Origin of the sequence: Comamonas squillarum, from assembly GCF_025309455.1 — a bacterium.
Classification (GTDB): Bacteria; Pseudomonadota; Gammaproteobacteria; order Burkholderiales; family Burkholderiaceae_C; genus Comamonas; species Comamonas squillarum.
The window spans coordinates 1,533,554-1,648,656 of the sequence record NZ_CP104377.1 but is presented as its reverse complement, the minus strand read 5'-3'; the positions used below and the strand labels follow the sequence as shown (position 1 = coordinate 1,648,656).

At 63.2% G+C, this 115,103-nt stretch carries 93 protein-coding genes and 2 pseudogenes (2 of these 95 running past the window's edge); 38 read left to right on the top strand and 57 right to left on the bottom strand.

Annotation, left to right across the window (positions count from 1 at the left end; translation table 11 throughout):
* A protein-coding gene (locus tag N4T19_RS07595; protein ID WP_260719792.1) for a sensor histidine kinase crosses the window boundary here: on the bottom strand, positions 1-1,016 show its 5' portion. Its footprint begins 472 nt before the window's first position; the window shows 1,016 of its 1,488 coding nt (coding positions 1-1,016); the start codon lies at positions 1,014-1,016; its stop codon lies beyond the left edge, outside the window.
* Entirely contained in the window at positions 1,017-1,697 is a 681-nt protein-coding gene (locus tag N4T19_RS07590) for a response regulator transcription factor (protein ID WP_021026369.1), read from the bottom strand.
* Positions 1,698-1,952: 255 nt separating this feature from the next.
* Here N4T19_RS07590 and N4T19_RS07585 point away from each other — a divergent pair, with 255 nt between their 5' ends.
* The 3 genes from N4T19_RS07585 (at position 1,953) to N4T19_RS07575 (ending at position 4,771) form a co-directional block, all read left to right on the top strand.
* Positions 1,953-2,909 carry an ABC transporter substrate-binding protein gene (locus tag N4T19_RS07585; RefSeq protein WP_182345754.1) on the top strand — a complete coding sequence of 319 codons (957 nt, stop codon included), beginning with the start codon at positions 1,953-1,955 and terminating at the stop codon, positions 2,907-2,909.
* Between the two features lie 72 nt (positions 2,910-2,981).
* Entirely contained in the window at positions 2,982-3,842 is an 861-nt protein-coding gene (locus N4T19_RS07580) for an ABC transporter ATP-binding protein (RefSeq protein ID WP_260719790.1), read from the top strand.
* Between the two features lie 20 nt (positions 3,843-3,862).
* Positions 3,863-4,771, top strand: coding sequence for an ABC transporter permease (locus N4T19_RS07575; RefSeq protein ID WP_116924306.1), 909 nt, complete (start codon positions 3,863-3,865; stop codon positions 4,769-4,771).
* 154 nt (positions 4,772-4,925) lie between these two features.
* On the opposite strand, the gene N4T19_RS07570 is transcribed toward N4T19_RS07575, so the two are convergent.
* Entirely contained in the window at positions 4,926-5,681 is a 756-nt protein-coding gene (locus N4T19_RS07570) for an SDR family oxidoreductase (protein ID WP_021026374.1), read from the bottom strand.
* A gap of 134 nt (positions 5,682-5,815) precedes the next feature.
* Between N4T19_RS07570 and N4T19_RS07565 the strand changes: the two genes are divergently transcribed.
* Positions 5,816-6,730, top strand: a complete 915-nt coding sequence (locus N4T19_RS07565) for a LysR family transcriptional regulator (protein ID WP_260719789.1) — start codon at positions 5,816-5,818, stop codon at positions 6,728-6,730.
* A 23-nt stretch (positions 6,731-6,753) separates the two neighbouring features.
* Here the strand turns inward: N4T19_RS07565 and N4T19_RS07560 are convergent, their stop codons facing one another.
* Entirely contained in the window at positions 6,754-7,674 is a 921-nt protein-coding gene (locus N4T19_RS07560; protein ID WP_182342386.1) for a LysR family transcriptional regulator, read from the bottom strand.
* A gap of 137 nt (positions 7,675-7,811) precedes the next feature.
* Between N4T19_RS07560 and N4T19_RS07555 the strand changes: the two genes are divergently transcribed.
* Genes N4T19_RS07555 through N4T19_RS07545 form a run of 3 tightly spaced genes read left to right on the top strand, consistent with a single transcriptional unit; the run spans position 7,812 to position 10,106 of the window.
* On the top strand, positions 7,812-8,183 hold the full coding sequence (locus N4T19_RS07555) for a DsrE family protein (RefSeq protein WP_021026377.1): 372 nt from the start codon (positions 7,812-7,814) through the stop codon (positions 8,181-8,183).
* Between the two features lie 49 nt (positions 8,184-8,232).
* Positions 8,233-9,177: a pyridoxamine 5'-phosphate oxidase family protein gene (locus N4T19_RS07550; RefSeq protein WP_260719788.1), complete on the top strand. Its 945-nt coding sequence runs from the start codon at positions 8,233-8,235 to the stop codon at positions 9,175-9,177.
* 8 nt (positions 9,178-9,185) lie between these two features.
* Positions 9,186-10,106 carry a PDR/VanB family oxidoreductase gene (locus tag N4T19_RS07545; RefSeq protein WP_182342380.1) on the top strand — a complete coding sequence of 307 codons (921 nt, stop codon included), beginning with the start codon at positions 9,186-9,188 and terminating at the stop codon, positions 10,104-10,106.
* A gap of 49 nt (positions 10,107-10,155) precedes the next feature.
* Here N4T19_RS07545 and N4T19_RS07540 read toward each other — a convergent pair whose 3' ends face one another.
* Together N4T19_RS07540 and N4T19_RS07535 are read right to left on the bottom strand one after the other, a co-directional pair.
* The gene (locus N4T19_RS07540; RefSeq protein WP_182342377.1) at positions 10,156-10,644 is read right to left on the bottom strand and encodes a DUF4124 domain-containing protein; all 489 of its coding nucleotides are present in this window, start codon (positions 10,642-10,644) and stop codon (positions 10,156-10,158) included.
* A 21-nt stretch (positions 10,645-10,665) separates the two neighbouring features.
* Positions 10,666-11,592, bottom strand: a complete 927-nt coding sequence (locus N4T19_RS07535) for a restriction endonuclease (protein WP_260719787.1) — start codon at positions 11,590-11,592, stop codon at positions 10,666-10,668.
* A gap of 417 nt (positions 11,593-12,009) precedes the next feature.
* Between N4T19_RS07535 and N4T19_RS07530 the strand changes: the two genes are divergently transcribed.
* Both N4T19_RS07530 and N4T19_RS07525 read left to right on the top strand, forming a co-directional pair.
* Entirely contained in the window at positions 12,010-14,505 is a 2,496-nt protein-coding gene (locus N4T19_RS07530) for a TonB-dependent siderophore receptor (protein WP_260719786.1), read from the top strand.
* A 7-nt stretch (positions 14,506-14,512) separates the two neighbouring features.
* Positions 14,513-15,454: an alpha/beta hydrolase gene (locus tag N4T19_RS07525; RefSeq protein ID WP_165841099.1), complete on the top strand. Its 942-nt coding sequence runs from the start codon at positions 14,513-14,515 to the stop codon at positions 15,452-15,454.
* A gap of 126 nt (positions 15,455-15,580) precedes the next feature.
* On the opposite strand, the gene N4T19_RS07520 is transcribed toward N4T19_RS07525, so the two are convergent.
* The 10 genes from N4T19_RS07520 to N4T19_RS07475 all read right to left on the bottom strand — a co-directional run bounded on the left by N4T19_RS07520 (position 15,581) and on the right by N4T19_RS07475 (position 25,379).
* Positions 15,581-16,498 carry an SMP-30/gluconolactonase/LRE family protein gene (locus tag N4T19_RS07520; protein ID WP_116924295.1) on the bottom strand — a complete coding sequence of 306 codons (918 nt, stop codon included), beginning with the start codon at positions 16,496-16,498 and terminating at the stop codon, positions 15,581-15,583.
* Between the two features lie 55 nt (positions 16,499-16,553).
* Positions 16,554-17,453, bottom strand: coding sequence for an amidohydrolase family protein (locus tag N4T19_RS07515; protein ID WP_182342366.1), 900 nt, complete (start codon positions 17,451-17,453; stop codon positions 16,554-16,556).
* A gap of 64 nt (positions 17,454-17,517) precedes the next feature.
* Positions 17,518-18,474, bottom strand: coding sequence for a tripartite tricarboxylate transporter substrate binding protein (locus tag N4T19_RS07510; RefSeq protein ID WP_260719785.1), 957 nt, complete (start codon positions 18,472-18,474; stop codon positions 17,518-17,520).
* A 50-nt stretch (positions 18,475-18,524) separates the two neighbouring features.
* The gene (locus tag N4T19_RS07505; protein ID WP_116924292.1) at positions 18,525-19,517 is read right to left on the bottom strand and encodes a tripartite tricarboxylate transporter substrate binding protein; all 993 of its coding nucleotides are present in this window, start codon (positions 19,515-19,517) and stop codon (positions 18,525-18,527) included.
* Between the two features lie 15 nt (positions 19,518-19,532).
* On the bottom strand, positions 19,533-20,510 hold the full coding sequence (locus tag N4T19_RS07500) for a tripartite tricarboxylate transporter substrate binding protein (protein ID WP_207788040.1): 978 nt from the start codon (positions 20,508-20,510) through the stop codon (positions 19,533-19,535).
* A gap of 170 nt (positions 20,511-20,680) precedes the next feature.
* The gene (locus N4T19_RS07495) at positions 20,681-21,610 is read right to left on the bottom strand and encodes an NAD(P)-dependent oxidoreductase (protein WP_116924290.1); all 930 of its coding nucleotides are present in this window, start codon (positions 21,608-21,610) and stop codon (positions 20,681-20,683) included.
* Positions 21,607-22,293, bottom strand: a complete 687-nt coding sequence (locus N4T19_RS07490; protein ID WP_260719784.1) for an RraA family protein — start codon at positions 22,291-22,293, stop codon at positions 21,607-21,609. The genes N4T19_RS07495 and N4T19_RS07490 overlap by 4 nt, the downstream gene beginning before the upstream one ends.
* Before the next feature lie 69 nt (positions 22,294-22,362).
* A complete protein-coding gene (locus tag N4T19_RS07485) occupies positions 22,363-23,382 on the bottom strand; it encodes a Bug family tripartite tricarboxylate transporter substrate binding protein (protein ID WP_182342351.1) in 1,020 nt (339 codons plus the stop codon).
* A gap of 18 nt (positions 23,383-23,400) precedes the next feature.
* Entirely contained in the window at positions 23,401-24,303 is a 903-nt protein-coding gene (locus N4T19_RS07480) for an amidohydrolase family protein (RefSeq protein ID WP_260719783.1), read from the bottom strand.
* A 71-nt stretch (positions 24,304-24,374) separates the two neighbouring features.
* Complete coding sequence (locus tag N4T19_RS07475; protein WP_260719782.1) at positions 24,375-25,379, bottom strand: tripartite tricarboxylate transporter substrate binding protein; 1,005 nt, start codon at positions 25,377-25,379, stop codon at positions 24,375-24,377.
* Positions 25,380-25,499: 120 nt separating this feature from the next.
* On the opposite strand from N4T19_RS07475, the gene N4T19_RS07470 reads away from it, so the two are divergent.
* Entirely contained in the window at positions 25,500-26,360 is an 861-nt protein-coding gene (locus N4T19_RS07470; protein WP_260719781.1) for an IclR family transcriptional regulator, read from the top strand.
* Between the two features lie 66 nt (positions 26,361-26,426).
* On the opposite strand, the gene gudD is transcribed toward N4T19_RS07470, so the two are convergent.
* From gudD to N4T19_RS07455, 3 genes are all read right to left on the bottom strand, one after another.
* Complete coding sequence (gudD, locus tag N4T19_RS07465; RefSeq protein ID WP_182342342.1) at positions 26,427-27,779, bottom strand: glucarate dehydratase; 1,353 nt, start codon at positions 27,777-27,779, stop codon at positions 26,427-26,429.
* Between the two features lie 201 nt (positions 27,780-27,980).
* Entirely contained in the window at positions 27,981-28,976 is a 996-nt protein-coding gene (locus N4T19_RS07460) for a Bug family tripartite tricarboxylate transporter substrate binding protein (RefSeq protein WP_260719780.1), read from the bottom strand.
* A gap of 178 nt (positions 28,977-29,154) precedes the next feature.
* Positions 29,155-30,156, bottom strand: coding sequence for a LacI family DNA-binding transcriptional regulator (locus N4T19_RS07455; RefSeq protein WP_260719779.1), 1,002 nt, complete (start codon positions 30,154-30,156; stop codon positions 29,155-29,157).
* 184 nt (positions 30,157-30,340) lie between these two features.
* Here N4T19_RS07455 and N4T19_RS07450 point away from each other — a divergent pair, with 184 nt between their 5' ends.
* Positions 30,341-30,604, top strand: coding sequence for a YlcI/YnfO family protein (locus N4T19_RS07450; protein WP_182342337.1), 264 nt, complete (start codon positions 30,341-30,343; stop codon positions 30,602-30,604).
* 26 nt (positions 30,605-30,630) lie between these two features.
* On the opposite strand, the gene N4T19_RS07445 is transcribed toward N4T19_RS07450, so the two are convergent.
* On the bottom strand, positions 30,631-31,887 hold the full coding sequence (locus N4T19_RS07445) for an MFS transporter (RefSeq protein ID WP_207788036.1): 1,257 nt from the start codon (positions 31,885-31,887) through the stop codon (positions 30,631-30,633).
* A 251-nt stretch (positions 31,888-32,138) separates the two neighbouring features.
* Between N4T19_RS07445 and N4T19_RS07440 the strand changes: the two genes are divergently transcribed.
* Positions 32,139-32,435 (top strand): hemin uptake protein HemP, encoded by a 297-nt coding sequence (locus N4T19_RS07440; RefSeq protein ID WP_232539382.1) that lies wholly within the window; start codon positions 32,139-32,141, stop codon positions 32,433-32,435.
* A gap of 100 nt (positions 32,436-32,535) precedes the next feature.
* Here the strand turns inward: N4T19_RS07440 and N4T19_RS07435 are convergent, their stop codons facing one another.
* Positions 32,536-34,728 carry a TonB-dependent receptor gene (locus N4T19_RS07435; RefSeq protein ID WP_260719778.1) on the bottom strand — a complete coding sequence of 731 codons (2,193 nt, stop codon included), beginning with the start codon at positions 34,726-34,728 and terminating at the stop codon, positions 32,536-32,538.
* A gap of 203 nt (positions 34,729-34,931) precedes the next feature.
* Between N4T19_RS07435 and N4T19_RS07430 the strand changes: the two genes are divergently transcribed.
* Complete coding sequence (locus N4T19_RS07430; protein WP_182342327.1) at positions 34,932-36,497, top strand: hypothetical protein; 1,566 nt, start codon at positions 34,932-34,934, stop codon at positions 36,495-36,497.
* 63 nt (positions 36,498-36,560) lie between these two features.
* Here the strand turns inward: N4T19_RS07430 and N4T19_RS07425 are convergent, their stop codons facing one another.
* On the bottom strand, positions 36,561-37,799 hold the full coding sequence (locus N4T19_RS07425) for an MFS transporter (protein ID WP_182342324.1): 1,239 nt from the start codon (positions 37,797-37,799) through the stop codon (positions 36,561-36,563).
* Positions 37,800-38,004: 205 nt separating this feature from the next.
* On the opposite strand from N4T19_RS07425, the gene N4T19_RS07420 reads away from it, so the two are divergent.
* Positions 38,005-38,526 (top strand): hypothetical protein, encoded by a 522-nt coding sequence (locus tag N4T19_RS07420; protein WP_260719777.1) that lies wholly within the window; start codon positions 38,005-38,007, stop codon positions 38,524-38,526.
* A 65-nt stretch (positions 38,527-38,591) separates the two neighbouring features.
* Here the strand turns inward: N4T19_RS07420 and N4T19_RS07415 are convergent, their stop codons facing one another.
* Positions 38,592-39,260 carry a DMP19 family protein gene (locus N4T19_RS07415; RefSeq protein WP_116924277.1) on the bottom strand — a complete coding sequence of 223 codons (669 nt, stop codon included), beginning with the start codon at positions 39,258-39,260 and terminating at the stop codon, positions 38,592-38,594.
* Between the two features lie 347 nt (positions 39,261-39,607).
* Here N4T19_RS07415 and N4T19_RS07410 point away from each other — a divergent pair, with 347 nt between their 5' ends.
* A complete protein-coding gene (locus tag N4T19_RS07410) occupies positions 39,608-40,600 on the top strand; it encodes a helix-turn-helix domain-containing protein (protein ID WP_182342315.1) in 993 nt (330 codons plus the stop codon).
* Positions 40,601-40,807: 207 nt separating this feature from the next.
* Here N4T19_RS07410 and N4T19_RS07405 read toward each other — a convergent pair whose 3' ends face one another.
* Positions 40,808-42,664 (bottom strand): Npun_F0296 family exosortase-dependent surface protein, encoded by a 1,857-nt coding sequence (locus N4T19_RS07405; RefSeq protein WP_182342312.1) that lies wholly within the window; start codon positions 42,662-42,664, stop codon positions 40,808-40,810.
* A gap of 2,327 nt (positions 42,665-44,991) precedes the next feature.
* On the opposite strand from N4T19_RS07405, the gene N4T19_RS07400 reads away from it, so the two are divergent.
* Together N4T19_RS07400 and N4T19_RS07395 are read left to right on the top strand one after the other, a co-directional pair.
* The gene (locus tag N4T19_RS07400; RefSeq protein ID WP_260719776.1) at positions 44,992-47,682 is read left to right on the top strand and encodes a DUF7933 domain-containing protein; all 2,691 of its coding nucleotides are present in this window, start codon (positions 44,992-44,994) and stop codon (positions 47,680-47,682) included.
* 104 nt (positions 47,683-47,786) lie between these two features.
* Positions 47,787-47,975: pseudogene (locus N4T19_RS07395) on the top strand (hypothetical protein); the annotation flags it as partial.
* A gap of 176 nt (positions 47,976-48,151) precedes the next feature.
* Here the strand turns inward: N4T19_RS07395 and N4T19_RS07390 are convergent.
* Together N4T19_RS07390 and N4T19_RS07385 are read right to left on the bottom strand one after the other, a co-directional pair.
* Positions 48,152-49,075 (bottom strand): pyridoxal-phosphate dependent enzyme, encoded by a 924-nt coding sequence (locus N4T19_RS07390; RefSeq protein WP_260719775.1) that lies wholly within the window; start codon positions 49,073-49,075, stop codon positions 48,152-48,154.
* Positions 49,076-49,587: 512 nt separating this feature from the next.
* Positions 49,588-50,220: a response regulator gene (locus N4T19_RS07385; RefSeq protein WP_116924272.1), complete on the bottom strand. Its 633-nt coding sequence runs from the start codon at positions 50,218-50,220 to the stop codon at positions 49,588-49,590.
* A gap of 497 nt (positions 50,221-50,717) precedes the next feature.
* Between N4T19_RS07385 and N4T19_RS07380 the strand changes: the two genes are divergently transcribed.
* Positions 50,718-51,089, top strand: coding sequence for a response regulator (locus N4T19_RS07380; protein ID WP_182342301.1), 372 nt, complete (start codon positions 50,718-50,720; stop codon positions 51,087-51,089).
* A gap of 127 nt (positions 51,090-51,216) precedes the next feature.
* Here N4T19_RS07380 and N4T19_RS07375 read toward each other — a convergent pair whose 3' ends face one another.
* From N4T19_RS07375 to N4T19_RS07335, 9 genes are all read right to left on the bottom strand, one after another.
* Positions 51,217-52,347: a hybrid sensor histidine kinase/response regulator gene (locus tag N4T19_RS07375; RefSeq protein WP_260719774.1), complete on the bottom strand. Its 1,131-nt coding sequence runs from the start codon at positions 52,345-52,347 to the stop codon at positions 51,217-51,219.
* A 72-nt stretch (positions 52,348-52,419) separates the two neighbouring features.
* Positions 52,420-53,262 (bottom strand): CheR family methyltransferase, encoded by an 843-nt coding sequence (locus N4T19_RS07370; protein WP_116924269.1) that lies wholly within the window; start codon positions 53,260-53,262, stop codon positions 52,420-52,422.
* A gap of 6 nt (positions 53,263-53,268) precedes the next feature.
* Positions 53,269-56,796: a response regulator gene (locus N4T19_RS07365; protein WP_182342294.1), complete on the bottom strand. Its 3,528-nt coding sequence runs from the start codon at positions 56,794-56,796 to the stop codon at positions 53,269-53,271.
* Between the two features lie 678 nt (positions 56,797-57,474).
* Positions 57,475-58,377, bottom strand: coding sequence for a hypothetical protein (locus tag N4T19_RS07360; RefSeq protein WP_260719773.1), 903 nt, complete (start codon positions 58,375-58,377; stop codon positions 57,475-57,477).
* 628 nt (positions 58,378-59,005) lie between these two features.
* Positions 59,006-60,583, bottom strand: coding sequence for an IPTL-CTERM sorting domain-containing protein (locus tag N4T19_RS07355; protein ID WP_260719772.1), 1,578 nt, complete (start codon positions 60,581-60,583; stop codon positions 59,006-59,008).
* Positions 60,584-60,930: 347 nt separating this feature from the next.
* Positions 60,931-62,973 (bottom strand): IPTL-CTERM sorting domain-containing protein, encoded by a 2,043-nt coding sequence (locus N4T19_RS07350; protein WP_260719771.1) that lies wholly within the window; start codon positions 62,971-62,973, stop codon positions 60,931-60,933.
* Positions 62,974-63,075: 102 nt separating this feature from the next.
* The gene (locus N4T19_RS07345) at positions 63,076-63,849 is read right to left on the bottom strand and encodes a choice-of-anchor R domain-containing protein (RefSeq protein ID WP_260719770.1); all 774 of its coding nucleotides are present in this window, start codon (positions 63,847-63,849) and stop codon (positions 63,076-63,078) included.
* Positions 63,850-64,742: 893 nt separating this feature from the next.
* Positions 64,743-65,501, bottom strand: a complete 759-nt coding sequence (locus tag N4T19_RS07340; protein WP_260719769.1) for a hypothetical protein — start codon at positions 65,499-65,501, stop codon at positions 64,743-64,745.
* Positions 65,502-66,119: 618 nt separating this feature from the next.
* On the bottom strand, positions 66,120-66,551 hold the full coding sequence (locus N4T19_RS07335; protein ID WP_260719768.1) for a hypothetical protein: 432 nt from the start codon (positions 66,549-66,551) through the stop codon (positions 66,120-66,122).
* Between the two features lie 139 nt (positions 66,552-66,690).
* Between N4T19_RS07335 and N4T19_RS07330 the strand changes: the two genes are divergently transcribed.
* Positions 66,691-66,828: a hypothetical protein gene (locus N4T19_RS07330; protein WP_165841096.1), complete on the top strand. Its 138-nt coding sequence runs from the start codon at positions 66,691-66,693 to the stop codon at positions 66,826-66,828.
* Positions 66,829-67,172: 344 nt separating this feature from the next.
* Here the strand turns inward: N4T19_RS07330 and N4T19_RS07325 are convergent, their stop codons facing one another.
* Complete coding sequence (locus N4T19_RS07325; protein ID WP_182342276.1) at positions 67,173-68,867, bottom strand: WD40 repeat domain-containing protein; 1,695 nt, start codon at positions 68,865-68,867, stop codon at positions 67,173-67,175.
* Positions 68,864-69,541 (bottom strand): GTP cyclohydrolase II, encoded by a 678-nt coding sequence (locus N4T19_RS07320; RefSeq protein ID WP_409935163.1) that lies wholly within the window; start codon positions 69,539-69,541, stop codon positions 68,864-68,866. Before N4T19_RS07320 ends, N4T19_RS07325 begins: the two co-directional genes overlap by 4 nt.
* A 745-nt stretch (positions 69,542-70,286) precedes the next feature.
* Here N4T19_RS07320 and N4T19_RS07315 point away from each other — a divergent pair.
* Complete coding sequence (locus tag N4T19_RS07315) at positions 70,287-70,643, top strand: PRC-barrel domain-containing protein (RefSeq protein WP_021028025.1); 357 nt, start codon at positions 70,287-70,289, stop codon at positions 70,641-70,643.
* 335 nt (positions 70,644-70,978) lie between these two features.
* Here the strand turns inward: N4T19_RS07315 and N4T19_RS07310 are convergent, their stop codons facing one another.
* From N4T19_RS07310 to N4T19_RS07295, 4 genes are all read right to left on the bottom strand, one after another.
* Complete coding sequence (locus N4T19_RS07310) at positions 70,979-72,082, bottom strand: sensor histidine kinase (RefSeq protein WP_133247981.1); 1,104 nt, start codon at positions 72,080-72,082, stop codon at positions 70,979-70,981.
* Between the two features lie 402 nt (positions 72,083-72,484).
* The gene (locus N4T19_RS07305; RefSeq protein WP_260719766.1) at positions 72,485-74,968 is read right to left on the bottom strand and encodes a TonB-dependent siderophore receptor; all 2,484 of its coding nucleotides are present in this window, start codon (positions 74,966-74,968) and stop codon (positions 72,485-72,487) included.
* A gap of 137 nt (positions 74,969-75,105) precedes the next feature.
* Positions 75,106-76,155, bottom strand: a complete 1,050-nt coding sequence (locus N4T19_RS07300; RefSeq protein WP_260719765.1) for a FecR domain-containing protein — start codon at positions 76,153-76,155, stop codon at positions 75,106-75,108.
* A 1-nt stretch (position 76,156) separates the two neighbouring features.
* Positions 76,157-76,684, bottom strand: coding sequence for a sigma-70 family RNA polymerase sigma factor (locus tag N4T19_RS07295; protein ID WP_260719764.1), 528 nt, complete (start codon positions 76,682-76,684; stop codon positions 76,157-76,159).
* A gap of 58 nt (positions 76,685-76,742) precedes the next feature.
* Between N4T19_RS07295 and N4T19_RS07290 the strand changes: the two genes are divergently transcribed.
* Together N4T19_RS07290 and N4T19_RS07285 are read left to right on the top strand one after the other, a co-directional pair.
* Entirely contained in the window at positions 76,743-77,201 is a 459-nt protein-coding gene (locus tag N4T19_RS07290; protein WP_232539381.1) for a FecR family protein, read from the top strand.
* A gap of 40 nt (positions 77,202-77,241) precedes the next feature.
* Positions 77,242-77,565: a FecR family protein gene (locus N4T19_RS07285; protein ID WP_260719763.1), complete on the top strand. Its 324-nt coding sequence runs from the start codon at positions 77,242-77,244 to the stop codon at positions 77,563-77,565.
* 401 nt (positions 77,566-77,966) lie between these two features.
* Here the strand turns inward: N4T19_RS07285 and N4T19_RS07280 are convergent, their stop codons facing one another.
* On the bottom strand, positions 77,967-78,098 hold the full coding sequence (locus N4T19_RS07280; protein ID WP_260719762.1) for a hypothetical protein: 132 nt from the start codon (positions 78,096-78,098) through the stop codon (positions 77,967-77,969).
* A 758-nt stretch (positions 78,099-78,856) separates the two neighbouring features.
* Here N4T19_RS07280 and N4T19_RS07275 point away from each other — a divergent pair.
* From N4T19_RS07275 to N4T19_RS07265, 3 genes are all read left to right on the top strand, one after another.
* Positions 78,857-79,072: a hypothetical protein gene (locus N4T19_RS07275; protein ID WP_260719761.1), complete on the top strand. Its 216-nt coding sequence runs from the start codon at positions 78,857-78,859 to the stop codon at positions 79,070-79,072.
* Between the two features lie 639 nt (positions 79,073-79,711).
* The gene (locus N4T19_RS07270) at positions 79,712-80,206 is read left to right on the top strand and encodes an STN domain-containing protein (RefSeq protein ID WP_260719760.1); all 495 of its coding nucleotides are present in this window, start codon (positions 79,712-79,714) and stop codon (positions 80,204-80,206) included.
* Positions 80,207-80,243: 37 nt separating this feature from the next.
* Entirely contained in the window at positions 80,244-80,891 is a 648-nt protein-coding gene (locus N4T19_RS07265) for a TonB-dependent receptor plug domain-containing protein (RefSeq protein WP_232539378.1), read from the top strand.
* A gap of 141 nt (positions 80,892-81,032) precedes the next feature.
* On the opposite strand, the gene N4T19_RS07260 is transcribed toward N4T19_RS07265, so the two are convergent.
* The 7 genes from N4T19_RS07260 to cobW form a co-directional block, all read right to left on the bottom strand.
* On the bottom strand, positions 81,033-83,705 hold the full coding sequence (locus N4T19_RS07260) for a sulfite reductase flavoprotein subunit alpha (RefSeq protein WP_260719759.1): 2,673 nt from the start codon (positions 83,703-83,705) through the stop codon (positions 81,033-81,035).
* A gap of 42 nt (positions 83,706-83,747) precedes the next feature.
* Positions 83,748-85,916 (bottom strand): TonB-dependent siderophore receptor, encoded by a 2,169-nt coding sequence (locus N4T19_RS07255; protein WP_260719758.1) that lies wholly within the window; start codon positions 85,914-85,916, stop codon positions 83,748-83,750.
* A 91-nt stretch (positions 85,917-86,007) separates the two neighbouring features.
* Positions 86,008-88,146 carry a TonB-dependent receptor family protein gene (locus N4T19_RS07250; protein ID WP_260719757.1) on the bottom strand — a complete coding sequence of 713 codons (2,139 nt, stop codon included), beginning with the start codon at positions 88,144-88,146 and terminating at the stop codon, positions 86,008-86,010.
* A gap of 330 nt (positions 88,147-88,476) precedes the next feature.
* Entirely contained in the window at positions 88,477-88,983 is a 507-nt protein-coding gene (locus N4T19_RS07245; protein WP_260719756.1) for a vWA domain-containing protein, read from the bottom strand.
* 131 nt (positions 88,984-89,114) lie between these two features.
* Positions 89,115-90,215, bottom strand: a complete 1,101-nt coding sequence (locus N4T19_RS07240; protein WP_260719755.1) for an ATP-binding protein — start codon at positions 90,213-90,215, stop codon at positions 89,115-89,117.
* Positions 90,212-94,021, bottom strand: coding sequence for a cobaltochelatase subunit CobN (gene cobN, locus N4T19_RS07235; RefSeq protein ID WP_260719754.1), 3,810 nt, complete (start codon positions 94,019-94,021; stop codon positions 90,212-90,214). The genes N4T19_RS07240 and cobN overlap by 4 nt, the downstream gene beginning before the upstream one ends.
* Positions 94,021-95,097 carry a cobalamin biosynthesis protein CobW gene (gene cobW, locus N4T19_RS07230; protein ID WP_260719753.1) on the bottom strand — a complete coding sequence of 359 codons (1,077 nt, stop codon included), beginning with the start codon at positions 95,095-95,097 and terminating at the stop codon, positions 94,021-94,023. The genes cobN and cobW overlap by 1 nt, the downstream gene beginning before the upstream one ends.
* 662 nt (positions 95,098-95,759) lie before the next feature.
* Between cobW and N4T19_RS07225 the strand changes: the two are divergent.
* From N4T19_RS07225 to N4T19_RS07200, 6 genes and pseudogenes are all read left to right on the top strand, one after another.
* Positions 95,760-96,263, top strand: a pseudogene (locus N4T19_RS07225) (O-acetyl-ADP-ribose deacetylase); the annotation flags it as partial.
* A 163-nt stretch (positions 96,264-96,426) separates the two neighbouring features.
* Positions 96,427-96,765 carry an ArsR/SmtB family transcription factor gene (locus N4T19_RS07220; protein ID WP_021028683.1) on the top strand — a complete coding sequence of 113 codons (339 nt, stop codon included), beginning with the start codon at positions 96,427-96,429 and terminating at the stop codon, positions 96,763-96,765.
* A gap of 2 nt (positions 96,766-96,767) precedes the next feature.
* The gene (locus tag N4T19_RS07215) at positions 96,768-97,256 is read left to right on the top strand and encodes an arsenate reductase ArsC (RefSeq protein ID WP_260719752.1); all 489 of its coding nucleotides are present in this window, start codon (positions 96,768-96,770) and stop codon (positions 97,254-97,256) included.
* Positions 97,257-97,258: 2 nt separating this feature from the next.
* Positions 97,259-98,332, top strand: a complete 1,074-nt coding sequence (arsB, locus tag N4T19_RS07210; RefSeq protein WP_260719751.1) for an ACR3 family arsenite efflux transporter — start codon at positions 97,259-97,261, stop codon at positions 98,330-98,332.
* Entirely contained in the window at positions 98,332-99,048 is a 717-nt protein-coding gene (arsH, locus tag N4T19_RS07205; protein ID WP_260719750.1) for an arsenical resistance protein ArsH, read from the top strand. Before arsB ends, arsH begins: the two co-directional genes overlap by 1 nt.
* Positions 99,049-99,161: 113 nt before the next feature.
* Positions 99,162-99,560, top strand: coding sequence for a hypothetical protein (locus tag N4T19_RS07200; protein ID WP_116924241.1), 399 nt, complete (start codon positions 99,162-99,164; stop codon positions 99,558-99,560).
* A 32-nt stretch (positions 99,561-99,592) separates the two neighbouring features.
* Here the strand turns inward: N4T19_RS07200 and N4T19_RS07195 are convergent, their stop codons facing one another.
* From N4T19_RS07195 to N4T19_RS07185, 3 genes are all read right to left on the bottom strand, one after another.
* The gene (locus tag N4T19_RS07195; RefSeq protein ID WP_260719749.1) at positions 99,593-100,195 is read right to left on the bottom strand and encodes an FAD-dependent oxidoreductase; all 603 of its coding nucleotides are present in this window, start codon (positions 100,193-100,195) and stop codon (positions 99,593-99,595) included.
* A gap of 218 nt (positions 100,196-100,413) precedes the next feature.
* Entirely contained in the window at positions 100,414-101,073 is a 660-nt protein-coding gene (locus N4T19_RS07190; protein WP_260719748.1) for a hypothetical protein, read from the bottom strand.
* 26 nt (positions 101,074-101,099) lie between these two features.
* Positions 101,100-102,491: an aminotransferase-like domain-containing protein gene (locus N4T19_RS07185; RefSeq protein ID WP_116924238.1), complete on the bottom strand. Its 1,392-nt coding sequence runs from the start codon at positions 102,489-102,491 to the stop codon at positions 101,100-101,102.
* Positions 102,492-102,766: 275 nt separating this feature from the next.
* On the opposite strand from N4T19_RS07185, the gene N4T19_RS07180 reads away from it, so the two are divergent.
* A complete protein-coding gene (locus tag N4T19_RS07180; protein WP_116924237.1) occupies positions 102,767-103,000 on the top strand; it encodes a hypothetical protein in 234 nt (77 codons plus the stop codon).
* 70 nt (positions 103,001-103,070) lie between these two features.
* On the opposite strand, the gene N4T19_RS07175 is transcribed toward N4T19_RS07180, so the two are convergent.
* Complete coding sequence (locus N4T19_RS07175; protein WP_116924236.1) at positions 103,071-104,048, bottom strand: LysR family transcriptional regulator; 978 nt, start codon at positions 104,046-104,048, stop codon at positions 103,071-103,073.
* 122 nt (positions 104,049-104,170) lie between these two features.
* Here N4T19_RS07175 and N4T19_RS07170 point away from each other — a divergent pair, with 122 nt between their 5' ends.
* From N4T19_RS07170 to N4T19_RS07160, 3 genes are read left to right on the top strand one after another with little or no spacing between them, the layout of a single operon-like run.
* Positions 104,171-105,154 carry a Bug family tripartite tricarboxylate transporter substrate binding protein gene (locus tag N4T19_RS07170; protein WP_260719747.1) on the top strand — a complete coding sequence of 328 codons (984 nt, stop codon included), beginning with the start codon at positions 104,171-104,173 and terminating at the stop codon, positions 105,152-105,154.
* A 46-nt stretch (positions 105,155-105,200) separates the two neighbouring features.
* Positions 105,201-106,637, top strand: coding sequence for an N-acyl-D-amino-acid deacylase family protein (locus tag N4T19_RS07165; protein ID WP_116924234.1), 1,437 nt, complete (start codon positions 105,201-105,203; stop codon positions 106,635-106,637).
* Complete coding sequence (locus tag N4T19_RS07160; protein WP_116924233.1) at positions 106,634-107,566, top strand: N-carbamoyl-D-amino-acid hydrolase; 933 nt, start codon at positions 106,634-106,636, stop codon at positions 107,564-107,566. Before N4T19_RS07165 ends, N4T19_RS07160 begins: the two co-directional genes overlap by 4 nt.
* Positions 107,567-107,573: 7 nt before the next feature.
* Here N4T19_RS07160 and N4T19_RS07155 read toward each other — a convergent pair whose 3' ends face one another.
* The 3 genes from N4T19_RS07155 to N4T19_RS07145 are packed head-to-tail and all read right to left on the bottom strand — an operon-like array spanning position 107,574 to position 110,333.
* On the bottom strand, positions 107,574-108,434 hold the full coding sequence (locus N4T19_RS07155; protein ID WP_182342226.1) for an SDR family NAD(P)-dependent oxidoreductase: 861 nt from the start codon (positions 108,432-108,434) through the stop codon (positions 107,574-107,576).
* 26 nt (positions 108,435-108,460) lie between these two features.
* Positions 108,461-109,255 carry a flavin reductase family protein gene (locus tag N4T19_RS07150; RefSeq protein ID WP_182342223.1) on the bottom strand — a complete coding sequence of 265 codons (795 nt, stop codon included), beginning with the start codon at positions 109,253-109,255 and terminating at the stop codon, positions 108,461-108,463.
* A gap of 13 nt (positions 109,256-109,268) precedes the next feature.
* Entirely contained in the window at positions 109,269-110,333 is a 1,065-nt protein-coding gene (locus N4T19_RS07145) for an LLM class flavin-dependent oxidoreductase (RefSeq protein WP_116924230.1), read from the bottom strand.
* A gap of 104 nt (positions 110,334-110,437) precedes the next feature.
* On the opposite strand from N4T19_RS07145, the gene N4T19_RS07140 reads away from it, so the two are divergent.
* Positions 110,438-111,361 (top strand): LysR family transcriptional regulator, encoded by a 924-nt coding sequence (locus N4T19_RS07140; RefSeq protein WP_116924229.1) that lies wholly within the window; start codon positions 110,438-110,440, stop codon positions 111,359-111,361.
* On the opposite strand, the gene N4T19_RS07135 is transcribed toward N4T19_RS07140, so the two are convergent.
* Complete coding sequence (locus N4T19_RS07135) at positions 111,362-112,243, bottom strand: SMP-30/gluconolactonase/LRE family protein (protein WP_182342221.1); 882 nt, start codon at positions 112,241-112,243, stop codon at positions 111,362-111,364.
* Between the two features lie 304 nt (positions 112,244-112,547).
* Here N4T19_RS07135 and N4T19_RS07130 point away from each other — a divergent pair, with 304 nt between their 5' ends.
* Together N4T19_RS07130 and N4T19_RS07125 are read left to right on the top strand one after the other, a co-directional pair.
* Positions 112,548-113,318, top strand: coding sequence for an enoyl-CoA hydratase/isomerase family protein (locus N4T19_RS07130; RefSeq protein WP_116924227.1), 771 nt, complete (start codon positions 112,548-112,550; stop codon positions 113,316-113,318).
* Positions 113,319-113,320: 2 nt separating this feature from the next.
* Positions 113,321-115,103, top strand: partial view of an acetate--CoA ligase family protein gene (locus N4T19_RS07125; protein WP_260719746.1) — the 5' portion only. It continues 353 nt past the right edge of the window; 1,783 of the gene's 2,136 nt are visible here — the first part of the coding sequence; its start codon is at positions 113,321-113,323; the stop codon falls past the right edge of the window.

Below are 115,103 nucleotides of genomic sequence, written 5' to 3'. Positions count from 1 at the left end.
GGCGCCAAGGCTTCCAGGCACTGCAGGCACAGTGCGCGCAGGTCCAGCCACTGCGGCGCTTGGGCGGCATGCGCGGCGCTGCCGGCCTCGGCCTGCGCCAGGGTCAGCAGCTGGTTGGCCACATTGAGCAACTGCTGGTTGCTGCGCTGCAGCCGCTGCAGCACAGCCAGGCGCTGCGCGACCGAGAGGGCGGCCAACTCGGCAGGGGTCTGGCCCAGCGCCTGCTCCAAGGTATGGGCCTGGATGGCCAGCGGCGTGCGCAGCTGGTGCGCCGCATCCGAGATGAACTGGCGCTGGCGCGCCACCTGGGCGCGGATGGTGCGGGCAAACTGGTTGACGGTATCGGTCAGCGGCCGCAGCTCCTGGTGGATCTGGCGCGAGTCGAGGTGAAAATCCAGATCCCGGGCCGGGCGCTCGGCCAGCTGGCGCGCCATGCGCAGCAGCGCGCGCAGCTCCAGGGTCAAGGCGGTGGCGCTCACCAGCACGGCCACGGCCAGTGCCAAGAGCAGGTATTCCATCGTCGGCCACCACAAGGTCTGCACCATGTTGTCGCGGCTGTGCGTGGTTTTGCCAACCAGGATGGTGATCTCGCGCGCGCCCGCCACGTCGTACATAGCCCGGCGCGTGATGACGGCGCGGATCGGCTGGCCTTGCCAGACGGCGTCATACCACTGGGCGTTGTCGCTGCCGCTCAGCTGCAGCTTTGGCGGCTGCGGAAAATTCTGCTGGCCCGCCAGCAACTGGCCTTGCGCATCCATCACGCTCAGGTAGACATGGTCGCGCGCCGGTGACATGAACAGGCTGAGCGCCGACGGCGGCACGCTGGCGCGCACATCGCCGTCTTCCCAGATCAGGCGGTCAGCCAGGATCTTGGCCGAGGACAGCAGGTCATGGTCCTGCACATAGTCGGCCGCGTCCTCGGCGTGCTCATGGGCAAACCAGCCGCACAGGCCCACCAGCACCGCCAGCGGCAGCAGCAGCCACAGGGCCAGGCGTGCGCGCAGGCTGTGCAGCATTCAGTCCCCGCCGGCCAGTTTTTGCTTGAGCAGGTAGCCCACGCCGCGCAAGGTCATGATGGTGGTGTCGCTGGCCTGCAGCTTCTTGCGCAGGCGGTGCACATACAGGTCCACCGCATCGGCGCTGGCCTCTTCGTCCATGCCGTAGATCACATCCATCAGCCGCTGCTTGGGCAGGGCGCTGCCGTTTTGCAGCATCAGCGCTTCGAGCACACTGCGCTCGCGCGGGGGCAGGGCCAGCTCTTCGCCCGCCACGCTGAACAGGCGCGTGCGCAAGTCCAGCTGCAGGTTGCCGCAGCGCACCTGGTTTTCGCGCCCGGGCATCTGGCGCCGCGCAATGGCCTGCATGCGGGCCAGCAACTCGCGCACCTCCACCGGTTTGACCAGGTAGTCATCGGCGCCAATTTCCAGGCACAGCACCTTCTGGTCGAGCGAATCGCTGGCCGTCAGCACAATCACCGGCAGGCTGTCCCCCCGCTCACGCAGGCGGCGCAGCAAGGCCTTGCCGCTCAGTTGGGGCAGGTTCAGGTCCAGCAGCAGCAAGTCGTAGTGCGATTGGCTCAGCAGCTGGTCAGCCGCATCGCCACGGTCCACATGGTCCACCACAAAAGCATGCTGGCGCAGCAGCTCGGCCAGGGACTGGGCCAGTTCCAGGTTGTCTTCGACCAGAAGGATCTTCATCGGAGGAGGTGGGACGCCGGGCGCCCGCAAATAGATCAGGGATAACCACTAAAAATGCTGCAGTGCAGCGAAAGCGCACTGAAAGGGTGCAGTTTCTAGACTCTGTTCCTATCCGGTGCATTATGCGGTCGCCCAGCTCGGGGAGCCACCACTGCAGATGCCAGGACCACAACTTCAAGGAGACACTGCATGACCAAGTTCCACACTACCCGCCGCCATGCCCTGGCAGCCATCGCCGCTGCTGCTGTCTGCTGCATGGCCAGCACGGCTGCCCAGGCGGCAGACGACACCGTCACCATCATGGTGGGCGGCATCAACAAGATCATCTACCTGCCCGCCAAGCTGGCCGAGTCGCTGGGCTACTTCAAGGAAGAGGGCCTGAAGGTCGAGCTGCAATCGCAGCCTGCCGGCGTGGATGCAGAAAACCAGCTGATCGCCGGTGCCGTGCAAGGCGTGGTGGGTTTCTACGACCACACCATCGACCTGCAGGCCAAGGGCAAGGAGATCCAGGCCATTGCGGTGTTCTGCAAGGTGCCCGGTGAGGTCGAGCTGGTGTCCACCAAGGCAGCGGCAGGCGGCTTCAAATCAATGGCCGATGCCAAGGGCAAGACCCTGGGCGTCACCGGCCTGGGCTCTTCCACCGAGTTCCTCACCCGCTACCTGGTCGACAAGGAAGGCGTGGCCAGCAAGGACTACTCGCTGCTGCCCGTGGGCGCTGGCAACTCCTTTATCGCCGGCATGAAGCAGGACCGCATCCAGGCGGGCATGACCACCGAGCCGACCGTGTCGCAAATGCTCAAGACCGGCGACGCCAAGGTGCTGGTGGATATGCGCAGCGAAGAGGGCACCCAGGCCGCACTGGGCGGCCTCTACCCTGCCGCCAGCCTGTATGTGCGCAACGAATGGGCCGCCAGCCACAAGGACCAGGCGGCCAAGCTGGCGCGCGCCTTTGGCAAGACCATGCAGTACATCAGCAGCCATAGCGCCGAAGAGATTGCCGACAAGATGCCCAAGGACTACTACGGCAATGACAAGGAGCTGTATGTGGCGGCGCTGAAGGCCTCGCTGCCGATGTACACCAAGGACGGCAAGATGCCCGAAGGCGGCCCAGAGACCGTGCTCAAGGTTTTGTCGGCCTACAAGCCCAATGTGAAGAGCGCGCACATTGACCTGGCCAAGACCTATTCCAACGCCTACTTGAGCGCCAAGTAAAAGCAGCGCAACCCGGCCAGCAGCGCGGCCAGGCCGTGCTGCCCGCAATTCACACCCACAGGGAAGACCACCATGTCCTATGCCACCCAGGCGGTTGCCGGCCAGGCGCCGTCCAGTTCTCTGCAGCCCAAAAATGCTGCAACCTCTGCACCCCCAGCCGATGCGGCCATTGAATTCGACAAGGTGTCGCTGCGCTTTATTGCGCCAGATGGCACAGCGACCCTCGCGCTGCGCAATTTTTCGATGTCGGTGGCCAGGGGCGAATTCATCGCCATCGTCGGCCCCACCGGCAGCGGCAAATCCACCACCTTGAACCTGATCACCAGCCTGCTGCAGCCGACAGTGGGTGAGGTGCGCGTGATGGGCAAGAAGGTAGAGCAGATCGATCCGCGCATCGGCTTTGTGTTCCAGGCCGATGCCGTCTTCCCCTGGAAATCGGTGCGCGACAACGTGGCCGCCGGCCCCATCTTTCGCGGCACGCCGCGTGCGCAGGCGCTCAAGCTCGCCGATGAGTGGATCCACCGCGTGGGCCTGGCCAACTTTGGCAACCACTACCCGCACCAGCTCTCGGGCGGCATGCGCAAGCGCGTGGCGCTGGCGCAGACCTTTATCAACCAGCCAGAAATCCTGCTGATGGACGAGCCCTTCTCGGCGTTGGACATGCAGACCCGCACCCTGATGCAGGACGAGCTGCTGCGCCTGTGGTCGGCGTCCGGCGGCTCGGTGGTGTTTGTGACCCATGATTTGGAGGAAGCCATTGCGCTGGCCGACCGCGTGTTTGTGCTGACAGCCCGCCCTGCCACCTTGAAGCGCGTCTACGAGATCGACCTGCCGCGCCCCCGCGTGATGAGCGAGGTGCGCTACGACCCGCAGTTCATCGACCTGTCCATGCGCATCTGGGATGACCTGCGCGAAGAAGTCCATATCCAGTAAACCAAGGCAAGGAACACACCATGTCTGAACTCACCCTGAACCCCAACGCCGCGCGCAGTTCGGTACCCGCATCGGCCGCAGCAGACCACACCCCCGCTGCCGTAAGCGATGCTGCGCTCGCGCAGGAATCAGTCGCCGCGCAGGCGGCCATCAAGCGCCGCAAGGCCGTCATCATCGGCCTGCGCCTCTTGGTGCTGGTGCTGGTCCTCGGCGGCTGGGAAGTCTCGGCCCGTATGCAGTGGATCGACCCCTTCTTCTACTCGATGCCTTCGATGATCTGGAACCAGATTGTCGAATGGATGCGCGATGGCACATCGCAAGGCCCGCTGTGGCAGCAGGTGCTGGTCACCTTGGAAGAAACGGTCATCGGCTTTCTGATCGGCTCGATTGCCGGTGTGATCTGCGGCATTGTGCTGGGCCGCAACAAGCTGCTGTCCGATGTGTTCTCCCTCTACATCCAGATCGCCAACTCCATCCCCCGCGTGGTGCTGGGCTCGGTGTTCGTGATTGCGCTGGGCCTGGGCATGGCGTCCAAGGTGGCGCTGGCCGTCGTGATGGTCTTCTTTGTGGTGTTTGCCAATGCCTTCCAGGGCGTGCGTGAAGCCGACAAGTACATGATCGCCAATGCGCAGATTCTGGGTGCATCGCCGCGCCAGGTCACCCTGTCGGTGGTGATTCCATCGGCTATGTCCTGGATTCTGGCCAGCCTGCATGTGAGCTTTGGCTTTGCGCTGGTCGGCGCCGTGGTGGGCGAGTTCCTTGGCGCCAAGGAAGGCATCGGCCTGCTGATCTCCACCGCGCAGGGCGCGTTCAACGCCAGTGGCGTGTTCGCCGCAATGATCGTGCTGGCGGTGGTGGCCCTGGGCGCCGACTTCTTGCTGACCCGCCTGGAAAAACGCCTGCTCAAATGGCGCCCTGCTGCCTTCTGATGCCCTGACCTTTGATCCATACGCAAGCGAGCCCCGTGCCCGCTTGCCTGTCTCCTCGCCGGTGGACCAAGCGCTCTCTCGCTTACCGGCCTTCAGCCAGCTCCGCCAACCGAGCTGGCATTTTTTTGTCTGGGCGTGGATTCGTCAGCTTGCCTCAAACCTGCGCCATCCCCCCATCGACAAACAGCTCGGTGCCGGCGATGAACTTGGCCTGTGGCGAAGACAGGAACAGCACCGCATCCGCGATTTCATCGACTTCGCCGACGCGGCCGATCGGCACCTGGCTGGCCATATAGTCCAGCAGGCCTTGTTGCTGCGCGGCATCGTTGCCAGCCAGCTCGACCAGGCCAGGGGTGCGGATGGGGCCGGGGCTGACGACATTGACGCGGATGCCGCGCTCCTTCAGATCCAAGGTCCAGCTGCGGGCGAGATTGCGCACGGCGGCCTTGGAGGCGCTGTAGATGCTGAAGGCGGCGGTGCCGGTGGAGCCGACGACCGAGCCGGTCAGCACGACGGAGGCGCCATCGCGCAGCAGCGGCAAAGCCTTTTGCACGGTAAACACGAGGCCCTTCACATTCGTGCCAAAGGTGGCATCAAAGTGCTCCTCGGTGATGGCGCCCAGGGGCAGCATCGAGCCACCGCCGGCATTGGCGTAGAGCACATCGATTTGCGCATGGCTTTGCTGCACGGCGTCGTAGAGGCGGTCAATGTCGGCCAGTTGGGACATGTCGGCCCGCACACCGGTGGCGCGGGGGCCAATCGCCTGGACGGCCTTGTCCAGCTCTTGCTGGCGGCGGCCGGTGACAAACACATAGGCGCCTTCGCTGGCAAATTTCTTGGCGGTGGCCAGGCCAATACCGCTGGTGCCACCGGTGACTACGACGACCTTGTTGTCAAACTTGCGTTCCATTTTTCCTACTCCTTGAGGTGTGCGCCGAACCGTTCGTCGCAGTGATGTAATGATGCAGGTGGAACAAAGTTTTCGGTAGACGGGTAAAGTGGATATCATTGTTCCAATATTGAGACAAAGCGGGGATAAGGCCCATGCGAGATATCAACGACTACGCGCTGTTTGCCGAGGTGGTGCTGCACAGCGGCTTTGCCGCAGCAGGCCGCGCGCTGGGCATGCCCAAGTCCACCTTGAGCCGGCGCATTGCGGCGTTGGAGTCGCGCTTGGGTGTGCGGCTGATCGAGCGCTCCACCCGGCGCTTTCGGGTGACCGAGGTGGGCCAGGCGTTTTACGAGCGCTGCCGCACCATCGTGCTCGATGTGCAGCAGGCCGATGCCGTCGTGTCCGATGCGCTGGGCGAACCCCATGGTGTCGTGCGCTGCAGCTGCCCCTTGGGGCTGATGGAAATCCTCTCGCCCACCCTGACCGATTTTTTGCAGACCTACCCCAAGGCACAGCTGCAGATGGTGGCCGCCGATCGGCCCGTCAACCTGATCGACGAGCGCATCGATGTGGCCATCCGCGTGCGCACCAGCTTGACGACCGACGCCGCCCTGGTGATGCGCACGCTGGGCCATTCAAACCGCATTCTGGTGGCTGCGCCCAGCCTCGCCAAGCAGTGCCAAAAAGGCGATCTGCAGCTGCTGGGCGAGCTACCCACCTTGGCCAGCACCGAGCAGACCGGCACCATCAGCTGGGAGTTCTGGGATGGCGATGGCCAGCCCAGCGTCATCAGCCACACGCCCCGCATGACCTGCGCCGATTTTGGCGCGTTGCGCTCAGCGGCCTTGGCTGGCCTGGGCATTGCGCTGTTGCCCGAGCACTTTTGCAGCAAGGAGCTCGAGCGCGGCAGCCTCGTCCATGTGTTTCCGCAATGGCGCACGGAGACAGGCATTGTGCATATCGTGTTCACCACCAGGCGGGGCTTGCCACCGGTGGTGCGGGCGTTTATCGAGCACCTGGCGGGGCGCTTCAAAGGCGAGCTGGCCGATAGCGCGACGGCCAACTAGCGGCGCTGCTGCAGCCCAGCCTTTCAGCGCTTTTCTGCAGAAGGCGCAAACTCCCCCAGCCGCGCGCGCAGCTGCTCAGCCAAATGCTCAACCAGGGTCGACACCCGCACCGTGCCATGGTGCTTGCTCGGGTAGACCAGGGACAGCGGGCGAGGCGCGGGGGCGTGGCCTGGCAAGATGCGGACCAGCTCGCCGCGCGCAATCGCATCCATCACCTGGTAGTGCAGAAAGCGGCCAAAGCCCTGGCCGGCAATGCAGCCGGCGATATTGCCGCCAACGGTATTGCAGCGCATGCGGCCCTTTACCTTGACGCGCTCGGGCCGGCCCTGGCTGACAAACTCCCAGAGGTTGGCGTCGCCCACACCGCCAAACTCGATGCAGGGCAGCGCAGCCAGGTCTTGCGGCTGCTGGGGCATGCCGCAGGCGGCAACCAACGCAGGGCTGGCGGCAATCACCTGGTGGATGTCCACAACATGGCGCGCCACCAGGCTGGAATCGGGCAGCGGCGCAATGCGCACGGCCAGGTCCAGACCTTCTTCCACCAGGTTGACCACGCGGTCGAGCAGCAAGAGCTGCACCTCCACCTGCGGGTAGCGCTGCAGGTAGCTGGCCACCAGCGGGGCCACATGCAGCTCGCCAAATTTGACGGAGGCCGTCAGGCTGATGCTGCCCGAGGGCTCGGCCTGCGCCCGGCTCATGGCCTGCTCCGACTCGGCGACTGCGGCGCGGATGGCCAGCGCATGCACCCGGTAGGCGCGGCCTTCGTCGGTGATGGCCAGGCGCCGCGTGTTGCGGTTGAACAGGCGCACGCCCAGGTGCTTCTCCAGCGCAGCCAGCGTGCGCACCACGCTGGGCAGGGACAGCTCCAGCGCCTCGGCAGCGCGGGTCAGGCTGCCCTGCTCGGCAATTGCCAAAAAGACATCAATGGCGTGGAGGCGGTCCATGGTGGGGGTAATTGCTGCAAAAAGTGGAAGAATCAAATCAATTCTCTGGCATTTATCAAGTTTGAGTAAATAGATAAATTTGCTTCCGAGACGGCAACTCCAGTTTTGTCACTACGCCGTCCTCGAAAGGACTATTTATGAAAACCGTCATCGTTGTTTTTTCCGATCCCCAATCCGGCACGCAAGAAGCGCTGGGCCGTGTCGTGAACGCGCTGTTCCTGGCCTATGAGCTCAAGGAAAAGAACCGGGACTTTGACCTGGTGTTCCAAGGCACGGGCGTGCGCTGGCCTGCCGAACTGGTCAAGCCAGAACACCCCGGCCATGCACTGTATGAAGCGGTGCTGGACCACATCGTTGCCTGCGGCGGTTGCGCCGACGTGTTTGGTGCGGGCGCAGGCCTGGCACCCACCGGCATTGCGCTGGTGCGCGACAAGACCATCCCTGGCACCACCGGCGTGCTGGATCTGTCGCGCCACCTGGACGCGGGCCACACCTTGGTGACCTTTTAAGCCGCCTGGCTGACAGCTTTTGCGACCCTGCCGCCACCAAGGAGCCGTTATGGATGACCACATCTTTCACACTGGCGAACGCCTGGTGCAGCAGCGCACGGGCGAGCGCGGCACTGCGCTCATCAACAGCCGCAATATCAGCCCCGGCATTCCGGCGGCAGCGCGCAACTTTGTCGGCCAGCAGCGCTGGTGCGTGCTGGGCGCAGCCGATGCGGCAGGCGCCATGTGGGCTTGCATGCTGAGTGGCGAGCCCGGCTTTGTGCAGGCCAGCGATGACCTGCGCAGCCTGCAGGTGGCCAGCAGCGACCCGCAGAGCGTGCTGGCCCGCATGGCCCCCATCGCCGATCTGCAGCCCGCGCAATCCATCGCCGTGCTGCTGATCGAGCTGCAGACCCGCAGGCGCCTGCGCATCAATGGCCATGTCAGCCAGGTAACAGCGCAGGCATCGGCGCAGGCACTGGCGGTGGCGGTGGGCCAGGCCTTTCCGGTCTGCCCCCGCTATATCCAAAAGCGCGAGCTGCTGCCACTGGAGGCAGAAGCGGCAGCCGAGCACCGCACCAGTACCGCTGTCACCTCGGGCACGCTGCTGGACGAGGCCACCTCGGCCTGGATCGCGGGCGCCGACACCTTGTTCATCGCCAGCCTGGGCCCCAGCGGCGAGGCCGATGTATCGCACCGGGGAGGCCGGCCCGGCTTTGTGCAACAACAGGGCCGGGTGCTGCGCATCCCCGATTTCAACGGCAACAGCATGTTCAACACCTTGGGCAATCTGGAGCTGGAGTCGCGCTGCGGCCTGGTCTTTCCAGATTTTGAAGGCGCGCGCCAGTTGCAGCTGACCGGCCATGCGCGCGCCCATTTTGGGGTCGATGCCGACATCGACCAGACAGGAGGAACCGGGCGCTGGATCGAGTTCCAGGTGGACAGCTGGCGCAGCACGCCGCTGAACCTGCCCCAGCGCTGGCGCCTGCTGGAAGCCTCGCCCTACAACCCTTGAGAATGCCCATGGAACCCCTGACAAGCCTGGACCTGGTGGTTGCTGACAAGCAAGCCATCGCCACCGACATCGTGCGTCTGGTGCTGCGCCACGCCGCAGGCCAGATGCTGCCCGGTGCAGAACCCGGCGCGCATATCGCCCTGGATATGGACGGCCGCGTGCGGCGCTACTCCTTGCTGCACACCGGCCCGGCACTGGACCACTACAGCATCGCCGTGCTGCGCACCGCGCAGAGCCAGGGCGGATCGCAGTTCATCCACGACCAGCTGGCCGTAGGGGACCCGGTGCGTGTGCTGGAGCTGGCCCATGAATTCGCGCTGCAGCCCGATGCACCGTACACGCTTTTGATCGGCGGCGGCATCGGCATCACGCCGTTGCTCAGCATGGCCGAGCATCTGCAGCAAGCAGGGCAGCGCTTTGCCTTGCACCAGATCGTGCACGACGCCACCCGGCAGTATCCGCTGGCACCCGGCCTGCCTGGCCAGACCCATATCGGCCGCAGCAGCCTGGACCTGCCCGGCTTGCTGGCCGCGCAAGTGCCCGGCAGCCAGGTCTATGTCTGCGGTCCTGCCGGTTTGGTGGGCGCCGTGCGCGCCGCTGCAGCGCAACTGGGCTGGGCGCCCGAGCGCATCCACAGCGAGAGCTTTGGTGCGGCTGCCGATGCCAGCGACGGTCCATTGCGGGTCACGCTGGTGCAGTCGGGCCAGCGCATCGATGTGGCGCCCGGCCAATCGCTGCTCGATGCCTTGCTGGCCTCAGGTGCCTGGACGGGCTATGAGTGCCGGCGCGGTGTCTGCGGCGCTTGTTTGACCGAGGTGGTCAGTGGCACCCCCATCCACCGCGACAGCATTGCGCCTGCCTTGCGCGGCCATGCGATGTGTACCTGTGTCTCCTGGGCAGAGGGGCCGGAGTTGGCGTTGAATCTTTGAGAGACCGCCGTGCAAAGTAGCAGTTGGCCGTGTCTGCCGCAGCGGGCGCTTAGCAGTTCAGATCATTGAAGCGGTTGCGCGCCTTGTACAGATCGACCTCGGCCTGGGCCAGGTCACTCGCCGCTGCTGCTTGCACCGCTTGCTTGAGCGCTGGCAGGCGGTTGTCCAGCCGTGCGCATTCAAGCTTGTCGGCGGGGCTGAGCTTGAAACGGTGCTGGTACACCCGGTACTCATCGGCGTTCATCCCTGACAGGGGCTGGATGGCTTCTGCAAAGGCAGCGTTGCGTTCGGCACGCTGCACGTCATTGCCTTTGCGGCTCTTGCCCGTCATCTTGTCCATGCCCTGGGTAGGCGTGGTGTCGATTTCCGTAGCGCCCACACAAGGCGCATCCGAGTAGCTCACGCGCCCAGCCGTTTCGCAGCGGTACACGGACTTTTGCGCAAAGGCAGGCGCGGCGCAGCAGACCAGGGCCAGCAGTATCAGCGAGCGCTGCAGGTTGCGACCGCCTGCATTGCGAGAGGTGGACAACAAGCGCATGGAAAAACCTTCATGCAGCCATTACGCCGCCGCAAGCGTGCCACGGCAACCCGGGAAGGTCGAGCAGCCCCAGAAGGACTTGCCGGCATGGGCGCCCTGGCGTGCGGTGCGCAGCTCCATCGCGGCGCTGCAGCGCGGGCAGCTGGGTTGGGCAGGGGCAGGGCTGGCTGCAACGGGGGCGGCAGCCGAGGCCGTCGCAACGTTGGTGCGCGCGGTTGATGCAGCCGAGGTGCCGCTGGCTTGCGTAGCCTTGGGGCCATTCACCAGCGATTGCCGCGCCCGCTGCACCATCGCCAACAGCTGGGGGCCATCGACCAAGGTGATATTGCGACCCCGTGCAAAGGCCTGGGCGTCGTTGCTGAAGCGGCCGGAGGTGACCACAAAGCCGCCCGTCGCGCCCCTGGCGGCCATCACGCCATAGAGTTCACGCACAGTGGCAACGCCCACACGCTGGGCCTTCCACTGCTTGCACTGCACGAGGAATTTTTCGCCGCCCTTGAGCAGCACCAGGTCCACGCCGCCATCGGGCCCGTTGCCGCCCAGCTCGATGATGCGAAAGCCCTGCAGCCGGTAGGCCTCGCCCACCAGAAGTTCAAACTCGCGCCAGCTGATGTCGCCCAGCACAGCCACATCCTGCGCCTGCACCACGCCTTTGACGAGGGCCTGGCGCTGCTTTCGGCGCCAGGCCGACATGGCAGCGGCCACCAAGCACATCAAGGGCAGCAGGTATTGGCCGATGGACGCCAGCCCAAAGATGAGCCCCTTCTGGACCACGGCTGCCATCATGTCGGCGGGGCGGCCTGCCAGGTCAGCCGTTGGCGGCACGACCGCCAGCCGGTGCAGGAACACATAGCTCGCTCCCGCCAGTGCCACACAGATCCACCAGGGGAGCAGCGCCAAGAGGTCCAGCATGTCTTCCAATCCACTGCTTTTCTTGCGTCTTGCCATGGTCTCCCCCTGTCCTGGTTTGCTGATGGATGCCTGTCTTTGTGCGGCTGGCTGATGGCGGCGCAGTGCTGCTGGAAGCGCCACGCACAGACCGTTTGCTGCTTTGTATTACAAAATCTATCTGCGTGATCTTACGCTTTGCTGACGGGCGTATTGGGGGCATCACCAGAGCGACAGGGGCGTTGCTGGGGTGTGCATGGCTGGCCACCACAGCCGCAGGTTCTGCAGCCACCGCTGCTTGTCTTGCGGCCACCGCTGCTTGTTTTGCAGCCCGCTGCAGCCGGATTTTGCCACCGCGAAAATTTTCCCCACTATTTTTCGCTTCAGGTGATCACTTTTTGGATCTCGTTCGGTGTACAGGGCAATGGCGCTATGCAGTGCCGCTCTTTTCTTTCCAGATCACCAGGACGACGAACCATGACTCTCTCTTCCCATCGCCGCAGCCGGCACCGCGAGCGCTTTGCCCTGGCTTTGCTGCATGGCGCCATCCGTGCCACCTTGGTTGGCGGCAGTGCCGCAGGCCTGGCGCTGGCAGCACCTTGGGCCCTGGCGGCAGAGCCGGCCGCCGGCGCCAAAAGCTATGCGATTGCAGCGGGCCCGCTGTCGGATGTGCTGGCGCAGTACGCGGCAACGGCAGGAGTGCAGCTGGTGTTTGAGCAGTCCACCTTGGCGGGGCTGCGCAGCGGTGGCTTGCAAGGCAGCTATGGCGAGGCGGAGGGCTTTGCCCAGCTGCTGCGCGGCAGCGGCTTTGAGGTGGTCAAGCAAGGGGGCGCCACCTATGTGCTGCGCAAGCTGCCGGCGGCCAACCCTGCGGCAGCGGGCAGTGCGGCTGGGGCATCGGACATGACCTTGAACACGGTCACCGTGACGGCCGCGGTCCAGCGCAGTGGCACCACCGAGGGCAGTGGCAGCTATGCGGCGGCGCATTCGAGCACCAGCTCCAAGCTGAACCTGAGCCAGCGCGAAACACCGCAGACCTTGACGGTCATCACCCGCCAGCAGATGGACGACGCCGGCATGACCTCGGTCGATGATGCGCTGCGCGCAGTGAGTGGCGTGTTTGCGGTCGATGGCGGCAGCATTGGCGCCAACTACTACAGCCGGGGCTTTAGCATGCAGGCCCAGGTCGATGGCATGGCCACGCCTTCGGGCATCGACAGCGGCAACCGCTCGCCCAAGTTCGACAGCGCCTTTGTCGACCGGGTCGAGGTGCTGCAAGGCGCGGCCGGCCTGATGGCCGGTGCTGGCAGCCCGGGCGGCACGGTCAACATGGTGCTCAAGCGCCCGACCGACACTTTCCAGGCCCAGGGCGAGGTGCAGCTGGGCTCCTGGAAAGAGCGGCGCCTGGTGGGCGATGTGTCGGGCCCGCTGATCGACTCGGGCGTGATCCGGGGCCGCCTGGTGGCCGTGGCCGATAACAGCGAGTCGTTTACCGACTATGTCTACCGCGACCGCTATGCGGGCTACGGCATTGTCGAGGCCGACCTGGGCCCCACGACCACCTTGAGCGCCAGCGTGCAGCTGCAAAAGGACACGAGCCGGGGCCATTTTGGCGTGCCGCTGGCGGCCGATGGCAGCGATGCCGGGCTGCCCCGCTCGTCCTTCTGGGGCGATGCCGACCACCGCTCGGTGCGCGACTACAACATCTACACCGTGGGCCTGGCCCAGCAGCTGGCCGGCGCCTGGAGCCTGAAGGCCAACTACGCCTGGCAAAAGACCAACAACGATATCGAGAACTTCAGCAGTCTCTCGGGCAACCTGAACCCTGTGACCGGCGATGGCCTCTTCATCGGCAGCCGCCAGCGCAACTACACCTCGGTGATGCACGCCAATGTGGTCGATGTCTATGCGACGGGGCCGTTTGATTTTCTGGGCCGCCGCCATGAGCTGACCTTGGGCGTCAACGGCACCAGCTACCGTGATGAGAATGCCGGCACCGGCTACTCGTCCACCACCCCAATCAATGTCTACACCTTTGATCCCGAAGGCCTGGGCCCCATCCCCGATGGCCTGCGCGCATCGACCAGCAAGACCAAGACCAGCAATATGGGTGTCTATGGCGTCGCGCGCTGGAGCCTGACCGACGCGCTCAAGCTGATCACCGGCACCCGCATCAGCAACTACGAGCGCAAGAACAGCTTGACCGGTGTTGTGGCGCCCAAGGAGAAGGGCGTGGTCACGCCCTATGCGGGGCTGGTGTATGACATCAACGCCCAGTACTCGGCCTATGCCAGCTACTCGGACATCTTCAACCCCCAGACCAACCGCAGCCAGGATGGCAATGTGCTCGACCCGGTGGTGGGCGCCAACTACGAAGTGGGTATCAAGGGCGAGCTGCTGAACAAGCGCCTCAATGTCTCGGCCGCCGTGTTCCGCCTGGCGCAGTCCAACCTGGCGGTGCTCGATTCCTCCGTGCCCAACAACCCCAGCAATGTCTGCGGCGGCGCCTGCTACACGGCAGCGGGCAAGGTCGTCAGCCAGGGCTTTGACCTGGGCGTAAACGGCCAGGTGAGCCGCGAGCTGAACCTGGCTGCGGGCTACACCTATACCAGTGCCGAGTATGTGGCCGGCCCGCAAAAGGACCAGCGCTTCCGCACCGAGCAGCCGCGCCACAGCATGCGCCTGGCCGCCAACTACCAGCTGCCGGGCACGCAGTGGTCGCTGGGTGGCAATGTGGCTGCCACCAACAAGGCCTATAAAAACGGCGGCTCGGGTGCCAATGCCTGGACCATCGAGCAGGGCGCGCTGGTGCTGGTGGGCCTGAACGCCAAATACCGTATTACCCCCAAGACCCAGCTGAACATGGTCGTCAGCAACCTGACCGACCGCAGCTACCGCCACCTGTATGGCCGCGAGTACGCGCCGTTTGGCGAGCCGCGCAAGTTCAGTGCTAACCTGCGCCATGATTTCTAAGCCACCCATGCGCTTGTCCACCCTCTACCCAAGCGCCTGCGCGGCGCTGCTGGCCGGCTTGCTGGCCACGGCACCGCAGGCGGGGGCCCAAACCGCCCCGCAGGGCGCTGCAGACGATGCACCTGCTACGGCCACGCCCAGCACCGCAGCCACCCCCGCCAGCCCCTATGTGATGCCGGCCACCCAGGTCTGGGACATGGCATCGGACGGTGGCGAGATCTACCGCATCTTTGTCTCCGCACCCGACAAGGGCGAGCCCCCCAAGGGCGGATACCCGGTGCTCTATGTGCTCGATGGCAATGCCTACTTTGGCTCCTTCGCGCAGGCGCGCTGGGTGCAGGACTACCTGCCCGTGGGCAAGGCGATCATTGTGGGCGTCGGCTACCCGGGTGACAAGCCCTGGGATGTGCGCCGCATGGCCGACTACACGGCCCAGCTGCGCGAGCCGCAGTCGCCCGAGGTGCGGGCCTTTGCCAAGTACAAGAGCGGTGCGCGCGCGCCGTTTCTGGATTTTCTGACCGGCAAGCTGCGCGGCGAGATCGCCCAGCGCTACCCCGTCAACCTGGAGCGCCAGTCGCTGTTTGGCCATTCCTTTGGCGGGCTGTTTGCGCTTTACGCGCTGTACGAGCGCCCCCAGGCCTTTGAGGCGATTGTGGCCGCCAGCCCCTCGATGGAGTGGAACGGCCAGCATATTCTGGAGGAGGAGCGCGTGTTCCGCGACAAGGTGCAGGCCGGCAAGGTGGGCGCCACCAGCCGCCTGATGGTAGTCGTGGGCGACCGCGACGCCGATGGCGATCCGGAATCGGCCCGCATGCTGGCCGAGCGGCTGGAAGCGCTCTCCGGCTGGGGCCTGCGCGTGCGGCTGCAGCGCTACCCGAATGAGGTGCATGCCAGCGTGCCGGCGCAGGCGGCCAATGACACGCTGCGCTTTGCGTTTACGCTGCGCTAGGTACGCTCTGCCAAAGCTGTGCCTAATGGGATGGGCGCGGATCGGGATGAGACGCAAGGCGTCTTTTGCAGTCCATAGCAAGCTATGGACAAGAAAGACAACACAGCGGATCGCCCGAGACCGCGTTCAGACCCCTTGGTGAATTGGCATGCCTGGCGTGGCCATGCTGGTCGTCAAAATGCGGCCATAGGTCGAATCGGTGACAAACAGCTGCTTTCGCTCTGCGCCCCCAAAGGCCAGGTTGGTGGTGGAGCTGCCCTTGATGCCGCACAGCACCTGCACCGGCTCGGCCAGGTGGTTCAGCACCCAGACATAGCCCAAGCCCGGGTTGGCCACCAGCACATGGCCCTGGGCATCGACAGCCAGGCCATCGGGGCCGCTGGGCCCGTACGAGGTGAAGAACTGGCTCACCTTGGCGACGCTGCCATCGGGCAGCAGGGGCACGCGCCAGACGCAGTTGCCACGCGTCACTGCCAAATACAGCACGCGGCCATCGGGTGACAGCGCCACGCCATTGGGGCTGGGCACATTGCTGAGCAGCAGATCAAGCTGGCCATGGGGCCGCAGGCGGTAGAGGCGCCCGCTCGGGTCATGCAGGCCGCTTTGGCCCTGGTCGGTAAAGTACAGGTTGCCTTCCGCATCAAAAATCAGGTCGTTCACGCCCTTGAAGCTCTCGCTGTTGCGGCGCTCCAGGTAAGGGCTTACCGCGCCGCTGGCCGTATCCAGCTGCATCAGGCCGTTCTTGTAGTCGGTGACCAAGAGCTTGCCGGGGGCCAGAAACTTCAGGCCATTGGGCTCGCCGTCGTACTCTGCGACCAGGCTCCACTGGCCCTGCGCATCAATGCGGAAAATGCGGCCCCAGGGGATATCGCTGACATAGAGGTTACCGGCCTCGTCAAACACCGGGCCTTCCAAAAACGAATCTGTTATCGCGCCGCCCCGGTTGGCATCAGCCCAGGCGCTGCGCTCACGGCGGCGAAAGGACTCGGGCATGGCGCTGAAGGTGTCCAGGGTGCGGACTTCAGGGGATTGCAGCAAAAACATGGGGCGGCCTTTTTGGCATCAAAAACGGTAGGGGTGTGCAGGATCTTGCCAGGGTTTAGCAAGACCGAAAGCCATAAAGCTGGGCGGGGTTGTCCACCAGAATGCGGTCCATCACCGCATCGCTCACCGACCAGGCCTGCAGCAGATGGACCAGGTCGGTATCGTTGACGGTGCCCGGCCGCTCGGTGGTGTGCGGCCAGTCAGAGCCCCACACCAGACGCTCGGGCGCGGCCTGCACAAGCGCGCGGCCCAGCGGCACGGTATCGGCATAGCTGGGGCCATGCACCTGGGAGCGCATATAGGCGCCCGAGAGCTTGACCCAGCAATGGCCGCCATCAAGCAGACGGCGCAGCACGCCATAGGCCTTGGCCGATGCGCCTTCGGCCGGGTCCATGCGGCCCAGATGGTCGATCACCAAGGGCACCGGCAACTGCTGCAGCACTGGCTGCAGTGCGATGATCTGCGCGGGCTCGGCAAACACCTGGATATGCCAGCCAGCGCAGTCCGGGTGGCGTGCCAGCTTCTGCGCCAGGGTCTGCAGCATCTCGGGCGTGGTCGTGCCCCAGGACTGGGGCGAGACAAAGTTCACCCGCAGCCCGCACACGCGCCGCGCCGCCAGGCGCGCCAGCTCGGCATCGCTCACCGCCGCATCCACCACCGCCACGCCGCGTGCGCTGTTGCCCAGTTGGTCAAGCGCATCCAGGGTGCAGGCATTGTCGGTGCCATAGGTCGATGGCGTAACCACCACCGTGCGTGAGGTGCCCAGGCGCTGCTGCAGCTGCCGGTAGGCCGCCACCGGCGCATGGGGTGGCGTACGCGGCCAGTGTGCCGACGGCGCAAAGCGCTTGTCGAAGACATGCATATGGCTGTCGCAGGCCAGCGCAGGCAAGGTGCGCGTGGGTCGGTCCAGGCCAACCGAATGCGGGACAGGGGTCGTGAGATCAGGCAAGGTCATCTCGGTGGGGGCGTTTTATGGTGCGGGGCTGGCCGCTGCAGCAGCGGCGGCCAGCGGGAAGGAATCAGTCCAGTTTGATATTGCCTTTTTTCACCACCTCGCCCCATTTGGCATCTTCCTTTTTCAGAAAGGCGCTGAACTCTGCCGGTGTCGAGCCCACGGCCTGCGCGCCCAGGTCCGACAGGCGTTGCTGCACTTCAGGCTCCTTGAGCACCTCAGCAATCGCCTGGTACAGTTGCTGGGAGATAGCATCTGGCGTACCCGCGGGCAACAGCACGCCATTCCATTCATAGGCTTCGTAGCCGGGGATGACGGTCTCGGCCACCGTGGGCACCTCCGGCAGGCGCGCCGAGCGCTGGGGCGAAGACACGGCCAGCGCACGCAGTTTGCCGCCGCTCACCAGCGGGTAGGAAGCAGCCACGGTGGCGAACATGAAGTCCACCTGCCCGCCCATCACATCGGCAATCGCCGGGCCACCGCTCTTGTAGGGCACATGCACCATGTCCAGGCCCAGCTTCTGGCGGAACAGCTCGGCCGCCAGGCGCTGCACGGTGCCGCTGCCGCCCGATGCAAAGTTGATCTTGCCCGGTTCGGCCTTGGCCTTGGCGATCAGGTCGTTCACATTCTTCAGCGGCGACTCTGCCTTGACCACCAGCGCATTGGGGGCCAGCAGCACCAGCGACAGCGGTTGCAGCGCATTGGCTGCATAGGGCATCTTGGCAAACAGATGCGGGTTGATCGAGTAGGGTGTCGCGTCGTAGAGCATGGTGTAGCCATCGGCCTTGGCCTTGGCCACAAAGCTTGCGCCAATGGTGCCGCTGGCGCCAGCCTTGTTCTCCACGATCACGCTGGTGCCCAGCTTGGCGCCCATGCGCGTGGCCAGCACACGGGCCACCGCATCGGCCGCGCCGCCCGGGGCGTAGGGCACGACGATGGTGATGGGGCGCTCGGGGAAGGCGGCATGCGCGATGCTGGCGGCCAGCGCGCAAGCGGCGATCAGGGGTTGGATAAAGCGGGGCATGGTGTCTCCTGAAGATAGGTATAGGTATGGGGTTGGATGCAGTGGCCGGATCAATCGGCTTTGAGATCCAGCTCGCGCGCAATCTGGGTATAGGTCATCACCTCGCGCGCCACCTGGCTGCCAAAGGCCGGGCCGCAGGTCGAGTCGGCGTCCAGCCCCAGGCTGTGCAGCTTGTCCACGGTAGCGGCGTTGCCGGCAAAGTCGCGGGCGGCTTTCTCCAGCTGCTGCGCAATTGCGGCGGGCAGGCCGGCGGGCGCCATCACGCCATACCAGGCATCGGCCGAGTACTTGCCGCCACCAGCCTCGGCAAAGGTGGGCACCTCGGGCAGCAGCGACGAGCGCTTGGGCGAGGCGACAGCCAGGGCTGTGAGCTTGCCGCTCTTGATCTGCGGCAGCACCGAGCCCAAGGTGGCGAACGAGCTGTCGAGCTGACCGCCCATCAGATCAGTGACCACCGGGGCCGCGCCTTTGTAGGGCACATGGTTCAGCTGCAGGCCATTGGCGCGCGCAAACATCTCGGTCGCAAAGTGGCCGGAGCTGCCCATGCCGGCGGTGCCGGCCGTTGTGCGCCCGGGCTCCTTGCGGGCACGCGCCATGTAATCGGCCAGGCTCTTGACCGGCAGGCCCGGCTGCACCACCAGTACCGTGGGGCTGGTCGCGACCGTGCACAGCGGCTGGAAGGACTTGAGCGCATCAAACTTGACCCGGCCGCTGTAGAGGCCCGGAATCATCGTGTGGTTGGTGGCGGCAAACAGCAAGGTATAGCCATCGGCCGGTGCACTGGCCACCGCTTGCGCAGCCAGGATGGTGTTGGCGCCGGGCTTGTTGTCGACCACAAAAGGCTGGCCCAGGGTGCGGCCTGCGTAGTCGGCAAAGGCGCGTGCCACCACATCGGTGGGGCCGCCTGCGGCAAAGCCCACAATCAACCGCACCGGTTTGGCGGGGTAGGCGGGAGCCTGTGCAAAGCTGGCGCTGGCCGCCAGCGCTGCTGCTGCCACCAGCGTTTGCACGGCCAGTGCTGGCAGATTTTTCTTCTTGAACATGTGCTTGTCTCTTTCTCAATCCATGCGAATGCCGCTGGCGCGGATCACGCCGGCCCATTTGGCGGTTTCGGCCTGCACAAAGCTCGAGAAGGCCTGCGCGCTGGAGCCTACGCCTTGTACACCCAGTTCGGCAAAGCGTTTCTGCATCTCGGGGCTGGCCACGATGGCGCGGGTTTCGGCCTCCAGCCGCTGCAGCACGGGCTGCGGTGTGCCCGCCGGGGCAAAGAGGCCATTCCACTCGTTCACCTCAAAACCGGCCAGGCCCGATTCGGCCATCGTCGGCAGCTGCTCCCAGCCATCGCTGCGCTGGGCGGAGGTGATCGCCAGCGCGCGCAGCTTGCCGCCTTTGACAAAGGGGCCACTGGCCGTGGTGGCGCTGAACATCACATCCACCTGGCCGCCGATCAGATCGGTCAGCGCCGGCGCGCCACCGCGATAGGGGATATGCGTCATCTCCAGCTTGGCGCCTTGCTTGTACAGCTCCGCCGCCAGATGCTGCGCGCCGCCGTTGCCGGCCGAGGCATAGCTGAGCTTGCCCGGCGCGGCCTGCGCGGCACGGCTCAGGTCGGCCACCGTATGCAGTGCCGAGCTGGCGGGCACCACCAGCAGCAAGGGCACCTGGTTGATCAGCGAGATCGGCGCGAAATCCTTGGCCGGCTGGTAGGGCAGTTTGGCAAACAGGCTGGGGTTGACGGTAAAGGCCGTCGCATCGAGCAGCAGCGTATAGCCGTCGGGCGCAGCCTTGGCCACCGCCGCCGCGCCAATCGTGCCGCTGCCGCCGGGGCGGTTGTCTACGATCACTTGCTGGCCTAGCCGGCTGCCCAGCTGGGTGGCCAAAAGTCGCGCGGTGTTGTCGGCATTGCCGCCGGGCGGGTAGGGCACGACGAGCTTGATGGGCTTGTCGGGCCAGGGGCTTTGCGCCTGGGCGGGCAGCGCGCCTGCCATGCCTGCTGCCAAGGCGATGCTGCCCAGCGCTTGGGCCGCAAGCGCCATCGGCCAGCGGCGGTTAAAAACCTGCTTCATCTTTGTCTCCTGTCTTTCAGGCGTTCCTTAACGGGTCGCATGCTTGCAGCCTCTTAGTGTTTGCTGGGGCCGGGTGCATGCCCGGCCCGTTGTTAGGCAAGGGCAAGCAACGCTGGCTTGCCCGTGATCCAGCCAGTGCCTCAGGCCGTGGCTGGCGCCTTGGCCAGCACGGCCAGCAGGTTCTGGGCTGCGCCCACGCCCATGTTCACGTAGGCATCGCTGGTCACGCCGCCGATGTGGGGGCTGAGGACAAAGTGCGGCTCGCGCTGGAAGGGGTGGCCGGCGGCCATCGGCTCCACCGCAAAGCTGTCCAGGCCCGCAGCCATCACCTGGCGCGCGCGCACGGCATCGAGCAAGGCAGCCTCGTCGATCAACCCGCCGCGCGCGGTGTTGACAACGATGACGCCACGCTTGCACTGCGCCAGGCTGCTGGCATTGAGCATGCCCCGGTTCTCTTCCGTCAGCGGGCAGTGCAGCGAGATCGCATCGGCCTCGCGCCAGAGGGTGTCCAGGTCCACGCTCTGCACATAGGCTGGCAGGTTCTTGGCAAAGGGGTCAAAGCCGATCACGCGCATGCCCAGCGCATCGGCCATCTTGGCAAAGCGCAGGCCGATGGCGCCCAGCCCTACCAGGCCAATGGTGCGGCCGCCCAGCTCCAGGCTCTTGTGCGTGGCCTTGTCCCAGTGGCCGGCATGCATGCGTGCATCGAGCGCCACGACGGACTTGGCGCAAGCCAGCAGCAGCGCCAAGGCCTGCTCGGCCACGGCCGCAGCATTGGCGCCCACGGCGGCCACGACCTCGATGCCACGTGCCTTGGCGGCCACCTTGTCGATGGTGTCGGTACCGCTGCCGTGCTTGGAGATGACCTTGAGCGACGGGGCCGCATCCATGACCGTTGCGCCGACCTTGCCGTAGCGCACGATGATGGCCACCGGGTCATATTGCCTCGCCAGCGCGACCAGGTCGTCTTCGGTCGGTGTCTTGCCGGCGTAGATGACTTCGTAGCCGCCAAGCAGGTTCAGTGCTTGCTGCGCCAGATCGGCGCCGGTGACGATGATGGCGGGTTTCACAGCGATTCTCCTTCCTGGAGCACGCCGGCCGCACGCAGTGCAGCAGGCAGCCATTTCGATGCCGTGTCGCCACGGGCAATGGCGTCGATACGGGCGGCTTCATCGGCCACCTTCTTGTCGGCCAGGGCCATCAACGCAGGCGCCTTGGCGCGCTCGATCACGACCACGCCATCGGCGTCGCCCACGACCAGGTCACCCGGGTTGACCGTGGTGCCACCGGCCGAGATCGGGTGGTTGATGCGGCCGGGCACAAACTTGGTGGGGCCAGCGGGGTTGAAGCCGGCGCTGAACACGGGGAAGTCCAGCTCCAGGATTTCGAGCTTGTCGCGGATCGCGCCGTCGACGATCACCCCTGCCAGGCCCCGCTTCTTGCAGGCGCTGAGCATCAAGGTGCCCATCAGCGCGGCCGTCTGGTCGCCCTTGCCATCGATCACCAGCACATCGCCGGGCTCGGCCAGCGCGATGGCGGCATGGATCATCAGGTTGTCGCCGGGGCGCACCTCGACCGTGAAGGCCGGGCCTGCGACCTGCATGTTTTGGTGGACGGGTGCCACCCGTGCATGCATGGTGCCGCGGCGGCCGGCCACGTCGGCCAGAATGGCGGCCTGGAAGCTGCTGGCCTTGGCAACGACGTCGGCGCTGACGCGCTCGATGTCACGGATGATGTCGGGAAGTTGGCTCATGGTGTTGGTCCGTTGGGAGGGATAAAAAAAATGGGGTGTCGGGAATGGCTGGCGCCTTATCGGCTTTGGTTACTCGGCCTTGATGTTTCCGTCTTTGATGACCTGGGCCCACTTGGCCGAATCGGCCTTTTGCAGCGCGCCCAGCTGCTGGGGTGTGCCACCCACCAGGCTGATGCCCAGCTTGTCGGCCAGTGCCACGACGGCGGGGTCTTTCAATGCCTGGTTGATGTCCTGGTTCAGGCGCTGCACAACGGCCTGGGGCGTCTTGGCCGGCGCAAACACGGCCTGCCATTGCTCGACGACAAAGTCCTTCATGCCCACTTCGCCCATCGTCGGCACATCAGGTAGCGCAGGCAGGCGCTTGGCAGAGGTAACGGCCAGCGCACGCAGCTTGCCGGCCTGCACATGGGGCAGTGCAGCGGCTACGGGCGCGAACATGAACTGCACCTGCTCGCCCAGGGTGTCCTGCAAGGCCGGGGTGTCGCCCTTGTAGGGGATGTGGATAAAGCGGGCGCCGGTCTGCTGCTGCAGCAGCTCGCCCTGCATCTGCAAGATGGTGCCGTTGCCGCCCGAGGCATAGGCCAGCTTGCCGGGCTGGGCCTTGCCGGCAGCGACCAGATCGGCTACCGTTTTGAAGGGCTGCTTGGCGCCCACGACCAGCATGTGCGGGATGGTGCCGAGGATGGCCACGGGCTCGAAGGCCGCAATGTGGTCATAGGGTAGCTTGCCCATCAGGTGCGGCGCAATCGCCTGCGGGCCGATCGAGGTGCCCAGCAAGGTGTAGCCATCGGGCGCGGCCTTGGCGACCCAGGCCGCACCGATGGTGCCGGTGGCGCCCGCCTTGTTTTCCACAATCACGTTGGTGCCCAGCGCCGTGCCAATGCGCTGCGCCACATTGCGGCCCAGCACATCGGTGCTGCCACCGGGCGGGTAGGGCACGACCCAGGTGATGACCTTGCCGGCAGGCCAGTCGCCTTGGGCCAACGCGGGCGTGGCGCCCAGGCTGGCCAGCAGCGCTGCGCCTGCAGCGGCAAGCAGGCCGCGGCGTGCGCGCTGTAGGGAGGGGGTAGTTGCTAGGAATGTGGTCATGTCAGTCTCCGAAGTGTTTTATGAATCGGCCAAGGGGCCAAAGCCGTAGAGCGCGGCCGGGTTGTCGACCAGCACGCGCTGCAGGGTGCCGCTGCCTGCGCTGTGCTGCGCCCAGTCGGCCAGGCGGTCGATCTGGCGCGCGTCATCGGGCATGGCTTGCACACCGGCGGAGGCAGTGGCATGGGGCCAGTCACTGCCCCATAGCACACGCTGGGGCGCTGCGCGCAGGTAGCTGGCGGCCAGCGCATCCAGCGCCGGGTCTTCCACGCTGTGCTGGTCGCTGACGATGTAGCCGCCCGACAGCTTGATCCAGGCCTGGCCGCGCTGCAGCAGCTCCAGCAGCAGACCGTGCGCAGCGCTGCCCGCCATGGCCGGCGCGATGCGGCCAAAGTGGTCAAACACTAACGGCACCGGCAGCTCGCGCAGCACGGCCGCCTGGCCCAGCAGCAGATCGGGCGCCATCAACAGCTGCAGGTGCCAGCCCAGCGGAGCAATGCGCTGGGCCAGCGGCCTGAGCGCCGCCACCGTGCCCGCCACGCCCAGCGACAGGTTGAGCCGCACGCCGCGCACGCCCAGGCGGTGCAGGCGCTGCAGCTGGGCATCGCTCTCCGTGCCGTCGATCACCGCCACACCCCGGGCCTGGCTGCCCAGCGCTGCCAGGCCTTCGAGCATGCAGCGGTTGTCCGTGCCATAGGTGGAGGGGGTGACCAGCACGGCACGCGTGGTGCCGATGCGCTGCTGCAGCGCGCGGTAGTCCTGCGCCGAGGCGTCGGGTGGCAGCAGCCTGGCGCCCGCTGCGCTGGGATAACGGCTGTCATACACATGGATATGGCAGTCGCAGGCGCCGTCGGGCAGCGGGGTGGAGGGTACGGCGGTACCTGCCGAGAAACGGACGGGCACAGCCAAGCTATCGCGGTGCATGGCGCGGGCTCTGGGTGAACGGGGTGGTGTTGGGGGAGGGGGGCTGGGCGCGGGCCGGTGTGCTTGCGGCCTTAGTTCAGGCTGGCGCCTGAGTCCTTGACGATCTTGGCCCAGCGGGGCACTTCGGCATGCATCAGCTTGCCAAAATCTTGCGCGCTGCCGCCCAGGATATCGCCGCCTTCGGAGCGAAGCTTCTCGACCACATCGGGCTCGGCCAGCGCGGCATTGATGGCTTTGTTGAGCTTTTGCACGATCGCATCTGGCGTGCCGGCCGGGGCCAGGATGCCAAACCAGGTAATGGCTTCAAAGCCCTTGCTGCCGGACTCGGCCATCGTTGGCGTGGAGGGCAACTCGCCCGAGCGCTGCTTGGAGGTCACCACCAGCGGCTGGAGCTTGTCATTGCGCACCTGGCCGATCAGGGAGGGGATCGATCCAACAAAGAGGTCGATCTGGCCGCCGGACAGGTCGGTGATCGCTTGCGCAATGCCTTTGTAGGGCACATGGCGCAGCTTGACGCCAGTGGCTTGCTCGATCTGGGTGACGGCCAGGTGGGCGACGGTGCCATTGCCGGCATAGCCCACGGTGACGGTATCGGGCTTGGCTTTTGCAGCCTTCAACACCTCGGCGATTGAATGCAGCGGGGTGCCTGCGCCACTCACCATCAGGATTGGCGACGAGGAGACGAGCGCGACCGGGGTCAGGTTCTTGAGCGGGTCGTAGGGCAGCTTTTTGTACAGCGCCGGGTTGATGGCCAGGTTGCTGGTCTGGCCCATCACCAGGGTGTAGCCATCGGGCGCGGCCTTGGCGGCGGCGTCCACCCCCAGGTTGCCACCGGCGCCGGGGCGGTTGTCCACGACGATGTTCCAGCCATTCTTCTCGGTAACCTTTTGCGCCACGGCGCGGGCAATCATGTCGGTGCCGCCGCCGGGCGGAAAGGGCACAAACAGGCGAATGGGCTTGGCCGGGTAGTTGCTTTGGGCGTAGGCACCGGTGGCTGCTGCCGCCAGTACCGCCGTGCCCAGCGCCAGGCGGCACAGGCGCGCCGAGATCGAAATCGCTCGTGTCGTGATCGTCATACGTTGTCTCCGTATCGTTGTGTTGGTGTGGCCTTTTGGTCTGGTGCCAATCGGTGCGCTACTTTAAAAAAAAGTTTCAAGGGGTACAATGCCGTTTCAACCAATGAAACACATTGCACCATGGGCAACCCGTATCAGCGCAAACCCGCAGCCCGATCCAAGGCGAAACCCGGCCCCGTTGTCACGCAGCTGGTGGAGGACGACCTAGTCGGTGCCGAGGCCGTTGCAAATGCGGGGCAAGAGGAGGGCGCATCGTCGACCAGCACCGTCACTGCGGTGTTGCGGGCGATGCAATTGATCGATGCCTTTGCGTTGGGCGAATCGCATCTGCCGCTGGCCGAGCTGAGCCGGCGCTGCGGCCTGCACAAGACCACGGCGCTGCGCATTGCGCGCACCCTGGCGCAGTCGGGCTACCTGGTGCAGCGGGAAGATGGCGATTGGCGCCTGGGCCCGGCAGCGGGCTGGCTGGGCGCGCGTTACCAAGCCGGTTTTGATGTGCAAAACGTGCTGGAGCCGGCGCTGCGCGCGCTGACGGTGGCCAGCGGCGAGAGCGCCGCCTTTTATGTGCGCGAAGGCCATGTGCGCACCTGCCTGGTGCGGGTGGAAGGCCCGCAGGCCTTGCGCCACCATGCGCGCATGGGCGAGGGGCTGCCGCTGGACAAGGGCTCGCCAGGGCGGGTGATTCTGGCGTTTTCGGGCGAGCCGGGCGACTTGTACGAAGCCATCCGCCAGCGCGGTTTTCACTGGTCTATTGGCGAGCGCGAGCAGGGCGTGGCCACCATCTCCGCGCCGGTGTTTGGCAAGCACTGGCGGCTGCTGGGCTCCGTCTGCGTCTCCGGCCCCGCCTCGCGCCTGCCGCAGCAAAAGCTCGAAGAGATGTCCACGACGGTCATCGCAGCTGCCAACCAGCTGTCCTATGCGTTGGCGGGCAATACGGGGCCGTCTGCGACCCTGGTGCGGGCCAGCCACTGGCACCCCTGAGTCCTGCGCGGATGTGGCTGCGGCGTCCCTCGCGCGGCACGTCGAACGGGGGACTGCTGCAGCGGCTTAGCGCACCATGCAAGGGCGCTTGTTGTCAAAGCGCCAGCCCGGAACCAGGTACTGCATGGCAATCGCATCATCGCGGGCGCCCAGGCCGTGCTGCAGGTAGAGCTGGTGCGCGCGCTCGACGGCGTCCATGTCCAGCTCGATGCCCAGGCCGCCTTGTTGCGGCAGCTCGATATAGCCGCCCTTGATCTGCAGCGGCTGCTTCGTGAGGCCCTGGCCGTCTTGCCAGATCCAGTGCGTGTCGATGGCGGTGACCTTGCCGGGCGCGGCAGCGCCCACATGGGTGAACATGGCCAGCGACACATCGAAATGGTTGTTCGAGTGCGAGCCCCAGGTCAGGCCAAAGGCCTGGCAGAGCTGGGCCACGCGCACCGAGCCTGACAGCGTCCAGAAGTGCGGATCGGCCAGCGGAATATCGACCGATTGCAGCGACAGCGAATGGGCCATCTGGCGCCAGTCGGTGGCGACCATATTGGTGGCCGTGGGCAGTCCGGTCGCGCGGCGGAACTCGGCCATCACTTCACGGCCGGAGAAGCCCTCTTCTGCGCCGCAAGGGTCTTCGGCATAGGCAAGGATGCCGTGCAGATCGCGGGTGATGCGCACCGCATCCTTGAGCAACCAGCCGCCATTGGGGTCCAGGGTGATGCGGGCCTTCGGAAAGCGCTCATGCAATGCGCGGATGGCTTCGACCTCGTCCTCACCGCGCAGCACGCCACCCTTGAGCTTGAAATCCTCAAAGCCATAGCGCGCATGGGCGGCCTCGGCCAGGCGCACGATGGCCTGCGGGTCCATGGCTTTTTCATGGCGCAGGCGCTTCCAGTCATCGGCCTCGTCGGGAAAGCTTTGGTAGGGCAGGTCGGTCAGTTCGCGGTCGCCCACATAGAAGAGATAGCCCAGCATCTGCACCGAGGTGCGCTGCACGCCTTCGCCCAGCAGCGCAGCGACTGGCACGCCCAGGTGCTGGCCCAGCAGATCGAGCAGTGCCGATTCTGCTGCCGTCACCGCATGGATGGTGGTGCGCAGGTCAAAGGTCTGCAGCCCACGGCCTGCGCTGTCGCGGCCCGCAAAGTTGCTGCGCATCGCGTTGAGCATGGCGTTGTAGTTGCCCACCGGCTGGCCGAGGATCAGCTCGCGCGCGTCTTCCAGGGTATTGCGAATGCTCTCGCCACCCGGCACCTCGCCCACCCCTGTGCGGCCTGCGCTGTCGGTCAGGATCAGCAGGTTGCGGGTGAAGAACGGCGCATGGGCGCCGCTCAGGTTGAGCAGCATGCTGTCATGCCCGGCCACGGGCACCACGCGGTAGCCGGTGATGCGGGGGGTGGAAGAGGGCGACGCGGATGTGGTGGCTTGCATGGTGGGCTAAGGGTCAATGTTGGAGGTTGTGCAGCGGGCGTGTTGGGCTCGGGGGGCTGTTGCTTTGAGCCGCTAACACGGCCCAGCAAACCGCAGGTTTGCGGTTGAGACGAGGCGCCAAGTCGCAGACAGTACGGTAGTACGGCAAGGCTTGGCGCGGCCGGCCAGGCAACGACGTATCAAGGGTTGTGTTAGTGGCTCTTATTGTGCGGTGATGTTGCCGGTGGTGATGACCTGCTTCCAACGCGCAAACTCCTTGCGCTGGAACTCGGTAAAGGCCTCGGGGCTGTTGCCGACAATCTCCAGCCCCATGTCGGTGAACTGCTTGCTCACAGCTGGGTCATGCAGCGCTTTGACAATGCCGTCGTGCAGCTTGGTTCGAACATCGGCGGGCAGGTTCTTCGGTGCGGCAAAGGCTTGCCAGGCATAGACGTCCATGCCATCGATGCCGGCTTCTGCCATCGTCGGCACATCGGGCAGCACGGCAGAGCGCTTGTTGCCCGTGACCGCAATGGCCTTGAGCTTGCCCGACTTGATATGGGGGAAGACGCTGTTGACGTTCTGGAAGGACATGTCCACCTGGCTGCCCAGCAAATCAGCGGTGGCCGGCGCGCCGCCCTTGTAGGGCACGTGCAGGCCCTTGGTGCCCGTCTTCTGCCAGAACAGCTCGGCAGTCAGGTGGTCCGACGATCCCGCGCCCGAGGTCGCAAAGCTGACCGTGTCGGGCTTGGCCTTGAGCATCGCGATGACATCCTGCACGTTGTTGACCTTGGGGGCGAGCTGGGGATTGACCACCAGCACATTGGCTGTTTGTACCGCCACCGTGATGTAGCTGAAGTCCCGCGTCGGGTCATAGGGCAGGCCCTTGATCAGATGGGGCGCCACCACGAGCGGTGCCAGCGACGAGACCAGCAAGGTATAGCCATCGGCCGGGGCGCGCGCCACCTGGGCGGCGCCAATGCTGCCGGTGGCGCCGGCCTTGTTTTCCACCACCACCGACTGGCCCCACTGCTGGCCCAGGTTGTTGCCAATTGCGCGCGCCACCGTGTCGGTCGCGCCGCCCGCAGGGAAGGGCACGATGATCGTGACTGGCTTGTCCGGCCAAGCCCAGGCACTGGGGCTGGCGGCCAAGGCCGCAGCGCTGGCGCAGACGAGGGCCGCTATCTTTTTCCATCCTGGTTTTGGGGTGGTGGTCATGCTTGTCTCCTGCATTTAAGACGTTGCTGAAATCTGGCTGAGCGATGCTTCGCTTCAAATAGTTAACGTTAACATTGCAATTTGTCGTATTGTTAACGTTAACTTTGGCTGAGAAATCAGTAATTACCCGACATTGCCAGGATGGCGGGGGTGTGAATTTCTACCGAGACAGCGCTGTTTAGCCGCTGCTGCGCTGGGTAATGGAAAAGCCGATATCGACACGCTGCGCATCGACGGGCTGGTCCAGGGTGCGGGCCACAATCATGTCGGCGGCCAACTGGCCAATGCGGGTGCCATCCAGCCGCACGGTGGTGAGGGGCGGGGCGGTGTCTTTGGCAAACTCCTGGTCGCCCAGACCGACAACAGCCAGGTCCTCGGGCACGCGCAGGCCCTGGTGCTGCGCCTCGGCCAAGGCACCTAATGCCAAGGTATCAGAGCTGCAGAAAACGGCGGTCACCTCGGGCCGCTGGGCCAGTATCTCCACCAGGCCACGCCGGCCGCCACCCAAGGTGCTGGGCGCGGGCGTATAGGCCACCTTCACTTCGGGCAGGCCTGCCGCTTGCGCCGCTTGTGCATAGGCCGCCACGCGCACCCGGGCACGCGCATCATCGCCGCTGACCATGCCCAGTTGCCGGTGGCCCTTGGCGATGAAATGCGCCGCTACCGCCTGGCCAATGGCACTGTGCGAAAAGCCCACCAGCATGTCGATCGCCGTGTCGCTCAGGTCCCAGGTCTCGACCACCGGAATGCGCGAGGCCTGCAGCAGCGCCCGCCCTTCTTCGGAGGCGGCCATACCGATCATCACAATGCCATCGGGCCGGCGCTGGATGATGGCGCGGATCAAGTCCGCCTCTTGCGCGGCGTCATAGCCGGTGCGGCCAATCATCAGCTGGTAGCCGTGCTGGTTGAGCGCATGGTCGAGCGACTGGATCAGCTCTTGGAACACGGGCCCCACCAAGGTCGGCAGCAAGGCCGCCACCAGCCGCGCCCGCGACAGCCGCAGGCCACTGGCCAGCGCATTGGGCACATAGCGCATGCTGGCGATGGCATCGCGCACGCGCTGCAAGGTTTCGGGATTGAGCCGTTCGGGGTGGTTGATGGCCCGCGACACCGTCATCGCAGACACGCCCGCAGCGCGGGCTACATCTTGGATCTTGGACGGTCGGTCAGTGGGTTGCACGGGCAGGGATGATGGCGGCTGAAAGTGCCGCTATCGTAGTCCATGCTGGTGCTGCGGGGCGGTGCAGTGGGATTGGGATGGTATTTGAGCCAGCTTTGGCGGGCGGTAGTCGCCCCCTGCCAACCATACGCACTCAGAGGTTTAATGGCCGAGGATCCATTCACTTGCACTCCAGGATCTACCTATGAAGACTGCCACCATCCCATCCATCTGCGTCGAGCCCGCTTTCATGGACGAGGTGGCGCGTGCCTTGGCGCAGAACGAAAGCCTGGCGTCTTTTGTCGAGACCGCTGTCCGCCGCGAGATCCAGCAGCGGCAAGCACAGGCGGGATTGCTGCAGCGGGGATTGGCCGCCACGCGGCACAACAGTGCTGCTGCTGGCATCCCTGCACAGGTCGTGATTGCCCGCCTGGAGGCCAAGCTGGCCGCAGCCAGGCAGCGCAAATGAACCTCTCAATGTCAGACAGCTGGATCTCAACCCACCCGCCTTACCTCCAGCGCTGATACTGGCGCACGCGCAGGCCACAGCGCGACCAGCACCAGCAGCACCGCCACCAGCAGATAAGGCGCGCCCGGGTGCAGGTCATAGACCAGGGTGCCCACCAGGGGCCCCAGGATCATGCCCAGGCCATGGGCTGCGGCAACGGTACCGGCAGTGGCGCCTTGCTCATGCGCGCCCACGGCATTGGCGGCCAGTGCCATGACGGAGGGGAAGACCCAGCCCATGCCGGCGGCGCCTAAAAGGTAGCCGGCCCACAGCGCCCAGGGCGTGCTGGCCAGCAGCAGCGACGCAAAGCCCAGCGCAGACAGGGCGCAGCCGGCGCGGATCAGGCGCTGCGGGGTCCAGCCCAGTTTGCGCACGGCCAGCTGGGCGAGGATCAGGCCCACACCGACAACGGCCAGCGCTATGCCGGCGGCGCGGGCAGCGGCGCTGGCGTCCAGCTGCAGCCGGTCCAGCGCAAAAAAACCCACAACGACCTGGGCAATGGTCACGCTGAACATCGCGCAAAAGGCCACGGCCATCGGGCGGCGCAGGCGCGGGTCGCTGATCTTGAGGGGGCCGGTGGGCGGGTTGGCATGCTGCTCGCTGCGCGGCAGCCAGCGCCACAGTACCAACAAGGCCAGGGCGGGCAGCACGGCGGTGATCAGCAGCGGCAGCTCCAGGCTGTGCGCGACCAACAGGCCGGTGACGCCGGGGCCCGCCACCATGCCGATGCCGCTGGCGGCGCCCAAGGTGGCCATGGCCGCCGCACGCTGCGGGCCGGGCACATGGTCGGCCACCAGCGCCGCACCGGTGGCGGGCACGGCGGCATAAAAGCCCCCGGCCATGCCGCGCAGCAGCACCAGCCCGGCAAAGGCCAGCCACACGGGCGGCTGGCTGCGCAGCGCAAACACGATAAAGCTGCACAGCAATGCATAGCAGACCACAAAGCCGCCCAGGCCCCGCAGCAGGATGGGGCGCCGGCCCCAGCGGTCACTGGCCGCCCCCCAGCGCCGTGCCAGCAGTACCCAGGCCAGGCCCCCCACGGTCACCGCCATGCCGGCCTGCCAGGGCGCCAGCCCCAGCAGCCTGGCGATGGGGCCGATCAGCGCCACAAAGGACATCATCGACAAGGTGCAGACAAAGTTCTCGAACATCAGCGGCCGCATGCTGAAGCTGCGCACGGGCGCCGTGGACGGGGCCGCATCGGATGGGCGGGCGGGGCTCGCCGAGGTAGACGGGACGGGCATCAGACTCCTTCAATAACATGGTCTTTAAATGATAATCAATCTCATTTAATGATAAACTCGGTTCCTGTGATTTGCCCCTCTTGTGATGAACGTCATCCCGCCATGCGCGCCGTTTGCGGCGCTGCCAACGCCCTGGCGTTGTGGGGGCCAACGGGCAGCGGTGCCGCGTGCTTCTGCTGCTTTTCTTCCCTCCTTCGGGTGCAGCTGTCTGCATCTGCCTGACCATCCACCAACCCGCCATGAGCGCCACCATGACCACTTTGCATGCCGCGACCAGCGCCCGCCGTACCTTGCAACTCCGCCGCCCAGCTGTGCCACAGCCGCAGGACGCAGCCGATACGCCCGCTGCCTGCGAGGCCGAGTCCCATGCTGGCGAGCCACTCACCATTGCGCTGCAGCCCCGGCCGCTGAACGATGCCAACCTGCAGGTGCGCAGCGTGGACAGCGCCAGCCTGCTGGCCGGCCACAAGACCGTGCAGATCGCCCATAACGGCTCCGTCTACACCTTGCAGGCCACCAAGCTGGGCAAGCTGATCCTGACGAAGTAAAGCGCTCCACACCGCTGATAAAACACAGCCCGCTGGCATGCAATGGCCAGCGGGCTGTGGTGTTTGTGGGCTCTGGCAATGGCCAGAGCCTTTGTGGTGATCAGAACGACACGGTGGCCGACAAGCGGTAGGTGCGCGGCGCGCCCGGCATCACAAAGCCATCGTTGAACATGCCGATCCAGTAGTTCTTGTTGGTCAGGTTCTCCACGCTGGCGTTAAAGCGCACGGGCGTAGCGCCGAACTTGGTGGCATAGCGGGCCATCGCGTCGATGCGGTTCCACGAAGGCACCTTCAGGCGGTTGCCCGAGTCCGCCCATTGCGAGCCGGTATGGAACAGGCGCCCGCCCACCGACAGGCCTTGCACGGGGGTGTCCCAATCGAGGCCAATGCGGGTGCGCAGCTTGGGCACGCCATAGTTCTCCAGCCCGGTGTTGGTCTGCTTGGATTGGATGTACTCCACACCGCCCAGCAGCGCCGCGCTCTCGCTCAGCTTGCCAAACGCGCTCCACTCCAGCCCGCGCAGGCGCTGCTCGCCATCGAGCACCTGGAAGTTCGCGCTGTTGGTGACGATGGAGGGCTTCTTGATCTGGAAGGCGCTGATGGTGTGCGTGGTCTGACCGGCCTGCAGTTTCACACCCACTTCGCCTTGCTTGGTCTGCATCGGCGCGAGCGTGTCGCCCTGGTTGGCAAAGCCGGTGCCCACGGTGCGGCCGGGCTCCAGGCCTTCGGTGTAGTTGGCAAACAGCGCGATGTTCTCACCCCAGGGGCGTAGCACGCCGGCAACCATTGGCGAGGTGCGGCTTTCGCTGTAGTTGGAGGCCACGCCATTGACCAGCGGGGTCTTCACCGTCTGGTGGCGCAGGCCCAGGGTCAGCAACAGCTTTTCATCCCAAAAGCCCATGGTGTTGGCAATCGCCACCGAGCGGAATTCGTTCTCCGTCGTGTAGTCCTTGAAGGTGGGTGCTGCGGGGAAGGCGGGCTCCGTCGGCCGGTACATATTGGTCGTGTAGCAGTAGTTGCAGGCCGTGTTGACCGTGCCTTCCTTGTGCTCGAGGATGTTGAACGACAGCTGCAGGCGGTGCTGCACGCTGCCGGTGTCGAACTTGCCGATGACGCCCGCCTCGGCCGTGCGGCGCTCGGACTTGGTGTGCACGTTGTAGATCGCGCCGCGCGTGGTGCCGTCTGCGCCGGTCACAATGGCGCGCGTGCCAAACAGCAGGCCCTGGCCTTCGGCCTCCGACCCGCCCGCTGCCACATAGCCCTGCCAGTTTTTGCTGAAGTCAAACTCGGCCCGGGCCAGCAAGCCGCTGTTGTCGTACTTGCCATGCGTACCCTTGAACAGGTTCACATCCCCATCTGGCGGTGAGAGCAGGGTGCCCACACCGGGGATGGCTGCGCTGCCCAAAAAGCTGAACATGCCGGGGCTGCCGCCATCGATCTTGTTGACGCTGTTGTACAGATCCAGGTAGAGGCGGAAGTTGTCGCCCAGGTAATCGAGGCCCAGCGCGCCCACATTGCGCTTTTGCTTTTCGTCCTCGGCGCCCATATCGCCCGATCCATAGACGCCATTGAAGCGCAGGCCCAGGCGCTGCTCGGGCCCAAAGCGCTTGCCCACGTCGGCATGCAGCTGGTAGTACGAGTCCGACACATAGGTGGCGGTCAGGTCGGCAATCGGCTGGGCCAGCGCGCGCTTGGTCACCATATTGACCGAGCCGGCCACGCTGGCGAGCGGCGGCATGCCCGAGAGCAGCACATTGGGGCCGCGCATCACCTCGACCCGCTCGAACATCTCGATCGGCACCGAGTTGGCCGGCGCAATGCCGTAGAGGCCATTGGTCGCTATGTCCATCGCCGTCACATCGAGCCCGCGCAGGTTGAAGTTCTGCAGCAAATGGCCCTTGTTGGTGGTAAAGACCACCGCCGCATCGTTTTCCAGCACATCCTGCAGCGACAGCGCCGACCAGTCCTCGGCCAGCTCGCGTGTGTAGGCATTGACGTGCACGGGCGCCTCCATGATCGAGGTCGCCCCCAGAATGCCCAGCCGTGCCCCCTTGGCTGCCTTGCGTCCGGGCGCGAGCGCAGGGAGGTCTTCACGCTCATAGCGGTCGCGCACGGTGACCTGGGGCAGGTTGACGGGTGCGCTGGCCTCTGTGCTGGCGCCCGCCTCCTGCGCGGGTGCTGCTGATTGCGCTGGCTGGGCCTGCTGGGCCGATGCCCCAGCGCTGGCGGCAGCGGCCATCAAGGCCAGGACGATCAGGTTGGGTTGGTGTCTGAGTTGGGTTGTATGTGACATGAGAATGACGTTGCTATGACTTTAATGAACAAGAATCATTCTCAATCGTATTCATCGGATGTGATGTTTGCAACTTTTTGTTGTATTTATGGGATCACCCGCCGCTGAATTTGGTGCGAGCCCTGCGTCTGGAGACTCAGGTTCCGCTGTAAGCACGGGGCGAGGAAAGGTCCATATACTGATATGAATATCAGGAGATAAATTTGAATAAAGCCATGGGTATCCGTTCTACCGTTGTTGCTAGCGTGCTGGCGCTCGCAAGCAGCATGGGTTGGGCTGCTCGCAGTTTTACCCCCCAGGCCGGCACCTGGGCCATTACCGAAGAATTGGATGGAAAACCGGGCCGGGGCCTGGCGATTGATGTGCAAGGCAATACCTTCTTTATGCAGGTATTTGGCTATGAGACGAATGGCGACGCCACTTTCTACACGGCTACCGGGCAGATGGATGGCGACACCGTTACTGCACCGCTGATGCAGTACCAAGGGGGGCGCAGCTTTGGCAGTGATGCAAGGGATGCGGTCGCGTTGGAATCGCCGGGGAAAGTGACGGTGAGTTTTGCCAACGGGCTACAGGGGACGGTGCAGTTTCCTGGCGAGCCCGGGCGCGCGATTCAACGCTTTGAGATGAGAAGTGATGACTATGTGGCCCGCTATTGGAGCGCAGGTGAAACGCGGAGTTTTCTTGGGACGACGCTGGACTCCAATGCGCTTGCACACCGGCAAGTCCATATCAACATCGGCAAGCCGGCCCAAGATTTGCAGTGGCGGGTATGGATGCGTGGTTTTCATGGCGTTCCATGGAATACGTTCATCTGCACAAAGGCCGCAGACCAAGACATTTTCCGTTGCACCAACAGTGAACCTCAGCCCGCCGATGGCAATGAGCCCTATGTGCAGTCCATTGCGCTGCGTATTGTGAATGTGGATCTTGTTGCTGAGCTTGTCGTACTGGAACAAGGAGCAGTGCTTACTTATCCAGTCATGGGTACAGCTATAGGAGGGGGCTCCGGCTCCACCATCACTGGGTGCGCCTTCTGGCTGGATCTGTACATTGGCGATCAAATCAACTGCAACCTTTCAATCACCCCCAGCAGTGGCACTTGGTTGGTGGAGGATGAATGGACCTTCAAGCCAGGGCGTGGAATGGCCATCGATGTTCAAAATGGCATGGCCTTGGCGCAGGTATTTAACTATCTGCCAAGCGGGCGGCCGACCTTTCACATGGGAAGCGGAAGTTTCCAGAAAGCCCAGACCCAGTTAGCGCTGAATCGCTACCAAGGAGGCCGTGCACTGGGGGGACCACTCCAAAGTGCGGAACTGGCGGAGGCTGCCGGAGACTTGTCGCTGGCGTTCTTGTACGGCGGTACAAGCTCGAGGGCACTCAGTCGCGTACGCGGAACGGTAGCGCTGCCGAACGAGCCTCAAAAGCAGATGGTGCGGATGGCATTGGAGCCGGGTGCCGCAGACGCGCAAGGCTTGCTGGGGCAATGGTGGCTCAAATTCTCCACCTTGATTGCCCCGCAAGACACGGTCGCCGTGACTTTGTCGCGTGTGGAGGGTCTAGAAGCGGTGAGTGACGATGGCGCCATTCGATGCACCCGCGCTGATCCCGCCGTTCCGCGCAGGGCCACCTGTACCTGGATCCGTGATGGTGTGACTTCTACCGGTTATCTCTTTCAAGAGCCTGGCAACCGAAGTGGAACCGTGCTGCAGGTCCGCGACCGCCACGGCAACCTGATGGGTCTGGGCGCCGTCCCCTTGGAGTGATGCCAGCGATGGGGGATGGGGCAACCAGCCCTCTGCGCCCGATGCCGGGTGCACATCCCATTCTTAGGGGCGCTTTTTCCGCGTATCCGGCAAGAACGCGGTCGCCAGCCCCAGCAGCGGCAGGAACGAGGTCAGGCCATACACCCAGACGATGCCATGCACATCGGCCAGCTCTCCCAGGCCCGCGGCACCGACGCCGCCGATGCCGAACATCAATCCAAACATCAAACCCGAGACCAGGCCCACGCGGCCGGGCACGGCCTCTTGCGCATACACCACCAGTGCGGCAAAGGCGGACGACATCACCAGGCCGATGGCGATGGCGAGCACGGCGGTCCACACCAGGCCCACATAGGGCAGAGCCAGCGCAAACGGCGCCACGCCCAAAAACGAGATCCAGATAACGGCCTTGCGGCCGATGCGGTCACCGACCGGGCCGCCGGCAAAGGTGCCCGCTGCCACAGCGGCCAGGAACATGAAGAGAAACAGCTGGCTGCTTTGCACGCTCAGGTTAAAGCGCTCGATCAGGTAGAAGGTGAAGTAGTTCGTGAACGATGCGATATAGACAAACTTGGCGAACATCAAAATGCAGATCACCATGACGGCGCGGATGACGCCCACGCGGTTGAGGCCTTCACCCGCATGGTTCTTGGCCAGGCTCTGGGCCTTGGCGCTGCCGTTGTGGCGCACCCAGATGGTCAGGCGGTACAGCACAAAGATGGCGACCAGGGCGACCACCATGAACCAGGCCACCGCTGGCTGGCCATGGGGGATGACGATGGCCGCCGTCAGCAGCGGCCCAATGGCAGAGCCAGTATTGCCGCCCACCTGGAAGCTGGACTGCGCCGTGCCAAAGCGGCCGCCCGATGCCAGGCGCGCAATGCGCGAGGCCTCGGGATGGAAGGTGGCCGAGCCCACGCCCACCACGGCGGCGGCCACCAGCAGCATCTCGTAGCTCTGCGCGGTGGCCAACAGGCCAATGCCGATCAAGGTCATGCCCATGCCGGAGGGCAGCAGGTAGGGCTTGGGGTGCTTGTCGGTGTACATGCCAATCCATGGCTGCAACAGCGATGCGGTGACCTGGTAGACCAGCGCAATCACGCCAATCTGCCCAAAGCTGAGCGAAAAGCTCGCCTTGAGCATCGGAAAGATCGACGGCAGCATCGCCTGGATCATGTCGTTGAGCAGGTGGGCGAGCGCGGCGCCGCCCACAATCGGCAATAAAAAGCCGTGCTGCTGAGTATCTGCAGGTGCTGCAGCCAGTGCAGGCGAGGGGTTGAGGGTGGCGGTATCAGCGGTCATGGCGTCGGGCGGGCAAACCTGGGCAGGCAAAAAAATCAGGCAAGCGGCAAGCCTACGGGAAGATGCGCTGGCGCAATCGCGCAAGCAGGACAAGAAATATCGAATTTGTGCCAGTTGAGCGAATGACAGTCATTCGCGGGCAGGGTAGATGCGTGGCCGGCCGCCGCTTATGATGGCCATTCACTTCAACGCAAGGACGGCCCCCATGACACAGATTGCCCATCTTCGTGACGCGATAGCCGCGAGCCAGCTTTTGAACGACGTGCAAGCCGACGACGGCTTTGTGGTGGGCAGCGTGCGGTTCCATGCCGCAGGGGCCGATATCCATGTCAATGTCGACCCGGAGCTGGCCGACAACCCGGACATGGATGTCGATGCCCTTATCGCCAATACCCAGCGCTTTTTGGCGATGCCAGCCGATCAGTGGACGGCGCTGGTCCACGACATTGCGCTGGAGGTAGAAGAAGCCGTTGAAGACGATGAGGTGCAAGAGCCCACCGATCTGCGCAATGACCTGCGCCTGCATTCGGTGGCCGTTTTTGCCGATGCCGTGCTGCTGTCATTTGTCGCACCCAAGCAGTTTCCGCAGTGCTGGGTGCGGGCCCAGCTGTGCGAGGAGCTGCTGCTGGAAGACATCTCCATTGACGAGAACGATGGTGTGGACACCATCGAATTCAAGTCGCTCGATGATCTGCTGGACAACCTGAGCGCCAACAACGACAAGTAGCGCCCCGGCGCACCGGCGCACTGCAGCCCTCGTCCCAGGGCTGCGTGTGGGTTGCGCATCGCGCATCAGGCGGCCGAAGGCGCCGGCCCAAAATATTGCGGCACCCGCTGGACCAGTTCCTCGGCCGCTTCCCAGAACTGCTCGTCCAGTTCTTCAATCTGCTCAGACAAGTCACCGGCCACTGCGCGGTACACATCATCAATGGTGTTGACCTCGTCCGACTGGGCAATGGGGCCCACCAGGCGCCAGAACGCGGTGACTACCGCGAGCGTGGCGCTGGCCCGGATCTGGGCAAGCGCAGCCAGCGCCGCATCCATCTCGGCCATGCCCCAGTTGCCCAGAAACTGCAGCAGGCCGCCGTTGTAGCCATCGGCCACCAGGCGCCACAAGGCCACCAGCGCCCGGCTGCGGTGATTGAGCTGGTCCGCCTTCCAGTCCAAGGCCTTTAGCTCGGCCAACGCCGCTTCAAACAGCGCATCCTGCTCCAGTGTCCAGACATTGAGTGCGCCGTCAGCCGAGGTCTGACCGGCGCTGGGCCAGTTGACGCCGCGCCCGTCCGCGGTAGCCACCCATTGCGATCGCTCTTGCGCGTTCATCGCAAGCACCTTGGGCCCCACCCAGGACAGCGGAGCGGCCAGCTGGCGGCCGTCATCGAGCAGCAGCAAAACGCGCTTTTCTTCAAAGATGACGTCGGTGATCGGAGATCCGACGACGGCATGCCCGTCGTGCTTCATGCATGGCCTTTCCGGGGCGCAAACCTGCCCCCAACAGCGGATGAGTTTAAGGGAGATCCCGTTTCGGCGAGGGTGCTGCCCGCGCCTTATCTTGAGCGCCCTCCTACCCGTAAAGGCCCAACTGTAAACAACATGTAAACCTGGTGGTTTCAAATCATTGTTGCGTAACAGGTAAATCAAATTTTGATATTTGTTTTAATCCAAACTTCTTTGCTTAATGCAGAAATGAATATCATTTTTCATTTATATATTTCATTATTACAAGTCGCTGATTGTAATTTTTAAAAGAGAATGTTTGGAGTGTCTCTCGTACTATATTTGCCGTAAATTTCTGCATCCACGCCACCTTGCTTGCCGCCCACCCTTGCTGCCATTGGCGCAGGTGCGCGCTGCTGGCTGGGCTGGCCACGCCAGGCCGCTTTCAAGATCCCCGTGCATTTGCAAGCGCAGAAAAATCCACGGAAACCTGGCGTCCGATATGGAAAGGGATTTGTGCGCAATATATGATTAATAGTGAGATTAAAGTCCCACATGTAATGATCGTCGATCGCGATCTACAGCAACTTCGTCTTCTGGTCACCGCACTGCGCAGCCGCTCTTACACCGTCAGCGTCATTGAGAATGAGAGCCAGGTCTACACCCGCATTCTTTTAAAGCCTCCTGATCTGGTATTGATGGATGTGCGCTTGCCTGACCGCAGTAATATCAAGGTGGCCAGATTGCTCCAAGAGAATGCATCCACCCGCTATATACCCATCCTATTTATCTCTGCGCTGTCTGATAAAGAAGACCGGCTGCTTGGGCTTCGTGCTGGAGCTGTCGACTATATATTGAAGCCCTATTATGTGGATGAGGTGCTGGAGAGGGTTCGCATTCACATTGCGCTGGCGCGTAAAAGAACCGGATTGGAGCAGCATACAGCGGATGCGGTGAGGGCATGGCATATACCTTCGGGAATCCTGTCGGCCAATATGAGCATCAAGCAGGTAGCGACCGAATTCATAATCCATCACCTCAGTGACTCGACGCTAAAAGGCGGTAATGTGGCTGCCAGCCTGGGTTTGTCCACCCACCGCCTAAATATGGTATTTGAGGCCACCGTGGGCATGACGGTCTTTGAATATATTCGCAAAGAGCGAATGTCCAGGGCCGCAATGATGCTGGAGACCGGCTCACTGGGGGTCGCCGACATTGCGACCGAAGTCGGCTATGCCAACTCCGGCAACTTTTCCACCGAGTTCAAGAAGTTCTGGAAAAGGTCGCCCAAGCAGTACCGCATGGCATTCCAGGCGCAGGGGGCACCGGTGCCAAGCCAGCCGTCAGAAGATAAACCGGAGTAGCAACCGGTGTGCCGCACGTCTTGACGTTCAAGTGCTCAATCTGCGGATGAATCGCGAGATAAACCTATGCGGATCACCGCACTCCACCGAGCCCCTCTTCGCCGCGTGACTCCGCATACGAAAGTCTGGACAAGCACTACCGACACGACCAAAAAAATGCCAGTCAGCATGTCACTGACTGGCACCGGTTTGAAGGCCGATCAGCGATCAGGCACTGTGCTTGCGTGCACGCCCCATGCCGAGCATGGCCAGGCCTGTGGCAAGTACCAGCAGTGCCCAGGTGGACAGCGACGGAACCGCAGTGGGCACGGGGACCGCGCGAATCGTGATCTCGTGGCTCAGCTTGCTGTCAACGCCCGAAGCGCTGACGGCAGACGATCCCACTTCCGTTGGCTTGCCCTCGACCACACAGGTGACCACAGCCCCTTCTGGGATGGTGGAGGGCGATGTCCAGCCGGTGGCAGCCGGGGCAGCGGGCGTGACGATGGTGCAAGCGCCAGGCCCTTGGGTGATGCCGGCAGGCAGGCCGGAGACGGCGCAGTTGGCCCCCGCCTGGTCTGCACTGCCCCGGTTGCTGCAGCTGTAGCTGCCTTGGTAGGGAGTGCCGACCGTTCCCGTCGACGGCAATCCGCTCAGATCGACCACGACATCCGCAGCGCCCACGACGGTGATGTCCTGGGTCGCCGTGTTGTTGCTCAGGTCGCGGTCTCCCGTCGTGCCGGTGGTGCCCGTCGTTGTCGTCGTTTTCTTCACATTGGCGGGTGTGCCGCCCACCTCACAAGTGACGACCGCGCCTTGCGCGATGAGGTTCCCTGCGGTCCAGGCTGCGCTGTCGGGGCTTACCGTGCAAGCCTGGATGCTGAGCCCATCTGGCAGCGGGCCGGTGGTGCAAGCCGTCGCAGACAATGCATCGGCATCGCCCAGGTTGCTGCAGCGCAATTGCCCTTGGTAAGGCACGCCGACCGTCGCGGTGGCCGGCAGTCCGGACAGGTCGATGGCCAGATCGGGTGCCGTGACCGTCATCGTGACCTCAGCCGTTGCGCACTTGGTCTGGTTGGGCGCTGGCAAGCAAACGTCGTAGCTAAAGGTATCGACGCCCACGAAACCAATGGCAGGCGTGTAAATAAACTTCCCAGGATTTGCCGGATCGGCCGCAATCGTTCCGCCGTTGGCCGACGTGGTCTGCGCGGTGACCGAGCTGCCCTCCGGCACATGGGGATCGTTGTCCGTCAGATCCAATGAGCCCGAGGGCGTGTTGATCCGCGTAGTACCCGAATCGTTGACCGTAGCCGGCGGATCCTCAAAAGTATTGGTGATCTTGGTGGGCACCCAGGTTTGGGGCAACTCCGTTTCTGCAGGCAGTCCTGGCAGCTTCTCTTCGCGCACTGCGATGTTGTCCAGCTCAAAGCCGGCACCCCAAAAGCGTATCTTCTTGATGGTGGTGGAGCCGAAAGCGGTAGTGTCCTTGAGCACATAGTTCAGATACACATAGGGCTCAGCGTTGTTCCCCTCGATAAAGGGATTGCCGTTGTATTGCGCTCTGCTGTAGGTGATGTTCTGGTCCAAGGCCTTCATCGTGAGGTTGGAGGGCGAATTCAAAAACGCCATCAGATCGTCGGTGGTCATCGCCGTCAGCACGTTGTCGTTCTCATCGAGCAACTCCACGTTGTTGCCGTTGGAGCCTGCGGACCACCAGAAGCCGACATAGCGCGCAGGGTTGGTCAAGGTCACCGTGACGCCTACCGGTGTGCCGGTTGTCCCTGCATTGAGAAAGTTGGAACCACCACTGCCCATTACCGTGCCGGTGCCTGCGCCGCCATACACATTGGCAGCGGCCACATTGGTATTGCCGCCGGCGCCCACCTGGTACGTTCCGATAGCCCAGTTGCCGGATGTTTTAGTGCCCAGGGTCTCGCCGTTGAATGTTTCGATGGTGTACGACTGCTTGTAAGCGTCGGACCAAGGCAGAGCGCCTTCGGGCACCGCTGCGTTGAGAGCCGCATTGCGGACGGGTTCAGAGATATAAAGCGTCAGCTCACTGGCCTGGGCATTCCAGGCGCTCATTCCAGCCAGGCAGGCAAGGGCCAAAGCCGCAGAAGTTTTTGTCATAGACCTTGTGAATAATTTAGAAAACAAAATCTTCGATATGAATCGCCTTTGTCTTTTTTCGGGACGAGTCATTTCCCTCGCACATCGAAAGGCGAGTCGCGGTGGTTCGGGCTTTAGATCCGTGGATACGCCCAGCTGGCAGAGAGCAGGGGGCGGTTGAGGAGATCCATGGCCTGGGTTGGGCTTGCCGTCAGCGGACGCTGCTGTGCAGCGCGAGGGAGATTCGAAGCGATGGATTGTAGAACAAAAGGAACATTTACTGACAAAATTTACAATTGGGCGAAATGCTGCAGAAGGTGCTGCCCAGCGGCCATCTGCCTTGCGCCACGGTTGCGCAGGGCGCAAACGCCGCCCACCGCAGGCCCCATCAACGGGGCACCGATGCCTGAGGACTGCCTTGCATCCACACCACAAAGGCCCCCAAGCGCGCATCGAACCCTGCCGCAGATGCGTTGGGCGCTTAGAACAGGTTCTTTGGCCTGCTGCACAAAGAAATGGGCTTGGCTGGCCATATCTGGAAAGCGCTCCGAGAACTACCGCGCATAGTCATCCAGCGACCGGGGCTAGTACCCGCCTGGACTGCCCATAGCCACGGGGCAGTCCATAGATAGGCTGATTTCGGCTACCTGGCCAAGGGCAGTCCAAGCAAAAGGCCCATGCAGGCCATGAAGCAGTGGCATCCAACGCATCCTGAACGGTTCAATAGGCGGCCCTATGAGGGTCAGGGATGCACCAGCTAGCCCGAATAGGTGGGCCGATGGCATTGCATTCCTGAGGCAGGCGAATGGCAAAAAGGCGCGCGTTTCAGCCATCCGTACACCGGCAAGAGCTCAAAACTCGTCACCGCTTGATACGCATACCACGCTAACAAGGGATGACGTTCTATCTATGACCTAAGCGTGCGAGCAGGGAAGTTGCAAATTCAGCTAACTGAAGCCAGATGGCAGTTATGTTTTGAGAGTATCTATCGCGATTTTTGGCTAGTTCGTGGTGTTAGTAAATGCTGGAATCAGTAAATCTTCAATTCTAAAGTCGCTCTTAATTATTACCAGATGTAGCTGATCTTGCGCGTATATGCCCACTGCGACTCAGTATGCATCAGGGCAATGAGAATTTGTGCAACAGCATAAATTTATCTCAGAATTCATTTGAGTCGATCACCTGATTAATTGTTTACAAATCCATATTGAGAATTCAATGTCGGTATTTAAGTTTTTAATCGGCTAATACTCATAGTTAATAATTATTGAGTGTTTGACGTTGGTTAAAAATAGGTTTAAATTTTTGGTCAGAGGGTTGATAAAAAACCTTGAAAAGTTCTCGCCAGAATGTACGTCAAACAACCCATTGGGCTTGGGGCGCCACCACTTGCAGCCGTTGCGCACATGAGCAAAGGATGTGGTACGCAATGCTTAAAGTAACTGCGGATAGATAAAAAAGAGATTTGATGGCTGGAAAATGATATCGCCATAGCGTGTTTGCATTGATAGTGGCATACGCCCACACCGGCTTTTCTCAAGAAGTCATGCTTGATTTGTTCGAAGATCCCAGATCTGTATCTCAGTCGTGATTATATTGATAAAAACGGCAGTCGAAATATTGATCCATTTAATGGATTTCTGCAATGCCAATACGGGGAGCTCCATCGTCCCAGAAATGATGGTTTTGATCTTCAGGTGAGAAGGACTGCCGACGGTTCTTCTATTGAGTCGCTGAAACCTGCAGCCTGCGACTAATCATCAGGTGCGGGCATCGGGTGGAGTATTTATTTCGATCGCGTTTTAAAAAAGAACAAGCCGTTAGTTAAACACACATACACAGGCAGTGGCAGATAATCCCATTTTGGTGCTGGCTGGCGGTAGTCAACAATACTTTGTATTTGCTGGCAGCTCTTAGCCTTTCGTGTTGATGAACCAGCAGTGTAGAGACGACCGTATAAATAGCTGCGGGTTGAAAGTATTTTCTCCTGATGGCGGCGACTGGAGCTCTCATTGTGCACCTGGCAGCCGCAACACCTATGAGGGCTGCCAAAGGGAAGGCGCAGTCAGCCGATATTCAGGCTGCAACCGCGTGTGTCGTGAGGTTATCTGTGCAAGTCGGCTGGGGCTCAGGTGTTGCACTTCAAATTTGAGGTAGCGAGGATAGATGCCTATGAATTCATATGATTACTCCATTTAAAAATGCCATCTTCCATCAGGAATATTTCTTTGGGCTTTAGCAGGCGTTCTATAGGCTGCGCTAAATGAGCTTTATATTTTTTGAAAATATGAGAGGATTAAATGATGAAAAATCACATTAAATTTATTATCTCACCTCTTTTTATGTCGATTGGCTGTATTTGTAATCTTCCCGCTGTGGCCGCACCAGGCGTACCAGCTGATCCGTTAGTAGTATGGAGCGAGGATTTTCAAAATTTATCAACCCCGACTCTAATGTCGGATGTCACTGATTTGCTTGGCTATGCAGGCTTGAATCCTGTCAACCAGGCTTACACGGCTGACCCGCCTTGGACAAGTCCGTCGAAAATGTGCAATGGAATTTTGGCTGCATACAATCAAAATCCTAACTCAACAGTAGGAATAGCTGCCTGTACAGGTCACAAAGGCAGTTGGAACTTCTCACAGCAGCTGAGTCAAGCACTAGGGATTTTGAGAGGCCAAGACATAAATACAACTTCTCGCAACAATTATGCAGTAACTGCATTTACGACTGGAGATCCCGGTTCTGACTTAATAATTCTCAGAACAGAAGGTAATATCCCCTTGGTTGCGAGTAAACGATTTCTATTGACTTCAATAGATGCGGCTGCACTCAACTGTCAATCAGGGCGTCCATTATTGCGCTTTTCATTTGTTGATCAGGATGGTATAGAGGAGAATATTTCACCTGATGCTGTGGATGTCTGTGCTAATGGTTCTAGAGTGCCAGTGAGTGCACTAGAAAGTAATCTTGCCGGTACTGCAGTCGCCGGAATTTTAAATTCTCCCGCAGCATTTAAATTTGCTGGAAGATCAGTTGGATATATTATTCGTAATGCCCAGGGGTCTGGAAATGGCAATGATTTCGCATTCGATAATCCAAAAATTTTGGATGCCACTCCTCAACTTGACAATGCATTCGATCCGCCGTTGGTAGCGATGGGTAATTCGACCAATATAGTCTTCACGATCACGAATACCAGTGATTTGCTGGCAAAGGAAGGTTGGGGTTTCACGGATACACTCTCCCCGGGTCTCACTGTTTCAGGAGTTCCGATCACTACCTGCCCCACAGCTTCGACAGATGTTTTAGCGCCAATAGGAGCTAATTCCATCTCGATTACCAGCAGCTTGTCTAATGGGATGGCATCATGCACAATAACAGTGCCCGTGATGGCCTCTACTGCTGGCATTTATCAGAATAACGAGAATAATATTAGCCTGCACGAATTTATTAACCCCCCACTTCCAAATACATCGAATCATCTAGAAGTCACGCCCGCTGCCGACATGCAAGCAAGTTCTTCGCTGCCTGCGAATGTCATTGCTGGGCAAACAGTTGCTGGCACCATTGCTTGCCTGAATGCAGGACCCAGTGCAGCGGACTCTGCAACATGTGATATTTCTGGGCTTCCAGCGGGTGCAACGACGAGCTGTACACCCGCCGTCCCCACGGCGACGCCACTCACTGTATCCGGCGCGATCTCTTGCGACGTGAGCTTTGTAGCTCCTGCTACGGGCTCTATAACAGCAACGATCACTGCGGGCAGCGCAACTGCAGATCCACTTACCTCAAATAATGCAGTCTCCTATAACGCAGTGATCACGCCCGCTGCCGATATGCAGGCAAGTTCTTTGCTGCCTGCTAATGTCACTGCCGGGCAAACAGTTACTGGCACCATTGCTTGCCTGAATGCCGGACCCAGTGCAGCGGACTCTGCAACATGTGATATTTCTGGGCTTCCAGCAGGTGCAACGACGAGCTGTACACCCGCCGTCCCCACGGCGACGCCACTCACCGCATCCAGCGCGATCTCTTGCGACGTGAGCTTTGTAGCTCCTGCTACGGGCTCTATGACAGCTACGATCACTGCGGGAAGTGCAACTGCAGATCCACTTCCTGCCAACAATGCAGTCTCCTATAACGCGGTGATCACGCCCGCTGCCGATATGCAGGCAAGTTCTTTGCTGCCTGCGAATGTCACTGCTGGGCAAACAGTTGCTGGCACCATTGCTTGCCTGAATGCAGGACCCAGTGCAGCGGACTCTGCAACATGTGGAATTTCCGGACTTCCAGCAGGTGCAACGACGAGCTGTACACCCGCCGTCCCCACTGCGACGCCACTCACTGTATCCGGCGCAATCTCTTGCGACGTGAGCTTTGTAGCTCCTGCTACGGGCTCTATGACAGCAACGATCACTGCGGGTAGCGCAACTGCAGATCCACTTACCTCAAATAATGCAGTCTCCTATAACGCAGTGATCACGCCCGCTGCCGACATGCAGGCAAGTTCTTCGCTGCCTGCGAATGTCACTGCTGGGCAAACAGTTGCTGGCATCATGACTTGCCTGAATGCAGGACCCAGTGCAGCTGACTCTGCAACATGTGGAATTTCTGGACTTCCAGCGGGTGCAACGACTAGCTGTACACCAACCGTCCCCACTGCTACTCCACTACCTGCATCCAGCGCGATCTCTTGCAACGTGAGCTTTGTAGCTCCTGCTACGGGCTCTATGACAGCAACGATCACTGCAGGCAGCTCAACTCCAGATCCGGAATCAGCAAATAATGCCATTTCTTATGAGGCTTCAATTAATACACAACCTATTATAAAACGCGTGCCTGCATTGAATCATTGGATGATTTTTACACTTTCGTTCATTCTTGGTGTAGCTATTTTGGTTGGATTCAGGAAAAAAAATGAAGTGTTGAATACTAAGTCTAAGCATATTGTCGCGCTAGGGAAACTCTGCAAGCTTCCAGTCGGCAAGTGAGGTGGTACATTGCCGTGGGCAAAGGCCTGCGTAAGAAGCTCGATGTAAGCACCCCGCTGGTATTGTTGAAAGAGAAATACGAGCAAACCAAACCCAGCATGTGAGCCAAAGTGGGATACCCGTTCCGTGTGATCAAGCAGCAGTTTGGATTTAACAAGCTGCGCTACCCGGTCATCGCCAAGAACGACAACAAGCTGCAGACGATGTTGGCGCTGGCCAATCTGTGGTTGGTGCGAAGGAAGTTGAAGGGGGTGCCGGCATGGGTGCGCCTGCAGGTGCTCCACACGGGTTAAAAGCCGTCAATGCGGTTTGAAATCTGGCGATAAAGCTGCGTCATGGCAGGCAAATCGGCATCGAGCTGACAGGCCGATCTGAATGCCGTGGTTTTGCAGACCTTCCCCAGCGGTGGATCTGCTGATCCCATGGCTTGTCAGCCGCGCCCAGCAAGCATGGCTGCTGTCACCGCGTATCAGCTCGCAAACTCGGCGCTCCACTGGGCGAGCTGGCGCGCGGTAATGCCGACGCTGCCGCAGAGAATGACCACCACGGACTGGGCTTGCTGCAGCAGGGGCGACGCGCTGTGCAGCGCCGCCACCGATGCGCCGCAGGCGGGCTCGACCAGCATGCGGTGCTCCAGCAGCACCTCTTCGCAGGCGGCTACGGAGGCAGCATCTGGTACGACCACGCTCTCGATGCGGTGCTCCCGGGTCAGCGCCAATGCGCGGTCGCAGACCTGGCGTGCGCCCAGCGAGGTGGCAATGGAGGTGATGCCGGGCAGCAAGGTGGGCGCGCCGGCTTCCATCGCCTTGGCCAATGACTCAGCGCCTGCTGTCTCGGCGGCAAGGACTGGCACGGCGCCCCAGCCATTGCGCTGCAGTCCCTCCACCACACCGCATAGCAGTCCGCCGCCGCCCACCGAACAGATCACCAGGTCCGGGCGCTCGCCTTGCCGTGCCAGCTCGTCGATCATCGTAGCGTGGCCGGTCCAGAGCAAGGGGTCATCAAAGGGGTGCAAAAAGGCATCGCTGGCCGTCATCAGCTGCTGGGCGTGGGCATGGGCCTCCATCCACGATGCGCCGTGCACGATGACCTCAGCCCCTTCGGAGCGGATCAGGTCCTGGGCGCGCTGCGATGTGGAGGCAGGTACCACCACGGTCACCGGGGTCTGCAGCATGCGGCCGGCATAGGCCACGGCATACCCGGCATTGCCGCCCGATGAGGATATGAAGCGCTTGGCACCGCGCGATCGGTAGATCTCACAGGCGTGGCCGATGCCACGCGTCTTGAACGAGCCGCTGGGCTGCAAGGTCTCCAGTTTCAGGCGCACGTCTTTGCCTGTGCGCAACGACAGTGCCCGCGATGCGATAACGGGGGTTTCAATATGGATGGCCATGGTGTATTTCCTTGTGTTCTGAACGGTGCCGCCTGGCTGCCTGCCGATGAAGGTGAGCCACGCGGCCGCTGCAACTCAGCTGTTGGTGGCCAGAACTTTGCAGTCGTGCCGATCCGCGAACCGGCGATAGGCGATAACGGGCAAAGCCGCCCACAACGGCCTGGGCGCAGGCTGGCCGTGGAGATGCTGGTACGCGGCGTGCAGCGGGCAAGTCATGCCACCAGGCCGCAATGGTCCAGTAGCAGGCCCTCAGTGTAGGGCGCAATCAGCGCACGCTGACCAAAAGTCCCGGAGCGTGGGCGACAAGGCGGTGATGCGGCGACCTGGTGAAAAAAGGCAGCAGGCCGCACTGCTGGCTCGGGAGGGTGGGCGCGCCAGACCAGGCTACGCTGCCGCTGGCGCCTTGCCGCTACTGCGCAGACGATGTACCCGCGCTGCATACGCGCCCACAAAAGCCAACGCCACCCGAAGGTGGCGTGCAGAGGCGGCTGTGACGCGCGAAGGACAGTCGATCAGCTGATCAAACCATTCTTTAACGCGTAGTAGGTCAGATCGCTGTTGGAGTTCAGGGTCATCTTCTCCATCAAGCGGGTGCGATAGGTACTCACGGTCTTGACGCTCAGCGACAGCTGCTCGGCCACATTGCTCGCGGTCTCGCCCTGGGCGAGTTTGAGGAAGACCTGGAACTCGCGCTCGGACAGGTGCTCATGCGGCGGGGCATCGTCCTTGCGGCCCAGCTGCTGGGCCAGCAGGTTGGCAACCATCGGGGTCAGGTAGCGCTTGCCCAGCGAGATGGTGCGAATCGCCTCAACAATCTCACTCGGGTCGCACTCCTTGTTCAGGTAGCCGTTGACCCCTTGGCGGATCAGGTTGATCGCATAGTGCTCAGCCGGGTAGCCGCTCAGGATCAGGATGCCCATGTCGGGCTCCTTGGCGCGCAGCATGGTCAGCGCGTCGATACCGCTTTGGCCGGGCATGGACAGGTCCATCACCAGCACGTCCACGGATTCATTGCGCACCAGGTCAATGGCTTCACGGCCATTGGATGCTTCTCCCACGACGCGGATATCTACGAAATCCGCGAGAAATTGCTTCAGGCCGGAGCGAACGATGGCGTGGTCATCGACAAGTCCTACGTTGATCATTGGTCTTCCTTGGTAGCGGCAGCGCAGCTTTGGCTGACTGGCTCGCGGTCTTTTTTGAAACTGCGCAACCGGATCGGATAACCACAGGTGACAGCACAAGCGGCCGTGATTATCAAAAAATGCAGATAATAACTATATTATTCACTGCGAGAATATCCAGAGCCGTATCGCTAAATTATAAATTTGATACCGGGTATTGACCTGCCTCAATGGTCGGGTAAATACCTTTTTCAAAAACCTCAATGGCTAGAGCCTTAGTTTAACCATGGTTTGCAAACGCGTTGTGGGTGCGTGCAAACGGACGCTGTCAGTGTAGGACTACAAGTACTGAGACCGATTTTTCAGGGCCTTGTTCTAGCATGGAAATTTTGCTGATTCAGCCAATGTGGTATATTGCAGCGGCATTAAAAGAAAATGTCCTACAAGGATAAATTCCTTGGTTCAAAACACCGTCTGCAATAGTTTTATTGCAATAATCTTTTGTTATTGGATTTGCAATGAAAATAGTCTATATCGAAGACAATGAGGAACTGCGCGAGACGATCGGCTGCCTCATGGAAGGGCCGGGCCGCAGCATCACCTGTTGCGCCAATGCGGAAGAAGCGCTGCAGCTCGACGCGCAGGCGCCGTTTGACCTGGTGGTGACCGATGTCAGCCTGCCCGGCCAATCGGGCACTGAGCTGGCCCAGTCGTTGCTCAAGCAAGCGCCGCTGCGCTGGATCGTGCTGTGCACCGGCTACGACCTGGGCCACTACCCCGCGCAGTGGGGCCCGAACGTGCGCACCTTGCTCAAGCCTTTTGAGATTGAAGAGCTTGAAGCGCTGCTCGGCCAGATCGAGGCCCAGCGCCCCAATGCCACGCTGCAGTAAGCGCTGAACCCAGGCGCTGCAATGCCAAGAAGGACGGCTGTGCCGTCCTTCTGCTTTTGGGGGATGGACGCAGCAGGCCGCCACTTTGATCCATAAAACCTATAGCGTGCGGCCGGTCCGTGGGCCTTCACAGCACCGCCTGGCGGTTCGGCGCCAGTGGCTGGCGCGGCAGCCGGATCTCAAAGCGGGTCTGGCCTTCGGCCGATTGCACCTGGATGGCGCCACCATGCGCCTGGGCAATCTGCTGGGCAATGTAGAGCCCCAGGCCCAGTCCTTCGCTTTGTCCGGGTTGGCGCTCGCCACCCCGAAACGGCTTGAACAGATCGGGCAGCAAAGCTGCGGGAATGCTTCCCCCGTTCTCGATCACCAGCAATACCTCTGCGGGCTGGCTGCCATCCAGGCGCACGCGGATCGGCGCATCAGCCGCGCCGTGCTTTAAGGCATTGCCCAGGATATTGCTCACCACCTGGGCCAGGCGCTCGCTGTCCCAGCGGCCCTGGGTGTCGCCCTGGGCCTGGTAGTGCAACTGGCGCTCTGCGCTGCACTGGCGCGCATCTTCCACCGCGGCCTCGCACAGGCGGGCCAGGTCCATGTCGGCCAGGCTCAGGCGCAGGCCGCCGGCCTGGCGGATGCGCGTCACATCGAGCAAATCGTCCACCATGCGGGCCATGCGCTGGCTGTTGCCCAGCAGGCGCTCGGCCAGCTCTTCGTTCTTGCTCGCGTCGGTCTGGCGCTTGAGCAGGCTCGCCGTCATCTTGATGGTCTGCAAGGGGTTGCGCAGGTCGTGGCTGAGCACCGCCATGAACATCTCGTTGACGCGCAGCGCCTCGGTGCGCTCTTGCAATTGCTGGGCCAGCTCCTGCTTGCGGCGGTGCAGCTCAAAGAAGATGTTCACCTTGGCGCTGAGCATGTCCGGGTCGATGGGCTTGTACAGGAAATCCACCGCGCCGCTCTCATAGCCCTGGAACTGCCAGTTCTGCTCATGCGTGCCCGCGGTCATGAAGATCAGCGGAATATGGCGCGTGCGCTCGCTGCCCCGGATCAGCGCGGCCAGGTCAAAGCCGTTCATCTCCGGCATCTGCACATCCAAGAGGGCCAGCGCCACATCGTTGTGCTGCAGCAGCAGCTCAAGCGCCTCGCGCGCCGAATGGGCTTTGAGAAACTGCACACCCTCGCGCTGGAGCAGCGCTTCGAGGGCCACCAGGTTCTGCGGGATGTCATCAACAATCAGGCATTTGATGCCGTCTATGGTCTTCATGGCGCTACAAGTCAAAAGCTAGGGCCCATGGTGTGCGACTGCATCACCATCTGCTGGGCGGGTATTTTTAAACTAATCAATGCTGGGTTTCTTCTGGTATATCTTCTCAACCACCGCCACATCTTCAAATGCCGGCGCCTGGTTGGAAAATCGCAGCGATTCTTTCATGCCCAAACCCAAAAAGCCGCGATGGCATAATGACTGCCGGAAAAGATCCAGCGCGCGGTTTTGCAAGTCGGTATCAAAGTAAATCAGTACATTGCGGCACGATATCAAATGCATCTCGGCAAATACGCTGTCGGTCGCCAGGCTGTGGTCGGCAAATACCACGTTCTTGCGCAGCTCTTTGTCCAGCACGATATGGCCGTAATGCGCGGTGTAATAATCGGCGAGCGATCGTTTGCCACCGGATTTCAAATAATTGGCGGAGAACGACTCGGCCCGCTCAATGCCAAAAATGCCTTGTTCGGCCACACGCAGCGCCTGCGAGTTGATGTCGGTCGCATAGATCAGGCTGCGCTCGAGCAGGCCTTCTTCGTGCAGCAAGATGGCCAGCGAGTACACCTCTTCGCCGGTGCTGCAGCCGGCCACCCAGATCTTGAGCGAGGGGTAGGTGCGCAACAGCGGCACCACCTCGCGGCGCAGCGCCGCAAAATAGGCTGGGTCGCGGAACATATCGCTGACCTGTACCGTCAGGTACCCCAACAGCGCGGTAAACGCCGAGGGGTCATGCATGATCCGGTCCTGCAACTGCGACAGTGTTTTGCAGCCAAAGGCGGCGAGTGCCGCCTCCAGCCCGCGTTTGATCGATCCCTGCGCATAACCGCGAAAATCATAGTGGTAACGGTAATAAATACCGTCTAGCAGCAAGCGCTGCTCAATCTCGGCAATCTCGGCCTTTTTGCGTAACGGCATGGGGCTTTATTTGGGCATCCAGACGCGCACCAGGGACAGCAGTTTCTCCACGTCCAGTGGTTTGGCGATGTAATCGTTGGCACCGGCGGCCAGGCATTTTTCCTGGTCGTCCTTCATGGCCTTGGCAGTCAGCGCAATGATGGGCAGGCGCCTCAAATGCGCGCGGCTGCGAATCTCGCGCATGGCGGTATAGCCATCCATCTCGGGCATCATGATGTCCATCAAGACCAGGTCCACCGCACTGTCCTCGCGGTCCAGCACCTCGAGCGCCTCGCGGCCATTGCGGGCAATGTCCACGGCAATGCCGGTGGGCTCCAGAATGCTGGTCAGCGCAAACACATTGCGCACATCGTCCTCCACCACCAGCACCTTGCGCCCTTCCAGCGCGGCCTCGCGGCTGCGGGCCTGGGCCAGCATCTGCTGGTGCTCGGGCGACAGGCGAGACTCCACCTGGTGCAGGAACAAGGTGACCTCATCGAGCAGGCGCTCGGGCGAGCGCGCATCCTTGATGATGATCGAGTGTGAGAAGCGGCGCAGCTGCAACTCTTCATCGCGCGACAGCGCCCGGCCGGTGTAGACGATCACCGGCGGGAAGGACACGCCGTCCTGCTCGGACATGCGCTCGAGCAGCGCAAAGCCGCTCATGTCGGGCAGGTTCAGGTCCATGATCATGCAGTCATAGGTGCCCTGGGCCAGGTACTCCAGCGCCTGGGTGGCGGTGGCGGCGCAGACCACATCGACCTCGCTGTTGCCCAGCAGGCTGTGCACGCTGTCGCGCTGGCGCTCGTCGTCTTCGACCAGCAGCACGCGGTGGATGTTCTGGGTGAACTTGGCCTCCAGCCGCTTCAAGGCCTGGGCCAGCTCCTCGCGCTGCACCGGCTTCAACGCATAGCCCAGCGCGCCGCGCACCAGCGCCTCTTGGGAGTAATCGGCCACCGAGACGATGTGCACCGGGATATGGCGCGTGCTGGGGTTGCGCTTGAGCTGGTCCAACACGCCCAGACCGGAGAAGTCGGGCAGGTTGATGTCCAGCACAATCGCATTGGGCAAAAACTGCAGCGCTGCGGCCAGGCCATCGGACGCATTGCGCGCCACCTGGCAGCTAAAGCCCATCTCGCGCGCCAGCTCTTGCAGAATGTCGGCAAAGCGCGGGTCGTCCTCCACCACCAGCAGATGGCGGCCCTGGATGATGGTGGGCAGGGCCAGCTCAGCCGCCGTAGCAGAGGCAGCCGTTGTTGCGCTGGGGGTGACAACGGCCGTGGCGGCATTGGCCGTGGCGACGGCCGTGTTGGACGGCATTGGCGCCATGGCGCGGGGCGCAGCAGCCGGTGCGATCGTCTTGACCGGTGCGCTCAGCGGCGGCTGCACAGCGCGTAGCGCATCGGCAGCCTTGGGCGGCACTGGCACCTCGGCGGCGGGCGCAGCCGCTGCCACCAGCGGCATATGAAAGCTGAACACGCTGCCTTGCCCCGGCGTGCTTTGCACGGTCACCTGGCCGCCCAGCAGCTGCGCCAGGTCACGGGCAATTGACAGACCCAGGCCCGTGCCGCCGTACTTGCGGTGGGTGCTGCCATCGGCCTGCTGGAATGCCTCAAAAATCAGCTGCTGCTGGTGCTCGGGGATGCCGATGCCCGTGTCCTGCACCGCAAAGCTCAAGGTGCCCGGCTGGCTTTGCGACAGCTGCAGGCTCACGCTGCCCCGGTCGGTGAACTTGATCGCGTTGGACAGCAGGTTTTTCAGAATCTGGCCCAGGCGCAGGCTGTCGGTCTGCGCATAGGCAGGCACACCCGGGGCAATATGGCAGCTCAGCGCCAGCCCCTTTTGCTGGGCCAGCGGGCGCAGCGGCTCGATGAGCGACTGCATCGCGGTGCCCAGGTTCACGGGCTCGAGCACCACATTGGCCTGGCCAGCTTCAATCTTGGCCAGGTCCAGAATATCGTTGATCAGCGCCAGCAAATCATTGCCGGCCGCATAGATGGTCTGTGCGTACTTGACTTGCTCGCCGGTCAGGTTGCCCAGCTTGTTGTCGCCCAGCAGCTTGGCCAGGATCAGGGTCGAGTTCAGCGGCGTGCGCAGCTCATGGCTCATATTGGCCAAAAACTCGCTCTTGTACTGGCTGGCCACTTCGAGCTCGCGCGCCTTGTCGGTCAGCGCATCCTTGGCGCGCAGCAGCTGCTCGCGCTGGTGCTCGAGCTTTTGCGTCTGCTCTTCCAGGTATACATTGGTCTGCTCGAGCTCTGACTGCTGCTGCTCCATCTGCGCCTGCGAGCGCTGCAGCGCCTGGCTTTGCTGCTCCAGCTCCTCGTTGCTGGCGCGCATCTCCTCTTGCTGCACCAGCAACTCTTCGGCCTGCTGGCGGGTTTCTTCCAGCAGGTTCTCCAGGCGCGAGCGGTCGATCGCCGAGCGCACTGCCACCGCCAGGATGGACGATGCGCCTGCCAGCAGGTCCAGCTCCGCCTGTTGCACTGGGCGGGCAAAGCCCAGCTCGATCAAGGCATGGACCTTGCCATTCTCCACCGCAGGGGCCAGCACCAGTTCCAAAGGCTGCGACTGGCCCAGGCTCGAGGTGATCTTAAGGTGGCTCTGGTCCAGACCCCCCACCTTCAGCAGTTTGCCGCTGCGCAGCACCTGGCCTGCCAGGCCTTCGCCGGCCAGCAAGTGGGCCTGCAGTACATCGGGGGGCAGCGCGTAGCCGCCAAACAGCTGGTAGCGGTCGTCCATGCCGTGGCGGGCATAGCCAGCGCCCACGCGTGCGCCCAGGTAGCTGGCCAAAAACTCCAGCGCGCGTGCGCCCACTTCTTCGAGCCGGTGGTCGCCTTGCAGGCTCTGGTTCAGGCCTGCCAGGCCATCGGCCACCCAGGCCTGGCGCGCCTTGGTGCGGAATTCCCGCATCGACACCGCAGCGGACGCCAGCACCAGCAGCAGCATCACCACCGATCCACCCCAGGAGATGTAGGTGGAGGTGATGGCCGCCTGCTCCCAGGCGCGGCGGCGCAGATCGAGCTCGTTGTTCTGCAGCAGGTACAGGCTGCTGACCTCGTTGTTGAGGCTGTCCATCACCAGCTTGCCCTTGTCGGTGCGCACCATCGCCAGCGCCTCATCGCCCCGGCCCGCCTGCTTGAGCTCGATCGTGGTCTCCAGCTCGGCCAGCTTTTGGTGGGCCAGCGCATCAATGGCCTGCACCCGTTCCTGGCGCAGCGGCGCGCTGTTATTGCTGGCCGCCAGGCCCTTGAGCTGCGCCTCCAGTGCATCTTGCGCGCGCTGGTAGGGCTGCAGGTAGGCCGGGTCGCCGGTCAGCAAAAAGCCGCGCTGCCCCGTTTCCGCATCCTTGAGCGACGCCGAGAATTCATTGAGCTGGCGCATCGCCGCTGTCATGCGGTCAATGCTGGTGACAGCCCGGGCGCGCACATCGGCTGAGTAGACATTGACGATGGCGATAACCAGCGCAGCGATGGCTGCAGCGGCAAACCCCAGCAGCATGGGCAGCGGCAGAGGGAACAGGCTGCGCGGCTGTGAGGAAGGAGATTGGGGCATGGAGGGGGCAGAGGTGGGGTGCGGCAACTGGCGCAAAAATCAGCCACAAATTGTACTTGTACCTTTGTTAACAAATCTGTAGGCATGTTCCTACGGGCCGGCCTGGCTGGCCGTGGCACGCCAGATCCATTTTCGTCCACCCTGGGCGGCCTCGCGCAAACCCCGAGGCTCACAGGTGTTACCGGTCGTTTGTGCAGCGCCGGGCGCAAAAAAAGGGCCCGCACAAGGCGGGCCCAAGGGTCGTCTTCCTGAGAAGCGCTTTTCCTCCCTCCAGAGGAATGCTGATCATAAATTAAAAGTATTAAAAAACTGGTGTGATAGCTATGTATTATGTAAGTTTTTTGTAAGTCTTGGCCGGGGGCGCGCTGGGTGGGCTGCTTCGTACGGGCTCGCCTTATGCCTGGCGGCGTTCCTCTGCCTCCATGCTTTTCAATCTGCTCCAGCCGGCAACCAAAAGGCCGGCAGCCACCCGGCGGGGTTGGCTGCCGGCCTATTGAGAGATTGACTGCGCGCCGCTGCCCGGGATGCCAGGGGGCACGCAGAATGTGCCCCTGGGGTGGGTCGCGCTCAGCGGCGGTGATCCCGTGGGTTGCGCACCGTGGGCTGTGGCCTGCAGCGAGGGCCTTGCAGCGCCATCAGCCTAGCCACGCTTTCCTGCCTCTATATAGAGAGGGCCGCCTAACGCCCCACCCATGGCCATTGCGCCCAGGCTGGCAGTTCGGGCATGCGCAGGGCCCCTGCGGGCCAGTCGCTGTCCTTGTCGCTGCCCATGTCGCGGTCAGTGCCTTGATGGGCTATCGCTGTCACTGCCATGCGCACCACCGGTGTCACCGTGCCGTCCTTGCTCCAATTGGTGCCGCCATCGAGGGTTCGCAGATAGCCAGTGGCTGCGCCCGAGAAGCCGCCCCCAAAGCGATAGGCGTTGGCGGGTCCTCGGTTGTCATACAGCTCCAGCGGGCAACCGTCCTTGCTGGCAAGCACCAACGCGTATTTTTTAAACGCCTGAAGCGGGGTGCGGGCAACGCTGCCCAGCTGCACCGCCGTGTAGGTGTTGAGGCGCCCGTCATTGGGCGCGAAGACGGCAACATCGATGGTCGTGCTGGCCAGCGCCGCACCCTGGGGCAGCTCCGTGCTGTCATCGAGCTGGTAGAGCCGCAATACCGCCGCCATGGTCTGCGTGCCCCAGGCCCAAGACGCTGCACGTGGATGGGCGCGTGCTGGCATACATCTTTTAAAGCCCATTGTTGTGGTCACGACCGATGACGATGCCGCCACAGCAGATGGCCAGCGGTCACGCTCCGACCTGGGCCACCAGTTTTGCAAGGGGTGTGGCATCCACTCCGGTCGCTGCATGCCCAGCGAAAGTTCGCTGATCTGTGTCGCTACCGCCCCGGTATGGAATGCCGGGCCCATCCATTGCTGGGTATCGACGGTATGGCCTTGTTGGCGGCTGAGGGCCGTGCTGTCCATCACCACCACGGGCAGCGTCACATTCTGGGCGCTGGCAGGCGCCCCGCAGAATGCGGCGCCTAGCACGCCGGCGGCTGCGCCAGCGCAACAGGTTTTGAGGTGTTTTTTCATGCTGTTTTTAGGTGGAACCGCAGCGCCTGCCAAGCCGATGGTCACAAGGCCATGCAGGCGGGTTGGCTGCGTAGGGCGTAGCTCTGGCAATGGATATGGCGAGGGCAGCCTGTATGGCACCGTCGGGCAGCAGTCGCCTTGCCGGTCGGCAGCGCACCATGTGGCGCCACATGCGCGGCGGCGGCATCTGTGCAGCGCTGGCAGGCTGCGGCCATCTACTGCCCATCAGCCAGCACCAAGCACTGCCGGGCAAAAAGCGCCTGGTGCCATCCGCCGGTTGCTCAGTGGGCTTGGGCAAAAGCCGTTGGTCGCCTCCGCTTACACGCACTGCGCGCCAGCCGCCAGAGCCCTGCGCCAGCAGGGCAGCGCCACCTCATGGGCGGGTGCTGCGTCAATATGGAAAGGGCTGCTTTGCGCCTGTGCCATGCCGGGCAGCCGGCCGCTAGCGCGCAAGATGTGGGCGAGGGAGGGAGGTATTGTTTTTGCATAGTGGTTATCAATTATATGTTTGAGAAAAGCTATTTGTAAAGCGAGGTAAATGGCTGAGCCAACACAGCACAAGCGTCCCCGCTCCCGCCCCCGTACCCAACGGTTGGCTGCTGCCAGCGCCCGCTGTGTCCTGCGCCGTTTACAGTGTTCTGCGGTGGCGGCGCAGGCCCACAGCCGCCATCAGCGTGGCCATCACGGCCATGCCCAGCGCGCCCAGCGTGGGCACTGGCGTAGGCGCTGTGGTTGGCTTGGGGGTCTGGTCAGGGTCGGGGCCGGCTGTTTCCGCCTGCTGGTCCGACTGCAAATACCAGTGCTTGCCCACCTTGGCCAGCATGTAGCGCCATCCACCTGCCTCCATATAACCAGGTGCGGGCAGGCGGAATGTGCCGTTCGAAGCCCCAGCGACCTGCACCACCATGATCCCGTCACCCGTGGTGGCAGCCCCCGCGCCGCCCAGGTTATTGATGTGCAAGATGCTGTCGCCGCTGGTGTCGCCCCGCACCACCAGCTGCGCGCTAGGCGATGCATCGGCGCCCAATGCCGTGTGCATCTCCACCACACCGCCATGGCCGGTGTAGTTCCGCATGACGGTCAGTACACTGCGGGTGCCGCCGGCAGCCAGGGTGACCCGTCCGCCGTTGTTCAGGCTCTGCACCGTGGGGCTGTAGCTGCTGGTATCGAGCGTGCCGCCAGAGACCACGACAAAGTCGGAGGCCGGGCTCAAGCTGTTGGCCCCGCCTGCGCGCAGCACACCCGCGTTGATGCGCGTGCTGCCCTGGTAGCTGTTGTTGCCCGTCAGCACCGTGGTGCCCGAGCCGTTGACCTGCACCTGACCGGTGCCATATATATCTGGCCCAAGCTGGTACTGCCCAGAGGTATCGCTGTGGTACAGGTTCAGCACGCTCGCGTCCGCATTGCCCAGTACCAGGGTGTTCACGCTCAGTACGCCTGGGCGGGCGCTGCCTTCAATCGTCAGCGCAGCGCGGCCGGCGGCGCCTGGCGCCGGGGATGACAGCCACAGGATATCGCGCACATTGACGGCTGCGCCTTCGCCGATGGTCAAAGCGGTATCGGCCTGGCCGGCAAAGGTACCGATTTCCAAATGGGTGCCCACCCGCCATTCGGACCCCGAGCCACGCAACGACAGCGAGCCAAAGTACAAGAGGGCGTTGACCTCGCAGTCGAGCAAGCCCCCATCGCGGATCTGCACCGCCGACATGCCTTCTCCCGCGAAAAGGCATTCCTCACCCCGCAGTGTGGAGTTGGCGCCCTCGACGTCGATCAGCGCGCTGGAGCCGGGCAGTGTTGCTGATTCCAAGGTCTGCAGGCTTGACACCCTGCCGCCATTGCGCACCTGGAGCGTGGCCGACCCGGCTTGGCCCAGCAGCAGATCGCCCGCCACTGTCCAGGACGATTGCGCGCCCTCCACACGCACCGTCCCTGCGCTGCCGGCCTGCGCACTGACCATTCCGCTGTCAGACTCCAGCTGGCCACCGGCGAGAATCGCCAGAGCGCTCGTGCCGCTGTGGCCCACTGTCACGTCGGTAGCGCGGTGGCTGGCCCCCATATCGCCCAGGGGGCTTGCATCACCGCTGAAGTGGACACTCTGGGCCTGTGCTCCTGCTGGCAGCAGGCCGCCCAAGAGCGAGGCGCCCACGAGCAGGGCGCTCAACAGCGGCGTGTGCTGGGCCGATGAGGTGTATTGCTTTTTGGTCATCATTCTCCATGGGTTGGGTTGTAAGAAGCTATCAACTAGCGAAGGCATGGAACAGGCGCTGGCGGGGTGGCTTGCGCAGTGCGGTCACCTGTTCTGCGCGCTGCTGCCCTGCGCCGCAGGCAGGGTTCCATCAGCCTCCCATGATTGATAGTTTTGCGCAATCAAAAAATGAAAAGGCCTGTATTTTTGGTGGTTAGGGGCCACGGCGCTGGGCAGCACCAGCACGGCATGCCTGCCCCAGAGCCCTGCGAACCTTCCCCATGCCTGCGCCCAAACAAAACAGCCCCAGGTGGTGGCACCTGGGGCTGTTATCTCAGTGCTAGGGCAGGCTTAGCGCATGCGTGCTTTTACACCGTCTTGCGGCTGCGGCGCAGGCCCACAGCACCCATCAGCGCCGCCAACGCAGCCAGGCCCAAGCTGCCTAGCGTGGGCACGGGGGTAGGGGTTCCCGTTACAGGTGGGAGGGTGGTGTCACCCGCGTCCTTGATCAGCACCTGCGCGGCAGGGCCGGCGGGCGTGTAGGCGTCGGCGGTAGTAGGCGGTGCAATGGCCAGCTCCAGGCTCACATCGCCGTCACCCGCCGTGGTGTTGGGCGTGGCAGTAATCGTGCAACTGGCCTGGGTGGCATTGGCTGCAACCACTATCGGCGATGTGCAGGTCGTCGTGTAGCGCGGGTTGGCCGCCGGCAGCACCAGGTTGATGGGCAGGTCGGCCGTGGGCGCTGCTGTCAGCGTGACGGTGCAGGTGGCGACCTGGTTGGCCGTATCGCTCAGCTCGGCGGGCGTGCAAACCATGCTGGCCTCGGGGCCGCTTGCTTCTACATGCACGTCCGACTGCAGAAACCAGTTATTGCCCACTTTGGCAAGCATATAGCGGAATCCACCGGCCACCACATAGCCAGGCGCGGGCAGGCTAAAGGTGCCGTTCGATGAACCATCCACCTGCACCACCATAATGCCGTCGCCGGTGGTGGCAGCTCCCGTGCCGCCCAGGTTGGTGATGTTCAAGGTGGTGTTGCCGCTGGTGTCGCCTTGTACCACCAGTTTTTCGGTTGGCGAGCTGTCTGCGCCCAAGGCGGTGTTTATCGCAATCACACCGCCATTGCCGCTGTAGTTTTGGGTGACGGTCAGCACATTGCTGGTGCCTCCTGCCGCCATCGTTACCAATCCACCGTTATCCAGGCTTTTGAATGTGGCGCTGAAGGTATTGGTATCGAGCGTTCCGCCGCTGGTCACCAGATAATCAGAGGCCGGGCTCAGGCCGGTGGCTGTGCCTGCGCGTAGAACACCTGCATTGATATGCGTGTTGCCGCTATAGCTGTTGTTCCCGGTCAAGCTCGTTATTCCCAATGCATTGGTTTCAATGGTGCCTGGGCCGCTCATGGGTGTGGCAAACAGATAATTTCCAGAGGCATCGGTGTGGTTAAAGTTAATACGGCCTAGGCCGTTCAAGCCAAATACAATGCCTGCAGCGCTGAACGTACCTGGACTGGTTGCACCTTCGATGTTAAGCACGCCTTTGCTCAATGCTGCCGTGTTGTTGGCAACGTTGGGCAGTCGCAACTGGTTGGTCACCTCTACGGTGCTACCTTCTCCAATGGTCAATGCAGCATCGCTCATGCGACTCTGAGTCCCTATATCGAGCGATCGGCCCAATTGCCATTTTGACCCAGCGCCGCTGAGTGAAACACTGCCAAAGCCCAGGTCCGCAATGGTTCCACATTTAAAAGTGCCTCCATTGGTTATTTGCACGGTGGCCGAGACTGCAATCCCCAAATTGCATTGCCGTGTCCCTTCTAGCCTTGAGTTGGATCCGTCTACTTCAATAAAACTTGCGGAGCCTGGAGCGGTAGAGGTGAAAAGACTCCCGAATGGTGCCGTGGCACCATTGATAACCCGCAGAGAGCCTGATCCGCCATCACGGCCTACCCAAAATTGGTCGTTATACGTCCCAGCGTTGGTAAAAGATGATCCTGGGCCATCAACAATGACCGATCCCTGGCCTCCAGCGAGAAAGCCAATATAAACATAATCGCTGGCGGTAACTTTTGCGTTGTTTTTAATATGGACGATACCCGTACTTGCGGTGCCAATCAACACGCGTTTAGTATCCCATTGTGAACCGTCAGAAATGGTGACCGTACCAAATGCACCAGCACTGCGCCCAACGTCCATTCGGATGGTGGTGGTCAGTGCCGCACCGGATAACACGTCCAGTCTTCCGACCCCGGTAATGCCCACGGTCACATCTGTTCCACTGTAGCTGGCGCCCATATTGCCGGTGGGATACGTATCACCCGTAAAGTTGATGCTCTGGGCCTGGGCAAAGCCTGTGAGGAGGCAGGCGGTGAGCAACGCATAGCGGGCGGGAGGAAGGATTTGTTTTTTCATATCAATTTTCTATTTGTAAGTTGTATGAAGCTATTGTCATAGCCAACGAAAGGAGCCGATAGCGCACAGCCAGGCACCTGGCATGGAGCGTTGGGGGAAAGGTTAAGCCCGCTTTCGGCTGCGACGCATGCCCAGCAACCCCAGCGCGGATGCCAGGGATACCAAGCCCAGGATGCCCAGGGAGGGCACGGGGGTGGGCGCGGCGGGGGGGAGCACAGGATCCACGATCACCGGAGGTACGGATTCCGGCACAACGGTCAGGCGAAAGCCGGGAGTGACCAATCCGAGCTTCTCCCAGGTGCTGCCGCTGTCGGGGGTGTGCAGATAGCCGTCGGCTGCAATCGAAAAACCACCGGCAAAGGTATAGCTGGTGTCGCTCAGGCCGTTGTAGTCCGACAGGGCCAGGGTGCCGCCGGAGGTGTTGGAGACGATCAGCGCATATTTCTTGTGAGGCTGCAGCAGCGTGCCCGCGATGCTGCCCAACTGGGCTGCGGTGTAGGTATTGGGGTTGAGGTTGGCATCATCATTGGGGACGACCACTGGCAGGCTGGCAGTGCCCAATGCTGCGCCTGTGGGCAGTTCAGTCGTGTCGTCCAGCAGGTACAACTGCACGATGGCTTGCACGGAAGGGTCGCCATTGGACAGCCCCAGCGTGATTTCTGAGATATACACGGGCTCCGCCCCGGTGGTAAAGGCCGGGCCACGCCACTCGGTGGCGCTGACGTCGTACGTGGAGTAGTAATCCCATCCGGTGCTGTCGACCACCACGATGGGGGTGGGGGAGGTTTGTGCCGAGGCCAGGGGACTCCAGGCAGCGGTGCAGGCCAACAAGGCGATAGCGGCGAGTTGTCGGCGAGGGAGGAGAGGCATTTTCATATTTCTACTCTTCAGTGAATGGGTGGGTTGCTTTCTTGCATTCAAAGGTGGTATGCAATAAAGCACGCTCCAATAGCATAAAACAACTATAAATTTGTGATTCATAACAAATGTCTAAATAGACATCAGTGGCCACAGGTGTGGCGGAGGGCTTTAGCCACTCAATGCGAATCAGATGTATGAATGGTGATGACCTCCTAACAGGGCGTTGGCATGCGCCTTCTGAGAGTTCACAGAATGTGTGCAAGAAATGTATGCAAGATTGATCTAACACATAGCCTTGCACAGTCAATTCATATGAACTATAAAAACTAACCTATCAATAGGTTTTTGCCATATCTTTGGGGCTGCCTGGCCCAGGGCTTATAGCTGCCAGCAATGGCGTTATTGCGGAGGCGTTTTGCACTGCAGCAGCGCACATGCAGCGCCGCTGCGCATAGGGGCGCTGCCAGAGGGGCCAACTGGGCGTGGCTGCACGGCGAGCGGCCGTGAAAAATGGTCATGCCGCGCGACTAAGCCCGCATCTGTGTGAGCCTCTCTATGTCATTGTTATGACAAAAGAAAAGGCATGTAAAAGCGGGAACGCTGGCTGGCAGCCGCATAGGTGAGACAGGGTGGCGCATGTCTGCAGCCGCTGCAGCGGCTTGGCACTGCCCCTGTCGGGTGGGGGGACGGAGCCAAGGCTATCGCCGTGCAGGGCCGATGCCAATTGCCTTGTGCCGGGCTGCACAGACGGCGCCGATGGTGGCGGTGGGCCATCACCCCATCTGTTGTCCATCTCTAGCCGAATGAACCGTTGCCCCGGCTGATCCCGTGGCGCGGTCGCGCCCCGCGCCCTGTCCATTGCGGCAAATAAGGGGCAGCGCCGGCCGGGCGCCGCCCCGGGTGCCGATTTAGACGGCGGACTTGCGGCTGCGGCGCAGGCCCACCCAGCCCACCACGGAGACCAGCGAGACCAGGCCCACGGCGCCCAGCGTGGGCACCGGGGTGGGGGCAGCCGGGGGCACCACAATCGGGTCGTCGACGGGCACCACGGTCAGTTTGATCGCAGGGGTGACCTGGTTGTTCTGGGTCCAGGTGGTCCCGCTGTCCAGCGTCTCCACATAGCCCGCAGCTGATGTCGAAAAACCGCCCGCATACGTATAAGCATTGCTAGGCCCGTCGTTATCGGACAAACCGACATAGCCGCCGGACGGGCTTGACAAAATCAAGGCGTATTTTTTGCCTGCCAGCAGCGTGGTGCTGGGGATGCTGCCCAACTGTGCCGCGGTATAGGTGTTGGCGTTGAGGTTGGCGCCGTCATTGGGCGTCACGATGGGCAACGTGGCGGTGGCCAGCGCGGCGCCGGTGGGCAATTCGCTGCTGTCATCGAGCTGGAATAGGCGCAGTTGGGCTGTGGTTGTCGGGTCCCCACTCGACAAACCGAAGGTGATCTCCGTGATCCGGGTTGGAACCGCACCGGTGGTAAAGGTCGGGCCACGCCATTCGTTCGCGCCCACGGTGTAGGCCGAGTAGAAATCAAAGCCTGTGCTGTCGATGACCACCACCGGTGGCTGGCTCTGTGCGGATGCCAACGGCCCCCAGGATGCGGCATAGGCCAAGAGCCCGATGGCTGCATAGCGGCGTAAAACATGGCGGCGGATCGTTGGCATGGAGCTTCCTTTGTAAAAAGTTAAAAAACTATCCGAGGACGAAAACAGCTTTGCTATTGCAATGCGCAGGGGGCACTAAACGCGTTGGTTATTGAATGGATGCGTTGACATTAATTAATGATTAATGACCAATGTAATTTTCAATGCCAATTCTGTGAAAAAAGAAATTAATGAATGTTTGCAATTCCATAGCGATGTTTGGTTTTCGTTTATGAGGCGTGCGCTGATCAGCCGCGGAGTTTGAACGCTGCAGCTGGCTCGGACTTGCCGGATTGGCGCTCGCAGCAAGCCACCCAGGCCTAGGCGCTGGGTCAAGCAACAGCGCACCCCGCGCAGCTATCGGCATGGATTGAGGGGCATGCCGCCCGCCGATGTTTGGCGGTGGTTGGCGGGCGAGTGGGTGCGTGCGTTAACGCCCAATTGGCAATGCTGCCAATGGCTGGCGCAACCCGTGCACAGCCACGCCCGGCCGTTGCAGTCAGGCGACAGCAGCAGGTGTTAGCAGTGACCCGCCAAGCCGCAGGGGTTTAGGTGCTGCGCACTAGCAGCGTCATTCGTGACGGGCGTCAGCCCGGCGCATCCAGGCAGCCCATAAGTGCTCTGGGCCATTGCTGTGCATTACGGTGCGGTGGGCGCGTTGCACTGCCAATTGCCGCCCATGCTTTGGCAGCGGATGCCATTGGGCCCCACCAGGTGCTGGGGGCCTGAGCGGGTGAGAAAGTGGCCCTGGTTGTCAGTACAGCCGCTGGCATTGCAGCTGATGATAAAGACCGGCTGCTGGGGGGCAGATGGCGTTGTTTCCGCACTGGCGGGCGGAGAGGAGAGCGGGCGCCGGGGCTTTTGGTCTCCATCGGGGCGCTCATCAGAATCACTGTCACGGTCGCTGCTGCTGCCGATGTCGCTGGCACGGACATTGGCGGTGGGTTTAGATGTAGTGGCGGTGGCGGTCGCTGGTGGGTGCTCGCTGCGTGCGGCCTGGGGCACGGCTACCGCAGTGCCCGCCGCTGCCCATGCCGGTGCCAGGCCCAGCAGCACCATTGCCAAAGTCATCGAACCACGCATTCTGTTTTCCTCTATCCCAACGTAGGGCCCATCTTTTGCTACCGACAAGCCCCGCGACTCAGCGCTGACCTGCTTTCTGTCCTTTGTCCGACGCGCGCGCGCCAGGCCAATGGATAGATTGTGAGCTATGAACCCACCTGACCCCAAACCTACCAAGCCCACCAATCCCAACACCCGCGCTGGGCGATTCGCCAACAAGCGTTTTGCCATCATCGGCGGGATTGTTTTGGTGTTTCTGCTGATCGCGATCTTTGTGCCCCATTGACGGCACGACCGCACCCCAACACCTTGAACCGGGCAGCCCATAGGGCTGCCCGTGTTGTTTGCGGCGTTTGGGGCGGGGCACGCAGCGGTGGTGCTCATATATAGGCGCATCTCGATCTGTGCCGGTTTGAGGGCGCGGCCGATTTGCAGCGCTGCCTGCTGCGTTGGCAATGTTGACCGATGGGAGGGCGTGCGTGATACCTTCCCTCTGCGCTTGGCCGCCTTGGATGAGGCGTGTTGGCACGCGGCGTGGGTGCAGGCCCTGCAGACTAGGGTGAGCGTGAGGACCAAGACGATGGCGACAAGGATTCGCAGCTGCGATGGAGCACGGCGCGACGCCGCAGCTTACTGCCGTTTTACGATGGGGATGTGGTAGATGTTGCCATCGTAGGAGCTGGCCAGAAATTGGGCGTTGTCGCTGTCAAAGCACAGCGATGAGATGCCCGCAGAGGTCGGGCGCACGGAGGGCTGCCATTGCCTTGTAGCAGGGTCATAGACGGCCACGTAGCCATGGTAGGAGCCCGTGGCAATCCATTGGCCATCAGGGCTGGCGGCAACACATTTGATGGAATGCCGGTGAGGGCTGTCCAAGTCGGTGGATGCAAAATTCTCCCAGATACGCAGCTTGCGATCCCGGCTGACGCTGACAAAGCGCTCGTTGGGCAAGGCGGCACAACCGTTGGCAATCCGGCTGTGGGCATCGCGTTTGGTGAACAGCTCGCGCAAGGTCGCAATCGACCACCAGGCGGCGCTGCCATCTGCGCACACGGAAAACAGCATATGGCTGGAGGCGGCGATCGATTTGACGGCGTTGTCATGCAGCTGCAGCGTTGCGACATGGTGTACAGCCCCATCTTGCGCAAGGGCAAACACCAGGCCTTCACCCGTGTAGCTGCCAATGACCATATGGTCAATGCCGTTACGCAGGAATGCAGCGCCGCAGTTCAAGGGTGATCGGTGTTGGTAAAGGGGCTCGCCCGTCGTGGCATCGAACAGCGTCCCTGTTTGGCCGCCAGTACATATCTTGTTGCCGATGGGAGTGAGGAAGTTGCACAGGCTGCGCAGGTCACGGAGGGCTTGGCCATTGGTTTTGAGAATTCCGGCGTCCCCTATCGATACCACGCCAGAGAAGTGGTGCAGGGCTGCGTTGATGCCGTCTGTGGCGCAGACCTTGTCGAGATTCCATTCGCCCGTTGGGATATGGAAGACCGCATAGGAGGAGCCAAAGGTGGCAAACACCAAGGTGTTTTCGTCTAAGAAGGCGCAGGACCTTGGCCATACCTCCGGTGGAATGGTGGATTGCGCGATGGGTGTGAGGGCGCTGGATGCCACCTTCCAGACACGCAGCAGCCGGTCGTAGCTCAAGCTCACCAGCAATTGCTCGCTGTCCTGGTAAACCAATCGCTTGATGCCAGCCTGGTGCGCAGCTGTTGCCTGGCGATGGCCGCCGTCGATGGTCAAAATCATGCCGGCATCATTGCCAGCATAGACGGTGCCATTGTTGGCGATGGCAATGGTGTCGGTCTCTACGCCGCCGAGGTCGATGTCCTGGAGCAGGTCCCCTGTTGCCAATGACCATTGTTTGAGCGTGCCGTCGTCGCTGGACGATAGCAGCGTCTGGCCGTTGGCGGACCAGGCGATAGAGATCACATCGGCCCTATGGCCTTTGAAGCATTGCCTGAGACAGCCTTTGAAGTCGTATACCCTGACGTGGTGGTCACGTGAGGCAGTGGCAATAAGCGCCTCGGCCGGGTGGAACTGGGCCATTTCTACATCGTCCCCATGGTCGGACAGCACGGAGATGAGCTTCATGCTGGGCACGGACCACAACCTGGCCGTGTGGTCGCTGGAGGCACTGATTAAATAGTTTCCGTCGCTGCTGAAGGACAGCTGGTTGGCCAAGTGGTCATGCCAGGTACGGGCCAGTGCGATTTTTTGGTGGGCATCCCACAAGATCACCTGGTTGTCGTATCCGGCGCTTGCAATGTAGCGACCGCCATGGGTGGCAACGCCGCTGATGGGCGATAGATGGGCAATCATGGGATTTCCTTCCGGACGGGCGGGACGTCTATTGAATGGCGTGAATGTTTGACCTTGGTTTCTAGGTAGTGGCGATTATCGGCATCGACAAACACCCCGGTAGGGATGCGTGACTCCACGGTAATGCCGGCCATGGTGAGCTGTTTTTGTTTGTCGGGGTTATTGCTGAGCAAGCGGATGGTTTGGATGCCCAGCGCTTCGAGCATGTCAGCGGCGACCTGGTAACTGCGCTCGTCATCTTTATGGCCCAAGGCCCGATTGGCGGCATAGGTATCCAAGCCTTGATCTTGTAATAGGTAGGCTTCGAGTTTTCGATAAAGGCCAATGCCTCGGCCTTCTTGGCGTAAATACAAGAGCAGGCCACCTTCCCTATGCAGGTGTTGCAGTGCTTCCTGGAGCTGGGGGCCGCAGTCGCAGCGTGCGGAGGCCAGCGCGTCGCCCGTGATGCACTCTGAATGCAGGCGCACCAGCGGCGCTTTGGTGTCTGAGCCCTCAAACCGTACCGCGAAGTGCTCGCCGTGATCGCTCAGGTTGCCAAAGCTGATGATTTCGGATCTGGCCTTGTGTCCATTTCCCAGAATGATGGGCACCCGCACAATGCTGCGAACCCGGGGGTTGGCTAAGGCATTTTCTCTGTCTTTTGAAGCGCCGTTTATGCACTGATATGAGTCCATGGTGAATCCCCGTTGGCATCGTATTTGTATACAAGATTAAAGTGAATTTTTAACCGCCGAGGAAGAAAGATACTACGTGCTTATGCCTTAGTCACGGCTTCAGTTGTTTCTGCGGAGAGACAATATTGATAATTTGCTTTTTATTTTATTTTTAAATTATTTAATTGAAGTTGTTAATGTTTTTAATTTTATGCGATAAGGCCAAATCTGCGAGTGACGGGTTTTCGTTGATTACTGGAAATTTTGAAGTATCTAGCGGGTTATAGGGTTCTGGCGGATATATTGGGGAGATTTTTGGGCTTGGTGGTGTTACATCCCCAGGCTGGGTTGTTTGCAAGCGTTGCTGCAATGGCTGGCGCTAACGCTGGGGCCGCGATGCATGCCGGCGCCACCCGCCGCCTGGTCCACCGCAGGCAGGGCGACGCGTGGCGGTTGTGGCGCAGCCTTGCCCATGCGGTGCGGCAGCTGTTCACCCATCCAAGACGGCGTGCAGGAGCTTCTGAGGTGGGCGAGCCCACGTGCGCAGGGGCTTACGGGAGGAGATACGCCCCGCAGAAATGGGCGCTTTTTCCAGTCCTGCAAAACCGGTGCGGCCCGTCCTACGGCTATCGGACGGCGATGACTACCCGGCTGGACCGCGCAGCTGTTTAGCATTGAATCCAAGGCCGAGACATCACGGAAGCGCTCTTACCGGCACCCCGCATCGGCCCCTTTGCAATCCCGCTTTCCAACACAGGAGAACCCTATGAATACGATCAACACAGCATCGAGCGTGATCTCTTCGGACAAGGTGCAAGGCACCAAGGTGTACAACCCCAATGGCGACAAGCTGGGCTCGGTGGAAAGCCTGCTGCTGGACAAGCTCACGGGCAAGGTCCGCTACGCGGTGATGGAATTTGGCGGCTTTCTGGGCATGGGCACCGACGTGTACCCGCTCCCTTGGGAAACGCTGAAGTACGACACGGGCCTGGGCGGCTATGTCGTGTCGCTCACCAAGGAGCAGCTGGAAGGCGCGCCGCGCTATGCGCGTGAGACGACGCAGGACTATAACGACGAGTACGGCCGCAAGGTGAACGAATACTACGGCGTCCCTTGGATCTAACGTGGCGGGGCTAATACAGGCCCTGATACTTCGTTGCGCAACCTTGCCGTACTTGCAGTACTGTCTGCGGTTGCGCGCCTCGTCTCAGAACCTGTCTTAGCCCCTTGAATGGGTCGGCTGTTGATTTAAGCCTCCAAGAAAGCAGCCCGCTGGTTCAGCGGGCTGCTTTTTTACTGGCTAATCGTTGGGGTTGTTCTATCAGCACTTCGAATGCATATGCGCATAGTTGGTGACGCCTGATTCGGGGCTGTCTTAGTCTCATTTTCGGTTTGCTGGTGCGTGTTACCGGCTCATCGACCTCGTGCTGTATCCAGCGCTTGGTTTATTTTTTCCGCTTACAGAACCACAGGCAGCCTCACAGTGAATGTGGTGCCGGAATCTGAACAAGATAGCACTGTCAGGCTTCCATGGTGGGCTGCGACGATCTGCTTGCAGATGCTCAGGCCCAGCCCCATGCTGGTAGCGGCAGACTTGGGGCCCTGGAAGTAGGGATCGAACATCTGGGCCATCACGTCGTCCGGCACCAGAGGTCCTTGGTTGTTGACCAGAATGACGATGTCTTTTCCTTCCACGCTGCCTGTGATCCGTATCGGCAAGTCCGGTGCACCGTAGGCAACAGCGTTTCCTAGCAGGTTGGACAGGAGCTGCTGAATGCGTGGGGTGTCGACACGTACCGCCACTGGTAGCTGAAGCGATGCAATGATGTCATGGCGGGGATGCGCTTCTACGAACTCATTGATCACTGTTTGCAAAGCCGCCGAGAGGCTTTCCGTGGGTTCAGTGGCGATGGATATTTCGTGGCCAGCGCGGCCTTTGGCGTAATCGACCAGATCATCTATGAGCTTGCTCATGCGGCGAGCGCTGGTAGCGATGCGCTCTCCGAGCTTCGCCGCTTTGGGCTCGTCGCCCCGTGAGAGCATCTTCGCCCCCATCGTGATCGCCTGCAAAGGGTTGCGTAGATCGTGGGCGACAACGGCCAGGAACACCTCGCGGGCGTTGCCCGTCTCTTTAAAGCTCTGAATCTCGTTGCTCAGCTGCTGGGATATCAGCTGGTCTTGAAGAAGCTTGCCGAGAATACCGGCGCACGCGGTAAAAATCGCTCGGTTTTTCTCGCTCGTGATGGGCCTGGGCTCTGCGTCCAAGGCAAACAAATTGCCGAAATAGCTGCCATCTGTGAGCAGAATCGGTTCGCTGATGTAGGCGCGAAATCCGTAGAGCTTGGGCGTTCTATGGTCGCGAAAAACAGGGTGGTCCAGGGCATCATCAAATGCAATCCCGAGCTGGGATTGCATGACGTCCTTGCACAGGGTGCTGTCCACATCCAGTTCATCACCGGCCTTCATGCCGAGCCCCATGTCGTCCACCACAGCGCATGCACGCCACATGTTGGAGCGAACCCAGGCCATGCCGACCAGACCCATGCCAGTCTGGGCTTTCACGATTTCAAGAATGTAGTGTGCGGCCCTGGAATTCGTCGCAGTGAGGACGCTCTGGTCGATGTCAGCTGGGGTGTTGATGGCGTCTCTCCTGCCTGTGCGCGGCAGTATAGCAAAAGGCCTGGGCCCGCGAGAGCCCGATATCGAATGACCGCAATGGGGTGAATTCACTGTCGCGAGCTGCCATCGCAGCCATGGCGGCTCCTCTGTTCAGGTCTTGGCGATCTTTTCAAGGGCCTGGCAATGCTGCGATGCACTGCGCTCACTGATGCTGCCGATGCCATCGGTCTTCCAGGGCGCCAATTTGCCAGATCCATGACACGAAGGAAGGGGTAGCGCAGATGTTCTCAGACCCCCTCGACAAAGCAGCCCGCTGGTTATCCAGCAGGCTTTGTGGTTGTGCGCTTAGAAATCGTACTTGGCGGTCAGCGTGAACTTGCGCGGCGCGCCGTAGTAGATCTGGCTGCCGGCAAAGTCGAAGTAGGTTTTGTCGAACAGGTTGTTGATGTTGAGCTGCAGCGACAGCTGGCGCGAGATGTCGTAGCTGGCCATCAGGCTGGCGACGGTGATGGAGCCCTGGTCGCGGCGTGCCTCCACGTCCGTCGAAGTGGTGGTGGTGGCGTAGGTGGCGTCGCGCCAGGTCAGGCCCCCGCCGACCTTGAGGGCGCTCCAGTTGCCCGGCAGGCGGTAGCTGGTGTAGAGGTGTGCCATGTTGTTGGGGCGCTGCGACTGCAGGCGCGCGTCATCGGCCGCGCGGGCATCGGCCCGGGCAAAGCCGGCGATCAGCTGCCAGCCCCGGGCCGGCTCGCCGGAGACCTCGGCCTCAAAGCCCTTGCTGGTGACACCTTTCTCGCCCCGGTAGGCGGGGTTGCCGGTGCCGCCAATCATGTTGTCGCCGTCTTGCACGGCAACATTGTCCTGGGCGATGCGGAACACGGCCAGGGACGCATTAACCTTGCCATCGAGAAACGCGGCCTTGATGCCGGCCTCGTAGGCTTTGCCAGTCACAGGGTCCAGGTAGCGGCCCTGCGTGTCCTGGTAGTTTTGCGCCTGGAAGATATCGGTATAGCTGGCGTAGACGGTGTAGGTGGTGTTCAGGTCATACAGCAGGCCGGCGTAGGGCGTGAAGACCTTGTGCTTGCGCGTTTCCGTCAGGCTCTGGCTTTCCCAGCGGGTTTCGCGCCCGCCTACGATGAGCTTGAGGTCATCGGCCAGCGACAGGCGCAGCGCGCCATAGACCGCGGTCTGGCGCGTGCGGTCATCGCCCAGCGGGCGGAAGGCGCCCCATACCGGCTCGGGGTAGGAGCCATCCCAGTCAAAGATATTGCCCACGGGGGTGGCGGTGTAGGCATGGTTGCCATAGGCGTAGTTGGACTGGCTGCCGGTCAAGCCCAGCACCGCCTCATGCTTGCGGCCGAGCAGATCAAAAGGCCCGGTGGCCTGCAGGCTGCCGCTGTTTTGCGCAAAGCTCTGGCGCGAGTAATTGGGGTAAGGGCCCAGGCCCAGGCCGGTGTTCCTGTCGGGCTCGCTCAGCAGGTAAAAGAGCTTGGAGGTGTAGTCGGCATCGAGGCGGCTGGCGTTGGCCTTGATGGACCAGCCATTGTCAAAGCGGTGCTCGAGCCCGGCGTAGGTGGTGCGGCTGGTGGTGTTCCACTCGGTCCAAGCGGCGCCAATGCTGAACGAGCGCGGCCAGTGCGTGGCGCTGCCATCCTGGTAGACCATGGGCAGGCCGCCCCAGGTGACGCCGGTGGGGCGCTTGGCCTGGTGCTCCAGGCCGATCCAGGCGGTGGTGTTAGGCGTCAAATCGGCCTCGGCGGTGGCGAGCAACGCGCGGTTGCGCGTGTGGTAGCGGTCCAGGTGCGAGTCGCGCTCATCGGCCATTGCGGCCACACGGGCGCGGATGCGGCCGTCGTCGGTCAGCGGCGTGCTCAGGTCCAGGGTGGCGCGGCGCTCGTTCCAGGAGCCCAGGCTGGCGCTGGCCGAGCCAGTGAAGGTCTTGCTGCTGGCGCGTTTGCGCACCAGGTTGACGGAAGCACCGGGGTTGCCAGCGCCGGTCATCAGGCCCGTTGCTCCACGCACCACCTCGATGCGGTCGTACAGAATCGGGTCGAGCATCGAGGCGCCAAAAAAATCATTGGCGACATACGTGGGCACGCCGTCGTACTGGTAGTTGTCGATGTAGAAGCCCCGGGCGTCCAGATCGGTGCGGTCGCTGTCCGAGCTGATCGCCGAGATGCCGGTGATATGGCGCGCGGCCTCGCCAATGCTGGTGATGCCCTGGTCCTCGATCTGCTGGCGCGTGAGCACGCTGACCGATTGCGGCGTCTCGCGCGGCGACAGCTGCAGGCCGGTGGCGGCTGCCGTGCTGCGGATGGTGTAGCTGCCGGTGCCTTCGGTGGTGGCACTGCGCTCGGCCTGGGCGGTCACGCGCAGCTCCGGCAAGGTGATGCTGGGCGCGCCTTGTGCAGCGGCAGCCGGAGCTGCGGCAGCCGCTGCTGCGGTGGGTGCCACACGGCGCACCACATAGCTGCCACTGGCATCGCGCTGGGCCTGCAGCGGCAAGCCCGCCAGCAGGCTGCCCAGCGCCTGGCCCACATCGGCGGCGCCCTGCACGCCGGGGCTGCGCAGGCCGGCAACGGTATCGGGCGCGAACGAGATCAAGGTGCCCGATTCCTGCCCCAGGCGGTTGAGCGCCGCAGCCAGCGGGCCGGCGGGGATGGAGTAGCTGCGCGCTGCGGGGGGGCTGGCCGGCTGCTGCGCCTGCGCATGCGCAGAGCTGGGTGCCAGCGCGGCAAGGCTGGTGAAGGCGGCCAGGCCCAGGCACAGCAGATGGGCGCAAAGCGCGGTGCCACGGGGCGTGGCGGGGGCAGAGAAGCGAGTGCGGTACATGCGAATAGGTCCCGAGTTTGACAAGCTGGTGGCAGCGCGCCGCCATGGTTTATGCGGCGCTTGTGCAGGGCTTGACACGCGGGCTGGGCCAATTGGCCACCTTTTTTTGGAATGCGCTGCGGGGGGGGCCTGGCAGATCAGCTTTTGTCCACCGTGACCCACCAGCGCGTGCGGGTGGTAATGCGCAGCCGCAAGCTGCGGCTGAGCGCGGCCAACACGCGGTCCGTATCCAGCAGCGGGTAGCTGCCCGATATGCGCAGCGCGGCGGCCTCTGGGGTGCAGTGCAAGCGGCCGGGGCGGTAGCGGGCCAGCTCGGCGATAAAGTCGCCCAGGCGCATATCGTCGGCCACCAGCATGCCCTGGGTCCAGGCCAGGTCGGCAGCGGGGGCGGGCCCCTGGCGCAGCAGCCCGCTGGCGGCGATGCGGCCTTGCTCGCCGGCAGCCAGGCGCAGGGTCTGGCTCGTATCGTTGCGCAATTGCAGCTCTACCTGGCCTTCTTGCACCTGCACCAGCGTGTCGTCCGCGTACTGGCGCACGCTAAAGCGCGTGCCAATGGCACGGGCCCAGCCCTGGCTGCTGCGCACACGCAAGGGGCGGGCCTGGCCGGTCGCAGGGTCGGGGCTGGGGTCGGCAGCGCTCTCGATCTGGATCTCCCCGGCGCGCAGCACAATCAGCCGCTCGCTGCTGCTGTAGCGCAAGTCCACGGCCGTAGCGGTATTGAGCAGCAGTCGCGTGCCATCGGCCAAAACCGTGCGCTGCTGCTCACCGGTGGCGGTTGAAAGATCGGCGCTGGCGCTGAGCCAGGCCTGTTCACCCAGCGGGCTGTGGCCCAGGGCCAGCAGGCCGCCGGCACCGGCGCCCAGCATCACCGCCAGGCGCACCGCGTGGCGGCGCGACAGCGCGGGGGAGGCGAGGGTCCGCACTGCCACTGCCGTGGGCACGCCACGCAACTGGCCATCGATCTGCGCCATGCGCTGCCAGGCCTGGGCATGGAGCGGGTCGGCATCGAGCCAGCTTTGCCACTGCTGGCGCTTGCGGCGGGCAGCGGCGCTGTCGCCGGGCTCCAGATCGAGCAGCCAGCGCACGGCGGCTTGGGCAACGGCGGTGGGGATGGCAGCGGGCAGCGCGCCTGGCATGGCCTGCGCGCCCAGCGGCAGGCCGCTGGGCAGGGGATCGGGCGCGGCCATCTCAGGGCTGGTCCGCAAAATAGCAGCGCTCGGCCGCTGCGGCCAGGTGGCGGCGTACGCTGGTGCGCGATATGCCCAGCTGCTGGGCAATCTCTTCTTGTGTCAGGTCCTCCAGCCGCCACAGCAAAAAGGCCTTGCGGGCGACCACGGGCAGGCCGCCGAGCAGGCGGTCAATGGCGACCAGGGTCTCGAGCACCATCAGCTGTGCGTCGGGCGGCGGGGCCACCGGCTCGGGCAGCAGCGCAAGCGCATCGAGGTAGGCGCGCTCGATCTGGCGGCGGCGCAGGTGGTTGGACAGCAGGCGCTGCGCAATGGTGGTGAGGTAGGCGCGCGGCTCCAGCAGTGCCTGGAGTTGCGGGCGCTGGGTGCCCAGCACCCGCACAAAGGTGTTTTGCGCCAGATCGGCCGCATCCCAGGCGCAGCCAAGCTTGCGCCGCAGCCGCGCGACCAGCCAGCTGTGGTGCGCCTCGTACAGGGCCTGCACCGGATCGACAGAGGGTGAGGGCGGAATGCCGGGGCCTGGGTGCATGGTGTGGGAAGTGAGGCGATGAGAATGGTTCTTATTATATGTAAACAGTAGTCAAAATATGGATAATGCGATTCATTCGCGTTATTGCATTGCGCCATTGCTGCACCATCGCTGCGATCCCTGTCTGGCCGCTGCCGTGCTGGCGCTGGTGGGCGGCGGTTGGCTGGGCTGGTCGCACTGGCGCAGCCAGCCGCTGTTTAGCGAGCACTACGCCACCGTGCGTGGCCAAGCGCTGCAGGTGCGGCTGCCCGATGGCTCGCAGATGCTGCTCGACGCCGCATCGCAGGCGCAGGTGCAGCTGTTCCGGGGCCGGCGCGAAGTGCGCTTGCTCGAGGGCCAGGCGCTGTTCCATGCCAGCGCCGATGCACAGCGCCCGTTTGAGGTGCGGGCGGGGCACACGCTGGTAACGGTGCTGGGCACCAGATTCTCGGTACGCCATACCCGCGCCGGGCTGGATGCGGGCCAGACGGTGGTCGAGGTCGAATCAGGCCGGGTGCGGGTGGGCGCAAGCGGGTGACGTTGACAAGGGCGGCCAGACCCTGGCCGGGCCGGCAGCGGTGGAGCTGGTCGCCGGCCAGCGGGTGACCGCGCAGGCCGAGGGCAGTCTGGCAGCGCCGCAGACCTTGGCAGTGGGCAATGTCGCTGCCTGGCGCAATGGTCGGGTGAATTTTCAGGACGCACCGCTGGCGCAGGCACTGGCCGAGTTTGAGCGCTATGGCGATACCCGCCTGGTGGTGCGCGACCCGGCCGTCGCTGCGATGCGCATGGGCGGCAGCTTTAAGCTGCGCGAGGCGACCAGCTTTGCCCAGGCGCTGCCGCAGCTGCTGCCGGTGCGGCTCAAGACCGAGGGCGGGGTGACGGAGATTGTGAAGGCGCGTTGAGGTGGGAGCGCAGGGCTAGCTTGCAAGGCCATGGGCTGGTTCCGCGGCAACAGAACAAGCGGTACCGTGGTTTTCTCAAGCATGGCCAACATGCGATCGGCACCGCCCCCCAAGGCGCCTCACTTCAGTTCGACCGTGCGGGCGTCCGGTGGGCCGCCACCCGGTGGACCCCCACCCGATGGACCGCCACCTGGCGGGCTTGCCCCATCGCATGTTGGCGATCCAGGTCGCAGGCGCTGCCAACCATTGTCTCGGCCTTCCCGCGCGGCATGCAGCGCGCGCGAAGCGTTGAAAAATTCGCCATAGGTGACGGCAAGGTGCGCTGCGCAGACATGGAAAAAGCCCACCGAGGTGGGCTTTGAGCGCGATCTACATCGCAGCTGGGGTTGCTGCAACCGTGGTCACTTGGGCTGGGTGTTGGGTTGCTTGCTGTCCTGCTGCTTCTGGCCAGGATTTTGTTGTTCCTGCTGACCAGGTTTTTTTTGGTCTTGGCCCGGTTGCTTCTGGCCCGAGTTGGGTTGTTGCTGAGACATGGTGATTCCTTCAATCAAATGGTTGACAAGGTGCTTCTGTCGCTAGCGGGAGCGCCTCTCGTTTTCAGTGTTTTGACGATGCATTGCACTGGTCATCAGTGTGGGTGGTCCAGTTCTCTCCAGACGTAGGACGGTGAGGCTCTTACATCGTGATTTGTACACGCCACATCTGTCACAACAAAAGGGGGGTGAGCGATGTTATTTCCTGCGGCGTGCTGTTTAAGGCCATTAAAAGGAGTAGCTTGTTTACAGGCGACTCAACCTGAATTGCCCTTATGAGACCGGAGGTCTATATGTTTTCACTTGTCCGTCACCAGCGAAACATGGAATTTTGGCGTGATATGCGCAACTTCTTTCTGTTGCCGCAGGACCCATTTTCCTCGTTGTCGGTGGAAGTAAAAAGCCCACAAAAACAGCAGCCAAAAGACGAGCGCGCTCGGAGCAAAAAACGCAAGTAGGCCTGCTTGTCGTTTCAGAAATCGCCATTGAGGCGGTTTTGATGTCCGAGCAATCGGCGAGCACCCTGGCGAAAACGGGGTAAATCAAAGCACCGCTAGTCGGTGCTTTGTTTTTTGCGGCAATCCCCGCCCCGGCGGGCGGGGGCACTGCCGGCAAAGACCTGAGCTGTGTCGCAGATGCCGGGACGGCCCCTTCGCTTCAAACGTAAGTGTTTGCTGTTTGCGGTTTAAGGTCTTTAAAAGCGGTAGTGTGGCAATAGGCGATCCATCCTGATTAGCCACCATAGACCGGAGGTCTATATGTCTTTTATAGATAAACCCATTTTCAATATACGCGCAAGAACGCAAGTGCCTGTTGCCGACGTAGATAGCCGTGATGCCTCTGATGACGACTACATATTCCACCAGCCCTTTCGCACCATGGCTGAGCCGCCAGAGCCATTGACCAAAAAAATCTATATCACCAAAGTCGTGCGCCTTTTGCAGCAGGCGGCTGTCAATAAGCCAGCGGCCTGATCACTGAAGGAGATCACTATGTTTGTATTTCCACTGTGGGTTAAGGGGTCATTTTGGTCCAGCTTGAAAAGCTGGGCTTTTCCATGGTACCCATTCCGCTGCCGATCGAGAAAGCAGAAACGCATCTGCATACGCAAAATGTGCAAGAGCAGGAGCAAGAACAAAAAATTAACCGAGATGCCTAAGCTTTCAGAAATGGTGTTCGCGAGCCATGAATGGCAAGCCATTTGAACCTCACCCCATAGGTTGGCCCGCTCTGACTTGATGGGGTGCTTCTTTTGCGCGAAGTATGACTTTTAGCATCGCTTGCATACATCAAAAGCCGTTGAAGGCGGGGCCAGAATGCATCCACGGTGCTGCCTGACCTACTGCTCGCTTCGGCCAATCCGCCTGCCCGCCAGCCTGCGCAGCCACACACTCCTGGGCTTTGAGCGTGCATACCGTGCGCATATCTGCAAGGTCGATGAGAACCTGCAGACCTCAAGGCGCTGCCGCCACACAAAAAATAATCCAAATTTTTTCCCGAGCGACCTGAGGGTTCTGCCCACCCGTGCGACTCCATGGGTAGTGCTGGCTATTTCCAGGCAGTTGGAGACCTTGTTTATGCGGCTGTCGCGCAGTGTTTTTGCACCCCGGGCCTTGGCCCTGTCTTTGTTCGTGGCGGGGGCCATTCCCGCTGGGGCGCAGGCCCAGGCCGATGCCCCGGCCCAGGTGGCCATTGCCGCCCAGCCTTTGGGGCAGGCGCTCCATACCTTGGCCCAGCAAACGGGGCTGCAGCTGTTGTATGCCCCGGCCGTGGTGGCGGGCAAGCAGGGGCCGGCGGTATCGGGCAGCATGGCGCCACGCCAGGCGCTGGCGCAATTGCTGGCAGGCAGTGGCTTGGTGGTGGTGCCCCAGGGGCGGGCCCTGGTGATCAAACCGGCCGAGGCGGCCGTGCCGCAGAGCGGGGCCGAGACCACGTTGGTGCCGGTGACAGTGCAGGCCGATGCGCTGCGCGAGAGCGCCTCGGGGCCCGTGGGCGGTTTGGTGGCCCGGCGCAGTGCGACGGCGACCAAGACCGATACGCCGCTGTCGGAGACGCCCATGTCGGTGACGGTGGTGCCGCGCGAGCAGATCGTGGCCCCGGGGCGCTGATTCGCTGGACCAGGCGCTAGAGTACTCGGCGGGCATCATGCCGCTGCAGGGCGGGGCGATGCGCCATATCGGCACGGGCTTTACCGTGCGCGGCTTCAATGTGACGGGGGCGGCGCCACTGTACCTGAACGGCGCGCGCTTTCCCATCAACTCGCTGAGCGGGGCGGTGGAGCCCTATGCCTATGAGCGGGTGGAGGTGCTCAAGGGCCCGGCCTCGATCCTCTATGGGCAGGCAGCGCCGGGCGGCGTCTTCAACCTGGTGAGCAAGCGCCCCACCGATGCGCCGCTGCGCGAGGTGGAGCTGGAGCTGGGCAGCTGGAACAAGAAGCAGATCGCGGCCGATGTGAGCGACCAACTGACCGAGGACGGGCGCATGCGCTACCGTCTGACCGCGCTGGCGCGCGATGCGGACGGCATGATCGACGAGATGCGCAATGACCGCCTGTCGCTGCCGGGCCTGAGCCTGGGCGCCGGTGTGCGCCATGTCGGCTGGCAAGAGATAGACCGCATGCGCATGCCCACCTACACCTTGCTGGATGCTGCTGTGCGCTACCAGTACCAGCAGTGGCAGTTGGCGTTGAATGTGAAGAACCTGGCCAACAAGACCTACCTGTCGGCCTGCACCGGCGTCTGCCTGTACGGCGATGCGCGCAATGTGACGTTGACGGCGCGGGTGAATTGGTAAATGGGAGGAGGGCAGCGGCGCGGGCATGGCGCTGCTGCAGCTGCCGACTGCTGTAGCCCCAGCCCAAAGACAAAAGGCGTGGACCCGAGGGTACCACGCCTTTTTTATCGCTGCCACCGCCCATCTGCTGCGGCATCTGCTTCAGTACACATCGCGCCGGTACCGCCCCTCGTCGATCAAGGCGTTCAGCCCTTCTTCGCCGAGCAGCTCGGTCAGCGCGTCATCCACACCGGTGGCCATGCCGTCATAGCTGCCGCAGACGTAGATGACGGCGCCCCGGGCCAGCCAGGCCTGGAGCGGCTCGGCGGCGGCACGCAAAGCATCTTGCACATAGCGGTGCGGGCCTTGGCCGGGGGCCAGGTTGCTGGCATCGCGAGCGTCGCGCGAGTAGGCGTAGTCGGCGCGTGCGATCTGGCCATGGGCCTGCCAGACGCAGACCTCGTCTTCGGCATAGGAGTCGTGCGCGCGGCGGCGTTCACCAAAGATCAGCCAGTTGTCAAACTGGCCCTGGGCAATGCGCTGGCACAGATGGCCGCGCAGGCCGGCGTAACCCGAGCCATTGCCCATAAAGATGGCGGGCCGCGCATCACCGACCAGCGGCGCAAAGCCGGGGTTGTCGACCAGGCGCAGTGCAATGCTGCTGCCCAGCGCCGCATGTGCGGTGAGCCAGCCCGAGGCCAAGCCCAGCTGCGGAGCGGCGCCTGGCTGCTCGCGCAGCGTTTGGCGTACATAGAGGCGCATGCGGCCATCGGCGGGCAACGAGGCCAGCGAGTAGCTGCGCGGGGCGAGCGGGTGGAGCTGGTCGGCCACGGCCTGGGCCGATGTGGCGGGGGCCGAGAGCGTGGGCAGCTCGCAGGCGCTCAGTGCATCGCGCAAGCTGCTGGCGCTGCCGCGCCACTGCACGGCGGCGCTGCCATCGAGCTGATGCGCCTGCAGCCAGGCATCGACTTGGGCGGGCGCCTGCTGGGCCTTGACCTCGACCAGGCCACCGGCCTGCCACTGCAGCGCTTGCTCAGGCGCAAAGCCCAGCTCCACCTGGTAGAGCGGCTGGCCGCTGCTGCCGGGGTTGAGGTGGTGGCGGCTGAGCAACTGAGCGGGTGCAAAGACGGCGTCGGGTGCGTCGGAATCGGCCACGCTGGCAGCGGTGTTGACTGCCACAGTGGCGGGTTCCGCGTTCACGCCCCAGTGCGCAGCCAGTGCCTTCAGCCAGGCTTGCCATGCGGCGTCGTCCTCGGCATCCATGGTGATGGGGGCAAACACGGGCTGGGCCCCCAGGCGCTCGAGCTGCGCGGCCAGCGCCAGGCCAAAGCCGCAGAACTGGCCGTACTGGCGGTCACCCAGCGCCAGCATGCCAAAGCGCTGGTGGGCCAGCGGCGTGCCTTGCGTTTGCTGCAACAGGCGCGCCAGGCGGCGGGCGCTGTCGGGCGGCTGGCCTTCGCCAAAGGTGCTGGCCACCCACAGCAGCTGCCTATGCGGCTGCAGCTGGACCATATCCAGGCTGGCGGCGGGCAGCAGCTGTGCGGCCAGGCCCGCGCTGCGCAGGCGCGCGACGGTGCGCACCGCCAGCTGCTGGGCATGGCCGGCCTGGCTGGCGTAGACCACGGCCATGCTGGCGCCGGTGTTGGCGCCCCTAGTTGGTCCTGCCTGCGGGCCATCGCCCGCCAGCAGCGCGCGCTGGGCCTTGGCGGCGGCGCGGGAGCTGCGGCGCCTCTCCAGGTAGAGCAGCCAGCCGGTAATCGCAAACAGCGGCATCATCAGTGCCGCGACGGTGACGATGATGCGGCCCGTCAGCCCAAAATAGGTGCCGGTGTGCAGCGGGTAGATGGCAGCCAGCGCGCGGCGGCCGGCGGGCAGATCGGCAAAGCGGTCGTCGCGCTGCACGCTGCCATCCAGGCTCAGGCTGAGCTGGTTGCGCGCGCGGTCATGCGGGGCGCCGGCGCCCCACCAGCTGAACTGCACAGGCTGGTCGGCGCGCTGGGGCAGGCGCATTTGCGCAAACTGCCAGCCGCTGGCCAGCTGTGTAAAGCCTTGCCAGGCGGGCTCAAGGCTAGCGGGCTCGATCTGCAGCGGCGGCGCCTTGCGGGCGGCTTCTTGCGCGGCCGATTGCTCGGCCCGGGCGGCTGCGCGGGAGGGCGCGCCCATCCAGCGGTCCACGGGCGCGCGCACCGCATCAAAGGCCCAGTACATGCCGGTCAGGGTCAGCATCACATAGACGACCAGCACCCAGGTGCCAGCCACCGAGTGCAGGCCCCACAAAAACGGCCGGCCCTTGCGCCGCACATTGAAGGTGAGCCAGCTGCGCCAGGACAGCGGCTTGGCTGGCCAGCGCAGGTACAGGCCCGAGAGCGACAGCAGCAGCAGGCACAGCGAGAGGCTGCCCGTTATCGGCTTGCCATCGTCGCGCGGCAGCAGCAGCCAGCGGTGCAGGCGCTCGTTCCATTCAAAGAACTCGCGGCCGCTTTGCGCTGGCAGCTGGGCGCCGGTGTAGGGGTGGAGGTAGACGCTCTGGCCCCGGCGCTCACCTTTCTCGGGCGCAAAGGCCAACTGGGCGCTGCGCCCGGGCTCGGCATACAAGGTGATGCGGTCGATACGGCGCTGCTCACCGCTGGCCCGCACTGCCGCCAGCAACTGGGGCGGTGTCAGCGCCGGGCTTGGCTGCACCGGCACGCTGGCGGTCCCCGGGTTGGCCCAGTCCAGCACCTCGTCCTGGAAGGAATAGGTGGCGCCGGTGAGGCCAATGACGATCAGCACGGTGCCCGCAGTGATGCCGATCAGCCAATGGATCTGGAACCAGATATTTTTAAAACTCCACATGCTTGTCTTTGTTGTCTTTTGATACTGTCGGACTGCTCAAGCTTAAAAATCCACGACCGCGCGCAGCACGGCCTGGCGGCGCTCACCCAGCGACACATAGACGGGGCTGCCCGAGGAGCTGACATAGTTCTTGTCGAACAGGTTCTTGACGTTGAGCTGCAGCTTGACCATGCGGCCGCTCCAGGGGCGCTCCCAGCTGACAAAGCTGTCGGCGACGGTGTAGCCCGCGTTATTGAAGCTGTTGGCGGCATCGCCCGCGCGGCGGCCCACATGGCGCAGGCCGGCGCCGGCACGCCAGCGGCCACTGCTGCTGGCTGCAAAATCATAGGCGGCAAAGAGCGAGGCGGTGTGGCGCGCCACATTGGCCAGGCGGTTGTCCTGGTATTGCGGGTCGTCGGTCACAGCGGCATCGGTGTAGGCATAGGTGCCAATCAGCTGCCACTGCTTGCCCAGGCGGCCAGCGGCATCGATCTCCAAACCGCGCGAGCGGGCACCGCCTACGGCGCGCGCATAGCTTTGGCCGTCGATGGTCTCGTTCACCACCACATTGCGCTTGCGGATGTCGTAGAGCGCAGCGGTCGCGGTGATGCCAGCCGGTGACTCCCACTTGGTGCCCAGCTCCCAGGCCTTGGCAGTCTCGGGCGGCAGGGTGCCGATGACGCTGCCAATGCTGCTTTGCGGCTTGAAGGACTCGCTGTAGCTGCCGTAGATGGACCATTCGGTACTGGGCTGCCAGACCAGGCCTGCGCGCGGCACGAACTTGCTGCCGTCCGATTCGCTGCCTACCACAAAGGGCCGGCCCTTGCCCGCGATCTGGTCGTAGTGCTGCCAGCGCCCGGCCAGCTGCAGCAGCCACTGGGGCGAGAGGCGGATCGAATCCTGCGCAAACAGCGCCTGCTGGCGGATCTTGTCGCTCTGGGCGCTTTGCGCCTCGTCGATCGTGGTGGCATTGGGCAGGTTGCCGTAGACCGGGTCGTAGACATTGAAGCCGCCGCTGTTGCTGCCCCGGATGATGTCGCGGCGGAAGATATTGCTGTCTTCGGCGTCGAACCCAGCCAGGATCTCGTGCGTCATGCCGCCCGCCTGCAGCTTGCCTTCGAGGTTGATCTGGCCGACATGCTGCTGGCTCAATGCGCCGCGCGTGCCATCGGGCCGGCGCGTGAGGATGCCGGTCGTGGGGTTGAGCGATACCGGCCGGGCCTGGTAGTCGTCATAGCGGTTGCGGTTGTAGCTGTAGGCAGCGTTGAGCTTCCACTGCGAATTCAGGCTGTGCTGGGCCTGCACGGTGAAAAAATCCGAATCGCCCAAGGTGCGGTTGTAGGCCTCGTCCAGGCGCTCGCGGCGGTCGATGGCCACAGGCCGGCCGGTGCGGCTGTCGATCACGGTGCCCCGGTCAAAGGGCTGCTCGTAGTCGGTGTGTTCATAGGACATGCGCACATAGGTGTCGCGCCCATACCAGGCCAGCGACGGGGCGATGACGGTCTGGCGGTTCTTGCCAAAGTTGCGCCAGTAGTCGACATCGCTGGTATCGGCGATGAAGCGGTAGGCCAGGCCCTGCTCGCCGATGGGGCCTGTCAGATCGAGCGAGGCACCGCCGCCGCCATAGCTCGACAGCGAGGCGCCCACCTGGCCGGCAAAGCTGAGCTGGGGCTTTTTGGTGACCATATTGATCACGCCGCCCGGGTCCATTGTGCCGTAGAGCACCGAGCTGGGGCCCTTGAGCACCTCGACCCGCTCGGTCGTGAAGGTGAGGTTGCGCGCCAGCACGGTGCGGATGCCATCGCGCAGGATGGAGCCATCGCGGTTGAAGCCAAAGCCGCGCTTGATCACCGCATCCTGCGTGCCGCCCAGGGTATTGGCCTGGGTGATGCCGCTGACGTTGTAGAGCGCCTCGTCGATGGAGCGCACCTGCTGGTCCTGCAGCACCTGGGCGGGCACCACGGCAATGGCCTGTGGCACATCGCGCAGCGCGGCATCGCTGCGGGTGGCGGTGGTGGCGCGCTTGGGCTGGTAGCCCACTTCCTGCGCTTTTTCTTGCACGATGACCTGGGGCAGCACGGCTTCAGCGGCCGGAGCGGTGGTGGCGCTGGTGGCCGTATCCGGCGCGGTTTGTGCCACGGCGGGCCAGGCGGCAATCGCCAGCGCGATGCTGCTCAGGCAGGTCAGCGGGTGGAAGGGGGCGGAGCGGGCGGTGGTGCGAGAAGGGGTCATCAGAGGGTCACAAAACAGGCGAAGCCATCGGTAAAAAAGACCCGCATCAGGTGTTGCGAGTCTTGTTTTACAAAGGCGGGTAATAGGTGGATCAGAACGCGTAGCGGCCCTGGACGTAGAAGGTGCGCGGCGCGCCGACCATGCGGCCGGGGTTGCCGTCGACATTGCGGGTGTAGTAGCGGTGGTCGGCGATGTTGTTCACGCCGACCATGATTTCGCTGCCCTTGTACTGCGGCACCTTCCAGCTGACCTGGGCGTTCCACAGGCGGAAGCCGGGGATGCGGCCCACATTGGCATTGGCCGATTCGGCCTCGGTGTTGGCCAGGTCCGAGTACTGCTTGCTCTGGTGCGTGCTCGACAGGTTGAAGCCCCAGGCATCGCGCTCATAGCGCACGCCGACGGTGTCGGTGTTGCGGGAGTAGAAAGGCACATCGAGACCGGCGGTGGTGCCCGATTTCTGGATCGCCTTGGTGTAAGTGTAGTTGCCATACACCGTGGTGCCTGCCAAGGCGCTGGCCTTGTCAAAGCTGTACTCCAGCGCCAGCTCCAGGCCCTGGTGCTTGGTGGCGCCGATATTGGCAAAGGTGACGGGCACGACGCCGGGCGTCTGCAGGATCTGGTTGTCAAAGCGCAGGTCAAACACCGTGGCCTCGGCGCGCCACTGCTTGTCTTGCCAGCGGGCGCCGAGCTCCTTGGTCTTGGCCACTTCGGGGCGCAGAGGGTTGGCCGCCGTTTGCGAGTTCAGCTGGATGTTCTGCACCGGGCCAAACGAGGTGGTGTAGTTGGCAAACAGCGTGAGGGCCGGGTTGACCAGGTAGGACACGCTGACCGAGGGCAGCCACTTGTTGTTGCGCGTGTCAAAGCTCTGCGCGCCGCTCAGGTCATCGCGCTCCGACTTGATGTGCTCAAAGCGCAGGCCCGGGGTGATGCGCCAGGCGCCGATGGCGATGCGGTCATCGATATAGCCGGCATGGGCATCGGTGGCGTTGTCGAACGAGGTGGTGGCGCCCATCACATTGGTGGACAGGTTCAGCAGGCTGCTGTTGTCGTCACCGCGCTCGCGGATGTAGCGGTAGCCCACGGTCACATCATGCGTGCTGCTGCCCAGCGCAAAACGCTGGGTGTAGCGGGGCTCGATGCCCAGGGTCTGGTAGTTGCGCGGCTGGTAGTTGATCTGGGTCTGCGCGGCATTGATCAGGCGGCTCGAGCGCGCGCTGTCGTTGTAGTAGGCGCGGATCTCGAACTCCTGCGTGTCCGAGATGGTGTTGATATAGCCCAGGTCCAGGCCCTTGCGCTCGCCGTCCCAGCTATCGGTGGGGCGGGTGTTCTGGAAGGGGTTGGCGTTGTACTGGGCGACCGTGAGGCCCCCGGGCGTGTTGGAGCGCACATCGTAGTAAGACAGCTTGCCGTAGACCTCGGAGCTGCCCGACAGCGCGTAGCGGAACTTCAGCGCCAGATCGTTCAAACGCTCATCGCTGTCCTTGCGCCATTCGGAGCCCGTCATGCCCGAGTACAGCAGCGCCCAGCCCAGGCCGTTGTCCAGCTGCGAGCCCAGGAAAGTGCTGTAGAGCGTGTTGTTCTCTCCGCCCTTGCCAAAGCCGTTGTAGCGCAGGGTCACGTCGCCGGTGATGTCCTTGCTGGTGGGGATGGCGCGGGTGTTGAAGTTGATGATGCCGCCGACGTTTTGCGGGCCGTAGCGCACCGCGCCGCCGCTGCGCACCACATCGATGGATTCGATATTGGCCAGGCTCACCGGCGCAAACGACAGCTGGGGCTGGCCGTAGGGCGCCACGGCCAGCGGCACGCCATCGAGCAGCACGGTCGAGCGCGGCGAGTAGCGGCCGGTCAGACCGCGCACCCCGATATTGAGCGACACCGCGCTGCCGGCGGTGCCAGAGTTGTCGCTGCTTTGCACGCCGGGGATGCGGCGCATCACATCGCCAATGCTCGACGCACCGCTGTTCTCGATCACGTCCTTGTCGACGATGGTGCGAGCCCCGGCAAAGGTCTTGAGCTGGTTTTGCAGACCGCTGCCCAGCAGATCGCCCGAGACCTGGATGGTCTCCAGGGTGCTCTCTGCCACTGGCGCGTCATCGGCAGCAGGCGCGGCTGCCGTCTGGGCCAGCGCGCTGGCCGCTGGCGCCAGGCTGATCAGGACGGCTGCTGTGATCTGGCTCAGGGCCGGGCGGGGGCCCGATGGCTTGCGCGAAGTGCGGGTGGATGCGGACATGGTGAGGGCAGCAAAAAACGAGGCGGGCACAGCACAACGGCGCCAGTCAGGGGCGCCGCAGCGTGGTTGGCCAGGGGATGAGTGTTAGGAATGAGAACGAATTGTATTTAAAAGCGTGGCGGCTCCTGCAGCTATCGCAGCGCCTGCGGCCTAAAAAGCGGTGATCCAGTGTGAATACCTACTTGTGGGGTGTGTATGTATGTTGCTTTGGGGCAACTACGCGGGGCATCTCCTTACTCGTAGCAGGGTGCCGGGCAGCGCTGGGATGGGGAAACCGCACTGCATCAAACTTGCGTTTAAGCCCGCCATCAGATGGCGGCGGCAGCTGGCTTATGCGGGCATCCAATCGGCCTGCCAGCGCGCCGCCAGGCGCTGGCTCAGCTGCAAGGGGAGGCCACCCTGGTCAAAACCGACGACGGTGATCTGCTCGGCGCAACGGGGGCGCTCGGGCACCTGGGCAAAGCGGCCATCGGTCAGCAGCCAGACATAGGCATGCACGGGGCCCTGGCGGCGGGCGCGCTGCAGCAGGCGCTCGAGCAAGGCAATGGCGCTGGCCAAAGGGCTGCCGCCGCCGCCGCCAATGGGCCGGATCCAGCCCTCGTTCCAGGCCTGGGCCTTGGCCCCTGCCTGGATCACATAGGCGCTGTCGCCGCTAAAGCCCAGCACGCAGAGCCGGTCGCGCTGGCGGTAGGCCTGGTCAGCCAAGGCCTGCAGGTAGCCCTTGGCGCGGGCGAGTTGCTGGCCGCGCAGCATGGAGGCCGAGGTATCAAGCAGCACGCAGTGCATGAGCTGCGCGCCGGCGGGCTGCTTGCGGTAGCGCAGGTGCGGGCGCGCCAACTTGGCCTGGCCTTTGGCGGCCAGGCTGCGGGGCCAGTCAATGCGCTGGCTGGCCGTTGCCAGCAGGCGGCCGGCGCGCTGCGTGCTCTGCGCGCGCCCCAGCTTGGCCTTGCCGGCCAGGCTGGGGCGCGTCAGGCTTTTTTTGCGGTAAAGGGCCGCAGGGCCTTGACGGGCTCGATACCGGTATGGCGCGGCGCGGCCATGCCGCCCCAGCCATCGGGCTGGTTGCGCTCGGCGTTGGGGCTGCTGCTGGCGGTGTCGGCATGGCCGTTTTGGGGCTTGGTCTGTGCCTGGTTTGGCTGTTGCCGCTGCGGTTGTTGATGTAGGTCTTGTTGATCGTTGGCCTGGCCACTGGGCGATGGTGGCTGCGCCGCATCGGCACTGCGGCGGTGGGCCAGCGCCAGCTCGGCCACGGCCTGCACATCGGCCAGGCTGACCTCGGCGTGGCCCGCCAGCGCCGCCTGGGCGCGCGCGGCGCGCAGCATCACCAGGTCGGCGCGCACGCCTTCGGCGCCCGATTGCTGGCACAGCTGCGCCACGGCATCTAAGATGGCCTCGGGCCAGGCCACCTGGGCCAGGTGTTCGCGCGCGGCGGCAATCTGCTCGCGCAACTGGGCTTGGGCCTGTTCATGGCGGGCGCAGAACTGGGCGGGGTCCGCATCAAAGGCCATGCGGGCGCGCACAATGCGCTTGCGCGTGTCCACATCAGGCACATTGGGCAGGCGCACAAACAGGCCAAAGCGGTCCAGCAGCTGCGGGCGCAGCTGGCCTTCTTCGGGGTTCATCGTGCCGATCAGTGCAATGCGCGCGGCATGCTGGTGCGAGACGCCATCGCGCTCGATGCGGTTGGTGCCGCTGGCGCTGACATCGAGCAGCAAGTCCACCAGGCCATCGGGCAGCAGGTTGACCTCGTCCACATACAGGATGCCCTGGTGCGCCTGGGCCAGCAGGCCGGGGCGGAACTGTACGGCTGAGGACTGTAGTGCAGCTTCCAGATCCAGCGCGCCTTGCAGTTGTTCTTCCGTGGTGCCCAGCGGCAGATTGACAAAATGGCCGCTGGGCAGCAGCTCGGCCAGCGCGCGGGCGCTGGTGGATTTGGCGGTGCCGCGCGGGCCTTCCACCAGCACGCCACCCAGTTGCGGATCGACCGCCAGCAGCAGCAAGGCCTGCTGCAGCGCGGCTTGGCCCTCAATGGCGCTGAAGGGAAAATGCAGATCGGTGGGGGCGCTCATCGCATCTCCAGCAGGTGTTCGGTCTCGAGCAAATGGGTCTCCAGCAATTGGGGGTAGTCGCCAGGCGCTTGCCACAGGCCGCGCTGTATGGCTTCGAGCAGGCGCTCACACATGCCGTGGAAGGCCTGCGGATTGTGCTGCTGCATAAAGGCGCGCGTGGTGTCATCGGCGACAAAGGCATCGGTCACGCGGGCGTATTGGTCGTCGCGCACCACACGGGCCGTGGCATCAAAGGCAAAGAGGTAGTCCACGGTCGCGGCAATCTCGAACGCGCCCTTGTAGCCATGGCGCTGCACGCCCTCGATCCACTTGGGGTTGGTGGCGCGCGCGCGCACCACGCGGCTGATCTCTTCTTGCAGGCTGCGCATGCGCGGCGAATCAGGGTTGCTGTGGTCGCCAAAGTACAGGGCCGGTTGCTGGCCGCTGTAGTGGCGCACGGCAGCGGCCATGCCGCCCTGGAACTGGTAGTAGTCGCCCGAGTCGAGCACATCGTGCTCGCGGTTGTCCTGGTTGTGCAGCACCAGCTGCATCTCAGACAGGCGCCGCACAAAGGTCTCGGGCTCCTGGCTGCCATCGTCGTGCTGGCCGTAGGCATAGGCGCCCCAGTTGCGGTAGGCGGTGGCCAGGTCTTCGTCGCTTTGCCACTGGCCGCTGTCGATCAGGCCCTGCAGGCCGGCGCCATAGCTGCCGGGCTTGGCGCCAAACACGCGCAGGCCCGCTTGGTGGCGCGCCTCCTTGGCGTCCAGCCCTTGCTGCAGCAGCAGCGCGGCCTCGGCCAGCACGCGGGCGCGGATCGGGTTTTGCGCAGCGTCTTCGTCTTCCAAGGCCGCCACTTTTTGCACGGCGGCATCAAACAAACGGATCACATTGCTGAACGCATCCCGGAAAAAGCCCGAGACGCGCAAGGTCACATCGACCCGGGGCCGCCCCAGCACATGCAGCGGCAGCACCTCAAAATCGCTGACGCGCCAGCTGCCATCGGCCCAGGTGGGGCGCACGCCCATCAGCGCAAAGGCCTGCGAGATATCGTCGCCACCAGTGCGCATGGTGGCCGTGCCCCACACCGACAGGCCAATGGTGACCGGGTATTCGCCATGCTCCTGGGTGTAGCGCTCGACCAGCAGCTGGGCAGATTTGAAGCCCATGCCCCAGCTGGTTTGCGTGGGGATGGCCCGGGTATCGACCGAGAAGAAATTGCGGCCGGTGGGCAGCACATCGGGCCGGCCGCGCGTGGGCGCGCCGCTGGGGCCAGCGGGCACAAAGCGCCCCGCCAGGCCGCGCAGCAGTTGCTGCAGCTCTTGCGGGCCGCAAGCGGCCAGGCGGGGGCGCAGATCCTGCTGCACACGCGCCAGCACGGCATGGGTGTGACCTTGGCTAAGGTCTGCCAGCGCTGGCGGCAGCGCTGCGCCGGGTTCCAGTATTTGCAATGCCAGCAGCTCCAGGCGCTCGCGGGTATCGCCGTGGTGGCGCCAGGCTTGGTCAGTCAGATCCTGCAGCAGGCTGGGGCGCGGGCCGGTCCAGGCAGCGGCCCAGTCGGCATCGAGCGGGTCAAAGTCCAGGCCCAGATCGCGGGCGAGGGCGCGCACCAGGCTTTGGCTCGCACCTTTGCCGCCACCGACGGGGTGGCGCGCCAAGGCGAGCAAGGTGTCGGTCTCCAGCCGGCCGGCGGGCGAGACGCCGAAGATATGCAGGCCGTCGCGGATCTGGCTTTCCTTGAGCTCACACAGGTAGGCATCGGTGCGGTTGAGCAGCTGCTGCTCTTCCTCTTCGCTGCCGGGGGCCTGCAGGCCCAGGTCCTGGTGCAGGTCGTGCTGCACGATGTGGCCGAGGATCTGCTGGCGCAGGATTTGCGCGCGCTTGTGGTCCAGCGTGGCGGCCTCGTAGTACTCGTCCACCATGCGCTCCAGATCGCGCGTGGGCCCGTAGCTTTCGGCGCGGGTGAGCGGGGGCATCAGGTGGTCAATGATCACGGCCTGAGCGCGGCGCTTGGCCTGCGTGCCTTCGCCGGGGTCATTGACGATAAACGGGTAGAGGTGGGGCAGGGGGCCCAGCACCAGATCGGGCCAGCAGTTGGCCGACAGCGCGACGCTCTTGCCGGGCAGCCATTCGAGGTTGCCGTGCTTGCCCACATGCACCATCGCATCGGCCTGCCACTGGCTGCGCAGCCAGTGGTAGAAGGCCAGGTAGTAGTGCGGCGGCACCAAATCCGGGTCATGGTAGGCGGCCAGTGCGTCGAGCTGGTAGCCGCGTGCCGGCTGCACGCCGACAAAGATATGGCCCAGGCGCAGACCGGCCACCATGAAGCGGCCGTCGCGCAGCATCGGGTCTTGCGCGGGCGTGCCCCAGCGTTCGGTGATGGCCTGCTGGTTTTCGGCGGGCAGGCTGTCAAAGTACTGCAGGTAGTCGGCCAGGCTCAGGCTTTGCCAGGCGGCGCGTGTGGCCCAGGAGTCGGGCGCATTGGTGATGCCTTGCTGCAGCAAGTCCATCAGCGCCTGGCTGTCTGCGGGCATCGCATCGACGGCATAGCCATCGGCCGCCAGCGCACGCAGGATCTCGATGACCGACGCTGGTGTATCCAGCCCCACGCCATTGCCAATGCGGCCTTCGCTGCTGGGATAGTTGGCCAACACCAGGGCCAGGCGCTTGTCGGCATTGGGCTTGCGGCGCAGCTGGCACCAGCGCTGGGCGAGTTCGACCACAAAGCCCATGCGCTCGGGGTGGGCCTGGTACTGCACCACATCGGACTGCGTCAGATCGCTGCGGTGCGACAGGCCCTTGAAGCTGATGGCCCGCGTGATGATGCGGCCATCGACCTCGGGCATCGCCACATGCATCGCGATGTCACGCGGCTGCAGGCCATGGGTGCTGTCCAGCCAGGTTTGCTCGTTGCTGCCCGACAGGATCAGCTGCAGCACGGGGATATCGCCTGCCAGCGCATGGTCGCCGGGGGTATCGAGCGAGGCCTGCGAGAACGCGGTGGTGTTGAGGATCAACGCTACGTCTTCGCTGGCGCACAGCGCCTGCAAGGCAGCCAGGCACCCGGCGTCCTTGAGCGATTGCAAGGCCAGCGGCAGCGGGTTCATGCCCTTGGCAAGCAGCGCCTGGCACAGGTCGGCAAACACCTGGGTGTTGCCCGACTGCAGATGGGCCTTGTAGAACAGCAGCATGACCACCGGCGCGCCGGGCTGCCACTGCAGCGGGCCGGGTTGCTGCCAGGTGACGACCGTGGCCTCATCACTCGCGGGGTGGTAGACGGCCACCGCCGGCAAGGGGCGCGGGGGCAGCGCCGCATGCGGGCCGCCCAAGAGGCCATGCCAGACAAAGCGGAACAGCTCGCGCGCATTGGCCAGGCCCCCTTCGCGCAGGTAGCGCCACAGGCTGCGGCAGTCTTGCTGCGCCACCGTGCTTTTTTGCAGCAGGTTCAGGTCTTCACTGCTGTCGCCTGAGAACATGGCCAGCGCAATCTTGTGGGCGCGGCACAGCGCCATGACGCGCTCGGTGCCATAGGGCCAGTAGCTCTCGCCGCCCAGGTGGTCGATGATGATGACTTTGGCATGCTGCAGCACCTCATCGGCATACAGATCGACCGATGCGGGCTGGCGCAGGTACATCAGATTGGCCAGCCGGACGCTGGGCAGTTGCTCGCCATCCATGCCGGCCCGCAGCTGCTCATAGGCTTGCGCCAGCAGGGCCAAGGTGGTGTCTGCGGCGCTCAGGATCACGATGTCGGCCGGGCTTTGGCCCAGGCTGGAGACAAAGGCCTCGTCGTCGACAAAACCACCGGGCTGGACCGCGAGCAAATGCATCAGAGCGCTCCGACCGGGCTGGCAGCGAGCTGGGCGCGGATGGCCGCCTCGTCCAGGTCATGGCCGATAAAGACCAGGTGGCTTGCGCGCTTTTCATCGGCGCGCCATGGGCGGTCAAAGTAGCTGTCAAAGCGCTTGCCCACGCCATGCACCACCAGGCGCATCGGCTTGCCGGGCAGGGCCACAAAGCCCTTGATGCGGTAGACGGTCTGCTGCGCCACGACCTCGGCCAGCTGGGCCAGCAGCGCTTCGCGCTCCACCTCGCCCAGCTGCACGACGACCGAGTCGAAATCGTCATGGTCGTGCTCGTCATGCACATGGCCGGCTTCGTGCTCGTGGTGGCCCTTGCGCGATTCGATGCTCTCTTCGGACGCGCTGGACAGGCCCAGCACCACATCCAGGTCGATGCGGCCATGGTCGGCAGCAACGATCTTGACGGCGGGCGGAATGTCTTCGCGCACCAGGGCCTCGACGGCCGCGCGGTCGGCGGCGCTGGCCTGGTCAAGCTTGCTCAGCACCACCAGGTCTGCCGAAATGAGCTGGTCTTCAAACAGCTCATGCAGCGGCGACTCGTGGTCGAGGTTGGGGTCCTGCTTGCGCTGCAGATCGACCGCAGCGGGGTTGGCGGCAAACTGGCCGGCCGCAGCGGCGGGCACATCGACCACGGTGATCACCGCATCGACCGTACAGGCGTTCTTGATCTCGGGCCAGTTGAAGGCCTGCACCAGGGGCTTGGGCAGGGCCAGGCCGCTGGTCTCGATAAGGATATGGTCGATATCGTCCCGGCGCTCGATGAGCTTGCGCATCACGGGGTAGAACTCTTCCTGCACGGTGCAGCACATGCAGCCATTGGCCAGTTCATAGAGCTGGCCGGCCTGCTCGCCGTTCTCGTCATCGCAGCCAATGCCGCAGCCGCGCAGGATCTCGCCATCGATGCCCAGCTCGCCAAACTCATTGACGATCACCGCAATGCGGCGGCCGTTGGCGTTGGACAGGATATGGCGCAGCAAGGTGGTTTTGCCGCTGCCCAGAAAGCCGGTGACGATGGTGGCTGGAATCTTCTGGCTGGTGCGCATGGGGGTGTCTCCAAATAAAAAGGGGCGGGGCTGCCGGGCAAGCCTGGGGCTGGGCCGCAAGGCGCGTTGCGCGGGGCAGTCTGAAACAAAAAGGGGGAGGCGGGGCGGGGGCAGGGGCCGGCGCTGGACGAGTGCTGGCCGCCTAGCGGCCGCATCCCGCCAACGGCCAGGCCAGGCCTGTGCGCCACAGCGCAGGGTGCAAGGGCAGCGCCAAGCGGCGGCTGGGGGCAGGTGTCTGCATGGGAACTCCAGGAAAAGCGCGTCCTAGGCAAACCAGCGGGCTTGATGCCGGTGAGAGCTGGTTCGGGGGTGGCTTGGCACAAAGGTCTGACTTGGCAGCGCAAGGCGCGGGGCGAGCCCGGGGCCTGCGGCAGCGATACAGTGGCGCGACCGTGCCGGATTGTCACCGGCTTCTTTGCGAACAAGTGCGGGCCATTCTACTGCGTCCGCGGGCTTGGCTGGGGGCGCCGGCATGGTGGGTGGCATGGCTTCTCGCTGATCTGGGACACCGATTGGCGCGAGTCTTCAGCAAGCCCTTGTTGATGGCTATCAAAGAGGCTTGTCCTGTTGCAAAGCCTGCCAGCGCAGTCTGCGATGATGCGTTGGCACCGCTGCCCGCCCTTTGCAGGGGCCTTGTTTGTCCACCATTGAGCTGTTCGCCCATGTCCACACGTCTGCACGCCGTCCAATCCGATATCACCCAACTCCATGTGGGAGCGATCGTGAACGCCGCCAACTCGTCGCTGCTGGGCGGTGGTGGTGTGGATGGTGCCATCCACCGTGCAGCAGGCCCGGACCTGGTACATGAATGCAGGCTGTTGGGTGGTTGCAAAACAGGGGATGCCAAGCTGACCCAGGCCTACCGGCTGCATGCGGACTACATCATCCACACCGTGGGGCCCGTGTGGCGAGGCGGGAACAAGGGCGAGCCGGAGCTGCTGGCTGCTTGCTACCGGCGCTGTATGGCGCTGGCTGAGGAGAAGTCGGTGGCATCCATCGCTTTTCCCAGCATCAGCACGGGCATCTTTGGCTATCCCATGGCGTTGGCTGTGCAGTTGGCAGTGCGCACGGTTCGAGAGAGCTTGTCTGCACACACCCCCATTGAAGAGGTGGTCTTCTGCTGCTTTTCCCAAGCGGATCTGCTTGCGTATGAAGCGGTCTTGAACGCACCCACGGCCTTATTCATGGGCCAGCCGGCTCTATCTGCTCGATACCCCGTGACCCAACCTCGCTACCGGCTGCCAGGGCTCCATGGGCTTTTCGGGCGCGTTGCTGGCAAACACTAATTTTTTCGGTGCTTTATTTCAATATTTCAAGTATCATTGAAATATGAATGAAGACCATGTCATCAAATCCCTGGCCGCACTGGCCCACCAGGTCCGCTTGCGGGTGTTTCGTGCGCTGGTGGTGGCCGGGGCTGACGGGCTCACGCCCTCGGTGTTGGCGGAGGCGCTGGGCGTTGCGGCCACGGCGCTGTCTTTTCACCTCAAGGAGCTGGTCCATGCGGGCCTGGTCACGCAGGAGCGCGTGAGCCGCAACCTGGTCTACCGCGCAGACTTTGCGCGCATGGACGGCGTTCTGCGCTATTTGACCGAGAACTGCTGCGCGGGCGCCCGCTGCGAGGTGACCGCTCCCCAGTGCTGCCCTGCCAGCGACAAAGGCTGCTGACGATGACCACCCATGTTTTGGTGCTTTGCACCCACAATTCGGCCCGCAGCGTGCTGGCCGAAGCCATGTTCAACCACTGGGCGCAGACACTGGGCATCGATGCCAAAGCCTTCAGCGCCGGCGCTGCACCCAGTGGCCGTGTCCACCCGCAGGCGCTGGCGGCGTTGCGTGCTGCAGGCGTGGACACATCGGCGCTGTCGAGCAAGAGCATGGACCGGTTTGCGCATCCCGGCGTGCCAGAGATGCGCGTGGTCATCACCGTTTGCGACAGCGCCGCTGCCCAGCCTTGTCCCTTGTGGCCGGGCGCGCCAGTGCGTGCCCATTGGAGCTACCCGGACCCTTCCGAGGCCCCCAGCGTGGAGCAAGCCCAGCGTTTTGAGCTCACCCGCCAGGCGCTGGCCTACCGCATGCTGCAGCTGCTGCAATTGCCGTTTGACAAGCTCGGCAACCAGGCGCTGCAAGCGGCAGTGCGGCGGATTGCGGAGTCATGAACATGCCCGTGACTGAGACCAAGCCGGTGATCGGTGGGTTTGAGCGCTACCTCACGCTCTGGGTGCTGCTGTGCATCTGCGCTGGCGTGGGCCTGGGTTATGCCGTGCCGGGCCTGACCGAGGCAGTGGCTGCGATGGAGGTGGCCAAGGTGAACCTGCCGGTGGGCGTGCTCATCTGGGTGATGGTGATTCCCATGCTGCTCAAGATTGACTTTTCTGCGCTGTCGCAGCTGCGCCGCCATGCCCGTGGCATAGGGGTGACCTTGTTCATCAACTGGGGCCTCAAGCCGTTTTCGATGGCCTTGCTGGCCTGGCTGTTTTTGCGCCATGTGTTTGTGCAGTGGCTCGATCCTGCGCAGATCGACAGCTATGTCGCCGGTTTGATTTTGCTCGCCGCAGCGCCGTGCACGGCGATGGTCTTTGTCTGGAGCCAGCTGTGCAAGGGGGACCCGTACTTCACGCTGTCGCAGGTGGCCTTGAATGACGCCATCATGCTGGTGGCCTTTGCGCCGATCGTGGCCTTGCTGCTGGGCATCTCCTCGATCACGGTGCCCTGGGACACCTTGCTGGTTTCGGTCGTGCTCTACATCCTGGTGCCGGTGGCGCTGGCCCAGATGCTGCGCAAATACCTGCTCAGGCGCGGCAGCCAGGCACTGGGCCGGGCGGCCGAGTTGATGGGGCCGGTGTCCATCCTGGCCTTGCTCGCCACGCTGGTGCTGCTGTTTGCGTTCCAGGGCCAGTCGATCCTGGCGCAGCCCTTGGTGATTGCGCTCTTGGCCGTGCCCATCCTGGTGCAAGTGATGCTCAATGCCGGGCTGGCGTACTGGCTCAACCAGAAGCTGGGGGTGGCCCATTGCGTGGCCGGGCCCTCGGCGCTGATTGGCGCCAGCAACTTCTTTGAACTGGCCGTCGCCACCGCGATCAGCCTGTTTGGCCTGAACTCGGGCGCAGCACTGGCCACCGTGGTCGGTGTGCTGATCGAGGTGCCGGTGATGCTGGCCGTCGTGGCCGTTGTCAACCGATCCAAGCGCTGGTATGAAAGTGCCCTGCCAGCTGCATCCACCCAAGGACACTGATGTCTGCTGATGCCATCTCCCGCCATATCGACGCCCGCAGCTTCCAGGCCCCTGGCCTGCAGCAGCTGCAGCCTCGCCAGTTGTCTGCCCATGCTCCCCGCATTCTGATGCTGTATGGCTCGCTGCGTGAGCGCTCCTACAGCCGGCTCCTGACCCAGGAGGCAGCCCGGCTGCTGGAAGGCATGGGGGCCGAGGTCCGCATCTACGACCCCGACGGCTTGCCGCAGCCCGATAGCGTGCCGGAGGACCACCCCAAGGTGGCGGAGCTGCGCGCGCTGGTGCGGTGGTGCGAAGGCATGGTCTGGACGTCACCGGAGCGCCACGGCGCGATGACCGGCATCATGAAGACCCAGGTGGACTGGATACCGCTGTCCGAAGGCGCTGTGCGGCCCACGCAAGGAAAGACGCTGGCGGTTATGCAGGTGAGCGGCGGCTCGCAGTCCTTCAATGCCGTGAACCAGCTGCGCATTCTGGGCCGCTGGATGCGCCTGTTGACCATTCCCAACCAAAGCTCGGTCGCCAAGGCCTACCAGGAGTTTGATGACGAGGGGCGCATGAAGCCATCGCCTTTTTATGACCGTGTGGTGGATGTGATGGAGGAGCTGCTGAAGTTCACCCTGCTGACCAGGGATATCGCGCCCTATCTGGTGGACCGCTACAGCGAGCGCAAGGAGGAGCGCGCAAAGATGCATGCCCAGACCTTGGCGAGACTGTGAGCGCTGCGCGGGATACGAAAGGGGCGACACAGTCCAGAGGGCCCAGATGGCCCAGAGGGGAAGGCCGCCGGCGGCAGGCGATTTGCTAGCATGGCGCAACTTGCCCCAGACCCATGACCAAAAATCGCTACCGCCTGCTCGTTATCGCCACCGTCCTCCTGTTAGTGCTGTCCATCCGCATGGATTTCAGGACCGAGCTGCTGTCCTCGCAGCATCCGCTGCGGTTTCCCATCGCGCTGGAGGGGGAGATGGTTGTGCTGCTGTGCTTGATCATCCTGGGCTGGAGCGCCGGTTTTTATGGCTGCATGCGCTTTCGCCCCTGGGCGCCCGCGCTCAACCTGGTCACCACCGCCTGCGGCCTGCTGTTTATCGTCGGCAACAACTGGCTCTCCGTCGAATCGTCCTGGGCCCAGGTGCTGGACTTTCTGGCCAATGCCTCGGGTGGTTTGACCTTGATGCTGCCTTACTTCAACGACCAGGTCCGAAAGATGTTTTGGCCGGAGCCGGATTAAGGTCCGGCCCTCCGCAGAGCACTGCCCGCGCATCAGCGCTGCAGGGGCTGGCCAAACCAGCGCTGGATAGCGGTTGCGACTGGCGCTTGCGATGCCTTACCGTCACCCACCCAGGCGACGATGCCATCCGGGCGGACCAGTAGCGATTGCAAGCCAAGTTCATCCGCCGTGCTGCGGGCGATATAGCGGAGGTGCCCCTGCCACCCTGCCGACAAGTCACGCAACGGCGCGGCGCAGCCAAAGTCCAGCAATAAGCCCTGGCCGGTCTGCAGATGGCCAGCGAGGGTCGAGCCATCGGCCAGCGCAAAGTCGGGCGCGCTGCGACCGACCAAGGGGTGGGGGGGCCTGCCAGGCCGGCGCGCATGCTGCAGCCAATGGGGGCGCAATGCGGTGGGCGCGCCACCATGTAGGGGTGCGGTGACGGCCTCCAGCAAGCCCCGGCGCCGCAGCGCCTCCAGCGAGGGGATAGTGAGGCCGCGAATGCCAAAGTGCGCTTGCTTGAGCGGGGAGTGCGGGTCGCCGGCTTGCTCGAGCACCAGCACAGAGCACTGGGCCAGCCGCAGCTCGCAGCTGAGCAGCAGGCCGACGGGGCCTGCACCAACAATGATGACGTCGTAAGGGGAGATCGTAGGCATGGACATGTCCTCTCTCGTTTGACCGTTCGGCCGGAGTGATTCTTTGTCTTGAGAACCCCTGGGACGAACCGATGGCCGCATGCAGATGCGGTGCACGTTCGTCGTGGGGACCCATGCGCGGGCAGAGTCAGCGCTTCCGTGTGGAAGGACCTGGGATTACCAAACCAAGTCTGCCTTTTTCGACGGGCCGACTATAGCGCTGGCGGTGCAGAGGCGATTTACTGAGGGCGCCGGCCCAGCTGATGGATCCGTTTAACAGCAAGCTTTCCCGCCCGAGCAACCTGTGGATGTGCATGCGCTGCGGCCAGCTGGGCCATGGTTAGCAGTGCTTGGTCAGGGCGCTTTTGGATGGCCATCGCGACGGCCTCACCGAGAAAGAAGTCGTCATCGGCCACCAGTCTGTGCAACAGGTCCTTGTCTTCTAGGCTGAGCGAAGGAATGAGTGCGACCACGACATCGTTCCATTCCTGATCATCCAGCAGCCTGTGTATGCATGCACCCAAGGCATCCTGGTCCTGTGCAAGAGGGGATAGCGCGGGATGCAGATCGGAGACTTCCTGGTCGCTGGCTTGCGCCTGTTGCAGCGCCACCAAAAAGCTTGTTGCCGAATCGAAAACGGCGCGCGTATCGCCATCGTGGCTGAGGAAAAGCACGCAGCCTGCGAGCGGCGAGCGGGTGGCCAGAAGGTGGTGGTCGCTGGTGTTCGCATCATCGAGCACATAGCAGCCCAGCTGTTGGACCAGCGGGTGGTAGGCGAATTGCGCGGTGTGTTCCAGCACTTCACGGGGTGCAAGCAGCTGTGGATGGAGCGCGAGAAAGGGCGCAGCGGCCTCGACGTAGTGCTCAAGCAGATCGCGCTCTTCTTCTGCTGCGGGCATGGCTGTGTCCTTGGGTAAAGCGGTCTTCAAACCACGGCAGCCGTGAACGCATCGGGCCGCCGCGCCAGCAGCGCCGACAAGCGCTGCAGCCCCGCCTGCAAGCGCCCCCGGTCCTTGATGCTGCCCAGCGAGATGCGGATGGCATTGACCTGGGCAGTGTCTGCCGCGCCGCTGGCAAAGGCCTCTGCCGGGGTGACGGCGATGCCTTCGCGCTGGGCGGCTTGCGCGAGTTGGGCGGGGCTCCAATACCCTGGCAGTTCCAACCAGACATGCAGGCCATCGCCCGCGCCGCTGTAGCGGCCGGCCAGCAGATCGCGCGCCATGCGGTGGCGCAGGCGGGCCTCCTTGCGCACGCCCTCCATCAGCCCATAGGCCGAGCCGCCCAAAATCCATTGCGTGGCCAGTGCTGCAGACAGTGGCGAGACCATCAGCGCAAAGGAGCGCAGGGCAGTCTGGAAGCGCTCGCGCAAGGCAGGATCGCGCGCCCGCACAAAGGCCACGCGCAGGCCGGGCGTCAGGCATTTGGACAGGGTGGAGATATAGAGCACCTGCTCGGGCGCCAGGCTGGCCAGCGGCGGCGGTGGTGTCTCGGCCAGCAGCCAGTAGGGGTCATCCTCGACGATGCGGACATGGTTGCGCTGGGCAATGCGCACGAGCGCCTGGCGCCGTTCCAGCGGCATCGTGGTGGCGGTCGGGTTCTGCAGGGTGGGGTTGAGGTAGAGCAGTGCCGGCTGGTGCTGGCGGCAGGCCTGCTCCAGGTCGTCGGGCAGCATGCCATGCGGGTCGCTGGGCACGGCGATGATCTGCCGGCCCAACTGCGTGGCCGCAGTGCGCAGGCCGGGGTAGCCCATCGGCTCGGCCAGGATCACGTCGCCCGGTTCCGTCAGCGCCAGGATGGAGGCGGCAATTGCTGCCTGCGCGCCCGGGCAGACAACGAGCTGCTCGGCATCGACCGGCCCCAACATGGGCTTGAGCCACTGGGCGCCGGCTTGGCGGTCCACATCGCTGCCGCCACCCAGATGGTAGGTCATCAGCAGCGCAGAATCCGCCCCCATCAGCACCTGCGACAGGCCTTGCTTGAGCAGATCGTCAAAATCCAGACCCGCCGGCGGCGGCGGCGTGTTCATGCCCAGGTCGAGCACCGCGGTCAGCGCCACCTTGGGCGCTGCCACATAGGTGCCCCGCGCGCCGCGCCCTTCGAGCAGGTGACGGCGCCGGGCCTCGTCGTAGGCACGGGTGACGGTCGTCAGGTCCACGTCCAGCAAGGCCGCCAGATGGCGCTGCGGCGGCAGGCGATCGCCGGGCTGTAGCAGGCCGTCTGCCACGGCCGCTTGCAAGGCATCGGCAATCTGCAAAAAACGCGGCCCGCCCCACGCGGTCAGTCGCGGCAACCAGGGGAGGGCGTTGTCTTCTTGCATGCTTGTATCTGGAGATGTATGGATGGGCCGAGGGGGCCTCTGCAAAACGCACTGCCGTGGTCTGGACGCCCACTCGGGCGATCCACTCCTTGCCATTGGGCGACGGTTTTGCAGACGGCCCCTGGGACAATTTGTCCGCATGTATGGAAATTGCTTTTGCGTACTATGCACCAGAACGCAGAGCGGCCCATGCTGGTATGGCAATCGCTGGCGTTGCGGCCTCATGCCTTGCTGGGGCTCGGACAGTGCCAAGTCATTGGCTGGAAATTTGCAAAATGATCGATTGGATCCCCGTAGTCTTTGTCATCTTCAAGCTGAGCATGTTCAGCACCTGCATGTTCTTTGCCATCAAATGGCATTACGACCAGGGCAAAAAAGGCGGCAACCCCCGCGCCGTGCTGCGCGCAGGCGGCAAGGTGGCGGCGATTTTTTTGGCGGCGCTGTTGCTGCTGGGGCTGCTGACCTTCACCTTGGTCAGGACGATGGGCTTGGATTTGACGTTCTCTTGATGGGGCGCCATCCGTCCAGTCCCGCCGATCGCTGGGTCGGGGCTGGGCACCGCATGCTTAGAACAGGTTCTTAGGCGGCGCCGCTAGTTTTGCTGGCTGGCGGCCAAGGCTCGGCAGCGCTGAGCTGTTTCAGTACCGCATGCAGCGCATCGATGAATTGCTGGCCCGTTGCCGGGCATGGCTGCCGCGCAGACGTTATCGTCCAGATGTTGGAATACACCTCCGTTGTCAAAGGCCTGACGACGATGTCATCGCGGGGAATATGCCGGATACAGGAGGCATCCACAATGGCAGCGCCCAAGCCCGTCTGAACGCAACTGAGGGCAATGGCCGGCGAGCGCACCTGGATGCTCGCCGAGCTGGCATCCATCGCCAGCGCTGAGGCGCATAGGCGTCCCAGCGGGGTGTCCGGCGGGTATCCGATCCATGCGGTGTCGCACAACGCAAGCGGATCCACCATGGCCCGGTCCGCCAGCGGGTGTTGCGGGGGCAGTACGCACAGCAGGCGCTGGCGGCCCAGCAAGCGTGATTTCAAGCCCGGGTGGTTCGACTCCACCAAAGAAACGCCCACATCGGCTTGACCCGACAGCAGGTACTCTGGCAACTCGTCATAGGTCGCCGTGCGAAAGTCGACACGCAATTGCGGGCTGTAGCGCATCAGTTGCTGCAGTGCCTGCGGAATCAAGGTGTTGGCAAACGTGGCACTGCAGGCCAGGTGCAAGGTGTCCACGCCCGCATGGCCGATGCGCTGGGCCAGGCTGTTGAGCCGGTCCAGGCCTCGGTACACGTCGCGCGCCTCTTCGTGCAGGCGCTGGGCTTCGGGCGTGGGCTGCAGCCTTCTGCCCAGCCGCTCAAACAACAAATAGCCCAGGCGGGCTTCGCAGTGCGCCAGTGCCCGGCTCAGTGCCGGCTGCGATACATGCAGGGCCAAGGCCGCGCCGCTGATGGTGCCGGTGGTCATGATGGCATGGAACACCTCCAGCTGCCGCATGTTCAGTGCGCGGGGGTGAATGGCGTGGCTGCTGGTTTCAGGCAATTGGCTTGGCATGTGGTGTTAACCCCTGGTCGATATAACTTTGTTTGTGAATGCACCGACATTTTTCAATTTGGGTGAGTTCGGCTTGTCCTTTACGCTGCAAGCAATATTCAGACCCATGAAAGAGTCAAGCCATGAACCGCCGTCTTCTGAACCGTTTTGCCCTCCTGTTGCCCCTTGTCATGCTGGCCGCGCAGTCGGATCCGGCTGCTGCCCAGGGCAACGCCAACCAGCCGATCAGCTTTGTCGTGCCCTCTGCGGCCGGCGGATCCCCTGACGTGCTCAGCCGCATCATTACCAACCAATGGTCGCTGAACGCCCATCGTCCGGTGATTGTAGAAAACAAGCCCGGAGCGGCAGGCAATATCGGTGTGGTGCAGGTGATCAGGGGCAATGAGCTCACCGTGGGCTATGGAAATATCAACACCCTGGCGGTCAACCGCGCGCTGTTCTCCACGCTGCCTTACGACGTGGACAAGGACCTGGTTCCGGTGTCGCACCTGTTCAACCTCTACAACGTGCTGATCGTTTCGGTGGCATCGAGCGTCCAATCCGTGCAGGACTTGCTGGCCCAAGCGCGCAAGAACCCCGGCAAGCTGTCCTATGGGGCTTCGGGCGTCGGTACCACCGGCCATATGAGTGGGGAGCTGCTCAACCATCTGGAAAAGCTCGATACCGTTTTCGTTCCCTACCAGGGCGGGCCGGCCGCGTTGCAGGACCTGATGGGCGGGCGCTTGGACTATATGTTCATCAACAGCTCCGAAGCGGTGCCGCTTATCAAGTCGGGCAAGGTGCGTGCGCTGGCCGTGACCCAGCTGGGCAAGCGGATCGAGCAGCTGCCCACTGTTCCGACGATGGACGAGGCGGGCGTCAAGGGCTATGAGATCGTCTCGTGGGGGGGCGTGGTGGGCAATCGCAAGATGACGCCTGAGCAGGCCAAGGCACTGGCCGCCGATCTGGACAAGGTGTTGAAGATGCCTAACGTGCGCGAAAGTCTTCAAGGCCTGGGCGCTCAGCCGGTGGGCGGCACGCCGGAGGATTTCAAGCAATTGATTGCCCGAGAGACGAAAAAATGGACCGAGATCATCCAGTCCAGCAAGATCGCGAAGCTCAACTGATCGGCCCCGGAAAGAGAAGACGAAAGTGCTGATATTCAAGAATGCGATGCTGATCGACGGCTCTGGCGGGCAGGCTTACAGCGGCGATGTGGCGGTGGAGGGCGAGCGGATTGCCCAGGTGGGCGCGGTGCAGGCGCAGGCCGGTGATACCGTCATCGACCTGCAGGGCCTGGCCCTTGCACCGGGCTTTATCGATTCGCACACCCACGATGATGGCTACCTGCTGGTGCACCGCGATATGGTGCCCAAAGTCTCCCAGGGTATAACCACGGTGGTTACCGGCAACTGCGGCATCAGTCTGGCGCCGCTGGTGCCGCAAAACCTGCCGCAGCCCCTGGACCTGCTGGGGCCGCCCGAGTTGTTTCGCTTTGGGCGCTTTGGCGAGTGGCTGCAAGCCTTGCAGACGCAGCCAGCGGCGGTAAATGTCATCCCGCTGGTGGGCCATACCACCTTGCGCGTCAAGGTGATGGCGGACCACCAGCGTGAAGCCACCGATGACGAGTGCGCGCAGATGCGGGATTTGCTGACCGAAGCGCTGGACGAAGGGGCCTTCGGCATCTCGACCGGCACCTTCTACCCGCCTGCACGCCATGCCACAACCTGGGAACTGCTCGAAGTCTGCAGGCCACTGCGCGGCCGCCAGGCTGTGTATGCCACCCATCTGCGGGATGAGGCCGATGACATTGTCCCAGCGATGCAAGAGGCATTGGCCGTGGGGCGCGACGCAGACTGCCGGGTGGTTTTCTCCCACCACAAGCTCGCTGGCGAGCGCAACCATGGCCGCTCGGAAGAGACGCTGGCGCTGATCCGGGAGGCCAGTAGCAAGCAGCCCGTTTGTGTGGACTGCCACCCTTATCCCGCCACGTCCACGATGCTGCGGCTCGACCGGGTTCGCCTGGCAAGCCGCACCATGATCACCTGGTCCAGCGCTTGCCCAGAAGCCAAAGGACGGGATTTTGCCGACCTGCAGCAGCAATGGGGCCTGGACGATGAAGCGCTGCTGGCGCGCCTGTCACCGGCCGGCGCCATTTACTTCTTGATGGATCAGCACGATGTGGACCGCATCTTTGCGTTTCCTTTGACGATGGTGGGGTCCGATGGCCTGCCTTTTGATCCACACCCCCATCCACGCCAGTGGGGCACCTTCACACGCGTGCTGCGGCGCATGGTGCGCGAATGCGGCTTGCTGTCGCTGGAAGAGGGCATCCACCGGATGACGGGGCTGGCTGCGCAGCAGTATGGGCTGGAGCAGCGTGGGCGTTTGGAGCCCGGCTGCTTTGCCGACCTGGTGGTGTTTGACCCCCAACGGGTTTCGGACAAGGCCACGTTTGAGGAGCCAGTGCAGGCCAGCGAGGGAATCGAACAAGTCTGGGTCAATGGGCAGCAGGTGTGGGATGGCCACCAGCCTACCGGCGCGCGGCCAGGACAAGTGCTGCGCCGGGCAGAGCCCGAGCAGACAACGCAAAAGGAGTGCGGGAAATGACAACACGAAAACTTGGTTTGGCCGTGGCCCAGATGGGGCCTGTTCATTTATCGGATAGCCGGGGCTCGGTGGTTCGGCGCTTGGTGGCCATGCTGCGCGAGGCCAAGGCCCGGGGCGCCGAGATGGTCGTTTTTCCGGAGTTGGCACTGACGACGTTCTTCCCGCGCTATTGGATGGAAGAAGCGCAAGCACAAGCGCGGTTCTTCGAAGCACAGATGCCCAATGCCGATGTGCAGCCTCTGTTTGATGCCGCGCGTGAGCTGGGCGTGGGCTTCTACCTGGGCTATGCCGAACTGGCCGAAGACGGGCGACCCTACAACACCGCCGTACTGGTCAACTCCAGGGGAGAAATTGCGGGCAAGTACCGCAAGATCCACCTGCCCGGCCATGTGGAACATAAGCCAGAAGCTCCGTTCCAGCATCTGGAGAAGAAGTACTTCGATGTCGGCAACCTGGGGTTCAGGGTGTTCGATTCAGGCGCTGTCAAATACGGCATGTGCCTGTGCAACGACCGCCGCTGGCCGGAAACCTACCGCGTGATGGCCTTGCAAAGTGCCGAGGTGGTCATGCTGGGCTACAACACGCCGTCGCTCAATATCCATTGGAATGAGCCGGTGCATCTGCGCACGACCACCCACCTGATCTCATTGCAGGCCAATGCCTACCAAAATGGAATCTGGGTGGCGGCAGCGGCGAAATGCGGTTCCGAAGATGGCCACCACATGATTGGCAGCTCCGTCATTGTTGCGCCCACCGGAGAGATCGTGGCGCGCACGCTGACCGAGGACGATGAGGTCATCTGCGTCAGCGCCGATCTGTCGCTGGGTGAACATTTCCGCCAGCATGTCTTCAATTTCGCCAAGCACCGCAGGCCTGAGCACTACCGCTTGATTGTGGACCGGGTGGGCGCGGGCGATCCGCTGCCCTGAAGGGATCTCACATGTTGCGGATGCCTGGATTGGTGGACTGCACCAAGCCAGGCTGCGCTTTCCCAGGACCCAGCTGCCCCTGCCCATAAGCCCGAGGAATATGCGTCATGAGCGAATGGCTGAAACCGCCATCGACCACCAGATCCGCGCCATGGACATAGCTGGCCCGGGGGCTGGCGAGGAAGACCACCGCCTGGGCGAGTTCTTCGCTCTGGCCGATGCGGCGCAGGGGGACGACCTGCTCGCGGCGGGCGCGGTCGTCCGGGTTGCGGTAGAAGCGCTCGCTCAGCGGGGTCACAAACAGGCCGGGGCTGACGGTGTTGCAGCGGATGCCTGCGGGGCCCCATTCCAGGCACATCTGGTTAGTCAGCATGCGGATGGCGGCCTTGCTCATGCTGTAGCCGCCGCTCAGCGGTTGGGCGTTCTGGGCCGAGATCGAAGCGATATTGACAATGGCGCGCGGCAGGCTGGCGTCGGAATGGCGGTAGAAGGCCTGGCCCATGCGCAGGTAGCCGCCCAGGTTGATCTGCAGTTGGCGCTCCCAGATGCCAGGGTCCAGCTCGGCCAGCGGCGCGGCGCTGGTGATGGCGGCGTTGTTGACCAGCACGCTGGGCCCGGCGCCCCAGTGCTGTTGCAGTGTTTGAAACGCAGCCTCTACCGCAGCGGGTGATGAGACATCGGCGCTCAGCGGCAGCAGACGCTGGCCATCGGGATGGGTGGCGGCGAGCTGCGCCAGCGCATCGCTGTCGTGGTCGAGCACCGCCACGCGGCAGCCGCTCGCCAGCAGTGCTTGCACAATGCCGGCGCCCAGTCCCTTGGCGCCGCCGGTGACGACGCAGATGCGTAGGTCCAATTGCAGCCAGTCCATGCTTAAAGCCCTTTTCTGGTCTGCGATCAGGCCGCCAAGGGCACCAGCTTGTGCGTGCTGGCATTGAAGTTCACCACGGGGCTGGCGCTGTTGCAGGAGGACTTTCGGATCTTGCCGACCACCAGCTTGTGCGTGCCCAGGGTGTGGGTGCAGACAATGTCGCATTCCATGCTGGCCAGCGCGTCGCTCAGCACGGGCAGCTGGTGTTCGCTGCTGTGCCAGCGGCCTTCCTTGAAGCGGGCCTCGCCTTGGGGCTGACTCAGAAAGCTGGCGATGATCTGGCTGTGTTCCTCACCCAGCACATTGGCGACAAACTTGCCCGTTTGCAGCAAGGTATCACCCATCGACGAGGCGCTGTGGGCAAAAAAGCCGACCATTGGGGGCTCGGCCGAGATGGAGGTGAGGCTGGAGACGATCATGCCGGCGACGTCCTTGCCCTGGCCGGTGGTCACGGCGCTGATGCCGGCGGGCAGGGCGCGCATCGCGGCCTTGAAGTCGGCCACCGAGACGACCTGGTCTTCCGCGGCCAAGGTGATATGGGCACGCACCTGGCCTTGGTCGTTGACCCAGCCGTGCTGCTGCGCATAGGCCAGCATGGCGGCAAAGCCCGTGTCCCATTCGCTGTCTGCGGCCTGGCAGGCCAGAAAGCGCAGCACCTGGGGAAACAGCCAGACATGGCTGTCGCCGTCGCGCGTGCCAATACGGGTCAGGGCCTGCGCGAGCTGGGGCTCGGGCTGGGGCTCGATCAGCACGTCGAGTGCCCGAAAATTGTGGGCATCCATCAGGCTGATGGAGCCGCAGTTGCTGAGGTGAACGCGCATGGCCCTGTCTCCTTTACGCCAGCGCTACGGCCTGGCCCACTTCTTTTTTCACGGCGGGAATGATCTTGTCGCCCCACAGCTCGATCTGCTTGAGCATGGTCTTCTGGTCGAAATCGCCCAGCTGGGTTTGCAGCGCAATGTGCTTGGGCTTGAGGATGCTGATCTCTTCGAGCAGCTTGTCGATCACTTCGTTGACCGAGCCGACGGGCAGGTTCTTGCGCAGCTGCTCGAAGGTCGGGTCGGTCTCGGTCGGCACTTCTTTGACCATGTAGCCGTCTTCGGACTGAGCGCGGCGGAACTTGAGGCTCTCGGAGATGCGGCGCTGAAAGCGGGCGCAGTCCAGGTAGGCATTGATTTCGGATTCGTTGTCCGAGGCATAGCCGCAGCGCAGAAAGCCGAACTTCACGTCACTGTCCAGGTCCTTGCCTTCGGCCGAGGCAATGTTTTCCAGCTTGGTGCGTAGGCCGGCAATCGCTTCGTTGCCGTTGAGCAGCGCGGTGACAAACAGGTTGTGGCCTTCGCGCACGCCACGGCCCAGGGTAACGGGGTTGCCCGAGGTGACCCAGAGCGGGGGCATCGGGTCTTGCACGCAGCGCACAGCGATGGAGCTGGGGGGGATATTCAGGAATTCGCCCTGGTATTCGAATATTTTCTGGGTCAGGGCCTTGGGAATAATGTCGAGAAACTCATTGAAGATCGCGCCGGAATTGGCGATCTCGACGCCAAAGCGTTCAAACTCAAACTGCTGGTAGCCCGAGCCCACGCCCAGCTCGAGTCGCCCATTGGACACGGTGTCGACAAAGCCGACCTCGGCCAGGAAGCGGGCGGGGTGGTAGAGTGGCAAAATGCACACCGCCGTGCCCAGGCGAATGGTTTTGGTTTTGGCCGCGGCATGGGCCACGGTCATTAATGGCGATGGCGACAGCGAGTAATTGTTGAAATGGTGTTCGGCATACCAGGCGGTATTGAAACCCGCTTGCTCTGCCACCACGGTTTGTTCGATGGAGTTGTTGATAACGTCCTGAGAGCGCTGGTGGTAGCCGCGCTGCTGCGCCAGAATGAATACGCCAAATTCCATGATGTCTCCTTGATGATGGGCAATATGGAATCATTCTAGGGGTGGGGTCAGGAGATCTGTATGCGTGAAAATCGAGATTCAGTACTGCGCAAACTGGAGGAATCATGGACCGTCTGAGAGCGATGGAGCTGTTCCTGTCGGTGTCGCAGACCCGCAGTTTTTCAGAGACGGCGCGGCTGTTTGGCATCTCGGCTACCGCCGTGTCGAGAATGATCACCGAGTTTGAAGACGGGCTGCAGGTCAAGCTCTTGCTGCGCTCCACGCGCCAGGTGTCGCTGACCGAATCGGGCCAGGAGTATGCGGCCCAGTTGGAGGGCATTCTCTGGACCATCAACCAGGCGCACACCAGCATCACCGCCATCAGCTCTGCCCCGCAGGGGCGCCTGCGCGTGCACGCACGCACCATGTTCGGCCAGCGCGTGCTGCCCGGCCTCATCGCGCGCTTTCGCCAGGCCCACCCCGAGATACTGGTGGAGCTGCTGCTGTCCGAGACCAAGGTGGACCTGGTCAAGAACAATATCGATATTGATTTCCGAATATCGCCGCCGGTGGAAGCGGGCGTCAAGCGGCGCATGCTGTTTCACAGCCAGCGTTATTTGGTGGCGTCACCCGCTTATGCCGAGAAAATGCCTGCTATCCATCAACCCGCTGATTTATTGCAGGCCCAATGTCTGGCCTATTATTTGCCAGGCAAAGACCATATCTGGCATTTCAAGAATGATGCAGGGGTTGAAGATATTCGATTTTCTCCGCGTCATTTGACCAACAATGGCATTGCTTTATTGGAGTTGGCAAAATTGGGCGAGGGTATTGCGCTGCTCGATGATTACACGGTTTACCCCGATCTGGCGGCGGGCAATCTGGTGCGGCTGTTGCCAGATTATGTGGTGAGCAATACCACGTTTGAAGAAGGCATGTTTGCGACGATTGTCGATTCGGCGATTATCCCGGCCAAGGTCAAGCTATTTCTGGATTTTGTCGCCAGCCAGGTGGCGGGGGAGGCGCAGCGCTTTGCGCTGCCCAAGTGACTAGTCGGTAATAAGGATGCGCGCCTTGGGCTTGGCCAGCCCCCGGTAGCCCAGGCCGGTGATGCGCACAATGGCACCATCGAGCGGGCCGCTGGCGCGCAGGCGGCCGCTGTCCGAGATGCTGGTCACATACAAGTCTGCCAGATCCGGCCCGCCAAAGCAGAGCGCACTGGGGTGGGCCATGGGCAGGCGGATCAACTGGCTCAGCGCCCCTTGGGCATCGTAGCGGGCGAGCTGGCCGGTGCGTACCAAGGCGGTCCAGAGGCCTCCCTCGCTGTCCCAGCAGCAGCCGTCGGGCGCAGATTGCTGGGGCTGGGTGCTGACGAACAGCTGCTGGTCCTGCGCCTGGCCGCTGCTGATATCAAAGGAATAAATGCTTTGCGCGGCGCTGTCGGCAATAAAGAGGCGGCCGCTTCTGGGGTGGATCAGCGGGCCATTGGCGGTTGTAAGGGCCGGGCCTATGCGCTGCAACTGCCCATCCCGCTCCAACACATAGATGCCGCCCCTGGGTGCTTCGCCTGCTTCCAGGTGCAGGTGCATGCTGCCGACCAGAAAGCGGCCATCGGGCAGCGCGCAGCCATCGTTCAAGCGCAGATGGGGCAGGTGCTCATCCAGCTCGGCGAGGGTCTGCAACTGGCGGCCGGCAGGGTCATACAGGCCCAGCGCCTCCTTCATTGCGATGACGATCCTGCCGTCCGCATTCAGCGCGAATGAGCCCGTGGGCGCTGGCAGCAGGTGCTGCTCCGTTTGGCCACTGGCCGGGTCGATGCGCAGCAGCAGGCCGCGCCGGCAGTCCATGGCCCAGAGCTGGCCGGTGCTGGCATCCCAGTGGGGGCATTCACCCAGGGCCAGGCGTTGCGGGATCAGGGGCTGGATATGCATGGGGGGCTTGAGGTTGGGGCTCCTGAGGTGGAGCCGAGCTGCACGTAGGTTGCTGTCCATCATAGGGTTGCCCCAGGGCGCCACTACCCCGGGGAACGCAGAACAGATTCAACCAATCGAGGGGAAATCATTTGCAGGGTTCCTTCCTAGAATCAAACACAGATTCGAAACAGGCGCTCGCCATGAGCGGCCAAGATCCAAGGAGACAACATGCAAGTGATAGCGCCTATTGCGCAGGCTGCGCGCTGCGCCGCCATCCATCCCCTGGCCACCGCGGTAGCAATCCACACCCGGGGAGGGCGCCATGTCTGAGCCCTCCGTTTTGCTGGAAGTCGCCGATGGCGTGGCCCTGGTCACGCTCAACCGCCCACCGGTCAATGCCCTCAACCGGGCGATGCGGCGCGAGCTGGTGGCGATTTTTGATGCGATCTCCGAACGCGACGATGTGCGCTGCGCGGTGCTGACCGGTTCCGGCTCGGTGTTCTGCGCCGGCGCCGATCTGAAGGACCGGCCCAATGCCGAGGTGGCCGGTGACTTTCTGGAGCACAACCGCGTCACCCGCGAAACCGGCAATGCGATCAAGGAATGCGCCAAGCCGGTGATTGCGGCGGTGAACGGCACGGCTCTGGGCGCAGGCATGGGCCTGGCTGCGGCCTGCGACATTCTCTATGCCTCGTCGAACGCGAGCTTTGGCATGCCCGAGATCAATGTGGGCCTGGCGGGCGGGGCCTCGATGCTCAAGACCTTGCTGGGACGCTCGACGATGCGCCGCATGTTTTTTACCGGCCAGCGCCTGACGGCCCAGGAGATGCTGCAGCGCAATGTGGTCGAAGAAGTGCTGGCGCCCGAAGCGCTGCTGCCCAAGGCCATGGAGATGGCGCGCGAGATTGCGTCCAAGGCACCGCTGGCGGTGATCTATGCCAAACGCGCCGCCAATATGGTGGACCTGATGCCCCAGCGCGATGCCTACCGTTTTGAGCAGGAGTTCACGATGGCGCTGGCCAAGACCGAAGACGCCAAGGAAGCGCGCATGGCCTTCCTGGAAAAGCGCGCCCCCGTTTTCAAAGGACGCTGAGCATGCTGCAGACAACCCGCCTGCAGCCCGGTGCAGGTCTTGATCCGTTTTTCAATGCACGCGCGATCGCCATCATTGGTGCCTCTGACGACCCCACCAAGATTGGTGGGCGGCCGCTGCATCTGCTCCAAAAGCATGGTTATGCCGGCGCGGTGTTCCCCATCAACCCCAAGGGCGGCAGCATCCAGTCGCTGCCCGCTTACACCAGCGTGCGCGATGTGCCGCAGGTGCCCGAGCTGGCCATCATCGCGGTGCCGGCAGCGATGGCGCCCGCTGCGCTGCGCGACTGCGCAGACAAAGGCGTGCAGGCAGCGATTGTGCTGTCGTCCGGATTCATAGAAGCGGGCGAGGAGGGCGCTGCGCTGCAGCGGCAGCTGAGCCAGATTGCGCGGGAGCGCCAGATCCGCGTGCTGGGGCCCAACTGCCTGGGCGCGGTGGGGATCGAGGCGCGGGTGATTGGCTCGTTCTCGGTGGCGCTGGAAGACAAGCTGCCAGCCGCCGGCCAGGTGGGCATCGTCTCGCAGTCGGGCAACCTGGGCAGCTTCACGATGCAATCGGTGGTGCGCCGGGGCTTGGGCATCAGCCGCTTCATGGCGACCGGCAACGAGGCCGATGTGGACATTGCCGACGGCATTGCCGCGCTGGCCGGCGACCGCCAGACCCGCATCATCCTGTGCTGCATGGAAACCTGCCGTGATGGCAGCAAGCTGCTGCAGGCGCTGGACGCGGCGCGCGCCGCCGGCAAGGTGGTGGTGGTGCTCAAGATTGGCGCGACCGAGCAAGGCCAGGCGGCCGCCGCCTCGCACACCGGCGCGCTGACGGGGTCCAACGCCGTGATCGAAGCGGCGCTGACCCGCGCGGGGGCGCTGACGGTGCAGTCGATCGAAGACATGGTGGAGCTGACGGCCGCGCTGTCCGTGCTGCCCCAGGCGCTGCTGCCGCGCAACCGGGGTGTGACCCTGGTGGCAGCATCGGGCGGCTTTGGCGTGATGATGGCCGATGCCATGGTTCAGGCCGGCCTGGACCTGCCCGAGCTGTCGGATGCGACGCGTGCCCGTATCCAGGAAGCGGTGCCGGTGGCCGGCACCCGCAACCCGGTCGATGCGACGGCGCAGATGTCCAGCCGGCCCGATATCTTGTACAAGCTGCTGACGGCCTTGCTGGAAGACGCATCGCGCAGCACCCTGGTGCTGCTGCTGTCGTTGTCCTTGCACAACCCGCGTTTGAGCGGCGTGTACCAGGAGGCACTGGCGCAGATCCGGCGCGACTACCCCGAGCGCCTGATCGTGCTGATTGGCCAGGGCCCGGCCGAGGTGACCGAGCGCATTGCCAACGCGGGCATTGCGATCTTCCCGACCATTGATGCGGCAGCCCGTGGCCTGGCAGGACTGGTGCGCCTGGGCCAGACGCTGGGCCAGCCGCCAGCTGCGCCCGCTGCCGCGCAGCACTGGGAGGCGCTGGATGCCCAGGTCTTCCGCAACGAGTTCCATGCCAAGGCCTTTTTGGCGCGGGCCGGTGTGCCGGTGACGCAGGAGCAGGTGGTGCAGTCCGCCGATGCGGCGGTGGCAGCGGCTGAGCAGATCGGTTTTCCGGTGGTGTTCAAGATCGTCTCGCCCGACATTGCCCACAAGACCGAGGTCGGCGGCGTGGAGCTCAACATCCGCAGCGCCGCGCAGGCCCGCACGGCCTATGCACAGCTGCTGGCCCGGGTCGCAGAGCGCGCAGCGCAGGCGCAGATCGATGGCGTGCTGGTCGCCCCGATGGTGGGTGGCGGTGTGGAGATGA

Excerpts from the sequence above, each read along its gene's own strand:
- N4T19_RS07590 (WP_021026369.1), bottom strand. The coding sequence starts at position 1,697 with ATGAAGATCCTTCTGGTCGAAGACAACCTGGAACTGGCCCAGTCCCTG.
- N4T19_RS07585 (WP_182345754.1), top strand. The coding sequence starts at position 1,953 with ATGGCCAGCACGGCTGCCCAGGCGGCAGACGACACCGTCACCATCATG.
- N4T19_RS07580 (WP_260719790.1), top strand. The coding sequence starts at position 2,982 with ATGTCCTATGCCACCCAGGCGGTTGCCGGCCAGGCGCCGTCCAGTTCT.
- N4T19_RS07575 (WP_116924306.1), top strand. The coding sequence starts at position 3,863 with ATGTCTGAACTCACCCTGAACCCCAACGCCGCGCGCAGTTCGGTACCC.
- N4T19_RS07570 (WP_021026374.1), bottom strand. The coding sequence starts at position 5,681 with ATGGAACGCAAGTTTGACAACAAGGTCGTCGTAGTCACCGGTGGCACC.
- N4T19_RS07565 (WP_260719789.1), top strand. The coding sequence starts at position 5,816 with ATGCGAGATATCAACGACTACGCGCTGTTTGCCGAGGTGGTGCTGCAC.
- N4T19_RS07560 (WP_182342386.1), bottom strand. The coding sequence starts at position 7,674 with ATGGACCGCCTCCACGCCATTGATGTCTTTTTGGCAATTGCCGAGCAG.
- N4T19_RS07555 (WP_021026377.1), top strand. The coding sequence starts at position 7,812 with ATGAAAACCGTCATCGTTGTTTTTTCCGATCCCCAATCCGGCACGCAA.
- N4T19_RS07550 (WP_260719788.1), top strand. The coding sequence starts at position 8,233 with ATGGATGACCACATCTTTCACACTGGCGAACGCCTGGTGCAGCAGCGC.
- N4T19_RS07545 (WP_182342380.1), top strand. The coding sequence starts at position 9,186 with ATGGAACCCCTGACAAGCCTGGACCTGGTGGTTGCTGACAAGCAAGCC.
- N4T19_RS07540 (WP_182342377.1), bottom strand. The coding sequence starts at position 10,644 with ATGCGCTTGTTGTCCACCTCTCGCAATGCAGGCGGTCGCAACCTGCAG.
- N4T19_RS07535 (WP_260719787.1), bottom strand. The coding sequence starts at position 11,592 with ATGGCAAGACGCAAGAAAAGCAGTGGATTGGAAGACATGCTGGACCTC.
- N4T19_RS07530 (WP_260719786.1), top strand. The coding sequence starts at position 12,010 with ATGACTCTCTCTTCCCATCGCCGCAGCCGGCACCGCGAGCGCTTTGCC.
- N4T19_RS07525 (WP_165841099.1), top strand. The coding sequence starts at position 14,513 with ATGCGCTTGTCCACCCTCTACCCAAGCGCCTGCGCGGCGCTGCTGGCC.
- N4T19_RS07520 (WP_116924295.1), bottom strand. The coding sequence starts at position 16,498 with ATGTTTTTGCTGCAATCCCCTGAAGTCCGCACCCTGGACACCTTCAGC.
- N4T19_RS07515 (WP_182342366.1), bottom strand. The coding sequence starts at position 17,453 with ATGACCTTGCCTGATCTCACGACCCCTGTCCCGCATTCGGTTGGCCTG.
- N4T19_RS07510 (WP_260719785.1), bottom strand. The coding sequence starts at position 18,474 with ATGCCCCGCTTTATCCAACCCCTGATCGCCGCTTGCGCGCTGGCCGCC.
- N4T19_RS07505 (WP_116924292.1), bottom strand. The coding sequence starts at position 19,517 with ATGTTCAAGAAGAAAAATCTGCCAGCACTGGCCGTGCAAACGCTGGTG.
- N4T19_RS07500 (WP_207788040.1), bottom strand. The coding sequence starts at position 20,510 with ATGGCGCTTGCGGCCCAAGCGCTGGGCAGCATCGCCTTGGCAGCAGGC.
- N4T19_RS07490 (WP_260719784.1), bottom strand. The coding sequence starts at position 22,293 with ATGAGCCAACTTCCCGACATCATCCGTGACATCGAGCGCGTCAGCGCC.
- N4T19_RS07485 (WP_182342351.1), bottom strand. The coding sequence starts at position 23,382 with ATGACCACATTCCTAGCAACTACCCCCTCCCTACAGCGCGCACGCCGC.
- N4T19_RS07480 (WP_260719783.1), bottom strand. The coding sequence starts at position 24,303 with ATGCACCGCGATAGCTTGGCTGTGCCCGTCCGTTTCTCGGCAGGTACC.
- N4T19_RS07475 (WP_260719782.1), bottom strand. The coding sequence starts at position 25,379 with ATGACGATCACGACACGAGCGATTTCGATCTCGGCGCGCCTGTGCCGC.
- N4T19_RS07470 (WP_260719781.1), top strand. The coding sequence starts at position 25,500 with ATGGGCAACCCGTATCAGCGCAAACCCGCAGCCCGATCCAAGGCGAAA.
- gudD (WP_182342342.1), bottom strand. The coding sequence starts at position 27,779 with ATGCAAGCCACCACATCCGCGTCGCCCTCTTCCACCCCCCGCATCACC.
- N4T19_RS07460 (WP_260719780.1), bottom strand. The coding sequence starts at position 28,976 with ATGACCACCACCCCAAAACCAGGATGGAAAAAGATAGCGGCCCTCGTC.
- N4T19_RS07450 (WP_182342337.1), top strand. The coding sequence starts at position 30,341 with ATGAAGACTGCCACCATCCCATCCATCTGCGTCGAGCCCGCTTTCATG.
- N4T19_RS07445 (WP_207788036.1), bottom strand. The coding sequence starts at position 31,887 with ATGCCCGTCCCGTCTACCTCGGCGAGCCCCGCCCGCCCATCCGATGCG.
- N4T19_RS07440 (WP_232539382.1), top strand. The coding sequence starts at position 32,139 with ATGACCACTTTGCATGCCGCGACCAGCGCCCGCCGTACCTTGCAACTC.
- N4T19_RS07435 (WP_260719778.1), bottom strand. The coding sequence starts at position 34,728 with ATGTCACATACAACCCAACTCAGACACCAACCCAACCTGATCGTCCTG.
- N4T19_RS07425 (WP_182342324.1), bottom strand. The coding sequence starts at position 37,799 with ATGACCGCTGATACCGCCACCCTCAACCCCTCGCCTGCACTGGCTGCA.
- N4T19_RS07420 (WP_260719777.1), top strand. The coding sequence starts at position 38,005 with ATGACACAGATTGCCCATCTTCGTGACGCGATAGCCGCGAGCCAGCTT.
- N4T19_RS07415 (WP_116924277.1), bottom strand. The coding sequence starts at position 39,260 with ATGAAGCACGACGGGCATGCCGTCGTCGGATCTCCGATCACCGACGTC.
- N4T19_RS07405 (WP_182342312.1), bottom strand. The coding sequence starts at position 42,664 with ATGAGCGCCTGGAATGCCCAGGCCAGTGAGCTGACGCTTTATATCTCT.
- N4T19_RS07400 (WP_260719776.1), top strand. The coding sequence starts at position 44,992 with ATGAAAAATCACATTAAATTTATTATCTCACCTCTTTTTATGTCGATT.
- N4T19_RS07390 (WP_260719775.1), bottom strand. The coding sequence starts at position 49,075 with ATGGCCATCCATATTGAAACCCCCGTTATCGCATCGCGGGCACTGTCG.
- N4T19_RS07385 (WP_116924272.1), bottom strand. The coding sequence starts at position 50,220 with ATGATCAACGTAGGACTTGTCGATGACCACGCCATCGTTCGCTCCGGC.
- N4T19_RS07380 (WP_182342301.1), top strand. The coding sequence starts at position 50,718 with ATGAAAATAGTCTATATCGAAGACAATGAGGAACTGCGCGAGACGATC.
- N4T19_RS07375 (WP_260719774.1), bottom strand. The coding sequence starts at position 52,347 with ATGAAGACCATAGACGGCATCAAATGCCTGATTGTTGATGACATCCCG.
- N4T19_RS07370 (WP_116924269.1), bottom strand. The coding sequence starts at position 53,262 with ATGCCGTTACGCAAAAAGGCCGAGATTGCCGAGATTGAGCAGCGCTTG.
- N4T19_RS07365 (WP_182342294.1), bottom strand. The coding sequence starts at position 56,796 with ATGCCCCAATCTCCTTCCTCACAGCCGCGCAGCCTGTTCCCTCTGCCG.
- N4T19_RS07360 (WP_260719773.1), bottom strand. The coding sequence starts at position 58,377 with ATGAAAAAACACCTCAAAACCTGTTGCGCTGGCGCAGCCGCCGGCGTG.
- N4T19_RS07355 (WP_260719772.1), bottom strand. The coding sequence starts at position 60,583 with ATGACCAAAAAGCAATACACCTCATCGGCCCAGCACACGCCGCTGTTG.
- N4T19_RS07350 (WP_260719771.1), bottom strand. The coding sequence starts at position 62,973 with ATGAAAAAACAAATCCTTCCTCCCGCCCGCTATGCGTTGCTCACCGCC.
- N4T19_RS07345 (WP_260719770.1), bottom strand. The coding sequence starts at position 63,849 with ATGAAAATGCCTCTCCTCCCTCGCCGACAACTCGCCGCTATCGCCTTG.
- N4T19_RS07340 (WP_260719769.1), bottom strand. The coding sequence starts at position 65,501 with ATGCCAACGATCCGCCGCCATGTTTTACGCCGCTATGCAGCCATCGGG.
- N4T19_RS07335 (WP_260719768.1), bottom strand. The coding sequence starts at position 66,551 with ATGACTTTGGCAATGGTGCTGCTGGGCCTGGCACCGGCATGGGCAGCG.
- N4T19_RS07330 (WP_165841096.1), top strand. The coding sequence starts at position 66,691 with ATGAACCCACCTGACCCCAAACCTACCAAGCCCACCAATCCCAACACC.
- N4T19_RS07325 (WP_182342276.1), bottom strand. The coding sequence starts at position 68,867 with ATGATTGCCCATCTATCGCCCATCAGCGGCGTTGCCACCCATGGCGGT.
- N4T19_RS07320 (WP_409935163.1), bottom strand. The coding sequence starts at position 69,541 with ATGGACTCATATCAGTGCATAAACGGCGCTTCAAAAGACAGAGAAAAT.
- N4T19_RS07315 (WP_021028025.1), top strand. The coding sequence starts at position 70,287 with ATGAATACGATCAACACAGCATCGAGCGTGATCTCTTCGGACAAGGTG.
- N4T19_RS07305 (WP_260719766.1), bottom strand. The coding sequence starts at position 74,968 with ATGTACCGCACTCGCTTCTCTGCCCCCGCCACGCCCCGTGGCACCGCG.
- N4T19_RS07300 (WP_260719765.1), bottom strand. The coding sequence starts at position 76,155 with ATGGCCGCGCCCGATCCCCTGCCCAGCGGCCTGCCGCTGGGCGCGCAG.
- N4T19_RS07295 (WP_260719764.1), bottom strand. The coding sequence starts at position 76,684 with ATGCACCCAGGCCCCGGCATTCCGCCCTCACCCTCTGTCGATCCGGTG.
- N4T19_RS07290 (WP_232539381.1), top strand. The coding sequence starts at position 76,743 with ATGGATAATGCGATTCATTCGCGTTATTGCATTGCGCCATTGCTGCAC.
- N4T19_RS07280 (WP_260719762.1), bottom strand. The coding sequence starts at position 78,098 with ATGTCTCAGCAACAACCCAACTCGGGCCAGAAGCAACCGGGCCAAGAC.
- N4T19_RS07275 (WP_260719761.1), top strand. The coding sequence starts at position 78,857 with ATGTCTTTTATAGATAAACCCATTTTCAATATACGCGCAAGAACGCAA.
- N4T19_RS07265 (WP_232539378.1), top strand. The coding sequence starts at position 80,244 with ATGCCGCTGCAGGGCGGGGCGATGCGCCATATCGGCACGGGCTTTACC.
- N4T19_RS07260 (WP_260719759.1), bottom strand. The coding sequence starts at position 83,705 with ATGTGGAGTTTTAAAAATATCTGGTTCCAGATCCATTGGCTGATCGGC.
- N4T19_RS07255 (WP_260719758.1), bottom strand. The coding sequence starts at position 85,916 with ATGACCCCTTCTCGCACCACCGCCCGCTCCGCCCCCTTCCACCCGCTG.
- N4T19_RS07250 (WP_260719757.1), bottom strand. The coding sequence starts at position 88,146 with ATGTCCGCATCCACCCGCACTTCGCGCAAGCCATCGGGCCCCCGCCCG.
- N4T19_RS07240 (WP_260719755.1), bottom strand. The coding sequence starts at position 90,215 with ATGAGCGCCCCCACCGATCTGCATTTTCCCTTCAGCGCCATTGAGGGC.
- cobN (WP_260719754.1), bottom strand. The coding sequence starts at position 94,021 with ATGCATTTGCTCGCGGTCCAGCCCGGTGGTTTTGTCGACGACGAGGCC.
- cobW (WP_260719753.1), bottom strand. The coding sequence starts at position 95,097 with ATGCGCACCAGCCAGAAGATTCCAGCCACCATCGTCACCGGCTTTCTG.
- N4T19_RS07220 (WP_021028683.1), top strand. The coding sequence starts at position 96,427 with ATGAATGAAGACCATGTCATCAAATCCCTGGCCGCACTGGCCCACCAG.
- N4T19_RS07215 (WP_260719752.1), top strand. The coding sequence starts at position 96,768 with ATGACCACCCATGTTTTGGTGCTTTGCACCCACAATTCGGCCCGCAGC.
- arsB (WP_260719751.1), top strand. The coding sequence starts at position 97,259 with ATGCCCGTGACTGAGACCAAGCCGGTGATCGGTGGGTTTGAGCGCTAC.
- arsH (WP_260719750.1), top strand. The coding sequence starts at position 98,332 with ATGTCTGCTGATGCCATCTCCCGCCATATCGACGCCCGCAGCTTCCAG.
- N4T19_RS07200 (WP_116924241.1), top strand. The coding sequence starts at position 99,162 with ATGACCAAAAATCGCTACCGCCTGCTCGTTATCGCCACCGTCCTCCTG.
- N4T19_RS07195 (WP_260719749.1), bottom strand. The coding sequence starts at position 100,195 with ATGCCTACGATCTCCCCTTACGACGTCATCATTGTTGGTGCAGGCCCC.
- N4T19_RS07190 (WP_260719748.1), bottom strand. The coding sequence starts at position 101,073 with ATGCCCGCAGCAGAAGAAGAGCGCGATCTGCTTGAGCACTACGTCGAG.
- N4T19_RS07185 (WP_116924238.1), bottom strand. The coding sequence starts at position 102,491 with ATGCAAGAAGACAACGCCCTCCCCTGGTTGCCGCGACTGACCGCGTGG.
- N4T19_RS07180 (WP_116924237.1), top strand. The coding sequence starts at position 102,767 with ATGATCGATTGGATCCCCGTAGTCTTTGTCATCTTCAAGCTGAGCATG.
- N4T19_RS07175 (WP_116924236.1), bottom strand. The coding sequence starts at position 104,048 with ATGCCAAGCCAATTGCCTGAAACCAGCAGCCACGCCATTCACCCCCGC.
- N4T19_RS07170 (WP_260719747.1), top strand. The coding sequence starts at position 104,171 with ATGAACCGCCGTCTTCTGAACCGTTTTGCCCTCCTGTTGCCCCTTGTC.
- N4T19_RS07165 (WP_116924234.1), top strand. The coding sequence starts at position 105,201 with ATGCTGATCGACGGCTCTGGCGGGCAGGCTTACAGCGGCGATGTGGCG.
- N4T19_RS07160 (WP_116924233.1), top strand. The coding sequence starts at position 106,634 with ATGACAACACGAAAACTTGGTTTGGCCGTGGCCCAGATGGGGCCTGTT.
- N4T19_RS07155 (WP_182342226.1), bottom strand. The coding sequence starts at position 108,434 with ATGGACTGGCTGCAATTGGACCTACGCATCTGCGTCGTCACCGGCGGC.
- N4T19_RS07150 (WP_182342223.1), bottom strand. The coding sequence starts at position 109,255 with ATGCGCGTTCACCTCAGCAACTGCGGCTCCATCAGCCTGATGGATGCC.
- N4T19_RS07145 (WP_116924230.1), bottom strand. The coding sequence starts at position 110,333 with ATGGAATTTGGCGTATTCATTCTGGCGCAGCAGCGCGGCTACCACCAG.
- N4T19_RS07140 (WP_116924229.1), top strand. The coding sequence starts at position 110,438 with ATGGACCGTCTGAGAGCGATGGAGCTGTTCCTGTCGGTGTCGCAGACC.
- N4T19_RS07135 (WP_182342221.1), bottom strand. The coding sequence starts at position 112,243 with ATGCATATCCAGCCCCTGATCCCGCAACGCCTGGCCCTGGGTGAATGC.
- N4T19_RS07130 (WP_116924227.1), top strand. The coding sequence starts at position 112,548 with ATGTCTGAGCCCTCCGTTTTGCTGGAAGTCGCCGATGGCGTGGCCCTG.